General features: G+C 65.9%; 80 protein-coding genes. 39 read left to right on the forward strand and 41 right to left on the reverse strand.

The annotated features are described in order from the left end of the window. Nucleotides 1-321 precede the first annotated feature (321 nt). Both C7401_RS30515 and C7401_RS30520 read left to right on the forward strand, forming a co-directional pair. On the forward strand, nucleotides 322-996 hold the full coding sequence (locus C7401_RS30515; RefSeq protein ID WP_112175124.1) for a LuxR C-terminal-related transcriptional regulator: 675 nt from the start codon (nucleotides 322-324) through the stop codon (nucleotides 994-996). Next, nucleotides 993-2,894, forward strand: coding sequence for a sensor histidine kinase (locus C7401_RS30520; RefSeq protein WP_309252007.1), 1,902 nt, complete (start codon nucleotides 993-995; stop codon nucleotides 2,892-2,894). The genes C7401_RS30515 and C7401_RS30520 overlap by 4 nt, the downstream gene beginning before the upstream one ends. A 7-nt stretch (nucleotides 2,895-2,901) precedes the next feature. On the opposite strand, the gene C7401_RS30525 is transcribed toward C7401_RS30520, so the two are convergent. Continuing rightward, nucleotides 2,902-4,299 (reverse strand): MFS transporter, encoded by a 1,398-nt coding sequence (locus C7401_RS30525; RefSeq protein WP_258397286.1) that lies wholly within the window; start codon nucleotides 4,297-4,299, stop codon nucleotides 2,902-2,904. A 411-nt stretch (nucleotides 4,300-4,710) separates the two neighbouring features. On the opposite strand from C7401_RS30525, the gene C7401_RS30530 reads away from it, so the two are divergent. After that, nucleotides 4,711-5,859 (forward strand): helix-turn-helix transcriptional regulator, encoded by a 1,149-nt coding sequence (locus C7401_RS30530; protein ID WP_112175127.1) that lies wholly within the window; start codon nucleotides 4,711-4,713, stop codon nucleotides 5,857-5,859. 44 nt (nucleotides 5,860-5,903) lie between these two features. Here C7401_RS30530 and C7401_RS30535 read toward each other — a convergent pair whose 3' ends face one another. Beyond that, nucleotides 5,904-6,536 (reverse strand): outer membrane lipoprotein, encoded by a 633-nt coding sequence (locus C7401_RS30535; RefSeq protein WP_112175128.1) that lies wholly within the window; start codon nucleotides 6,534-6,536, stop codon nucleotides 5,904-5,906. A gap of 371 nt (nucleotides 6,537-6,907) precedes the next feature. Between C7401_RS30535 and C7401_RS30540 the strand changes: the two genes are divergently transcribed. The 4 genes from C7401_RS30540 to C7401_RS30555 all read left to right on the forward strand — a co-directional run bounded on the left by C7401_RS30540 (nucleotide 6,908) and on the right by C7401_RS30555 (nucleotide 10,932). Further along, nucleotides 6,908-8,632, forward strand: coding sequence for an MASE1 domain-containing protein (locus C7401_RS30540; protein ID WP_258397287.1), 1,725 nt, complete (start codon nucleotides 6,908-6,910; stop codon nucleotides 8,630-8,632). Nucleotides 8,633-8,660: 28 nt separating this feature from the next. After that, nucleotides 8,661-9,278 carry a response regulator transcription factor gene (locus C7401_RS30545; protein WP_258397288.1) on the forward strand — a complete coding sequence of 206 codons (618 nt, stop codon included), beginning with the start codon at nucleotides 8,661-8,663 and terminating at the stop codon, nucleotides 9,276-9,278. Nucleotides 9,279-9,612: 334 nt separating this feature from the next. Further along, nucleotides 9,613-10,305 (forward strand): CBS domain-containing protein, encoded by a 693-nt coding sequence (locus C7401_RS30550; RefSeq protein ID WP_112175131.1) that lies wholly within the window; start codon nucleotides 9,613-9,615, stop codon nucleotides 10,303-10,305. A gap of 318 nt (nucleotides 10,306-10,623) precedes the next feature. Then, nucleotides 10,624-10,932 (forward strand): DUF4148 domain-containing protein, encoded by a 309-nt coding sequence (locus tag C7401_RS30555; RefSeq protein WP_112175132.1) that lies wholly within the window; start codon nucleotides 10,624-10,626, stop codon nucleotides 10,930-10,932. A gap of 111 nt (nucleotides 10,933-11,043) precedes the next feature. Here C7401_RS30555 and C7401_RS30560 read toward each other — a convergent pair whose 3' ends face one another. Next, nucleotides 11,044-11,499 (reverse strand): lipocalin-like domain-containing protein, encoded by a 456-nt coding sequence (locus C7401_RS30560; RefSeq protein WP_112175133.1) that lies wholly within the window; start codon nucleotides 11,497-11,499, stop codon nucleotides 11,044-11,046. Nucleotides 11,500-11,524: 25 nt separating this feature from the next. After that, complete coding sequence (locus C7401_RS30565) at nucleotides 11,525-12,289, reverse strand: SDR family oxidoreductase (protein WP_112175134.1); 765 nt, start codon at nucleotides 12,287-12,289, stop codon at nucleotides 11,525-11,527. A gap of 103 nt (nucleotides 12,290-12,392) precedes the next feature. On the opposite strand from C7401_RS30565, the gene C7401_RS30570 reads away from it, so the two are divergent. Further along, complete coding sequence (locus tag C7401_RS30570; protein ID WP_112175135.1) at nucleotides 12,393-13,370, forward strand: LysR family transcriptional regulator; 978 nt, start codon at nucleotides 12,393-12,395, stop codon at nucleotides 13,368-13,370. A 57-nt stretch (nucleotides 13,371-13,427) separates the two neighbouring features. Here the strand turns inward: C7401_RS30570 and C7401_RS30575 are convergent, their stop codons facing one another. From C7401_RS30575 to C7401_RS30595, 5 genes are all read right to left on the reverse strand, one after another. Beyond that, a complete protein-coding gene (locus tag C7401_RS30575; protein WP_112175136.1) occupies nucleotides 13,428-14,210 on the reverse strand; it encodes an ABC transporter ATP-binding protein in 783 nt (260 codons plus the stop codon). Then, nucleotides 14,210-15,013: an ABC transporter permease gene (locus tag C7401_RS30580; RefSeq protein WP_112175137.1), complete on the reverse strand. Its 804-nt coding sequence runs from the start codon at nucleotides 15,011-15,013 to the stop codon at nucleotides 14,210-14,212. The genes C7401_RS30575 and C7401_RS30580 overlap by 1 nt, the downstream gene beginning before the upstream one ends. After that, nucleotides 15,010-16,032 (reverse strand): ABC transporter substrate-binding protein, encoded by a 1,023-nt coding sequence (locus tag C7401_RS30585; protein WP_112175138.1) that lies wholly within the window; start codon nucleotides 16,030-16,032, stop codon nucleotides 15,010-15,012. Before C7401_RS30585 ends, C7401_RS30580 begins: the two co-directional genes overlap by 4 nt. A gap of 50 nt (nucleotides 16,033-16,082) precedes the next feature. Next, complete coding sequence (locus tag C7401_RS30590; RefSeq protein WP_220092869.1) at nucleotides 16,083-17,573, reverse strand: amidohydrolase family protein; 1,491 nt, start codon at nucleotides 17,571-17,573, stop codon at nucleotides 16,083-16,085. A gap of 360 nt (nucleotides 17,574-17,933) precedes the next feature. After that, a complete protein-coding gene (locus tag C7401_RS30595) occupies nucleotides 17,934-19,064 on the reverse strand; it encodes a GGDEF domain-containing protein (protein WP_112175139.1) in 1,131 nt (376 codons plus the stop codon). A gap of 663 nt (nucleotides 19,065-19,727) precedes the next feature. Here C7401_RS30595 and C7401_RS30600 point away from each other — a divergent pair. Next, nucleotides 19,728-21,599, forward strand: coding sequence for a TolB-like translocation protein (locus C7401_RS30600; protein WP_112175140.1), 1,872 nt, complete (start codon nucleotides 19,728-19,730; stop codon nucleotides 21,597-21,599). A 119-nt stretch (nucleotides 21,600-21,718) separates the two neighbouring features. Here C7401_RS30600 and C7401_RS30605 read toward each other — a convergent pair whose 3' ends face one another. Further along, on the reverse strand, nucleotides 21,719-22,954 hold the full coding sequence (locus C7401_RS30605) for an acyl-CoA dehydrogenase family protein (protein WP_112175204.1): 1,236 nt from the start codon (nucleotides 22,952-22,954) through the stop codon (nucleotides 21,719-21,721). A 151-nt stretch (nucleotides 22,955-23,105) separates the two neighbouring features. On the opposite strand from C7401_RS30605, the gene C7401_RS30610 reads away from it, so the two are divergent. The 11 genes from C7401_RS30610 to C7401_RS30660 all read left to right on the forward strand — a co-directional run bounded on the left by C7401_RS30610 (nucleotide 23,106) and on the right by C7401_RS30660 (nucleotide 33,725). After that, the gene (locus C7401_RS30610) at nucleotides 23,106-23,306 is read left to right on the forward strand and encodes a hypothetical protein (RefSeq protein WP_146758019.1); all 201 of its coding nucleotides are present in this window, start codon (nucleotides 23,106-23,108) and stop codon (nucleotides 23,304-23,306) included. After that, nucleotides 23,303-24,190: a TauD/TfdA dioxygenase family protein gene (locus C7401_RS30615; RefSeq protein ID WP_112175142.1), complete on the forward strand. Its 888-nt coding sequence runs from the start codon at nucleotides 23,303-23,305 to the stop codon at nucleotides 24,188-24,190. Before C7401_RS30610 ends, C7401_RS30615 begins: the two co-directional genes overlap by 4 nt. Next, complete coding sequence (locus C7401_RS30620; protein ID WP_258397289.1) at nucleotides 24,187-25,602, forward strand: NtaA/DmoA family FMN-dependent monooxygenase; 1,416 nt, start codon at nucleotides 24,187-24,189, stop codon at nucleotides 25,600-25,602. Before C7401_RS30615 ends, C7401_RS30620 begins: the two co-directional genes overlap by 4 nt. Beyond that, on the forward strand, nucleotides 25,599-26,861 hold the full coding sequence (locus tag C7401_RS30625; RefSeq protein ID WP_181565730.1) for an SfnB family sulfur acquisition oxidoreductase: 1,263 nt from the start codon (nucleotides 25,599-25,601) through the stop codon (nucleotides 26,859-26,861). The genes C7401_RS30620 and C7401_RS30625 overlap by 4 nt, the downstream gene beginning before the upstream one ends. A 72-nt stretch (nucleotides 26,862-26,933) precedes the next feature. Continuing rightward, nucleotides 26,934-28,589 carry an ABC transporter substrate-binding protein gene (locus C7401_RS30630; protein WP_112175143.1) on the forward strand — a complete coding sequence of 552 codons (1,656 nt, stop codon included), beginning with the start codon at nucleotides 26,934-26,936 and terminating at the stop codon, nucleotides 28,587-28,589. Between the two features lie 9 nt (nucleotides 28,590-28,598). Further along, nucleotides 28,599-29,627 (forward strand): ABC transporter permease, encoded by a 1,029-nt coding sequence (locus tag C7401_RS30635; protein WP_112175144.1) that lies wholly within the window; start codon nucleotides 28,599-28,601, stop codon nucleotides 29,625-29,627. Continuing rightward, on the forward strand, nucleotides 29,627-30,493 hold the full coding sequence (locus C7401_RS30640) for an ABC transporter permease (RefSeq protein WP_112175145.1): 867 nt from the start codon (nucleotides 29,627-29,629) through the stop codon (nucleotides 30,491-30,493). Before C7401_RS30635 ends, C7401_RS30640 begins: the two co-directional genes overlap by 1 nt. Then, nucleotides 30,490-31,473, forward strand: coding sequence for an ABC transporter ATP-binding protein (locus tag C7401_RS30645; RefSeq protein WP_181565731.1), 984 nt, complete (start codon nucleotides 30,490-30,492; stop codon nucleotides 31,471-31,473). The genes C7401_RS30640 and C7401_RS30645 overlap by 4 nt, the downstream gene beginning before the upstream one ends. Beyond that, on the forward strand, nucleotides 31,470-32,285 hold the full coding sequence (locus C7401_RS30650) for an ABC transporter ATP-binding protein (RefSeq protein ID WP_112175147.1): 816 nt from the start codon (nucleotides 31,470-31,472) through the stop codon (nucleotides 32,283-32,285). Before C7401_RS30645 ends, C7401_RS30650 begins: the two co-directional genes overlap by 4 nt. A 112-nt stretch (nucleotides 32,286-32,397) precedes the next feature. Beyond that, complete coding sequence (locus tag C7401_RS30655; protein WP_112175148.1) at nucleotides 32,398-33,342, forward strand: metallophosphoesterase family protein; 945 nt, start codon at nucleotides 32,398-32,400, stop codon at nucleotides 33,340-33,342. A 35-nt stretch (nucleotides 33,343-33,377) separates the two neighbouring features. Then, a complete protein-coding gene (locus tag C7401_RS30660; RefSeq protein ID WP_112175149.1) occupies nucleotides 33,378-33,725 on the forward strand; it encodes a cupredoxin domain-containing protein in 348 nt (115 codons plus the stop codon). A gap of 29 nt (nucleotides 33,726-33,754) precedes the next feature. Here C7401_RS30660 and C7401_RS30665 read toward each other — a convergent pair whose 3' ends face one another. From C7401_RS30665 to C7401_RS30695, 7 genes are all read right to left on the reverse strand, one after another. After that, nucleotides 33,755-34,327: a succinylglutamate desuccinylase/aspartoacylase family protein gene (locus tag C7401_RS30665; protein WP_220092870.1), complete on the reverse strand. Its 573-nt coding sequence runs from the start codon at nucleotides 34,325-34,327 to the stop codon at nucleotides 33,755-33,757. A 7-nt stretch (nucleotides 34,328-34,334) separates the two neighbouring features. Next, nucleotides 34,335-35,138: a substrate-binding domain-containing protein gene (locus C7401_RS30670; protein ID WP_258397290.1), complete on the reverse strand. Its 804-nt coding sequence runs from the start codon at nucleotides 35,136-35,138 to the stop codon at nucleotides 34,335-34,337. Between the two features lie 323 nt (nucleotides 35,139-35,461). Continuing rightward, a complete protein-coding gene (locus tag C7401_RS30675) occupies nucleotides 35,462-36,484 on the reverse strand; it encodes a dihydroorotate dehydrogenase-like protein (protein WP_112175151.1) in 1,023 nt (340 codons plus the stop codon). Nucleotides 36,485-36,527: 43 nt separating this feature from the next. Beyond that, nucleotides 36,528-40,121 (reverse strand): pyruvate:ferredoxin (flavodoxin) oxidoreductase, encoded by a 3,594-nt coding sequence (gene nifJ / locus C7401_RS30680; protein WP_220092871.1) that lies wholly within the window; start codon nucleotides 40,119-40,121, stop codon nucleotides 36,528-36,530. After that, a complete protein-coding gene (locus tag C7401_RS30685; protein WP_112175152.1) occupies nucleotides 40,118-41,818 on the reverse strand; it encodes an NAD(P)-binding protein in 1,701 nt (566 codons plus the stop codon). Before C7401_RS30685 ends, nifJ begins: the two co-directional genes overlap by 4 nt. A 72-nt stretch (nucleotides 41,819-41,890) precedes the next feature. After that, a complete protein-coding gene (locus C7401_RS30690) occupies nucleotides 41,891-43,156 on the reverse strand; it encodes an MFS transporter (protein WP_208948989.1) in 1,266 nt (421 codons plus the stop codon). 130 nt (nucleotides 43,157-43,286) lie between these two features. Beyond that, entirely contained in the window at nucleotides 43,287-44,345 is a 1,059-nt protein-coding gene (locus C7401_RS30695) for an alpha/beta fold hydrolase (protein ID WP_112175209.1), read from the reverse strand. Nucleotides 44,346-44,840: 495 nt separating this feature from the next. Here C7401_RS30695 and C7401_RS30700 point away from each other — a divergent pair, with 495 nt between their 5' ends. The 5 genes from C7401_RS30700 to C7401_RS30720 all read left to right on the forward strand — a co-directional run bounded on the left by C7401_RS30700 (nucleotide 44,841) and on the right by C7401_RS30720 (nucleotide 48,745). Continuing rightward, a complete protein-coding gene (locus tag C7401_RS30700) occupies nucleotides 44,841-45,680 on the forward strand; it encodes a transporter substrate-binding domain-containing protein (RefSeq protein ID WP_112175154.1) in 840 nt (279 codons plus the stop codon). 79 nt (nucleotides 45,681-45,759) lie between these two features. Further along, complete coding sequence (locus tag C7401_RS30705) at nucleotides 45,760-46,410, forward strand: amino acid ABC transporter permease (protein ID WP_112175155.1); 651 nt, start codon at nucleotides 45,760-45,762, stop codon at nucleotides 46,408-46,410. Nucleotides 46,411-46,435: 25 nt separating this feature from the next. Beyond that, entirely contained in the window at nucleotides 46,436-47,098 is a 663-nt protein-coding gene (locus C7401_RS30710) for an amino acid ABC transporter permease (protein WP_112175156.1), read from the forward strand. A 15-nt stretch (nucleotides 47,099-47,113) separates the two neighbouring features. Beyond that, entirely contained in the window at nucleotides 47,114-47,992 is an 879-nt protein-coding gene (locus C7401_RS30715; RefSeq protein ID WP_112175157.1) for an amino acid ABC transporter ATP-binding protein, read from the forward strand. Nucleotides 47,993-48,022: 30 nt separating this feature from the next. Next, nucleotides 48,023-48,745, forward strand: a complete 723-nt coding sequence (locus tag C7401_RS30720; RefSeq protein WP_112175158.1) for a class II aldolase and adducin N-terminal domain-containing protein — start codon at nucleotides 48,023-48,025, stop codon at nucleotides 48,743-48,745. Between the two features lie 83 nt (nucleotides 48,746-48,828). Here C7401_RS30720 and argE read toward each other — a convergent pair whose 3' ends face one another. From argE to C7401_RS30740, 4 genes are read right to left on the reverse strand one after another with little or no spacing between them, the layout of a single operon-like run. Further along, nucleotides 48,829-50,001, reverse strand: a complete 1,173-nt coding sequence (gene argE, locus C7401_RS30725; protein WP_112175159.1) for an acetylornithine deacetylase — start codon at nucleotides 49,999-50,001, stop codon at nucleotides 48,829-48,831. After that, complete coding sequence (locus C7401_RS30730; protein ID WP_112175160.1) at nucleotides 49,994-50,671, reverse strand: DUF1028 domain-containing protein; 678 nt, start codon at nucleotides 50,669-50,671, stop codon at nucleotides 49,994-49,996. Before C7401_RS30730 ends, argE begins: the two co-directional genes overlap by 8 nt. A gap of 10 nt (nucleotides 50,672-50,681) precedes the next feature. Beyond that, a complete protein-coding gene (locus C7401_RS30735) occupies nucleotides 50,682-51,113 on the reverse strand; it encodes a RidA family protein (protein ID WP_112175161.1) in 432 nt (143 codons plus the stop codon). Then, nucleotides 51,113-52,459 (reverse strand): flavin-containing monooxygenase, encoded by a 1,347-nt coding sequence (locus C7401_RS30740; RefSeq protein ID WP_112175162.1) that lies wholly within the window; start codon nucleotides 52,457-52,459, stop codon nucleotides 51,113-51,115. Before C7401_RS30740 ends, C7401_RS30735 begins: the two co-directional genes overlap by 1 nt. 223 nt (nucleotides 52,460-52,682) lie before the next feature. On the opposite strand from C7401_RS30740, the gene C7401_RS30745 reads away from it, so the two are divergent. The 6 genes from C7401_RS30745 (at nucleotide 52,683) to C7401_RS30770 (ending at nucleotide 59,413) form a co-directional block, all read left to right on the forward strand. Next, the gene (locus tag C7401_RS30745) at nucleotides 52,683-53,609 is read left to right on the forward strand and encodes a LysR family transcriptional regulator (RefSeq protein WP_112175163.1); all 927 of its coding nucleotides are present in this window, start codon (nucleotides 52,683-52,685) and stop codon (nucleotides 53,607-53,609) included. 136 nt (nucleotides 53,610-53,745) lie between these two features. After that, nucleotides 53,746-54,897, forward strand: coding sequence for an aromatic ring-hydroxylating oxygenase subunit alpha (locus C7401_RS30750; RefSeq protein WP_112175164.1), 1,152 nt, complete (start codon nucleotides 53,746-53,748; stop codon nucleotides 54,895-54,897). A 44-nt stretch (nucleotides 54,898-54,941) separates the two neighbouring features. Then, nucleotides 54,942-56,177, forward strand: coding sequence for an ABC transporter ATP-binding protein (locus tag C7401_RS30755; RefSeq protein WP_112175165.1), 1,236 nt, complete (start codon nucleotides 54,942-54,944; stop codon nucleotides 56,175-56,177). A 14-nt stretch (nucleotides 56,178-56,191) separates the two neighbouring features. Then, nucleotides 56,192-57,229 (forward strand): ABC transporter substrate-binding protein, encoded by a 1,038-nt coding sequence (locus tag C7401_RS30760; RefSeq protein WP_224044754.1) that lies wholly within the window; start codon nucleotides 56,192-56,194, stop codon nucleotides 57,227-57,229. Nucleotides 57,230-57,281: 52 nt separating this feature from the next. Continuing rightward, entirely contained in the window at nucleotides 57,282-58,538 is a 1,257-nt protein-coding gene (locus C7401_RS30765) for an ABC transporter permease (RefSeq protein WP_112175167.1), read from the forward strand. 47 nt (nucleotides 58,539-58,585) lie between these two features. Further along, nucleotides 58,586-59,413: an ABC transporter permease gene (locus C7401_RS30770; RefSeq protein ID WP_112175168.1), complete on the forward strand. Its 828-nt coding sequence runs from the start codon at nucleotides 58,586-58,588 to the stop codon at nucleotides 59,411-59,413. An 18-nt stretch (nucleotides 59,414-59,431) separates the two neighbouring features. On the opposite strand, the gene C7401_RS30775 is transcribed toward C7401_RS30770, so the two are convergent. The 18 genes from C7401_RS30775 to C7401_RS30860 all read right to left on the reverse strand — a co-directional run bounded on the left by C7401_RS30775 (nucleotide 59,432) and on the right by C7401_RS30860 (nucleotide 80,048). Continuing rightward, nucleotides 59,432-61,045, reverse strand: coding sequence for a GMC family oxidoreductase (locus C7401_RS30775; protein ID WP_112175169.1), 1,614 nt, complete (start codon nucleotides 61,043-61,045; stop codon nucleotides 59,432-59,434). A 27-nt stretch (nucleotides 61,046-61,072) separates the two neighbouring features. Further along, the gene (locus C7401_RS30780; protein WP_112175170.1) at nucleotides 61,073-62,083 is read right to left on the reverse strand and encodes a zinc-binding dehydrogenase; all 1,011 of its coding nucleotides are present in this window, start codon (nucleotides 62,081-62,083) and stop codon (nucleotides 61,073-61,075) included. Between the two features lie 35 nt (nucleotides 62,084-62,118). Beyond that, nucleotides 62,119-62,637, reverse strand: a complete 519-nt coding sequence (locus C7401_RS30785; RefSeq protein ID WP_112175171.1) for a VOC family protein — start codon at nucleotides 62,635-62,637, stop codon at nucleotides 62,119-62,121. A gap of 34 nt (nucleotides 62,638-62,671) precedes the next feature. Further along, on the reverse strand, nucleotides 62,672-63,610 hold the full coding sequence (locus tag C7401_RS30790; RefSeq protein ID WP_181565732.1) for a substrate-binding domain-containing protein: 939 nt from the start codon (nucleotides 63,608-63,610) through the stop codon (nucleotides 62,672-62,674). A gap of 62 nt (nucleotides 63,611-63,672) precedes the next feature. Continuing rightward, on the reverse strand, nucleotides 63,673-64,665 hold the full coding sequence (locus tag C7401_RS30795) for an ABC transporter permease (protein ID WP_112175173.1): 993 nt from the start codon (nucleotides 64,663-64,665) through the stop codon (nucleotides 63,673-63,675). A 3-nt stretch (nucleotides 64,666-64,668) separates the two neighbouring features. Next, the gene (locus C7401_RS30800; RefSeq protein ID WP_112175174.1) at nucleotides 64,669-66,147 is read right to left on the reverse strand and encodes a sugar ABC transporter ATP-binding protein; all 1,479 of its coding nucleotides are present in this window, start codon (nucleotides 66,145-66,147) and stop codon (nucleotides 64,669-64,671) included. 59 nt (nucleotides 66,148-66,206) lie between these two features. Continuing rightward, a complete protein-coding gene (locus C7401_RS30805) occupies nucleotides 66,207-67,229 on the reverse strand; it encodes a zinc-dependent alcohol dehydrogenase (protein ID WP_112175175.1) in 1,023 nt (340 codons plus the stop codon). A gap of 125 nt (nucleotides 67,230-67,354) precedes the next feature. Next, nucleotides 67,355-68,368, reverse strand: coding sequence for an aldo/keto reductase (locus tag C7401_RS30810; RefSeq protein ID WP_112175176.1), 1,014 nt, complete (start codon nucleotides 68,366-68,368; stop codon nucleotides 67,355-67,357). A gap of 88 nt (nucleotides 68,369-68,456) precedes the next feature. Beyond that, a complete protein-coding gene (locus C7401_RS30815; protein WP_112175177.1) occupies nucleotides 68,457-69,344 on the reverse strand; it encodes a shikimate dehydrogenase family protein in 888 nt (295 codons plus the stop codon). Continuing rightward, nucleotides 69,328-70,353, reverse strand: a complete 1,026-nt coding sequence (locus tag C7401_RS30820; protein ID WP_112175178.1) for a Gfo/Idh/MocA family protein — start codon at nucleotides 70,351-70,353, stop codon at nucleotides 69,328-69,330. The genes C7401_RS30815 and C7401_RS30820 overlap by 17 nt, the downstream gene beginning before the upstream one ends. 28 nt (nucleotides 70,354-70,381) lie before the next feature. Next, the gene (locus tag C7401_RS30825; protein WP_112175179.1) at nucleotides 70,382-71,323 is read right to left on the reverse strand and encodes an electron transfer flavoprotein subunit alpha/FixB family protein; all 942 of its coding nucleotides are present in this window, start codon (nucleotides 71,321-71,323) and stop codon (nucleotides 70,382-70,384) included. A gap of 15 nt (nucleotides 71,324-71,338) precedes the next feature. Continuing rightward, nucleotides 71,339-72,088 carry an electron transfer flavoprotein subunit beta/FixA family protein gene (locus tag C7401_RS30830; protein ID WP_112175180.1) on the reverse strand — a complete coding sequence of 250 codons (750 nt, stop codon included), beginning with the start codon at nucleotides 72,086-72,088 and terminating at the stop codon, nucleotides 71,339-71,341. A 12-nt stretch (nucleotides 72,089-72,100) separates the two neighbouring features. Beyond that, a complete protein-coding gene (locus C7401_RS30835; RefSeq protein WP_112175181.1) occupies nucleotides 72,101-73,084 on the reverse strand; it encodes an ABC transporter permease in 984 nt (327 codons plus the stop codon). 9 nt (nucleotides 73,085-73,093) lie between these two features. Further along, complete coding sequence (locus C7401_RS30840; RefSeq protein ID WP_112175182.1) at nucleotides 73,094-74,593, reverse strand: sugar ABC transporter ATP-binding protein; 1,500 nt, start codon at nucleotides 74,591-74,593, stop codon at nucleotides 73,094-73,096. A 9-nt stretch (nucleotides 74,594-74,602) separates the two neighbouring features. Continuing rightward, complete coding sequence (locus tag C7401_RS30845; protein WP_112175183.1) at nucleotides 74,603-75,622, reverse strand: ABC transporter permease; 1,020 nt, start codon at nucleotides 75,620-75,622, stop codon at nucleotides 74,603-74,605. After that, nucleotides 75,619-76,695: a sugar ABC transporter substrate-binding protein gene (locus tag C7401_RS30850; protein WP_112175184.1), complete on the reverse strand. Its 1,077-nt coding sequence runs from the start codon at nucleotides 76,693-76,695 to the stop codon at nucleotides 75,619-75,621. Before C7401_RS30850 ends, C7401_RS30845 begins: the two co-directional genes overlap by 4 nt. Before the next feature lie 96 nt (nucleotides 76,696-76,791). Continuing rightward, entirely contained in the window at nucleotides 76,792-78,471 is a 1,680-nt protein-coding gene (locus C7401_RS30855) for a GMC family oxidoreductase (protein ID WP_112175185.1), read from the reverse strand. 68 nt (nucleotides 78,472-78,539) lie between these two features. Then, nucleotides 78,540-80,048, reverse strand: a complete 1,509-nt coding sequence (locus C7401_RS30860) for an aldehyde dehydrogenase family protein (protein WP_112175186.1) — start codon at nucleotides 80,046-80,048, stop codon at nucleotides 78,540-78,542. A gap of 173 nt (nucleotides 80,049-80,221) precedes the next feature. Between C7401_RS30860 and C7401_RS30865 the strand changes: the two genes are divergently transcribed. Further along, on the forward strand, nucleotides 80,222-80,902 hold the full coding sequence (locus tag C7401_RS30865) for a TetR/AcrR family transcriptional regulator (RefSeq protein WP_112175187.1): 681 nt from the start codon (nucleotides 80,222-80,224) through the stop codon (nucleotides 80,900-80,902). Between the two features lie 50 nt (nucleotides 80,903-80,952). Here C7401_RS30865 and C7401_RS30870 read toward each other — a convergent pair whose 3' ends face one another. Continuing rightward, nucleotides 80,953-82,479 (reverse strand): acyl CoA:acetate/3-ketoacid CoA transferase, encoded by a 1,527-nt coding sequence (locus C7401_RS30870; RefSeq protein WP_112175188.1) that lies wholly within the window; start codon nucleotides 82,477-82,479, stop codon nucleotides 80,953-80,955. A gap of 210 nt (nucleotides 82,480-82,689) precedes the next feature. Between C7401_RS30870 and C7401_RS30875 the strand changes: the two genes are divergently transcribed. From C7401_RS30875 to C7401_RS30905, 7 genes are all read left to right on the forward strand, one after another. Next, on the forward strand, nucleotides 82,690-83,835 hold the full coding sequence (locus C7401_RS30875; RefSeq protein ID WP_112175189.1) for an acyl-CoA dehydrogenase family protein: 1,146 nt from the start codon (nucleotides 82,690-82,692) through the stop codon (nucleotides 83,833-83,835). Then, nucleotides 83,832-84,635: a 3-ketoacyl-ACP reductase gene (locus C7401_RS30880; RefSeq protein WP_112175190.1), complete on the forward strand. Its 804-nt coding sequence runs from the start codon at nucleotides 83,832-83,834 to the stop codon at nucleotides 84,633-84,635. Before C7401_RS30875 ends, C7401_RS30880 begins: the two co-directional genes overlap by 4 nt. Before the next feature lie 8 nt (nucleotides 84,636-84,643). After that, on the forward strand, nucleotides 84,644-85,813 hold the full coding sequence (locus C7401_RS30885) for a dihydrodipicolinate synthase family protein (protein WP_112175191.1): 1,170 nt from the start codon (nucleotides 84,644-84,646) through the stop codon (nucleotides 85,811-85,813). Nucleotide 85,814: 1 nt separating this feature from the next. Further along, nucleotides 85,815-86,246, forward strand: coding sequence for a Dabb family protein (locus C7401_RS30890; RefSeq protein ID WP_112175192.1), 432 nt, complete (start codon nucleotides 85,815-85,817; stop codon nucleotides 86,244-86,246). After that, the gene (locus tag C7401_RS30895; protein ID WP_112175193.1) at nucleotides 86,161-87,015 is read left to right on the forward strand and encodes a sugar phosphate isomerase/epimerase family protein; all 855 of its coding nucleotides are present in this window, start codon (nucleotides 86,161-86,163) and stop codon (nucleotides 87,013-87,015) included. The genes C7401_RS30890 and C7401_RS30895 overlap by 86 nt, the downstream gene beginning before the upstream one ends. A 19-nt stretch (nucleotides 87,016-87,034) precedes the next feature. After that, nucleotides 87,035-88,003, forward strand: a complete 969-nt coding sequence (locus C7401_RS30900) for a Gfo/Idh/MocA family protein (protein WP_112175194.1) — start codon at nucleotides 87,035-87,037, stop codon at nucleotides 88,001-88,003. 189 nt (nucleotides 88,004-88,192) lie between these two features. After that, the gene (locus C7401_RS30905) at nucleotides 88,193-89,218 is read left to right on the forward strand and encodes an alpha/beta fold hydrolase (protein ID WP_112175195.1); all 1,026 of its coding nucleotides are present in this window, start codon (nucleotides 88,193-88,195) and stop codon (nucleotides 89,216-89,218) included. A gap of 31 nt (nucleotides 89,219-89,249) precedes the next feature. Here the strand turns inward: C7401_RS30905 and C7401_RS30910 are convergent, their stop codons facing one another. Then, nucleotides 89,250-90,047, reverse strand: a complete 798-nt coding sequence (locus C7401_RS30910) for an SET domain-containing protein-lysine N-methyltransferase (protein ID WP_181565733.1) — start codon at nucleotides 90,045-90,047, stop codon at nucleotides 89,250-89,252. Nucleotides 90,048-90,256 lie beyond the last annotated feature (209 nt).

Here is a 90,256-nt window from a genome sequence, read left to right on the forward strand (position 1 = left end):
GCTTTCCACGCCCTTCAATCGTCGACTCGGGGCGCGAGGAATACGGGAGCATGCAACGATCAAGCGCTGGCATCGCGCGTGTCTCGCGTGTCTCCCGCCGGATCGAATCGGGCTTGACACGGCTTCAGCACAGGTAGAATGCACACACCCCCGGGTTCCGAAAAGATTATGCAAAGTGTGGGCGAGCGCACATATCACTGAAACCTGGTATTTTGCGACCACCCCCTTCAAAAACCCGTTAGGGACAGCGATTATCGTGATCCGATAGATTGACTCGACTAAATCGTCATGACGACCTCTCCTGAAGACAGTGCCGAATCCATGCTGGTGCGCACGCTTGCGGCCGATCTCGTGCTTCCCGCGCCCGTGCTGCTGGTCGAGGACGATCCGCTCGTGTGCCGCCGGCTCAAATCGTTGCTCACGCAACTGGGTTACCGGGAAGATGCGCTGGCGTTTGCCGGTTCGCTCGCTCAGGCGCGCGCGTGGCTGGTCGATCAGCCGGTCGCGCTGGCGCTGGTGGACCTCGGCCTGCCCGACGGCAGCGGTGTCGACCTGATCGCCGAACTGCATGCGGCGGACCCCGGCCTGCCCGTTCTGGTCGTCTCCGCCTGGAGCACGCAGGACGCGATCCTGGCGTCCCTGCGCGCCGGGGCGGTCGGCTATGTGCTCAAGGAGCGCGACGACATGGAGATCGCACTCGCGCTGCGCAGCGTGCTGCGAGGCGGCGCGCCGATCGACCCGTTCATGGCACGGCGCATCATCGAGGAGTTGCCCGCAAAGTCGGCGGCGCAGCCGGGCGACGCCGGCTTGAGCCAGCGCGAGAGCGAAATTCTTCGCCTCGTGGCCGACGGGCTGAGCAATCGCGATATCGCCGAACGGCTGTTCCTGTCGCGCTACACCGTGGAATGCCACATCAAGCACATCTACCGAAAGCTCGCGGTTTCGTCACGTACGCAGGCCGCGAGTGCCGCGCGTCAGCGAGGCCTGCTGGATTGAGCGCGCTCGCGCGATGGTTCCGCTGGTTGCCGTGGTTGCTCTGGCCGCTGTGGCTTTGCACCGCGACCGCCTGGGCGCAGGCGCAGACCACGCCCGCGACGTGCACGGTGCAGATCCTGGCCGTTCATGCGGCCGAGGCCACCGCAGACGGCGGCAAACCGGCGCCTTCGCAATGGCAGCCTGTCACGCTGCCCGACGAGTGGAGTCGCCGCCACCCCGACTTTGGCGGTGGCAGCCTCTGGTATCGCATCGACTGGCAACGGCACTGCCCCGCTTCGGCGGCGGGCCCGGTGGCCCCAGTGGCCCTGCTGTCGCAGTCCATCGTCATGGCCGGAGAGATCTTCGTCAACGACCATTTTCTCTGGCGCGACAAGCACCTGAGCGAGCCGCTCTCGCGCAGCTGGAACAAGCCGCGCACCTGGCTCCTGCCCGACGTCTGGCTGCACGACGGAACGAACACGCTGTGGGTGCGCGTGGTCGGTGGCGGCGCGCGACAGTCCGTGGGTCTCGGGCCGCTCTTTCTCGGCGAGCCGGAACGCATCCAGCAACAATACGAAGCGCTCCAGTGGAGCCACCGCACCCTGTTCGAGATTAACCTCATCGTCTCGGGCGTCATCGGCGTGCTGTTCTTCGGCATCTGGATCCTGCGCCGCGACCAGAGCTTCTACGGCTGGTACGCCTTCTCGTCGCTGTTCTGGACGATCTTCATCGCCAACGTTCTGGCCACCAGCCCGTGGCCGTTTTCAAACAGCCTGATGGTGACCCGCGTGAACACCATGGCGGCGCTGTTGAGCGTCGCGTGCTTCTGCGTGTTCACCTGGCGCTTTGGCGGACAAACCCGGCCGCGCCTCGAACGTGCCTTGTGGGCGGCCACCGCCGCGTTGCTCGCGGCGCAGGTCGTCGTCCCCGACGCCTGGGTCGGTTATGCGCAACAAGCGGGCTTTTTCAGCGCAACGGCCGCTTTTCTCATCAACTGCCTGCAATTCCCCTTTCATGCGTGGCGCACGCGCCGGCTCGAACATACGTATCTCGCCGTTGCTCTCCTGATCCTGCCCGTCGCCAACATCCACGACTTGCTCGTGCTCAAGGCAATCATCCACACGCACCCGGTCTTTCCGTATGCCAACACGGCGTTGACCTTGTCCCTCGCGGCCATCATGGGCATTCGTCATGCGCGCAATCTGCGCCGCATCGAGCGCTTCCAGCAGGAGCTTGCCGAAGGCATCGCGCAGGCGCGCGGCGAGCTTGCCAGGACCCTGGAGCGCGATCACGCGCTGGCGCTCGCCAACACGCGCTTGCAGGACCGGTTGCAGGTCGCCCACGATCTTCACGACAGCCTGGGCGGCTCGCTCGTCCACATGATGGCATCGGTCGAACAGGGCGCCGCGGCGTTGCAACGGACGCAGGTTCTCTCCATGCTGAAGTTCATTCGCGACGACTTGCGGCAGACCATCGACAGCAACTCGTCGGCGGGCGTCGCCGTGCCGGCATCGCCGCAAAAGTGGATCGCGCCCTTGCGTCACCGGTTCACGACCTTGTTCGACGAGCTGGGCGTCGACTCCGACTGGCAATTTCCACAAGCCTGGCGCACGCCGCCGAATGCGATGCAGTATCTGGCGCTCACACGGCTGGTCGAGGAGGCGCTGACCAACGTGATCAAACACAGCCGCGCGCGGCATGTGCGGCTCTGGCTCGCGCAACCCGCTGCTGACGAACTGGTTGTCGGGATCGAGGACGACGGAGTCGGCTTCGACGTGGAGGCGGTCCGCCAGGCCGATATCAGTATCGGAATGCGTTCGATGTCGGTGCGTATCGGTCGTGCAGGCGGTGCGCTGGAGGTCGCTTCGGAACCGGGGCGAACCACGTTGACGGCGCGCATGACAGTGACACGGTCCTGAACGACGCTCAGGGGCTCGCCGTCACCGGCCCTTCCATGATGTCGTGCGGCTTCGGCACCCCGATCCTGATCGCCAATGCGGCGAGCAGCACCATGGCGACGTTGAACCACAACGCGACTGCCGCGGCGAACCGGAGTTGGTCGGGCTGACCGGCCGCCACGGCGCGCACCGGCGAGAGACCGCCCGGCGCCGTTAGCGCGGTGAAGATCGCGGCCGATATCGCGATGCCAAACGCCGTGCCGAGCGACGACGCCATCTTGTAGATGCCCGACGCCGCACCGGCCCTGGCGTCCGCGACGCTGGACAGCGCCGCGTCGGTGGAAGGCGTCGCGTAGATGCCCAGCCCGGTGCCGAGCAGGGTGAAGCCCATGACCGCGATCATGACGTAGCCGGTCGCCGTGACGTATGTAAAGGTCGTGAGCGCGATGCCGGCCGCCGTCATCGCGCAGCCCAGCAACATCGGGCGGCGTGGACCGCCGCAGCGCTGCTGCATTTTCTCGCCAACGCGAATCGCCACCAGAATGGCCAGCAGGTAGCCCGTTGTCAGCAAGCCCGACTGAAGCGAGGAAAGTCCATAGGCCTCCTGAACGAGAATCAAGACGACCAGCAAAGCCCCGGCGACGCCGTTGAGAAGAAAATTCGACAAGGTGGCGGCCAGATAGATCGAATTCTCGAAGAACCGAAAATCGACGAACGGGTGAGCGCAGCGACGTTCGGCGTAAATGAATACGCCCAATGCCCCCGCGAATGCGACCGCCAGCGCGAGCACGACAGGACTCGACCAGCCCAGTGTCGCCCCCTGCCCCACCACGACATTGAAAGCGACCATGGCAATGAGCAATGCGATCAAACCGGTCCAGTCGAACGATTGCGTCGCGACTCGCGCATCGCCGCGGCTCTCAGGCGTTCCGCGGATCAGCATCGCGCTTGCCGTTGCAACGATAATTGACATCCAGAAGATCGATCGCCATCCCATCGTCGCATCGACCAGACCGCCCAGCAGCGCGCACAGGCCCGACCCGCCCCACGAGCCGATCGACCAGAAACTCAGCGCCCGCTGCCGCGCCGCGCCGGTGTAATAGGCTTTCATCAGGGCGAGGGTTGCCGGCATGATGCAGGCCGCCGATACGCCTTGAATGATGCGTCCGGCAATCAGGAATATCGCGGTACCGCACGGAGAAGCCGCGATCAGAAGCGACCCGATCACGCTCAGCGCCAGTCCCGCGTAAGTCATCCTCACGCGGCCGAAGCGGTCGGCCAACCCGCCCGCTATGACGATACACACCCCGGAAAACAGCGCCGTAATGCTCACGGCTATATCGCCGATGCCATTGTCGATCCGCAGTTCCGTGCGCATGACCGGGAGCACGTTGAGCGTGGTCTGGGCGAACAGCCAGAACGTCACGACTGCGAGCACGATTCCCGCGATGAGCCTGTCGTCGCCCTCGTAAGCGGCGGGTTGAAACATCGTGTCGGGCATCGCCATTTTTTTCTCCGCGCGGTTTGGCATCCGTTCAACAACGCGCCTTCAAACGTCCGCTGCCCGCCCTCGCCCGAACGTCGACATGCACGACGCTCTGCGCCTGAGGAGAACATCGGGCACGCGTCGGCGTGGTAGTGGTAGTCGTGGTGGCAGAGGGCACGGCAGGCTCACGCCTTGACGGTCGATGGCGGGATGGGTGGCAAGGAAAATGGCTGTCGGCTGAGCCTCTGGTTTAATCAAACGCAGCGTGAATCTTTGCCTATACTTTCGTCTAACTTACGTGCGCTTGACACTCCCATTTGGGAGGGAAATCAGCGTCGCAAGGGAGCGGGCATGACGCGCGTCGAGACGATTCACCGGGCTATCCGGCACGTTTATGAGGCCGCGCTCGCGCCGGACGATTGGCCGCGCGCCATTGCCTCTATTGCCGAGGCGGGTGAAGCCGGCAAGGCCATGCTGCATGCGCAGGAACGCGAAGCGCCTGGCCTTGCGATCTCCATCGGCTTCGATGCGAACAGCGCATGGCTCCTGCAACGGGAAATCGAAACCCGCATGCCCGACTGGATCAAGGCCATTCCGGTAGGCAAGGCGCTGCGCCAGTCGTCGGCGATCTCGGATACGGATTTCAAACGTTCGGACATCTACAGAGAAGCGATCCGGCCCGCCGGCGGCTTTTACGGCATCGTCGCGCCGCTGGTTCGCGAGCCCGAACGGCAGGTGCTCTTTTCGATGGGGCGTGAGCTGGGGAAGGCCAACTTCAGCGACGACGACATCGGCGCGCTCACGCTGATCGTTCCGCATTTGACGACTGCGCTACAGGTACGAAAACGTCTTGACGCAGCGGACCTTCGCGCGAAGGGTGCGTATGACGTGCTGACTCACCTGGATATCGGCGTGGTGCTGTTCGATGCCGCAATGCGGCCTATTTTTGCCAATCGCTGCGCCGAGGCGCTGGCGCGTTCCGGCGACGGCTTGCTGCTTTCCGGGAGGTCGGTGTCCGCGTCGCGCCCATCCGATGCCAGAAGCCTGAGAGCGGCGATCGCGGCGGCCATCGCGCTGAACAACACGGGCCGCGACGCGAGTGAAACCGCTATTCGACCTCAAGCGCCGATGCGCTGTTATCTCTCGCGCAGTCCGCCACGTCTTCCGCTTGTTGTCCGCGTCTTGCCCGTCAGTGCGTCGGACCTGCTACAGGGCATCAGCGCGAGCACCCGTGCCGCCCTGTTCGTGATCGAGCCGGACAGGCAAGTGGCAATCGATCCGATGGTGCTGGCCGCGACTTTTGAATTGACGCGACGTGAAGCAGCGCTCGCCGCGCTGCTCGCACGAGGGATGGAGCTTGCAGAAGCCGCCTCGCAATCCGGCATCGCAATCGGAACGGCGCGCGGATATCTTAAGCAGATTCTGGCGAAGACCGCCACGCACCGGCAGGCCGAACTCGTCTCACTGTTGCTGCGTGGCGGGCTGCACATTGCGCGCTGAACGGCACGACAACGCGCATGGCCGCCGGTATCCGCAAGCCGCAATCAGTAGCGCGCGAGCTGGCTGCCGTTGACCTGCACGCGGTCGCCGGGGCGCAGGTCGCCAGGCGTCGGCACATTGAACGCGCGCACTGAACCGTCGCTCAACTGCACGTCGATCTGGAATCCCGCGGGCTGGCCCATCTGCTGGCCGATCTGGTTGCCTGCGTAGGCGCCGCCGAGCGCGCCGATGACAGTCGCGGCGTCGCGGCCGTGGCCACCGCCGACCTGATTGCCGAGCACGCCGCCAACCAGCGCGCCGACTACCGTTCCTGCAATGCCCGATGTCCCCGTGGCGTTGCTCAGGGGCCGGATGCTCGAAATCGTGCCGTACTGGGCGCCGTACTGCGAGCCATTTTGATTGCCGTATTGCGAGTTGTATTGCGAACCGTACTGACCATTGTTTTGCGTGTCATATGGCTGTTGCGGCGCGGGCGGCGGTGCATAGGCGGGTTGCTGCACGGTGCCGGGTTGCGCGTACGCGGGCTGGCTATACGCCGGCGCTGCATATTGCCCTTGATAGCCCTGCTGCGCGCCGTAAGGCGTGTAGCCCGGCGCGACGCATGCGGACAACGAAAGACTTGCAGCGGCAACAAGCGCTGCGGCGAGAACGGAACGGGTAGAGAGCATGGGCATCACGGTGTAGTTTGCATTGCCGCCGCGCCGTGCATGGCAAGCGCAATTGGAAAAGCGGTTGCGCCGGAGTATACGGAAAGCCCGTGCGCACGTGCGCCGCGCGACGGTAACAACATGTAAAGTCCGTTGCCGTGTGAATGACGGCGCTCGCCGCGATATCGCGACCGTGATGATTCCGTGCGTGCGCAGGGCGTGCCGAACGTGTGCGGGCTCGATGCATCGATGCATGCATGACCTCGATGCACGAGGCGTGCTCTGTAGTGTTTGATTAACGCGGTGGGTGCCACCACAATCAAGATGTCAGGTCGCGAACAAGACCGGCCGGGAGTGAATAGAACAAGCGACACAACAGCGACGCGAAGTTCGAACGTTCGTTGAAAGGCACATTCACGCTCCTGGTCCCCCGGCTTCTGCGTTTGAAGCGAACCATGATTACCATTCGGTACCATTCCAGGTTCGGCCTCTTCCTGCACACCGGAATTGTTGCATCGGCGTATTTCGCGGGTGCGAAGCTAGGCCTTTCCTATGCGGTAGTGGGCGGTGCGATCTCTCTGGTATGGCCTTCCAGCGGCATCGCGCTCGTTGCGCTGCTCGCCATGGGCATGGCGGTTGCCCCCGGCATTGCCATTGGCTCCTTCCTCGCCAATGTCTCGGTGGGCGTGCCGGTCGCCGTGGCCGCGACAATCGGCATCGGGTCCATGCTTGCACCGTTGACGGCAACCCTGCTGCTGACTCGCGCGACCCGATTCCAGATCAGCCTTGACCGCATCAACGACGTGCTGGCGTTCATCGGCCTCGCTGCCGTGGCGAGCACATCGATCAGCGCGGTGATCGGCACGACCGCCCTGCTGGGAGGCGGCCTCGTGCCGGCCGAGGGCTACGGGGCGGCCTTTCTGAAATGGTGGCTCGGCGACATGATGGGGGTTCTCGTCATGGCGCCGTCCCTTTTCAGCGTCCTCGCCTATTCGAACCCGGTGCGCTCCAGGCAGCGGGCCGTCGAAGCGTGCGGACTGCTCGCCGTGACCTGCTGGGTGAGCTACCTCATCTTCGGCGCGCCGCAACTGGCCGGGCACGGCTACTATCCCGCGGCGCTCGCGATCTTCCCGTTCATCATCTGGGCGGCGCTGCGCTTCGATCGCCTCGGCGCGAGCATCGTGACCCTGACGATCTCGGCCGTGGCCATCTGGGGCACCACCCACGGCACCGGGCCGTTCGCCGCCGCATCGGCTGTGGACAGCCTCGTGAGGTGGTGCGCTTTCGCCAACGTCGTGGCGGCAACGGGACTGCTGCTCGCGGCGGCGCGCGCCCAGGAGCGACGCGCCCATGACCTGCTGCGGGCAGCCCATATCGAACTGGAGCAACGCGTGCAGGCGCGAACCGAGGACCTGGAGAAAGCCAACAACGAACTCAAGGAAGAGATCGTGCGGCGCCGCCTGCTGGAAGGGGAACTGATCCGCATTGGCGACCAGCAACAGCGGCTCATCGGCCAGGAGTTGCACGACGGACTCGGGCAGCACCTGACGAGCCTCGGCCTGTACTGCGCCGCCTTGAACCAGAAGCTTCAGACGCAGGGCCACCCGGCCGCCGCCGACGCCACCATCGTAGTCGGCCTGGTGAAGCAGGCGTCCCTGCTGACCCGCAGGATCGCACACGGCCTCGACCCGGTGGCGATGGAATACGGAGGCCTTGCGGCCGCGCTGCACGGACTGGCCGAGACGGCGCGCGCGCTCAACGGCGTGGATTGCATGCTGAGCATCGCGCCGGATGTGGACTTGCTGGACCCGCTGCTGCAAATCAACCTGTACCGTGCGGCACAGGAAGCCGTCAACAACGCGCTGAAATACTGTCACGGCCAGCGCATCTGGATTGACCTGGAGCGCTCGGGCGGTCAGCAGACGCTGTCGATCAGTGACGACGGCGTCGGCATCGACCACGAAGACATGGAGCGCGCCTCGGGTCTCGGGCTGCACAACCTGCGTCACCGCGCGAGCCTGCTGGGCGGCTCCTGCACCGTGTCCCGCAACGGTCTGGGAGGCACCACCGTCGCCATCAGCTATCCGCTACCGGAGGGCTCCGGCCATGCCCAGGCAATGCGCTAGCTCTCGCCGCGCGACTCAAATCCTGATCGTGGATGATCACCCCATCATCCGGGACGGCATGACGTTGTTGCTGAATCTGCAAGAGGACCTGCACGTTTGTTGTGCGGCCGGCAACATCGAAGAAGCGCTCGCGGCGATGGAGTGCGGGCCCGATGTCGCCATCGTCGACATCAGCCTGCAAACGGACTCCGGCCTCGAACTGGTGAAGACGCTGCGTCACCGCTATCCGGAGCTGGCCATTCTCGTCCTCAGCATGCACGACGAAAGCCTGTTTGCCGAACGCGCCCTGCGCTGCGGGGCAAACGGGTATCTGATGAAACTCGAGGCCACGGATCATGTCGTGGGCGCCATTCGCGACGTGCTGGCCGGCAATATCTACATGAGCGCCGCCATGCATGAGAAGCTGGCGCGCGCGCTGGCCGTCCCTCGCAAACAACCCGAAGGTCCCATCGCCAGTCTTTCGGAACGGGAATTCGAAGTGCTGCACCTGATCGGGCTCGGCTTCAGCACCCGCGAAATTGCGGAGAAGCTGAGCCGCAGCGTGAAGACCATCGAAGCGCATCAGGCCAATATCAAGGAAAAACTCAATATCCGCAACGGCAAGGAACTCACGCGATTCGCCATTCAGTGGATCGAAAGCCAATAGCGTGAATCACGCCAATACGGTTAAAGCGCCACTCGGGCTGAGCCCGCGCGCGGAATAAGGCGATCCCCTAGGCGCTTTTAGGACGGACACCTGATTCATGCGCATGGGGTCGGCGCATATAGTCATAACTATCGGCGTGCCAGCCAGCTGGCACTGTCCATGCACCCACGTGGACCCGTTGGTGGCGTGACTACCCGCGACGTCACCACCCGTCATCCGTCGACGGTATGCAAATTACCGCTCACCGCGCACCTTTCACCAGGGAAGCGCCCTCAAACGGAATATCGCAGCCGCTCGTTGAACCCGAACGCCTCGGCACACCGAAGGAGCGATCATGCGCGCATTCGACATCATGACTACGTCGGTCGTCACCGCCAGACCGGACATGACAATCCACGACGCGGCAAAGCTGTTCGTCGACAACCATATCGGCGGCATGCCGGTCGTCGACGACCGCGGACAGGTGGTGGGCATCGTCAGCCATCGGGACCTGCTGCATCGCGTGGAGAACGGCACAGCGCACAGCAGGCGCCCGTGGTGGGTAGAAGCGCTTGCGTCGTCCCCGCGCGACCAGGCGGCGAGGTATGTGAAAGAGCACGGTCGCTTCGTCGGCGACGTCATGTGCGACGCGGTGATCTCAATCGCCGAAGACATGCCCCTCCAGCAGATCGCCGACCTCATGGAGCGCCGCCACCTCAAACGCGTGCCGGTGCTCAGGCAAGGCAAGCTCGTCGGCATCGTGTGCCGGGCAAATCTGATTCGCGCGCTCGCGAGCGTCGAATCGCGCGTGGACGCTCAAGCGCATGACGATGCGAGCCTGCGCGACGCGATCGTGCGGGAAATGCGCGGGCAGCGCTGGGGACTGCCCAAACAGGGCGTGCTCGTCAAGGACGGCGTCGCGCATCTGTGGGGCGTGATCGAGTCCGACGAGGAAAAGCGCGCGATACGCATCGCGGCCGAGGGCGTGCCCGGCATCAAGCGCGTAGAGAGCCACGTGGAGTTTCCGGGCGTGACGCCAACGCTGTAGCGCCCCTCAACCGCCCATCGTTTGCATAGGTTCAACCCCGTCTCGCTCGAAGCTGCCATGCATGTCCCGAGCGAGGCCCGTTCGATACAGGAGGAAATCAGCGAAGCGAAACGGCTTGCTTTGGCGCCGCTTGCGTTCGTCGCTTGTATTCGCTTGCATTCCCGTTACTGGGCGGCTTTCCGGCCGCCCAGGTCGGTCGGAAGTGCGGCCAGTTCTCCTGAATGTCTCCTGCTTCACGGCATCGATGGATCGTTGAAGCCGGTTGCATGCAAGAGCGCTCGCCGCACCCTACGTGGCAATCGCTGGAGGTAGCGCATCATGAAAACCCTTGTTCAAACTGTCGTTGTCCTGACTGTCCTGGCCGCTCCGGCCATCTCGCTCGCTCAATCGAACGGCCCAGTGACGACTGAGCAAGTCCGCGCCGAGCTCATCCAGCTCGAACAGGCCGGCTATCGCGTCGGCGACGGGGACAACGCAACTTATCCGGCCGAGATCCAGGCGGCCGAAGCCCGCGTGGCCGCGCAGAACGGCGGAAGCAGTTATGGCGGCGTGATCAGCGGGACGTCGGCGTCCGGAGCGCCCCCCGCGCCCGTGACCGGCCTGAAGCCCGTGTACTTCGGTCAGTAAGCCATTGCGCTCACGCACCGTTTTATCGAAAGCCCTTCTTCCAGACGGAGAAGGGCTTTTTGCCGGGCGCGCATTGCCTGCTGAGCGCAGCCAACGCGCGGTCTCGCGCACTCAGTTCGCGCCGGCGCGCCGCCAGCGCAAATAGGAGTTGACCAGTTTGCCGCCGGAGTTGATCGGCCTGGCGGTGCTCAGGCTCAGCACGTCGCCTTCAATCTTGACGACACGCGGCTGCGTCTGGCCAATCCAGTTGGGGAACAGCGATATGAACATCGAGTGGGTGAGCGACTGCGTCGCTTCGTCCACCTCGTACGGCCCGGTATAGGCGATATAGCTGCTGCCCTGCGCCTCGTATTCCTGCGCGCTCCCCTTGAACCAGTCGCCGGAAGCAAAGGGCATGCGCTCCTCGCGGCACAATTGCGCGGACATGTAGCCGTCCGGCGTGTACATGATGATGCCTTGGGGCGTTTCGCCAAAAGGATAGAGCGTGCCGGAGCCGTCGACAGGTTCCTCGACGTACGAGACCAGTTTCCAGGCGCCGATCAGTTGTTCACGCAAAGTGGCTTTCATCACATCATTTCCTGTGTTCGAAGATTTACGACGCCTGCTGCATGTCGTTGTCGATGGGGAGCAACTGGCCGGAGATCGACTTGCCCGCGTCCGAGGTGATAAAGAGCGCGAGGGCGGCAATGTCGTTGGGGTCGACGAAACGCTGCAACGATTGCAGTGACATCGCCTCGCGCCGCTCGTCCTCGACCGGACGGCCGCTGAGCTTCGCGCGCCCCGCGAGGACGTTCTCGATACGCTGCCCCGCCACGGCGCCCGGCAGAATCGCATTCACGCGAATGCCCCACTCCCCCAGTTCGCGCGACAAGGTCTTCGTGAAGCCGATGAGTCCCCACTTGCTGGTCGAGTACGCGCTGCGATTGGGATAGCCGAACCGGCCCGCCACCGACGACATGACGATGATCGACGCCGCACCCGATTGCTTGAGATGCGGGATCGCAAGGCGGGTCACGTTGAACGTGCCCCCCAGATTGATCTGCATGACCTTGTCCCATGCATCGGGATCGAAGCTTTCGACCGGGGCCGTCGGTCCCGAGATGCCCGCGTTGTTCACGAGCACGTCCAGACCGCCGAGCGCGCCGATGGCTTGCGGCACCACCTGCTCGATCTCGACTCGACTCGACACATCGCACTTGAATGTTTCGACGCCTGGCAACTCCGCGGCGAGCGTCTTGAGCGCGGCTTCGTCGATGTCGATCACCGCCACGCTCGCGCCGTTTTGTGCGAAGGCATGCGCCATGGCGCGTCCAATGCCCGATGCGCCCGCCGTAATCAAAACCCTTTGGCTTCCCATGTCGCCCTCCTCGTGTTCGCTTGACACGACTCACTATAGGCGGCGCACATCAATCCATGAAATCGTTTGTTATTATCACTCGCATAACTGTGATGGATAGGTCATGGATCTGACGCGCATTGATCTCAACCTGCTGGTCTCGCTCGACGTGCTGCTCGCCGAATGCAATGTGACAAAGGCGGCCGCGCGGCTGCACATCAGCCAGCCGGCGCTTTCCGCGCAGCTCGCCCGCCTGCGGAACCTGTTCGACGATCCGCTGCTGGTCCCGCTGCAAAAGGGCCGGGGCATGAATCCGACCGCACGCGCGCTGGCGTTGCACGGCCCCCTGCGCTCGGCGCTCAAGACGCTGGGCGCGGTGGTGCAAACCGAACTCACGTTCGATCCCGCAAAAGACGAGCGGGTGTTCCGCATCGCGCTCGGCGACAACGCCATGATCGCCGTGGGCGCGCCGCTTGCCGCGCACATGGCGTCGCAGACGAGCGGCAACGTGAGGATCGCCTTCAGCATGAGCGAGCCCGAACGCATCGGGCGATTCATGGAAGAAGGCGAATTCGACGTGCTCATCGACTCGGAGCGCGCCATTCCGGGCGGCCTGCTTTCGGCGGTGCTGCGCGAGGAGCCGTTCGTCATGGCACAGCGCAAGCACCACCCTCGTGGAAAGCGGCCGCTGAACCTGAAGACGTATTGCGCGATGCGTCACGTCGTCGTCTCGCCCGGCCGCGACAATTTCCGGGGATATATGGACGGTTATCTCGAAGCCCTTGGCCAGCGCAGGAATACGATCCTTGCCGTGCCGCAGGCAGGCATGATCCCGGACATCCTGGCCGGCTCCGATTGCGTGTGCACGCTCCCGCGCATGCTCCTCTCCCGCTGCCTGGATGTCGTTGATATATTCGATCTGCCGTTCCCCTGCGAACCGTATCGGCTATCTCTCGCGTGGCATATTCGCGACGACAACGATCCTGCGGTGAAGTGGCTGCGCGAGCAGATTTTCGCGCTGGAGAAGGTGGACAGCATATCGCGCAAGCGGTCAACGTCTTCAACGAACCGTCGCAAGCGTCGAACGGAAACCGGGTGCTGAATATAGTTAGGATACCAATTTATTTTCACACAGACCCGGTCTTGACTTGTCGCTTTGCTAGATGTTCTCCGCCATCGCACGCACCGTCTGATTGATCCGCGTCTTCATATGAAAGAACGTGTCGCTGTCTCGCAACGCCAACGTGCGCGTGGCGCCCAGGTGAGACGTGACATCGATGTCCTCCAGCACCCGTGCGGGTCGCCGTGAAAACACGATGATCCGGTCCGCAAGGAAGACGGCTTCCTCGACATCGTGAGTGACAAAGATCACGGTGCGCGCCTCCTCGCTCTGAATACGGCGCAGTTCCACCTGAAGCTGCTCGCGCCGCTGCGCGTCAAGCGCGCCAAACGGTTCGTCCATCAGAAGCACTTCGGAGCCCGCGGCCAGCGTTCGCGCGATGGCCACCCGTTGGCGCATGCCCCCCGATATCCTGTTCGGGAAGGTGTCCGCGAATTCATGAAGGCCGACAAGGCGCAGATAATAATCGGTGCGGCGACGCTTCTCTTCCTTGCCAAGGTCGGCCCGGTAGCGCATGCCGAAGGCCACGTTCTGGCCGACGGTCAGCCACGGAAACGACGAATACGATTGAAACACCATGCCGCGCCGCTGGTCGGGCTTGCCGACCGGCTCACCCTCAAGACGGATTTCGCCGGTGCTCGGCGTGTCGAGTCCGCCTGACATGCGCATCAGGGTCGTCTTGCCACAACCGGAAGGTCCGAGAAATACAACGAACTGGCCTCTCGGGATCGTCAGATCGAAGGGTTTTTCGACGACCGGCAAGCCACCGAACTGTTTCGTGACCCCGTCGAAAACCAGATACTCTGTCGTTCGAATGTTCATTAATCAGCACTCTTGAGATAGCGGAACATCCGCCGATGTAGCGCGCGAATCATCTGGTCGCTGACGAGACCGATGATGCCGATCACGAAGACGCCGGCCATGACCTGATCTGTCTGCATGTAACGGCGCGCATTCCAGATGACGAAGCCGAGGCCGCTATCGGACGCCACGATTTCAGCAATGATCAGGTAGGTCCAGCACCATCCGAGCGTAATGCGCAAATTGTCGACCAGATTGGGCAGCATCGATCGCCAGGCGATATCCGTGAGAATTTGGAACGGACGGCCGCCGAGCGTACGCGCGATCTCGATGTATTCGTGGGGAACGCGATTGGCGTCGTCGACCACGAGCAGGACCAGCTGGAAGAACGTTCCCAGCCACAGCAGGAAGATCTTGGTTTCCTCGCCGACGCCGAACCAGATAATGCTGATCGGCACCAGCGCCGGTGTCGGCAAGTACCGGATGAAGTCCACGATCGGTTCCAGCGCGGCGTTGATCGGACGATAGCTGCTCATCAACAGGCCGATGGGAATCGCCATTGCCGCCGACAACGCAAATGCCGCGAGAATGCGCCCGATCGAAATCAGCGCGTTGCCGACGATCTGCCCTTCGAGGGTCATGGTCCACAGGCTGCGAGCGATCTCGATGGGCGACGGCAGAAAAGTGGGATCGACCCAGCCTTTCCATGACGACACCTGCCACACCAGCAAGACTGCGAAGCTGGCGCCCAGGCCAACAAGAACGTTGGCCAGGCGGCTGATGCTGCCACGAAAGGCGAAGGCGTTCTGAAGCGGCTTGTTCACTTGAGGTCGGCGGCCGAAATGGATTGCAGAGCCGAACCGTCGAATGAACCGGCGGCCGACAGCGTATGGTCCGATGCGCCGTTCGCAAGATTCAGCTTCATCAGCGTATCGAAAGTCTTGTAGATGGAACCCGGCTGCCCGGCCGCGCCGAAATATTGCTTCGCGGTGTCGAGCGACGTATAGGAGAGGCTTCCATCGATGCTCGCCTTGAAGTCTTTTTCGCTCTGACTAAAGTGCGGCGCGGCACGACGGATGAAGTCGGCGGGCTTGGCGTTGTAATACGCAATCGCCTTGTACACGCCGATCAGGAAATTCTTGTAGGCGAGCGGGTCGGCCTTGAGTTTCGACTGGTTGACGATGATGGCGTCGACAATCGTACCCGGGTAGCTTGCCGATGAAACCAGAATATGAGCGCCGCGTTTCTCGCCCAGTGTGACTGCCTTGTTCATGAACGGCTGGAACGTCCCGATTGCCGCAACGTTGCGGTCCGAAAACACCGATAGCGCATCGGACCCCGCGGTCTGCTTGACCGTCATGTCCTTGTAGCTCAGCCCGGCCTTGCTCAGTTCGAGTTGCAGCAGGAGATACGCGGGAATATCCGTTTCCATCGCCACCACCTTGCCCTTCAGGTCGCTGACCTTCTGGATCGAGCCGTCCGCGACCACGCCGTCGCCGCCGTTGGACTCGTCGATCGTGCCGATCATGACGCCCGGCGTCGAGGGGCTGCGCGGGCGACGCTGATAGTCGTCGACGGTGCGCATGTCGACTTCGATATCGCCGTGTGCGATGCCTGCGAGCGCGTCGGCCTGTTCATCGTCGAACTTGACGGACACCTTCAGCCCCAGCTTCTTGAAGTAGCCAAGATCGTTCGCCACAAAAACCGGCGCGAAGCCTGACCAGTTATTGCAGATCACGCGAATCGTCTTGTCCTCGGCGTGAGCGGCCTGACTGGCGGCGACCAGGGCGAAGGCGAGCATCGCCGCACGAGCGCTGCCCCGATGATTGAGTCGTTTTGACATGAGTGGTATTCCTAACGAATTAGCAGAATGGGAACTGCGAAGGGGAAAGATCAGCTACGCGTTGGATCGGCGTCGCCGACCCAACGATTCATGCGCACATCGACAGCAAGCGACTTCTGGTACATCGCGCGGTAATGGGGAAGCCATTCAGCGGCGTCGCGCATCAAGGTGTCGCGCTGCCCGGCAGCGGCCGCCATGATGGCGCGGGCCTCCTGTCTCAGGGCCGATTCGTCGATGGTCTGTAGCTTGCCGTCGCGCATCACCACCTGCCCCGCGACCATCGTCATGACGACCGCACGGCTTGCGTCCGCATACACGAGCTGGCGCGCGATATCGTTGAGCGGCGTGAACGGCAGCGTATCCAGATCCAGCATGATCAGATCGGCCTGGAAACCCGCCGCAAGACGGCCAAGCCGGTGTGCCTGACGCATCGCGGTCGCGCCGCCCCTGAACATGCACTGAAGGATCTCGCTCGCAACGGGCCACGATTCGGGATTCGGATCGCCGATCGTATGAATCAGCGCCGCCGTCTTCATGACCGACCACAGGTTGACCGCATCGTCCGCGATGATTTCATCGGACCCGAGCGCAATCGGAACCCCCGCTTGCGAAAGCCGCCGGAACGGCATGACGCCGCTGCCGAGCCGCAGATTGCTGATCGGGTTATGAATCACCTGGGCACGAGATCGCGCCAGCAGCGCAATATCGTCGTCGTCGATCCACACGGCGTGGATCACATTCATGCGTTCGGACAGCAGCGCGAGGTCGTCGACATACTGGATCAGCGAGCGGCCGTTCAGGCACACTTCGCCAAACACGCGCTGCAAGCGAGTCTCCAGCATGTGGATGTAAAACGGCAGATCGTGTGTGCGGCTGAGTGCGTCGAGCGCTCGCAGATAATCGACGCTCACGCGCTGCGGCGCCGAACACGACACCGCGGCGCGCAGCCGTCCGTCACTGGATTGATGCCACGTCTCGATCAGATAGCGATAGTGACGCAGCAGGTCGTCCGTCTGCATGGGCGCGGGGGCTTCGAGCCGCGCCCGGAGTCCGGCGGGAACGAGGTCGCCGAGAAACGGAAGCTTGGTGATTTCAGGCAGGTTGGGCTGGTCGAGCGCCACCGTCGCCCGAATACCGATATCGCGATAGGCGCTCATCACCGCGTCGATTTCGGCATGGCTCGGGGTCGGCAGGAAGAACGCATCGTCCTGCACCGAAGTGACGCCGATCTTCAGCATTTCCGCGGCGCCGATCTGCGTGCGGACGTAGGCGCTGCGGGCGGATACCGCTGCGTCGGGATTCGCAGGCACTTCGTAGAGCATGAAGAGTTCGAGCGGCAGACTGTCCAGCGCGCCCTTCAGGAAGTTCGTCGGCGAATGGAAATGCGCGTTGATCAGGCCCGGCATGACAAGGTGCCCGCTGCCGTCTATCACGAGATGCGCATCGCCAATGCCTCGTGACGCATCCGGGGCGATTTCGCGGATCTTGCCGTGTTCGATGACGATGTCCGCGCGGCCATACTGCGGGCATGCAGGATCCATCGTCAGTACGCAGGCATTCCTGATGACGGTCAGGGGTGCCACACCGTCGCTTGTCGGGGCCGTAGAAGCATTCGCCGGCCCAACAGGGTTGTCGCTCATCGCGATCACCTTTTTGCTGGACGGGCACGCCAACCCGATATCCTCTATGTGAACAGAGGAGCGCTGCCTTTGACGGTTTCGAAATTAAGGGAAAAATTTTTTGACGTCAACGCGTCAAAAAAAAGCCGTCGGCGCTCATCATCGTCAACGACCGGCGACGAAATGCGCGCTTCATAGCCGCTTCATGGCCGCTTCATGGCCGAGGCACCGTCAAGCCATCGAACGCTCAGGCGCGCAAAGGCAAGCTGTCCGGCAAGGCCACTAGCAACGCTCCTCCCTGAGCGCCTTCTTGCGTTTGACGGCATACATGGCCAGATCGGCGCGGCGCAACACGAGATCGACATCGGGCTCGTCCGCCGCCACCTGCGTGAAGCCCACGCTCGCCCCCACGCTCACGCGCAGTCCCGGCGCGAGGTCGAAGGGCCGCTCGATCGCGTCCGCCGCCAGCGTGGCCCAGTCGTCCGGCGCGGCATCCACGCGCGGGTCCACGATGACGAATTCATCGCCCCCGATACGCGCCACCAGCGCGCCCTTGCTCGCGAGCGTCGTGAGACGCGTGGCCACCTGGGCGAGCAGCAGGTCGCCCGCCTCGTGGCCGTGTGCGTCGTTGATCGACTTGAAGCCGTCGAGATCGACGAAGAACGCGGTCATGCCCGCCTTGATGGGCGACGCCCCCGTGCGGCAGGCCGCGCTCAACAGGCCGTCCCGATTCAGGAGTCCGGTCAGCGTGTCGTGCCGCGCGCGGTGGCTGTTTTCGCGCTCCGCCTTCATCGTCGAAATGAGCAACGCGTTCAGATGGCGCGCGGCCACGCTCATCGCGAACACGTAGAAGGGAATTTGCAGCAGCGTCAGCAGAAGAACCGGTTCGCCGCCCAGCAGCGCGCCAATGCAGCACGGACCGAGCGACAGGCAGATCATCACGGCCACCAGTCGAGGCGCCGCAAAATTGCGGAAGCAGATTCCGCCCACCATCGCGGCAGCGGAAAGAAAGGCCAGTGTGGCGGATACCCAGTCTCCGCTCATCGCGGTGACCAAGGCGCCGTAGCCGACCGTCGCGCCCCACAACGGCGCGAGCAGAACATAGAGGTCGGTGGGCGTTGCCTGCCCCTGCGCCGCGCGACGCCGCGAATACACGAGCACGACCAGCCGTAGCGCGCATACCGCGATCTCCGCGATGAACCACAGCTTGAACGGCAAGGTCGGATGCCGCCGCGCCAGCACCCAGGCCACCGCCACCGTGTTGGACACGCCGCCAAAAAAGATCGGCAGCGTGCCAAACAGGGTGCCGACCAGCGCGACGCGGATCTCGTGAGGCGCGTCCTGACCGGGTGCGGTCAGCCAGCGGGCCAGTCTGCCGCGCGGCAAAGAGTAGATTTCCTTCCGGTAATTCACCTGTATCACCGCCTGTCATGCCGCGCCCCGGCCGCGTGGCCGGTCGTGTCAATCATGTGTTCAAGGGTTGAGCCGCGACCTGACCGGCCCGCCCGGCTCCCCCGGTTCAGGCCGCGTCCTTCCACCTGATCCGGGCGATGACGGAACCGCAGTCGCGTGAACGCCCAACTACGTTTACGGCCGGCAATGCAGGGAACTTTAGGATTGCGCCTTCAAATCGGCGCGGACGCCAACCGGCAGCGCGCCGGGCCTTGGCGGGCGGGGAAGTCGCGGCCCCGATTTTTGCGAAATATCAAAAAGCCAACTGGCCAGCCAGAAAAGTCCTGGCAAATGTACTTTTTTTACCGGGCCTTTTCATTTCCCTCAGCGCAAAGTGCGGCAAGACCGATGCCACATCGCGTCAACAAGAACGAACGAAGAGACATGCCGACCATTTTTTCCAGTTAATCGCCCGGCGATTGCTTCGGTGAATGCGGTTACGCCGCCATCCATCCGTCGCTGACCGCACGCCGATGCCGGTACGGCTCGCTCCGCTGCGTTGCCCGGCGCTCCGATCTGCAAACGAAATCACCTTGCGCCCACAAGCCAGGCCGGTGATATCGGCGCGCCGGTTTCACCCCGTTTCAGCATGAAATCCCATCACTTCAAAAAGAGTATGCCCTGATGAGTAAGAAAAATTTGATCATAGGTCTCACCTGTTCGATCGGCCTGTTCGCCTCGGCTGTGGCGCAGGCCAAGGACGTCATGTTGTTCAACCGCATCGGGCCGACGAAGTCCGTGCTGTACGTGGCAAATGCCGACGGCACCGGCGCGCACGCGTTGCCGGGCTCATCCGGATTCGACTACAACGCGCGCTTTTCCGATGACGGCCAGTGGATCGTTTTCACTTCGGAGCGCGAAGGACGCGGGCAATCCGATATCTATCGCATGCGCACAGACGGCAGCGCGCTCGAGCGCTTGACCGACGATCCGGCCGTGGACGATCAGGCGTCGATGTCGCCCGACAATCGCTATGTCGCCTTCATGTCGGACCGCGGCTCGCATCGCGCCGATATCTGGATTCTCGACCTCGCCACCCGCAAGCTGACCAACCTGACCGGCGCGGCGCCGATTCAAGGCGACCCGATGAAGCCGGACGGTTTCTATCGCCCTTCGTGGTCGCCCGACGGCCAGTGGATCGCCTTCTCGTCCGATCGCAACACCGAATGGAAATCGCACGACAAGGGCGCCGCCTGGGAGCATCTGCAAGCACTCTCCGTGTATATCGTGCATCCCGATGGCACCGGTTTGAAGCGGCTGTCGCCCGAGGGCGTGATGACCGGTTCGCCCAGGTGGTCGGCGGACGGCAAGCAGTTGATCGCCTACCAGGGCGATGTGGAGGTGAGCTGGCTGTCGCGCGTGGATCAACTGTCGATGAAGGCGACCTCGCAGATCGTGGCGATCGACGTGGCAACCGGCCAGTCCCGTGAATTGACCTCGGGCCCGGGCGTCAAGCTCAATCCGCAGTTCTTGCCGGACGGCCGCTTCGGCTACAGCACCAAGTCCGCGCAAACGACCGGGATCATGTACTCCGACGGCCCGAAGCCGTTCCCCCCGAACCTGCGCGAGCCGTCGTGGAGCAAGGACGGCAAGCAGGTCGTCTACGAGCGGATCGACAACCTGCCGCTCGCGCAGAACACGCCGCTCTATAGCTGGAATCCCAAGTACGAATACCGTTACACGGACGTCTTCCCGATGTTCGCCAGGGACGGCACGCTGGCCCTCTCCAACAAGGACATCGATACGTCGCTCGTGATCATGAATGCCGACGGCACCAACAAGCAGTTGGTGTTTCAGTCGACCACGAAATGCGCCGCCGGCAAGAACCCGTCGGGCCAGTGCGGCGACATGATCGGCGTTGCGCTCACCCCGTCATGGATGCCCGACAGCAAGTCGCTCGTCTTCAGCTTCGGCGGCTATTGGCGCACGCGCGACCAGAACGTCGCCAACGTCAAGCTGATCAACCGCGACGGCACCGGCGTTCAGGATCTCACCTCGCCCACCTCGAACACCGGCTTTGCGAGCGTCTCGCCCGATGGCAAGCAGATGGTGTACCGCTCCTGGGCCAAGGGCGACGAGGGGCTGCGCATCATGGACCTCGCAACCCGCAAGGTGCGCGTGCTGACGACCGACTGGGACAACGTGCCCGGCTGGTCGCCCGCCGACGACCGCATCGTGTTCACGCGCAAGCAGAAGGATGGCAACTTCGACATCTTCACGATCAAGTCGGACGGCACCGAACTGCGCCGCCTGACGAACTTCCCGGCATCGGACGCGCATGCGGTCTGGAGCTGGGACGGCAAGAAGATCCTGTGGAACAGCAGCGAATATGGCTTCAAGGACGAATCCGCGCTCTACGACAATTCGTTCCAGCCGTACGGGCAGGTGTGGTCGATGAACCCCGATGGCTCGGACAAGGAAATGCTGACCGACAGCCGCTGGGAAGACTCGATGCCGGCCTTCGTTCCGCCTGCCGCCCACATCGCGACGAAATGATCGCGCCCGCAGTGGCGTGAGACTTGCCGTCCGTCTGTGCCAGATCGGCCCGGACGGACGGGCAAGCTTCACCGCCTCCCCCGTCGCTTATGGACTTAGGCACTTACGCACTTAGGCACTTACGCACTTACGCGCGCGCCGCGCCCCTGGCTCGCATGCGCCTGACTGAAGCGTTCTTCGGGGGCCTTGCCGTTCAGGTAGTAGTCGCCGATCGCCGCCTCGCGCTGCGCCGCCGGATTGTGCGAAGCCAGCGTACGCGCATTGCGCCAATGCCGGTCGAAGCGCAGCGTTTCGCTCGTGGCCGACGCCCCACCCGTTTCGAATAGCAGCGTCGCCGCTTCGAGCGTCTGCTCGATCACGATTTGCTGCGCCTGAAAGGTCTCGACGTCGGCGGCAATGTAGTCGTCCGTCGTCGCGGTGTTTTCCGCCCGCTTGCGTTGCAGTTCGTCCAGCCTGCGCGCAAGCCGCTCGACGATGCCTTGCGTCGAGTAAGCGAGACTCGCGATCCGGCCCACGGTTCGCTGCACCAGCGGATTCTCGCGCGGACTCGATTGGCCCGGCACACCGAACGTGCGCGTGCGGCCCTGCACGAACGTGATGCTGTCGCGCAGCACCGCCTGCCCGATGCCCGCCAGCGTGGCCAGATGCACCGTTTGCAGAAACGCCGTGATCAGCGAATTGCGCCGGGGCTGCGAAGCGTCATAGCGTGTGACGATCCAGCTTTCGTCGACGGCAACGGCGTCGAATCGCGTGGTCCCGCTCGCGGTGAGGCGCTGCCCGAAGCCGTCCCAATCGTCCAGGCGCGCGACACCCGGCACTTGCGCGGGGATCACGACGTTGAGGTCCGACTGGTCGTCGTGCGCGGCGACACTGATCCAGTCCGCGTAGAGCGTTCCCGTCGAATAGTATTTCTCGCCATTCAGTTGCAGCTTGCCCGACACCGGGTCGGGCAGCAGCGTCACGGAGTTATGCGTGACGCCGCTGCGCTCGGAAGTGGCCGCGCCGATCACCTCGCCACGCGCGATGCGCTCGAACCAACGCTTGCGAGCCGTCTCGTCGTTCGACTCCAGACGTTGTTCGATGAAGCTGAAATGCGCACGCAGGATCTGCGGCAGATTCGAATCCGCCGCGGCAAGCCGGCTCAGCAGCGGAAAAAACTGCGCGAACGACAGGCCCGACCCGCCATACGCCTGCGGCACGCGTAACGCGGTGAACCCCGACGCCTTCAGCGACTGCACGGCGTCGTGCGCCAGTTCGCGGCTGCGCTCCCGCGCCACGGTGCCTGCTTCGATCCGCGCAAACACGGGATCGAAGCGCTGCGCCAACGGCTGCCCTGCTGATCGGTCGATACTCATGATCGTGAATTGACGAATGAAACCGTCCAGCGTACCCACGCCGCGATGCTTCGCGCAACGAACGATAGCTGCTAAGCATATACGGCGCCGCTTTCACAACAGGCGCCCGCAAAATTCCCAGATGCATTTTCGACGCCGCAGCGTCGCCCGCATGCGCTATCTCGCCGGATTCGCGTTCGTGCAATCCATCGCCGCAGTCATCGTTGCGTATCGGATGCTCAGTTGCGCAACCGTGGACCTTTTGCCGCATTTTGCCTGTTTAGATATCGCGATCCGTCATTTGGACGCGCGCGGCAGGCTCTTTACACTCGCCTTCCTTCTCGCCACGCTTGCACCGCTTTGCCCGACATGACAACGCATATTGCCGATCACGCAGCAAACGCCGGATTCCAGATAGCGCCTGTCGATGCGCCGCTGGGCGCCCAGGTACTGGGATTCGATGGCAGCCTCGACGCGCGCCCCGAGCAGATCCTTGCGCTCAAGCGCGCCCTGCTCGATCATCACATCCTGATCTTCAAGCATCAGCGGCTCGACGACACGGCGTTCAAACGGCTGGCGACCTCGTTCGGGTCTGTCTACGTGCCGCCGGCCGACGCCCCCGTGCTCGCTTCCAGCGACGACGGCACCGTGCCGGAAATCGTGCTCGTCTCGAACGTCGACGACGGCGTGCTCGGCAACATCGAATTGCCCGCGCACTCGGATCATCACTGGACGCCGTTGCCATCGTCGGGTTCCTTGCTGTACGCGCTCGAAGTGCCTCAGGCTGGCGGCGACACCACCTGGTACAACCTCGCGGCCGCCTATGATTCGTTATCCGAATCATTGCGCGAGCGCCTCGACCGCCTGCGCCTCATCACCTACAACCCGTTCCTGCGCCGCAAGCATCCGCTGCCCGAGGGGTTTCCGCTCTATCGGCGTCCCGGCATCGAACCGTTGCGGCCATTTATCGACCACCCGCTCGTGCGCACGCATCCCGACAGCGGACGCAAGCTGCTGTACCTCGGCGCGCGCACCGAAGTCGAACTGGTCGGCTACGATCCGGACGCGGGCGCGGACCTGATCGCGCAACTGCGCGAGCACATCCTGTCGCCGCGCTTTGCCTACCGGCATCGCTGGAGTGCCGGCGATATCGTGTTCTGGGACAACCAGATCACACTGCATGGCCGCGACGACTTCGACTCGGGCGAGCGGCGCGTGCTCAAGCGCATCAGCCTGGCCGGGAGCCGTCCGTTTTGAACGCGCCTGAACATCGTACGGCGCGCAAGCTGATACTGAACGCGTTCGAGATGAACGCCGTGGGTCATCTTTCGCATGGTCTGTGGGCGCACCCCGACGACCAGGCGCTGCGCTATACGGATATCGACTACTGGCTGGACCTCGCGCGCACGCTCGAAGACGGTCTGTTCGACGGTCTCTTTCTCGCCGACGCGCTCGGCGTGTACGACGTCTACGGCGGCGGCCCGCGCACGGCCCTCACGCACGCTGTCCAGACGCCCGTGAACGACCCGATACCGATCGTGGCGGCCATGGCCGCCGCCACCCGGCATCTGGCCTTCGGCGTGACCGCGCAAACGGGTCTTGAGCCGCCGTATCTGTTCGCGCGCCGGTTCTCCACGCTCGATCATCTGAGTAAAGGACGGATCGGCTGGAATATCGTGACCGGCTTTCTCGACAGCGCGGCCCGTGCGAGCGGCGCGCAAAGCGCGGGCCAGCACGATGCGCGCTACGACCATGCCGACGATTACGTGAGCGGCCTGTACCGCCTGTGGGAAGACAGCTGGGCCGACGACGCCGTGCTGCGCGACCGCGCCACGGGGCGCTTCGCCGACGCCTCGCGCATTCGTGCGATCCGTCATGAGGGCCCGCACTATCCGTTCGAAGCCATTCATCTGAGCGAGCCGTCGCCGCAGCGCACGCCCGTGCTGTATCAGGCAGGCGCTTCGCCGCGCGGGCTCGCTTTCGCGACGCGTCACGCGGAGTGCCTCTTTCTGCCGAATAACGGCGTCGAAGCCACGGCGTCGAAGGTGCGGCGCATCGAAACGCTGCTGGCCGAACACGGACGTTCACGCCGCGACGTGCGGCTGCTCTCCAGCGTTGTCGTGATCGTCGCGCCGACCCGCAACGAGGCGCAGGCGCGCTACGCCAGCTATCGCCGCTATGCGCAGCCGCTGGCGGCGCTGGCGCAACTGGCGAGCGCCACGGGCATCGACTTCTCGCGCTACGCACCGGACGAACCCATCGTCGCGCAGGCGGGCAACGCCATCCAGTCCGCCGTCGCCGGGCTGTCTCGCGCGGGCGAGCCCGTCACCGTCACCGGGCTGCTCGAACGGATGCCGCTCGGCGGCAAGTTCGATCCCGTCGTCGGCAGCGCGGCCGAAGTCGCGGACGCCTTGATTGCCTACGCGGACGCAACCGGCATCGACGGCTTCAACCTCGTTCGCACCGTGACGCCGCAGTGCTTTCGCGATATCGCTTCGCTGCTGGTGCCCGAATTGCAAACGCGCGGGCGCTTCAAGACCGCCTACGAGCCGGGTACGTACCGCGAGAAGCTGTTCGGCCGCGGCCGGAACCGTCTGCCGCACCACCATCCTGGCCGCACGGCCCCTCAGCACGCCGCTTTCCCGACTTCCACCCCAGACATTCCGTGACCACCACCACGCTTCCCGCCGAAGATTCGTTCTCCCAGGCTTGCGCCGATTCCGGCCGGGCGCCGGGCGTCGCGCCTCTCACCATCAAAAGCGATGTCGAGGCGCTGGAAGCCGCGCGCCGTTTCGCGGCGTCGATTGCGGGCGAAGCCGTGACGCGCGACCGCGAGCGCCGGCTACCGCACGCGGAGATCGAGTCGTTCACCGCCACCGGCTTGTGGGGCATCACCGTGCCGCCATCGCATGGCGGGGCCGGCGTCTCGCATGTCACGCTCGCGGAGGTCGTCGCGATCGTGTCGGAGGCCGATCCGTCGATCGGCCAGATCCCGCAGAACCATTATTGCCTGGTCGATGCCGTGCGCCTGATCGGCGACGCGCGTCAGCAGGCGTTCTTTTTCGCGGAAGTGCTTGCGGGCAAGCGTATCGGCAATGCCGTGTCGGAGACGGGCACGCCCACGTCGAAAGCCATGCATACGCGCATCGCACGCGACGCCGACGGTAGCTGGCGGCTGAACGGCCGCAAGGCCTACTCGACGGGCGCGCTGTTCGCGCACTGGGTGCCCGTTGCGGCAACCGACGACGCGGGCCGCCAGTGGCTCGCCTACGTGCCGCGCGACAGCGCGGGGCTGCACGTGATCGACGACTGGGACGGTTTCGGGCAACGCACCACGGCGAGCGGCACCGTGCTCGCCGACAACGTCCGTGTCGACGCCCTCCATGTGCTGCCGCGCGACCGCCTGTTCTCGCCGCCGACCATCCACGGTCCGTTCGCGCAGTTGCTGCACGCCGCCATCGATCTCGGCATCGCGCGGGCGGCGTTGCGCGACCTGCACGCGTGGCTCACGCAGAAGGCGCGCCCGTGGGCGGACAGCGGCGTGACGCGCGCAAGCGACGATCCGCTCACGCTCAGCAAGGTGGGCGCGCTCGTGGTCCGGCTGCACGCGGCGGAAGCCTTGCTCACGCGCGGCGCGCTGCTGCTCGACGCCGCACGCGAGCGCCCCGAAACGGGTGCGCAAGGCGTGACGGCCGCTTCCATCGCGGTGGCGGAAGCCAAGATCCTGACGACGGAACTCGCGCTCGACGCCGCAACGTCGCTGATCGAATTCGGCGGCAGCCAGTCGGCGCTGCGCAGCCACGCACTCGACCGCCACTGGCGCAACGCGCGCATTCACACCGTGCACGACCCGGTGCGCTGGAAGTATCACGCGGTCGGTTCGCACTGGCTCAACGGCGCGGAACCCGCGCGCCACGCCTCGCTGTAACCCGCCGCGACGGCTTCGATTTTCATCATTCACACGCCAGCTACACGGCAAACACGCGCCATCAAAACGACCATGACATCGATGCATCGACGCCGTTTCCTGCTTCAAACGGGCCACGCGGGGCTCGCGGCGGGCGCCGCTTTCAGCGGCCTCCTGCCGTCGTCCGGGCACGCCGCGCCCTCGCCCGCCCCACAGCGGCGCGAAATCGTTCGCGTGCTCGCGGAGGGCTCGGGCAACTCGCTCGACCCGCATGGCGACGGCGTCGCGAAGGAGTCGCTCGGCGTCTTCACCAACGTGTACGACCGCCTCGTCGCCTTCGAGCGCAAGCCGCTCGACTCGTCCACGGGGCGTCAGTTGCAGGCGTATCGCTACGACTACGCCCGCCTGAAAGGCGAACTGGCCGAATCGTTCGAGAGCACCAACGGCGGTCGCTCGCTCGTCTTCCATCTGCGGCGCGACGCGACGTTCCATGACGGCCGCCCCGTGACCGCCGGCGACGTGAAATGGTCGCTCGATCGGGCCGTGACGCTGCCGGCGTCGAAACGCCAGCTCGCCACGGGATCGCTGACCGATCCCGCCCAGTTCGTCGTCGTGGACGCGCAAACGCTGCGCATCGATCTGCCCCGCGCGGACCGCTACGCGCTGCCCAACCTGGCGCTCACCTTCGCTTCGGTGCTCAACGCAACGGACGTCAAGGCGCACGCCGACGCCGCCGACCCGTGGGGCACGAACTGGCTGCGCAACCATGCCGCCGGCGGCGGCGCGTACCGCGTCAGCGCGTGGCAAACGGGCCAGCAGGTGACGTACGAGCGTTTCGACGCGTGGCGCAGCGGCCCGCAGCCGTTCGTGCGGCGCGCGCTCGTGCAGGCCGTGCCGAGCGCTTCGAACCGGCTGGCGGCGCTGCAACGCGCCGATGCCGACGTCGTGCTCGGGCTCGCGCCGCGCGAATTCGCCTCGCTGCAAGGGCAGCCTGGCGTCGCCGCGCTCTCCGTGCCCGTCACCAATACGTTTCGCTTCGTCGCGTTCAACACGAAGCAGGCGCCGTTCGATTCGCCCAAAGTGCGTCAGGCCATCGCGTTCGCGCTGCCTTATCAGGCGTTGTTCGACGGCGTGAACCACGGCAAGGGCACGCCGCTTTTCGGCGCCCAATCGGGCGCGGCCCCGAGCGCCGACTATCCGCAGCGCTACCCCTATGCGACCGATGTCGAGCGCGCGCGGGCGCTGCTCAAGGAAGCGGGCCACCCCAACGGCTTTCGCACGACGCTCAGCTACAACGCGACCGACACGGCGATTGCCGAGCCCGCCGCGTTGCTGATCCAGGACGCGCTCAAGGCGATCGGCGTGGAAGTGACGCTCGACAAGGCGTCGGGCGCGCAGTGGGGCGCGCTAGAAACGGAAAAGCGCCTTGCGTTCTTCATCGATTCGTCGTCGGCGTGGTTCAACGATCCGGACTACTACTACCGGATCTTCTTCGAGGGCGACTGGCGCTGGAACTTCGGCTCGTTCGACAGCCCCGAACTCGTCAAGCTGACCGACGCCGCCCGCTGGGAAACGGACGCTGGCCGCTACGAACGACTGATGCGCGACGCCGCGCAGATCGTCACGCGGGATGTGCCGCTCGTGCCGTTGTGGCAGCCTTCGTTCGACGTCGCGACGCGCGACGACCTGCGCGGCTTCACCTACTACATCCACGGCCAGGTTGACTTTCGCACGCTCACGCGCGCCTGAGTCCGCACGATGAAGCGCAACCCGTTCCTCACGAGGCTGGCCGCGCGCGTGCTCGTCACGTTGCCCGTGCTGCTCGCCTGCGCGATCTTCACGTTCATGCTCGTGCGGCTGCTGCCGGGCGACCCCGCCGCGCAACTGGCGAGCGGCATGCAGTCGGACGCGCAAGGGCTCGCCGAGCTGCGTCATCGCCTCGGCACCGATGCGCCGCTCGCGACCCAGCTTTGGCAGTATCTCGACGGCCTCGTGCACGGTCACTGGGGGCGCTCATTCACGACCGGGCGCGACGCGCTCGACGAACTGCTCGACCGTCTGCCCGCCACGCTCGAACTGACGATCAGCGGCTTCGTGCTGGCACTCGCGAGCGGCCTCGCGCTGGGCGTCGCCGCGGCCTGCCGCCCCGGCTCCGCCATCGACCGCTTCGCGCGCGCGCTGTCGAGCGCGGGCAGTTGCCTGCCGACCTTCTTCGTCGCGCTGCTGCTCATCTATGTGTTCTATTTCCGGCTAGGCTGGGCGCCGGAACCGACCGGGCGGCTCGACCCGATGCTGAGCGCGCCGCCCGTGCGCACGGGCGTCATCGCATTCGATGCATGGCTCGCGGGCGACCCCGCCGCGACCCTCGACGCACTGCGCCGGCTCATGCTGCCCGCCGTCAGCATGGCGCTGTTCGGCTTGCCGCCGATCGTGCGGATCACCCGCTCCGCGCTGCTCGCCAGTCTCGCCGCCGACCCGATGCGCACCGCCCGCAGCCTGGCGTTGCCGCGAGCCAAAGCACTGACCGCTTACGCGCTCGCGCCTGCCGCCGCGCCCATCGTCACGGCGGCGGGCATGATGTTCTCGTACATGCTCGCGGCCAACGTGGTCGTCGAAAAGATTTTCGCGTGGCCCGGCATCGGCGCTTACGCGCTCGACGCGCTGGGCAACGCCGACTATGCGCCGCTACAGGGCTTCGTGCTGTTCGTCGCCATTGCCTTCGCACTCCTTAACCTCTGCATCGATCTGCTCGTGCAGTGGATCGACCCGCGCACGCGGATATCCTGATGCAACTCGTACGTTTTTTCTTCGCGCGCCAGTCCACGCCCTCCGCAAGCGCCGCTGTGCGCCACGCGGCGCGGGGCCGCGCGCTCGCGCTATGGCCACTCGCCGCGTTGGCGCTCGTCGCGCTCGCCGGTCCCTGGGTCGTGCAGAACCCCACGACACCGGATGTCGCGCATATGCTCGCTGCGCCCTCCCGGGCGCACTGGTTCGGCACCGACGCGCTCGGCCGCGATCTGTTCGCACGCGTGGTGGTCGCCACCCGTCTCGACCTGGCGATCGCGTTGAGCGCCGTGTTCGCCGCGGCGCTGGCGGGCAGCGTGCTGGGCGCGGCCTCCGGTTTCGCCGGCGGACGGATCGACCGCCTGGTGCAGCGCGTGGTCGATGTCTGCATGGCGTTTCCGTTGTTCGTCGTCGCGTTGTCGCTCGTCGCCGTGCTCGGCAACTCCGTGCAAAGCGTCGTCGTTGCCACCGCGCTCATCAACGTGCCGTTCTACACGCGTCTCGCCCGCGCCGAGATCGCCACCCGGCGCGACGCGAACTATGTGCGCGCCGCGCGGCTGCAAGGCGCGGGCAACACGCGCATTCTGTTCAGCCTGCTGCTGCCGAACGCGCTGCCCGCGCTGTGCGCGCAGATGACCGTCAACCTGGGTTGGGCGATGACGAACAGCGCGGGGCTGTCCTTTCTCGGCATGGGGGTGCGGCCGCCCGCAGCCGAATGGGGCGTGCTGGTCGGCGAAGGCGCGCCGTACATGATGACGGGCCAATGGTGGATCGCGACGTTTCCGAGCCTGGCGCTCGCCCTCGCCGTGTTCGCGCTCAACGGTGCAGGCGAGCGCCTGCGCGACGCCTTCGACCCGCGTACCCGATGATGCGAACCGCCCCCCCACCGATGCTGCACATCGAGCAATTGCGCGTCGAACTCGCAACAGACGCGACTCACGCGACTCACGCGGCGCTGATCGACGGCATCGATCTTCGCATCGCGGCGGGCGAAGTCGTGGCCCTGATCGGCGAAAGCGGCTCGGGCAAGTCGCTCACGGCGCTCGCGCTCATGAACCTCCTGCCGCGCGGCGTGCGGCAAACGGCCGGCCAGTTGCGCTGGGCCGATACCGATACGCACGCATCGTCGCCTCACCCGGCGGCGATGGTGTTCCAGAGTCCGCGCAGCGCGTTGAACCCCGTGCGCCGGATCGGCGCGCAGTTCGACGATGTCTTCGCCGCGCGCCGCCTGCCTCGCCGCCTGTGGCGTGCGAACGCGGTCGCGCTGCTCGAACAGGTCGCGATGACACCGCCCGAGCGCTATCTGCGCGCTTATCCGCACGAGCTTTCGGGCGGGCTGTGCCAGCGCGTCGTGATCGCGCTGGCACTCGCTCGCGAGCCGCGGCTGCTGATCGCCGACGAGCCCACCACCGGTCTCGACGCGCTCACGCAGCATCAGGTGCTCGACCTGCTGCTCGCGTTGCGGCGTACCCGCGAGATGGCCTTGCTGCTCATCACGCACGACCTCCAGGCCGCGCTGGCCTACAGCGACCGCATCGCCGTGATGCATGCGGGCCAGCTTGTCGAGGTGCTGCCTTCCGCCGAATTCCTCCACGGCGCGCGGCATCCGTATTCGCGCGCGCTGGTCGCCGCGACGCCCGCGCTCGCCGCCGATCTGCATGCGCTGCAAGGCGTGCGCGGCAACCTGCCTGATCTGCGCGGCCCATTGCCCGCTTGCCGCTTCCATGCGCGCTGCACGCTCGCGCAGGCGCGCTGTGCGACCGACGCACCGCCCGTCGTGACGTCGGGCGCCGATCGCTTCGTCTGGTGCTGGCAGCCGGTCAGCATCGAAACCGGAGCGCGACGATGACAGCCATGCTGGAAGTGGCGGGCCTGAGCAAGCGGTATCGGACTTCGGCGGGGCCCACCGATGCGCTGCGCGACGTGTCGTTCACGCTCGCGCGCGGCGAGACGCTCGGCGTCATCGGGCAGTCCGGCAGCGGCAAGTCGACGCTCGCGAGCGTGGTGGTCCGGCTCGACGATCCCGACGCGGGCACGATCCGCTTCGACGGCGTCGACATCGGCGCGCTGCCCGCGCGACGGTGCGCGCGCGCGCCGTGGCGCAGGCGCATCCAGTTCGTGTTTCAGGACGCGCGCGACAGCATCGATCCGCTCGGCCGCGCGTTCGATGCGATTGCCGGCGCGCTCGCCCATGACGTGGGCGGCGAGGCGCGCCGGGAGCGCGTCGAGGCCCTCGCGCGCGCCGTCGACCTGCCGCTGTCGCGCCTCGCCTTGCGGCCGCATCAGCTTTCGGGCGGCGAGGCCGCGCGCGTATGCATCGCGCGCGCGATTGCGAGCGGCCCCGACCTGCTCGTGCTCGACGAACCGACGGCGGCGCTCGACGTGTCCGTTCAGGCGGGCGTGCTCGCCACGCTCGACCGGCTGCGCCGCGAGCGCGGCATGGCCATGCTGTTCATTTCGCACGATCTCGACGTCGTGCGCCTCTTCTGCTCGCGCGCGCTCGTCATGAACGCAGGCGAGATCGTCGAAACGGGTCCGACCGCCGCCGTGTTCGCGCAGCCGCAGCACGCCTATACGCGCGCATTGCTCGACGCACGGCGGCGCGCGACCGGGTCCGTTTCATCGACTGCGGCGCTTTTCCCCCTTTCTTCCTCCCTCTGACGACGACCGGGAATAAAACCGCGAGGCGGGCGGTATTGCACGTGAAGCCCGCCCCGGAAGCACGCCGGATCGAACCGGCAACCGGCTTCCCGAACCCAGTCGAGAGGACATCATGTCGTCAGATCTTCCTTCCCAACCTTCGCGCCGCAGTGCCCTGAAATGCCTCGCCTTCGGGGGGGCGGGCACCGTGTTCGTCCTGGCCGGAGGCGTCCTCACGCCGGTGCAGTTAGCGCTTGCCGCCGGCAGCAAGGACAAGCCGGCGGTATCCGGCGTGCCGCTGTTCTTGCAGATCAGCGACTCCCATATCGGCTTCAACAAGGAAGCCAATCCCGATGTCGCGGGCACGCTCAAGCAGACGATTGATTTCGTCAACGCCATGCCTGTCAAACCGGCTCTCGCGATTCACACGGGCGACATCACCCACCTCTCCAAACCGGAAGAATTCGATCTCGCGGCCCAGTTGCTCTCCGGGCTCAACGTCACCGAATTGCACACCGTGCCCGGCGAGCACGACGTGACGGACGGCCCGCAAGGCGAGTACTTCAAACGCTTCGGCCAGGCGTCCGACAACCGGGGCTATTACAGCTTCGACCACAACGGCGTGCATTTCGTCGCGCTCGTCAACGTGATGCATTTCAAGCCGAACGGATTGGGCAACCTGGGCGACGACCAGCTCGCCTGGCTGAAGGACGATCTCAAGGGGCGCACGTCCAGCACGCCGATCGTCGTCTTTACGCATATGCCCATGTGGACGATCTACGAACCGTGGGGCTGGGGCACCGGCGACGCGGGCCAGGCAATGGATTATCTGAAGCGATTCGGCTCCGTGACGGTCCTCAATGGTCATATTCATCAGATCGTTTCCAAGGTCGAGGGCAATATCACGTTCCACACCGCACGCTCGACGGCCTATCCGCAACCGACAGCCGGCGATGGCCCGGGGCCCGGACCGCTCAAGGTGGCAAGCGAGCAGTTGCCGAAAATGCTGGGCGTGACCAGCATTCGCGTCTCGCGACATCCCCTCGCGGCGACGCTCTCCGACACCACGCTCGCCTGACTTTGCCTCCCGCCCATTCGACAAGGAACCGAGCCATGCTCTCCCACCCATTTCGTCGCGCGTTCGTCTTCTGCTGCGGGGCCGGCATGCTTGCGGCCGCGCTGGCCGCCGGTTTGCCTGCCGCGCAGGCGCAGGAGCCCAGTCAGATCGTCATCAAGAATTTCATGTTTTCGCCCATGGCCATCACGGTCAAGGCGGGCACGACGGTGACCTGGAAAAACATGGATGGCGAACCCCATACCGTCGTGAACGACGCGGGCATATTCCACTCGGCCGCGCTCGACCAGAACGACACGTATCAGTTCAAGTTCGACAAACCAGGGGTGTACAAAGTGTTCTGCGGGATACATCCCTATATGAAGGCAACCATTACCGTGCAGTAGGCAGGTCCATATTAATTCGGAATCCATAATTACTCGACGTAGTCTTCCGGATTCTCCCTGCCCGGACTCTGATAAAGAATCATCATGAGAGGAATACGGGGCTCCGCCGTGGCATCGGCGCGGCGCCCCGTCACCTCGCCGGCGACCCCGGTCGTATATTCCGCAACCACTTCGCCAAAGGCGTTGCGCTGAATGGCGACTTTCTGCCCCGCCTTGACCTTGTCGTTCAGCTTGACCAGCAATTCGACGAAGCCGCCATGCGTGCTCAGGATGCCATGCGCGCTGTTGCCGACGAAGATCCCGACGTCCCGCCCGGTGCGGCCCATCGGGCCGGAGACGACGCCATAGCGCTTGAGCACATTCATCGTCCCTTCGACGAACAAGGGGATCATGTCGAAATCGAAGACGCGCGCGGAGCCGATTTCCGGCGTAATCGCCGGAATGCCCACGTCGCTCAGCGCGACACGCTTGCCCGGCTTCGCACCGCAAACGACGACGGCCGACACATACCCGTGTTGGCCCGTCGGCATCTGCACGCCCTGGAAATAGAACATATGCTTCTTGCCGCGCGCCAGGTCGCTAACGTCGAGCGCGCTGATCAAACAGCGATCAGCCGATTGGCCCGCCGCTGCTCATGCGCACAATCAGCTCGGGGCGCAGGCGTTCCGACTTTGGCTTTTCGCCTCCGAGCTGCTTGACCAGCAACTCCATCGCGCGAAAACCCATGGGGTGCATGGGCGAGCGCACCGATGTGAGACCGATGGGCAATTGGGCCGCAAGCGGCGTGTCGTTGAACCCGACCAGCGCCACGTCCCGCCCTGGCTGCATGCCCGAGTCCCGCAGCGCACCCATGACACCAATGGCGAGAAAGTCGTTGACGGCAAAGATGGCCGTCGGCTTGCGCTTCCTCGCGCACAGTTGCTCGCCGGCCTCACGGCCGGCCGCCGTATCGAACGGACCATGCAGGATCGAGTCCGGCCTGATCTCGACGCCGAGCGCCTTGCATCGCTCCACGAAACCCACGCACCGGTCCCAGCCGCTGCTCGAATATTGCTCCCCGGCCAGCACGGCAACGTCGCGGTGCCCCAGCGCAACCAGGTGATCGGCCGCCATTTTCCCGCCTGCGAGGTCGTCGCAGGTGATGGAGCAATACTTCCTTCCCAGGTGGCGGCTCACGAGAATCATCGGCACACCGCGTTTGGCCAGTTCGTCGATGAACGCGGTTTCGTCGCGGCGCGCGTCCGCGAAGATGAGTCCCTCCACGTTACGGTGCAGCGCCGCCTCGCCAAGCAGCCGCTGGCGCTGCGCATCGTCGTGTGTGTTGGCCACGAAGGTCATGTAACCGGCGGCGTCCGCCGCGTCGTCGATGCCTTCGTAAATGGTTGCGAGCACGAGGTCGGAGAGCCTCGGCACGCGCCCCGGAAAGTCCGCATTGGCGCAACGCCAGGCGAATCCGCAATGGCGGCGCGTTGAAGAAAGACCACCGCGGATATCATCAGGATAACGATATATGTGTCGCCTCACCGTCGTCTAGCCGTTGACGGTACTCCGCCACAAGGGCCCGCGCCGCACTGAACTGCCACGCGGGCCTCATTCATCGACAACCTTAACCGCAACGACTGGCACAAGCCTCGCGACAGCCAGCCGCCTCCCCGCGCCTGCATGGCGCGTCATCGAAGTGCAACCGAAGCGATGCGATGAACGCATGCAGCGCGGGCCCGCGCTCCGTACCCGCGCTAGGCGTCCAGATGCCGCCCGCTCCATGTCTGAAGCCGGTCGAGATATTGCCCGCGCGTATATGCAGCCGGGTCCTTCAGCCGCGCAAACGACATCGCGCCGCGAATCGCGTCGAGCGAGTCGACTTCGCGCGCCTCCAGCCACGCCTTCAGCCCGCCCAGCAACCGCTCGAAGCACGACGGCCCCTCGCGCAGCACGGTCGACGTGACCATCACGGCGTCGGCGCCCGCATACAGGTATTTGATCACCTGTTCGGCGTTCTCCACCCCGCTGGACGCGGCCAGCGATGCGCGTATTCTCCCCGCAAGCAGCGCGATCCACTGTAGCGGCAGGCGCATGTCGATGGCCTGGCTCAGGGTCAGCTCGCTCGCAAGCTTCAGCCGGTGCAGGTCGATGTCCGGCTGCACGAAGCGGTTGAACACCACGAGCCCGGCGGCGCCGGCCTCCACGAAGCGCTGCGCCAGGTTGCCGACGTTCGTGAAGTACGGTCCCATCTTCACGCACAGCGCAATGCCGAGCTGGCCGCGCAGTTCCTGCACGATCCGCACGTAGCGCTCCTCGATCGCGGCGCCGCTTTCGAACAGGTCCGTCGGCACCGCGTACAGGTTCACTTCCAGCGCCTGCGCCCCGGCCTGCTCGATCTGCTTGCCAAAGTCCAGCCAGCCTCCGGGCGTCGTGCCGTTGAGGCTCGCGATCACGGGGATCGACAGGCTTTCGCGCGCGCGGCGCAGCAGGTCCAGGTAACGGTCCGGAACGAGCCCATACGGGCCCGAGGCAATGTGCGCGGGCGGGAAATAGTGCTGATGCATCTCGGGATTGCTGTCGATGCCCGTCGCGAGTATCGCCTCGCGCCGCTTGCCCGCAACGCCGACCTGCTCCTCGAACAGGGAGGGCAACACGACGGCGGCCGCACCCGCGTCCTCCAGCCGCCGCAGATGATCGATCTGCGCATTCGCGGGCGAGGCCGACGCCACGAGCGGGTTATTGAGCGTCAGCCCGAGATAGGGCGTCGTCAGATCCATTGCTGTCCTCCCTGATGCGCGATTGACTTAGGATTCCTGATCGTCATGCCCGGCTCCCGTCGCGCTCGGCAACCGCCGGTGCGCCGCTCCAGAAGCGACTGCCGTCGCGTGCCGCCAGATCCTCGTATTGGCGGTACTTCTCCTCGACCCATCGTTGCGCGGCGTCGAGCAGACTGGCGGCGGTCTCGCCGTCGGTTTCCGCCAGCGAGCTGTAGCGGATCTCGTTGTATGCGTAATCCTTCAACGCAATGGCGGGTCGCATCGAATCGAGCTGGAACGGGTTGGCCCCCACGCGGCGCATGGACGGGTTATAGCGGAACAGCGGCCAGTAACCGGCTTCGGTCGCGAGCGCCTGCTGGTGCATGCCCTGGCGCATGTCGATGCCGTGCGCGATGCAATGACTGTAGGCGAGGATCAGCGACGGTCCCTCGTACGCCTCGGCCTCGCGAAACGCCTGGAGCGTCTGCTGCGGATTCGCGCCCATCGCGACCTGGGCGACATAGATGTTGCCGTAGGCGATCGCCTGGAGCGCCAGGTCCTTGCGCGGCACGCGCTTGCCCGCCGCCGCGAACTTCGCGACGGCCGCGAGCGGCGTCGCCTTCGACGACTGGCCGCCGGTATTGGAATAGACCTCGGTGTCCAGCACCAGCACGTTCACGTCGCGGCCCTGCGCGAGCACGTGATCGAGCCCGCCATAGCCGATGTCGTACGCCCAGCCGTCGCCGCCGACGAGCCAGATGCTGCGGCGGATCAGATGATCGACGACCGAGAGCAGATCGGCCGCGCGCGCGTCGTCGTGCAATGCGAGCAGGCGGGTCTTGAGCAGCGCCACGCGCTCGCGCTGGGCGCGGATGGCCGATTCCTGCGCCTGCGGCGCGCCGATGATCGCCTGCACCAGATCCTCGCCGACCTGCGGCGCCAGTTCCTTGAGCCGGCGATGCGCGAGCGCGAGTTGCTGGTCGGCGGCGAGCCGGAAGCCGAGGCCGAACTCAGCGTTGTCCTCGAACAGCGAGTTCGACCAGGCCGGCCCGCGTCCTTCGTGATTCTTCGTCCAGGGCGTGACGGGCAGATTGCCGCCGTAGATCGACGAGCAGCCGGTGGCGTTGGCCACTTGCAGGCGGTCGCCGAACAACTGGCTCAGGAGGCGCAGATACGGCGTCTCGCCACAGCCCGCGCATGCGCCCGGAAACTCGAACAGCGGCTGGAGGAACTGCACGCCGCGCACGTTCGCGAAATCGACGCGCGCCCGGTCGTTGACCGGCAGCGACTCGAAGAAGCGAATGTGCTCGCGCTCCGCTTCGAGCACGGGCAGCTTGTCGGAGATGTTGAGCGCCTTCGTCTCCGGCTCCACGGCGCTGTGCGCCGGGCACGCTTCGACGCACAGCCCGCAGCCCGTGCAGTCCTCCACGTAGATCTGCAACGAGAAGCGGGCTTCCGGGTAGCCGCGCGCATTCACGGGCGCGGACGGGAACGAAGCGGGCGCGCCGGCCAGGCGATCCTCGTGGAAGTAGCGCGCGCGGATCACGCCGTGCGGGCACACGAAGCCGCACTGGCCGCACTGCACGCACAGGTCGGCGCGCCACTGCGGCACGGTGTCGGACACGTTGCGCTTCTCGTAGGCGCTCGTGCCCGAGGGAAAGGTGCCGTCCACGGGCATCAGGCTCACGGGAATCGCATCGCCCTTGCCCGCGAACATCATGGCCGTGACGTCGCGCACGAACGCGGGCGCATCGGCCGGCACGAGCGGCGGCAGTGCGCCGCCGTCCGCCTCCGCCGGCACGCTCACCGGCTGCATGCGCGCGAGCGCCCCGTCCACGGCGGCGTCGTTCATCCGCACCACGTGCTCGCCCTGACGCCCGTAAGTCTTGCGGATGGCCTTCTTGATCGCCGCGATCGCCTCGTCGCGCGGCAGCACGCCCGACAGCGCGAAAAAGCAGGTCTGGAGCAACGTGTTGACGCGAAAGCCCAGGCCCAGCTCGCGCGCGGCCGCCGAAGCGTCGATCACGTAGAGACTGAGCTTGCGCTCGATGATCGTCTGCTGGACCGGCCGCGGCAGATGCGCCCAGACCTGGTCGGCGGGATACGGCGCGTTCAGCAGGAAGATCGCGCCCGGCGCGGCGTACTGGAGCACGTCCACGCGTTCGAGAAAATCGAAGCGATGGCATGCGACGAAGCCCGCCCGGGCGATCAGGTACGGCGCGCGGATCGGCCTCGGCCCGAAACGCAGATGCGAAACGGTCTGCGCGCCGGACTTGTGCGAGTCGTACACGAAATAGCCCTGCGCGAAGTTGGCGGTGTCCTCGCCGATGATCTTCACGCTGTTCTTGTTCGCGCCGACCGTGCCGTCCGCGCCGAGTCCGTAGAACACCGCGCGCGTCACGTCGTCGGGCTCGATGTCGAACGCCGGGTCGTAGTCGAGGCTCAGGTGCGTCACGTCGTCGTCGATGCCCACGGTGAAGCTGTGGCGCGGCCGCTCGCGCCCGAGTTCGTCGAATACGGCCTTGACCATCGCGGGCGTGAAGTCCTTGTTAGAGATCCCGTAGCGGCCGCCGGTCACGAGCGGCAGCGACGCGCGCTCGCCGCGGCTGAACGCGCTGGCGAGCGTCGCGAGCACGTCCTGGTAGAGCGGCTCGCCCGACGCGCCCGGCTCCTTGGTCTGTTCGAGCACGGCAATGCGCTTGACCGACGCGGGCAACGCCGCCAGCAGATGCGCCGCGGAGAACGGCCGGTACAGCCGCACTTGCAGCACGCCGTGCTTGCGGCCCTGCGCCGCGAGCGCCTGCACGGTTTCGCGCACCGTCTGCGCGCCCGAACCCATCAGCACGACGATGTGCTCGGCGTCCGGCGCGCCGTCGTATTCGAACAGCCGGTAATGCCGGCCGGTCAACTGGCCAAAGCGCTCCATCAGTGTCTCGACGATGCCCGGCACCGCGTCGTAGTAGGGATTGGCCGCCTCGCGCGCCTGGAAGTAGGTGTCGGGGTTGTGCGCCGTGCCGCGCACGAACGGCCGCTCGGGGCTCAGCGCGCGGGCGCGATGCGCGCGGATCAGCGAATCGTCGATCATCGCGCGCAGCACGTCGTCGCCGAGCAGCTCCAGCGTGTTCAGCTCGTGCGAGGTGCGAAAGCCGTCGAAGAAGTGCAGGAAGGGCACGCGCGATTCAAGCGTCGCGGCCTGCGCGATCAGCGCGCTGTCGTGCGCCTCCTGCACCGAGGCCGCGTTGAGCAGCGCGAAGCCGGTCATGCGCGCGGCCATCACGTCCGAGTGGTCGCCGAAAATCGACAGCGCCGACGTCGCCAGCGAGCGCGCCGCCACGTGGAAGACCGTCGAGGTCAGCTCGCCCGCGATCTTGTACATGTTCGGCAGCATCAGCATGAGGCCCTGCGACGCCGTGAACGTGGTCGTGAGCGCGCCCGACTGAAGCGCGCCGTGCACCGCGCCCGCCGCGCCGCCCTCGGCCTGCATTTCCTGCACGAGCGGCAGGTTGCCCCACAGGTTCGGCAGGCCCTGGGCCGTCCATTGATCGGCCAGCTCCGCCATCGCCGACGACGGCGTGATCGGGTAGATCGCGCACACCTCATTGAGCTTGTAGGCGACGGTCGCGACCGCCGTATTGCCATCCATCGTGCTGCGGGTCATCGCACGGCCTCCGTGTTCGGGTTCGCGCTCGCGTTCGCGCTCGCGCTCGGGACCGCGTTCGGGATCGCTGCCGCGCTCGCCTCCGGCGTCATGTCGATCGCGTGGCACGGGCATTGTTCGAAGCAGACCGCGCAGCCGGTGCAGCGCCCGAGGTTGACCTCGTAGCCGCGCCCCGGGCCGAGCCGCTCGATCGCGCCGGTCGGGCATGCCGCGTAGCAGTTGTCGCATTCGTAGCAGTTGCCGCACGACAGGCAGCGGCGCGCCTCATGCCGCGCCGCCCGCTCGTCGAGGCCGCCTAGCACCTCTTCGAAGCCGCTGCGCCCGGCCACCGGCAGCACCGGCGGCGCCGACGGCAGCGCGTCGCTATAGAGCGGCAGATGCAGCGCGTCGAAGCCGACGATCGCATGGCGCGCCGGCGTGACGAACGGCTCGCCGCGCAGCCACGCGTCGATATGGCGCGCGGCGCGCTTGCCGTGGCCCGTGGCGGTCGTCACCGTGCGGTTCGCGGGGGTCATGTCGCCGCCCGCGAACACGCCCGCGCAACCGGTCTGAAAGTCGTCGCCGACGATCACCGTGCCGTCCGCTTCGAAGCCGATGCCCGGCACATCGCGCAGGAACGCCGTATCGGTCTGCTGGCCGAGCGCGAGAATCAGCGAGTCGGCCTCCAGCGTCTCGTATTCGCCGGTGGGCTGCGCGCGGCCGTGCTCGTCGAGCCGCATCTTCTCGACGCGAATCGACTGCCCGTCGATGTCCCGGATGCTCGACAGCCAGCGGATACGCACGCCCTCCTCCAGCGCCTCTTCGGCTTCGAACGGCAGCGCGCCCATGTGCGCGCGATCGCGGTAGTAGACGATCAGCGCCTCCTGCGCGCCGAGGCGGCGGGCGGTGCGCGCGGCATCCATCGCGGTGTTGCCGCCGCCGTAGACAACCACGCGCCGGCCGAGCTGCGGGCGCTCGCCCGTGCCCGTTGCCCGCAGCACGCTCACGGCGTCGAACACCCGCGCCGCGTCGCGCGCCGGGATGTCGATGTGGCGGGCCACCTGGGCGCCGATCGCGAGCAGCACGGCGTCGAAGCCGCCCGCGGCCTTTTCCGCCGCCAGGTCGCCGACCTTGTGGTTCAGCACGAAACGCACGCCGAGCGCTTCGAGCCGCCCGATTTCGTGGTTCAGCACGTCACGCGGCAGCCGGTACGCGGGAATGCCGAAGTGCAGCATGCCGCCCGCCACCGGGCCGGCCTCGCGCACTTCCACGGCATGGCCGCGCCGCGCGAGATGCCAGGCGGCCGACAGACCGCACGGCCCCGCGCCGACGATCAGCACGCGCTTGCCGGTGGCGGGCGCGGGCGTAATCGTCCAGCCGTGTTCGAGCGCGAGATCGCCGAGAAAGCGCTCGACCGCATGCACGCTCACCGCGCTGTCGAGTTCGCCGCGATTGCAGGCGCTCTCGCACGGGTGATAGCACACGCGGCCGTGAATCGCGGGAAACGGATTGTCGGCGACGAGGTGCCGCCACGCGGCTTCGTACTTGCCCGCTTGCGCGAGCGCGAGCCAGCCCTGAATGTCCTCGCCCGCCGGACACGCGTCGTTGCAGGGCGGCAGCAGGTCATGCCAGACGGGGTGCCGGGTGCGCACCGGCCCGATCGCCTGACGGCGGGTCAGGTCCACGACAGGGCTCATGTTTTCCAGTCGAACGTTCATGGGAACTCCAGCCAGACGTATGGGGTGGGGAGGTTCGCGGAGTCGCGCTCCGCTTTTATGTCGGCGCCGGGCCTAGGCGCCCGCGCCGGTGCGCGAGCCGGTTTCCTTGAGGAACAGCGCGAGCACGATCGCAACGCCAATGCCGACCAGCAGCCACGCCCCCGCCGCGCGGAACACGGCGAGGTCGATCGGGCCGCCGTGGGCGTAGTGCGCGAGCAGCCGGCCGAACACGGGCGTGAGCCAGGCGCTGAAGGTGAACACGAGAAAGTTGATCGCGCCGGTTGCGCTGCCTTTCACGTTGTCCGGATTGACTTCCTTGATCACCGAGTACGGCAGCATGGCCGCGCCGGAGCCCACGCCGAGCAGCAGGCCGAGCACGTAATGCGGCGCGACGCCGGGCGGCAGGTAGAGGATGGCCGCGGCGCAGGCGAGCATGAGCAAGGCGCCCGCGAGCAGCACCGGTTTGCGGCGGCCGATGTGATCGGACAGATAGCCCAGCAGCGGGCAGCCGATCACCCAGCCGAGCGGCACCATGCTCGCGCGGTTGACCGCTTCGGCGTAGCCGACCTCCAGCCCGTTGCGCAGGAACGGCACGCCCCAGATCATGTCGCCGATCGTCGTCGGCAGGAACAGCAGGCCCGCGCAGAAGCCGCACAGATACGATTGCGGATTGGTCAGCACCACCTTGTACGGCGCGAACATCTTCGCCCACGAACCCCGGCTTGCCGGACCCTCGTCGTGTCCGGCCGGCGTGGCGAGGAACACGAGCACCGCGATCACGAAGAGACCGGCGCCCGAGAGCCACCAGAACTGCCGCCACGTGATGAGCTCATGAATGAGCGGCCCGACCGCGAACTGGCCCGCTGAGCCGCCGAGCATGCCGAAGCATTGCGTGAAGCCCACCGCCGTCGCGAGGTAGCGCGGCGGAAAGCCGTGCGTGGCGAGATACACCGCGCCGGTGAACGCGCAGGCGGAACCGGCGCCCTGCAACAGACGGCCGATCTGCGCGGACTCCGCGCTTCCGAGCCCGAACAGCCCCGCGCCGATCGCGACCAGCACGATGCCCACCGGAATCACGCTCTTGCCGCCGAGCCGGTCGAGCGCCGCGCCCGCGAGGATCGAAAAGAGCGAATAGGTGTAGTAGTACAGCCCGACCAGCGTGCTCACGCCCACCGCGTCGCGGCCGAACGCCGCCGAAAGCTCCGGGACCATCACGCCCGGCGCCGAGCGCAGCGCATATTGCATGAAGTAGAAGACGATGCAAAAGAGCCACGCGATCACGAAGCCGATATGCATGGGCTCGCGAGCCGTCTGGGCCTGCGCGGAACGGGAAGTCACACTCGCCATATCGGGCCTCTTCGCTTGACGGACTGCATGAAATTGAAGCGCGGGCATCCGCGCATCGCCGATGCCCGCCGCTCTACCGGCTCTACCAGGCTCTACCCGGCTCCACCCGGCTCTACCCGGTCTAGGCGGCTGCCGCCACCCAGGCGGCGATTGCCGGCCAGGTCTCCTTGAGCGTGCGCGAGCCCATGAAGAGGCCGATATGGCCGCCCGGCACGAGACGCTTCTCGATGCGCTCGGGCGGCGTGCCCAGGTATTTCTCGGCGTCGAACACCTGCTCCTTCGTGGTGATGTCGTCCGACTCGCCCGCGAGCAGATAAACCGGGCATGTAATCGCTTTCAGGTTCAACGTGCGGCCGAGCGCGACGAACGTGCCTTTCGCGAGCCGGTTCTCCCTGAAAATCTGCCGGATGGTTTGCAGATACCAGCGCCCGGGCAGGTCGAGCGGGTTCTCGTACCAGCTCTGGAACGCCTCTTCCTTTTTCACGTACACCGGGTCGTCGATGTGCTCGTACAGATCGACGTGCTCCGTCACGTAGTGCTGGTCCGGGTGCATGTTCTTCCATCCCCGCAGCATGAAACGGCCGCGCATCAGGCCGCCGCCAAGCTTCACCAGTTCCTCGTAGAACGACTCGGGATACGTGTGCACCATCCGCTTGATGGGACCGTCGCCCGCGTCGGTGTCGATGGGCGAGCCCGCGAGCACGAGACTCGCGACCTTGTGCGGAAAGCGCGCGGCGTACATGGCCGACATCCAGCCGCCCTGGCACAGGCCCACCAGGTTCACGCGGCCGCCGAGTTCGTCGACGCACACGTTGATCTCGGCGAGGTACTGGTCGATCTCCAGATCCTTCATGTCCTCCGTCGCCGACTTCCAGTCGGTCAGGAAAAGCCGTGACAGTCCGTGCTCGCGCAACGTTTGCATCAGGCTCTGACCCGGCTGGAAGTCGGCGATCATCGCGCGGTGGCCCGCGTACGGCGCATCGACGATGGTCGGCAGGCCCTGCGGGTTGTCGCCGGAGTAGTCGCGCAGCACCATCGTGCGCAAGTCCAGCAGCGGCCGGCTGGCTGTGGCGAGCGCGGGATGCAGCTCGAAATGGAGCCGTTCTTCTTCCGCGAGGAAAGCGAGATTTCGGGCCGACAGCGAAGCGCCGGCTTCGATCAGCGCGGCGGTGGCCGCCATCGGCCAGAAGATCGGCAGCGCGAGCATCGACGTACTACCGGGGCTTTGAGTTTGACGAGTGGGGCTCAAGAGCATTTCTCCATGCTTGGGGCAGCGTGTGGAAATCAAACGAGTTTCGGCAAAGGGCGGGGAACAGGCGGTGGATCTGGGGAAAATGGCGTCGGCATCGCACGCACTGACAGAGAACGACACAGACGAAGATTAAGCACCTTCTGAAAAGAAGGCGCATTGATTTATATCAAATTTATTGCGCCGCACAATCGAAGCTGTGCAGGGCCGCCCGTCCGCCCGCGACACGCCCGTGGTGGCGCACTCGCAGCTTGAAACCGGCATCCCGACGTTTGCTGACATCGACCCGTTTCAGTCATAGGTAAAACCTTTCCACTTCATCGGGAAACAATATTTTCTCGGGATTGTGACCAGGTAAATTGCCTGGGTGGCCGCACCGCACCCCGCTATGTCGGGGCCCTCTCCGCCGCTTCAGGACGACGACCCATGAATCTTTTCCAACGCTGGAAACACCACGTTTGTGCCGCCATGATGCTGACCGCGAGCCTGGCCGCGAGTCTGCCCGCCCACGCCGACGACCTGCTTGGCCGCGTCAGGCAGCAAGGCGAACTCGTTGTCGGAACCGAGATGCAGTTCGCGCCGTTCGACTTCCTGGAGAACGGCCAGCAAGCCGGCTTCAACAAGGATCTGTTCGCCGCCGTCGGCAAGATCATGGGCGTGAAGGTGCGCTTCATCGACCTGCCCTGGGACAGCGTGCTGCCCGGCCTCGACGCGAAGAAGTTCGACATGGTCGCCGGCCCCCTCACGGTCACGAAGGCGCGCATGGAACGCTACGCCTTCACTTATCCGATCGCCGACGCCACCGACGCGCTTCTCAAGCGCGCCAGCGACGCGAGCATCAAGCAGCCCTCGGATATCGCGGGCAAGGTCGTCGGCGCGCAAAAGAGCAGCGCGCAGAACGAGCAGTTGAAGACTTACGCCACGACGCTCAAGCAGGCGCCCGAAGTGCGCGAATACGTCGACAACAACCAGGCCTACGCCGATCTCGCGTCGGGACGCCTCGCCGCCGTCGCGAACTCGCTCACGAATATCGCCTATGTCGCGAAGCAGCGCCCGGCCGTGTTCGCGGTCGTGCAGCCCGCGTTCGGCTCGAAGGTGTATTTCGCGTATTGCATGCGCAAGGATGCGGACAGCCAGTCGCTCGACGACGCTTTCAACGCCGCCATCAGCACGCTGAACAAGAACGGCGAGCTGGCGGCGCTGCAAAAGAAGTGGTTCGGCGTGGCCGTGAGCCTGCCGATGGCCGTGCCGACGCCCAATACCTGAGCGCGGCAAACATAGCGGGAAAAGTCGCGGCACCCATAGCGCGCCGTCCGCGCCTCACACTTCGACAAGGCGATTCGACATGTTCAGTCTGAGCGCGTTCTGCGATGCCCTGCCCCTGCTGCTTCACGCGTCGCTCATGACGCTCGCCGTTTCGTCGGCCGGGCTCGTGATCGGCTTCTTCATTGCGCTCGTGGTGTGCGCGGCGCGGCTTTCCCCGAAGCCCGCGCTGCGCATTGCCGCCACGGTGTACGTGCGCGTGCTGCGCGGCATTCCGTTGCTCGTGCAACTTCTTCTGGTTTATTACCTGCTGCCGTTCGTCGGCATCAACGTGCCGCCGCTCACGGCGGCCATCAGCGCCGTGTCGCTCTGTTCGGCAGCGTATATCGCCGAAATCCTGCGCGGCGGCTTTGCGAATCTCGCTCGCGGGCAAACCGAAGCGGCGCGCATGCTCGGGCTCTCCGCATTCGATCAGCTTCGGCGCGTGCAGATTCCTCTGGTGCTGCGCTCGACTTTGCCGTCGCTCGTCAACGAGATGGTGCTGCTGATCAAGGCGTCGTCGCTCATCTCCGTCGTCGGCATCGCGGAAGTCACGCGCACCGCGCAGAACATCGCGGCCAGCACCTATCAGCCGCTCGAAGCGTATGCCGCGGCGGGCCTGATCTATTTCATCCTGTGCGGCGCCCCGGCGTTGCTGGCGCACGGCGCGGAGCGGCGCCTGCGCGCCGCCTGACGCGAGCGCGCAGACGGAGCCGACCATGTCCCAGTTCGACTTGCATGTCATCACGAACAATCTGCCGCAAATCGGCGCGGGCTTCGCCACGACTGTCGGCATGTGGCTCGCGGGTGTCGCGCTCGGCGCGGCCATCGGCCTCGCGGTCGCGCTGGCGCAGCTAAGCGGCGGCCGCGCCTTGCGCGCGCTGCTGCGCGCCTATATCGAACTCTTTCGCGGCACGCCTTTTCTCGTGCAGCTTTTCCTGCTCTATTACGGCGGCCCCGCGCTGGGTTTGATGCTCACGCCCGCGAGCGCGGGCGTGGCGAGTCTCGCGCTCTACGCGGGCGCCTATTTCGCCGAAGTCTTTCGCGGCGGCTTCGCCTGCGTGCCGCGCGGCCATCTCGAAGCGGCCGTGTGTCTCGGCCTCACCCGCTGGCAAGCGATCTGGCGCATCGAGCTGCCGCAAATGCTGGCGCTCATCACGCCCGCGCTCGCGAATCTCACGATCGTGCTCAGCAAGGAAACGGCCGTGCTCTCGATCGTGACGGTGCCCGAACTCACCTTCGTGCTGACCGGCATCGGCTCCGCGACCTTCGCCTTCGTGGAAACGCTGCTCGTGCTGTGCGTCTGCTATCTGCTGCTTGTCGAAGCGGCGACACTCGCCGGCAACTGGGCCGAACGGCGCGTGAGCCGCTTCCTGGCATGAACCCTGGAGATCCGCATGAATAATCCGGCCGAACCCGGCGAACACGCGAGCGCTTTTCTCGGTGCTGGCGTCCCGCACGCTTCGAGCGCGCCGCTGATCCAGGTGAGGGATCTCTACAAGCGCTTTGGACACACCGACATCTTGCGCGGCGTCGATCTGAGCATCGCGAAGTCGGAGGTCGTGTGCATCATCGGGCCGTCCGGTTCCGGCAAGAGCACGCTGCTGCGCTGCATCGCGGGGCTCGAAACCTACGATCACGGCGACGTGCGCATTGAAGGCGAACTGCTCGGCTACGTCGATCGCGGCGGCCGGCGCGTGCGCGCGGCGGCGCGCGAGGTGAACCGCGTGCGCCGCAATGTCGGCATGGTGTTTCAGCAGTTCAACCTGTGGCCGCACATGACGGCGCTGGCGAACGTGAAGGAAGCGCTCTTGCGCGTGCGCGGCCTGTCGAATCAGCAGGCCGACGAACGCGCGGGCAAGATGCTGGAGATGGTCGGTCTGTCGCACAAGGCGGACGCGTACCCGTCGCGGCTTTCCGGCGGCCAGCAGCAGCGCGTCGCGATTGCGCGCGCGCTCGCCATGGCGCCGCACATCATGCTCTTCGACGAACCGACTTCGGCGCTCGATCCCGAACTCGTCGGCGAGGTGTTGCAGGTGATGAAGCAGCTTGCGCGTGACGGCATGACGATGGTCGTCGTCACGCACGAAATGGGCTTCGCCGCGCAGATGGCCGACACGGTCGTCTTCATCGATCAAGGTCGCGTTGCCGTGCGCGGCGCGCCGCAACACGTGTTTCGCGAGTCGGAGAACCCGCGTTTCAAGCAGTTCCTGCAAAACTATCTGGACCGCAACGCCTTCTGGTCCGGCGCGCCGGGCGCGCGCAATCCAGCGTGATCCCCCTCGAATCCCCCACTCCCTTTCACCATGAGCGAATCTGAACTGCGTATCGATCTGGCCGCGGCCTTCCGGTGCTTCGCACGCCTGAACATGCACGAAGCGGTCGCGAATCATTTGAGCGTGGCCGTGTCTGACGACGGCCGCCGCTTCCTGACCAACCCGAAGTGGATGCACTTCTCGCGCATCAAGGCGAGCGACCTCGTGCTGCTCGACGCCGACGACCCCGCGAGCCTCGCGGGCGGCAAGGTCGATCCGACGACATGGGCGATTCACGGTCAGTTGCATCGCCGCCTGCCGCACGTGCGCGTCGCCATGCATCTGCATCCGGTTTATGCCACGACGATCTCCACGCTCGAAGATCCCGTGGTCCTGCCGATCGAACAGAATACCGCGCGTTATTTCAACCGCATCGCGCTCGACACGGCATTCTCCGGCATGGCCGACTCCGAAGACGAAGGCGCGCGCCTCGTCGCGCTGCTCGACGGCAAGTCGCGCCTGATGATGGGCAATCACGGCGTGATGGTGTGCGCGCCGACCATCGGCGAAGCGTTCGACGACATGTACACGCTGGAGCGCGCCTGCCAGATTCTCGTGAACGCCTATGCGACGGGCAAGCCGCTGCGCGTGCTCTCCGACGCCGTCGCCGAACGCACCGCGCGCGACTGGGAAAGCATTGCGGACTTCTCGATCGCGCACTTCGAAGAAATGAAGAAAGTGCTCGACGCGGAAGATCCGTCTTATCGGGACTAAATGCGCAGACTCGATGCGGCGCATGAAAAGGGCGCGTGCGAATCAACGCACGCGCCCCTTTCGACCCGCTTCGAAAGCGCCGCTTAACCGGCCGTTTGCAGATGCTGCGCGAGACGCAACAACATCGCGTCGCAGCGATCCAGTTGATCGAGCGTGACGAACTCGTCCGGCTTGTGGCCTTGATCCATGCTGCCGGGCCCGCACACCACGGTCGGAATGCCCGCCTGCGCGAAGAGACCACCCTCGGTGCCGAACGCCACCGTGCCGAAGTCGCTCGATTCGCACAGCCGCGCGAGCAGTTGCGCAACCTCGCTCTCAGGCGGCGTGGCCAGCCCCGGATACGCGTTGAGCGCTTCGAAGCGGATGCCGGTATCGGCGTGCACCGCGCGCATTTTCGGCACGAGTTCGCTCTCGGCGTAACGCTTCAGATCGTCGGCGACCGTGAGCGCGTCGAAGCCCGGCACCGTACGCACTTCGAAGTCGAATTCGCATTCGGCGGGCACGATGTTCAGCGCGCGGCCGCCCTTCACAACGCCGGTTTGCAGCGTGGAAAACGGCGGATCGAATCGCGCGTCGCGATACTCGGGCCGCGCGAGTTCGTCGCCGATCGCCTCCAGCTTGTTGATGAGGCGCGCCGCAAACTGGATCGCGTTCACGCCGTACGGCGCATAAGCCGAATGACACGCCGCGCCTTTCACATGGCAGCGCATCGCGAGCTTGCCCTTGTGACCCAGCACGGGCTTGAGTTCCGTCGGCTCGCCGATCAGGCACACGCGCGGCGCGTGCGCGCGCTGCGCGAGTTCGGCGAGCATGGGCCGCACGCCGAGGCAGCCGATTTCCTCGTCGTACGAAAACGCGAGATGCACCGGCATGGCGAGCGGCGCGCGCTGGAAGGCGGGCACCGCCGCCAGCACGCACGCGATGAACGATTTCATGTCGGCCGTGCCGCGTCCGTAGAGGCGTCCGTGCTTCTCGGTCAGGCGGAACGGCTCGACCGTCCACGCCTGGCCGTCCACGGGCACGACGTCGGTGTGGCCCGAAAGCACGATGCCGCCGCGATCGCGCGGACCGATTGTCGCGAACAGATTGGCCTTGGTGCGCTGCGCGTTGTAGAACAGTTCGCACGCCACGCCGAGACCCGCGAGATACGACTCGATGAACGCGATGAGTTCGAGGTTCGAATCGCGGCTCACGGTCGCGAAGCCGATCAGGCGCTCCAGCATCGCGCGGCTCGTCGTCTCGCGCGGCTCACTCATCGCCTGGCACTCCGTAGCTTGGCGCGGCCGTGGGGTTCAGCGCGCGCGTGATGTAGTCCTGCATCTGCGGGCGGTACGCCTCCCACAGGCCGCCCAGCGCGGCAATGGGCGCTTCGTCGGCCCAATCGACCCGCAGATCGACGATGGGCCAGACCTGCGCATCGACGATCTTGAGCGCCGCGGAATGCACCGGCCCCGCTTCGCCGCCCGCTTCGAGCGCCGCGTGCATGGCCGCCAACAAGCGGTCCGCGAGCACGCCCGGCGTGCTCGCGAACGCCTGCGCCATCGCGTCGATCACCTGTTCGTGAGCGAGCATGTTGCCCGCCGCCACGCATTGATCGCCCGCGCGCGCATGGTTGCGCCCGAGCGTGCGCTCGCCCGTGAACAGCGCCGTGCGCCCCGCGCTGTCCACGACCGTGACCTGCCGGTAAGCGCTATACGGGTCCAGGGCGAGCGCGCGTTGCAACGCAGCCTCCGGCGCGAGCTTGTCGCGCTCCAGCAAGTCGAGCACCTGCGCGCCGAGCGCGGGCAGCGTGACATTCTGCGTCGACACCACGCCCACGCCCGCACGCGCCCACGCGCAGCGCGCGCCCACAGCGATGCTCGACGAGCTGACGGCAATGCCCAGTTGCCCGCTCTGCGGGCAACGTCCCACGATCGAGAAGGTCATGGCCCGCTCCTCAGTCCTGTACCGGCTTCCAGTTGTCGGGAATCACGGCGATCACGTCGATTTCCATGAGCCACTGCGGCTGCCCGAGTGCGCTCACGACGAGCCCCGTCGAAATCGGGAACACGCCCTTCAGCCACTTGCCGACTTCCTGATAAACGGGCTCGCGATAACGCGGATCGATCAGATACGTCGTCGTCTTGACGATGTGCGTGAGGTCGCTGCCCGCTTCTTCGAGCAGTTGCTTGATGTTCTTCATCGCCTGCCCGGCCTGCGCGCGCGGATCGCCGAGACCGACCAGATTGCCGTCGAAGTCGGTGCCCACCTGGCCGCGCACGTAAACCGTGTTGCCCGCGCGGACGGCCTGGCACAGGTCGTTGTCGAGCGACTGGTTCGGGTACGTGTCCTTCGTGTTGAACATGCGGATACGGGTATGCGTAGGCATCAATTCACTCCCAGTTCGTTGAGATTCGGCTCGCCGGGCGCCTGCGCGGCGTCGTGCCCGGCGGATGCCGCGCGGCGCTGCGCGGCGTCGCGATAGTCGAGATATTTGCGTTGCGTGGCGATCTGGTCGGCCAGATGCTTCGCGTCGTGCCACACGCCCCAGATGAACGACGAGCCGCGCCGCGACAGCCACGGCAGGCCGAGGAAATACACGCCGGGCTCCTTCGAGACGCCGCGTTGATGGCGCGGCTTGCCCTTTTCGTCGAAGGCGTCGACCTCAAGCCACGCATAGTCCTGCGCATAGCCGGTCGCCCAGATGATCGTGCTCACGCCCGCTTCGGCGAGATCGAGCGTGAGGATCGGATGCGTCACGCACTCGGGATCGGCGGGAATATCGCGCGCGTGCGGATCTTGCGGCAACGCCACGCCGTTGCGTTCGACATAGGCGTCGGCGGCGTCGAGCAGCGTGAAAAGACTCTGATCGCCGCGCGTGAGATTGGCCGCGAGATCGTCGGCGAAGGTGACGACGTGGCCTTCGAACGATTGCGTCACGCCCACGAGCGTCATGCCCTGGTGCGCCAGTGCGCGGAATTCGACGGTCTGCCCGCCGCGCGCGCCGCTCACGGCAATCGTCACGTGCTCCCGGCCCGGCCCCGCGACTTCCTTGTCCCACTCGCCGAGCACGCCCAGCCACCAGCAAAAATCGCGATTGCGGTACGCGCGCGGCGGCCGGTCGTGCGCGCCCACCGAAAGATAGACCTTGCGGCCCGCGCGCATGAGTTCGTCGGCGATCTGCACGCCCGAGGAGCCCGCGCCCACGACCAGCACCGCGCCGGGCGGCAACTGCTCGGGATTGCGGTAATCGACGGAGTGCATTTGCGTGAGCGTCGCGTCCCCAAGTGCGGCCGGTGCGATCGGCGGAATCACGGGGCGCTGGAACGGCCCGGTCGCGACCACCACGCGTTGCGCGTCGATCACGCCATCGGACGTCTCCACGCGAAAACCGGGGCGGCCCGCGTGACGGGTCACGCGCGTGACCTCCACGCCGGTGCGGATCGGCGCGTGATACTTGCGGGCGTAGGCCTCGAAATAATCGGCGACCTGATCCTTCGAGGCGAAGGCGTCCGGGTCGAGCCCCTCGAACTCCATGCCGGGAAAACGATCGTGCCACGCCGGACCGTTCGCGACGAGCGAATCCCAGCGCGCGGTGCGCCAGCGCTCGGCGACGCGATCGCGTTCGAGCACGAGATGCGGCACGCCGATGCGGCTGAGATGCTCGCTCATCGCAATGCCGGCCTGCCCGGCCCCGACGATGAGCGTGTCGATTGACGTCGTGTCAGCCGTCATGGCTGCCTCCTTCTGAAAAGCGATGCGGGACGGGCCGCACAGGGCCCGCGGATAGCGGAGACCGGAGAGGGTCCGAGAGATCCGGCCGTGTCAGGGGAGAAAATTTACGCCCGGCGCTTGCGCCCACAAACTACTTAAAAAAAATGCGTTGCATTGTTTTTCGCTATGCAAGCATCCCCCGCGTGATCGACAATGTTTTGGTCGGCAATCCTCAGGAGGGGCGATGGATCACAATCCGTTGCGCTATTCGCTGCGCCAGTTGCGCTATTTCGTCGTGGCCGCGGAAGCGCTGTCCTTCACCGCCGCGGCGCGGCGCCTGCATATTTCGCAGCCGTCGATCTCGACGGCGCTCGCGGACCTGGAGGCGTCGTTCGGCGTGCAGCTGTTCATCCGGCATCACGCCAGCGGGCTTTCGCTCACGCATTCGGGACGCGATCTGCTCGGCCATGCGCGCAATCTGCTCAAGAACGCCGAGGAATTGCAGCTTGCGGCGAGCGAAATGGACGGCGGCATGAGCGGCTCGATTTCGCTGGGTTGCCTCGTGTCGCTCGCGCCGCCGCTCATGCCGGGCATCATCAGCCGCTTCGTGAAGGAGCACGCGGGCATCGGGTTTCGCACCACGGAGGCGCATCAGGACGTGCTGTTCGGGGGCCTGAGCGACGGCTCGCTCGACATCGTGCTCACCTATAGCCTCGATATCGCGGACGGCATCGCCTTCACGCCGCTGCTTTCGCTGCCGCCCTATGTGCTGCTGCCGAGGACGCACCGGCTCGCGCGCGCGCACAAGGTCTCGCTCGCCGAACTGCTCGAAGAACCCTATGTGATGCTCGATCTGCCGCACAGCCGCGAGTATTTTTCCGCGCTGTTCGATTCGGTCGGCACGCGCCCGGTGCCCACTTTCCGCTCGTCGCAACCCGAAGTCGTGCGCGGCATGGTGGCGAACGGCCTGGGCTACAGCATCCTCAATTTCCCGCTCAAATCCACACGCACCGTGGACGGCGAGCACTTCGTCATCAAGCACTTCAAGGACAACGTGAGCGCTACGACGCTCGGCATCGCGCAGTCGAGCGGCATGCGCTCGCGCCGCATCGTGCAGCACTTCGCGGCGTTCTGCGAAGCCTATGTGCGCGAGCTCGACGTGCAGGAGTAGCGGCGCCTTCAAGCCAGCCCCGGGAGCCATGCCTATAAGTTTTCCCTATCCTTTACATGGGAAAACAATATTTTGACTGGTAATTTGGATTGTTAGATTGGAGTCCATGCACAGCCCATCAGGTCATGGAGGCCGCATGGCATCACTCCTCTCGTCCCCCGCCGACGGACACGAATTGCTCGGCGCGCTGCGCGCCAATTGCGAGCGCCCGTTCGAAGACGCCCGCTCCATGCCGCCGGGCGTCTATACGTCGGAAGAATTTCTCGCACTAGAACAGCGCGACGTTTTTCGCAACGAATGGCTCTGCGTCGGCCGCGTGAGCGAACTGGCGAAACCCGGCGACTATCTGACGACCCAGATCGACGACCAGCCCGTGGCCGTGCTGCGCGACACGAACGGCGAACTGCGCGCGTTCTCGAACGTCTGCCTGCATCGCATGTCGGTGCTGCTCGAAGGCAGCGGCAACGTCCGGCGCATCGTCTGCCCGTATCACGCCTGGAATTACACGCTCGACGGCGCGCTCGCCGGCGCGCCGCTGATGGACCGCCAGCCGGGCTTCTGCAAGGAGCACTACAAGCTGCCCTCGGTGCGCTGCGAAACGTGGCAAGGCTGGATCTACGTGACGCTGAACGACGCCGCGCCGCCCGTCGCCGAACAGCTCGCCGGGCTCACCGCCCTGATCGAGCCGTACGGCATGACCGACTACGTGCAGACCTTCCACGAAGAGCACGTGTGGGACACGAACTGGAAGCTCCTCGCCGAGAACTTCATGGAGAGCTATCACCTGCCGATGCTGCATCGCGCGACGGTGGGCCCGCATTCGAAGCTCGAGGAAATGGAATGTCCGCCGGGCCTGCCCGCGTTCAACTATCACTGGATCACGAAGGAAGCGACGCTGCCGATCGGCAACGCGCATCCGGCCAACCAGCGTTTGCAGGGCCACTGGCGGCGCACCACGGCGCTGCTCGCGATCTATCCCACGCACCTCGTGACGCTCACGCCCGGTTACTTCTGGTACCTGATCCTGCAACCGAAGGGCGTGGGCCAGGTGCATATCCGCTTTGGCGGGGGCCTCGCGCCCGAGTTCATCGACGACCCGAAAGCGGCCGACTACATGGCCACGCTGAAAACACTGCTCGACGAAGTCAACGCCGAAGACCGCCACGGCGTGGAGTCCGTGTTCCGCGGCGTGCACGCGCCGCTCGCGCGCGCCGGGCACCTGAGCCACCTGGAGCGGCCCAATTACGATTTCGCGCGCTATCTCGCGTGCCGCATTGGCGCGTCGTGAGCCGCGCGCCTCGTTCCTCGCCGACCGACATTTGATGCCGTCCCATGCAAAGCGAACCGTTTATTTCATTTCAAGGCGTCAGCAAGTCGTATGACGGCGTGCACAGCGTGGTCGACGGGCTCGACCTCGACGTCGTGCGCGGCGAATTCGTCTCGCTGCTCGGGCCTTCGGGCTCCGGAAAAACCACCACGCTGATGATGCTCGCGGGCTTCGAATCGCCCACGCGCGGCGAGATTCGCCTCGCCGGCAAGCGTCTCGACGACAAGCCGCCGCACCGTCGCGACATCGGCATGGTGTTCCAGAACTACGCGCTCTTTCCGCATATGACGATCGCGGAAAACGTGGCGTTTCCCCTCTCGGTGCGCAAGGTGAGCCGCAGCGAGCAGCAGGCGCGCGTCGCGCGCGCGCTCGACATGGTCGAACTCGGGCATCTCGCGAAACGCCGTCCCGCGCAGTTGTCGGGCGGCCAGCAACAGCGCGTCGCGCTGGCGCGCGCGCTCGTGTTCGAGCCGAGCGTCGTGCTGATGGACGAGCCGCTCGGCGCGCTCGACAAGCGCCTGCGCGAAACCATGCAGTACGAAATCATGCGCCTGCATCGCGACCTCGCGCTGACCGTCGTCTACGTGACGCACGATCAGCATGAAGCGCTGACGATGTCCGATCGCGTGGCCGTGTTTTCCGATGGCCGCATCCAGCAGGCCGCCGCGCCGACCGAGCTCTACGAGAACGCGGCCAACGCGTTCGTCGCGAGTTTCGTCGGCGAGAACAACGGCTTGAAGGGGCGCGTCACCTCGACGGACGGCGAATGGGCCGCGCTGCAACTCGCCGAGGGCGGCACCGTGCATGGCCGCGCGGGCACGGAGCTCAAGCCGGGCGACACGGCGATGCTCGCGCTGCGTCCCGAGCGCGCGCACATCGCCGCGACCGAGGCGAGCGTGCTCGACGCGCAACGGCAGAACCTCAACGTCGTGCACGCGTTCGTCCACGAACTCGTCTACTGCGGCGATCACCACCGCGTGCATCTGAAACTCGCGAACGGCGAAGCCCTCGTCGTCAAGGTGCCGAACACCCAGCATCACGAGTTGCCCGCGCTCGGCCATCGGACCGTGGTGACCTGGCGGCGCGACGACTGCAAGGTGCTGCCCGTCACCGTCACTTCCAGCGCGCACGCGCCGGCCGGGGAATCCGGCGCGCGCGCCGCGTCGTCACCGCCGTCCCCGCAATCCCCTCAGTCCATTCCATCCGCCTCGCCATCCATCGCAGGAGTCAAGCAAGCATGAAAACGAATCGCTCTATGATCCGCACCGCCCTCGCCGCCTGCGGCCTCGGCGTGGTCGCCATGACCGGCGCGCACGCGGCCGACACGATCTCGGTCGTGACCTTCGGCGGCGCTTATGAAGCGGCCGCGAAAAAGGCGTGGTTCGAGCCCTTCACCGCGAAGACCGGCGACCAGTTCAGCACCGAATCGTACGACGGCGGCCTCGCCAAGCTCCAGGCGATGGAGCAGGCCAAGAATCCGACGTGGGACCTGATCGACCTCGAAACCAACGACGCCATCAATGCCTGCGACGAAGGCCTGCTGGAGAAGTTCGACAAGAAATCGCTCGGCAACACCGCCGACTTCCTGCCAGGGTCGATCAGCGATTGCGCGGTCGGCGCGATGGTCTGGTCGACGGTCTACGCCTACGACACGAGCAAGCTGAAAGCCGCGCCGACCACCATCGGCGACTTCTTCGACCTGAAGAAATTCCCGGGCAAGCGCGGCATGCGCAAGTCGCCCAAGGTGGCGATGGAATGGGCGCTGATCGCCGACGGCGTCGCCCCGCAGGATGTGTACAAGACGCTCGCCACGCCCGCCGGCGTCGATCGCGCGTTCAAGAAGCTCGACACGATCAAGTCGAACATCGTCTGGTGGGATGCGGGCGCCCAGGCGCCGCAGTTGCTCGCCGACGGCGCGGTGGTCATGACCCAGGCCTACAACGGCCGCATCGACGACGCCGTCCACAAGGACAAGAAGCCGTTCAAGGTCGTGTGGGACGCGCAGGTGTACGACTACGAATGGTGGGGCGTGCCGGCCGGTGCGAAGCATGGCGACGCGGCGCGCAAGTTCATCGTCGCGTCGTCCACGCCGCAGGCCTACGCCGATCTGTCGAAGTACATCGCCTACGCGCCGCCGCGCAAGAACGCGATTCCGCTGATCGACAAGGCGCGCCTGAACGACCTGCCGACCGCGCCCGCGAACTTCAAGCGGCCGTTGCAGATCGACGCGACCTTCTGGGCCGATAACGCCGACGCGATCAACAAGCGCTTCCAGAACTGGCTCACGCAGTAACGCGAGCCCGCACGAGACCTATCCGCATCGACAGCCCAGGCGCCACGCGACGATGAACACACCGCTGCCCACCACCGCTTACCCCGGCCCTGGCGCGACGGCCGCCGGCCGCGCGTCGTTTCTCGCCGCGCGCCGCAAGGCGGCCCTTCGTGCGCTGGCGCTTGCGCTGCCGCTGCTGGTCTTTTTGCTCGTGACCTTTGTCGCGCCGATCGCGAGCCTGCTCGCGCGCAGCGTGCAGAACCCCGAAGTGCGCCACGGCATGCCGCATCTGAGCGCGGCGCTCGCGGGCTGGAGCGGCGTTGGCGTGCCCGGCGAAAGCGCGTTCTCGGCGCTTGCCGCCGATCTGAAGCACGCCAGCGAAAACAGCCAGCTCGGCGATATCGCGCGGCGCATGAACTTCTATCAGCCCGAGTACCGGAGCCTGTTGTTCAAGACCGCGCGGGCCGTGCGCGCGCAAACGCCCGCGCAGTGGAAACCCGCGCTCATCGATCTGGACGCGCGCTGGGGCGCCACCGAAACGTGGCGGCTGCTCAAGCGCGCCTCGCAGTCGCCCACGCCCGATTACCTGCTCAACGCCGTCGACGCGCAGGTCGCGCCCGACGGCGCCGTCGCTCACGTGGCCGCCGGCAGCGCCGTCTATCGCGCCGCCTTCGCGCGCACGGTGGCGATCAGCGCGAGCGTGACGCTGCTGTGCCTGCTGCTCGGCTATCCGGTTGCCTACCTGCTCGCGACGCTGCCCGAGAAGCAAAGCTCGCGCCTCATGATGTTCGTGATCGTGCCGTTCTGGACCTCGCTGCTCGTGCGCTCGACGGCGTGGTACGTGCTGCTGCAACCGGGTGGCGTGATCAACAGCGCGCTGCTGCGCCTCGGCGTGATCCATGAGCCGATTGCGCTCATCTTCAACCGCACGGGCGTGCTGATCGGCATGACGCACATCCTGCTGCCGTACATGATTCTCGCGATCTATTCGGTGATGAAGAACGTGTCGCCGTCGTACATGCGTGCGGCCAAGTCGCTCGGCGCGCATCCGGCCGTTGCGTTCGTGCGCGTGTACGTGCCGCAGACCTTCCCCGGCGTGGGCGCGGGCTGCTTCCTCGTGTTCGTGCTGGCGCTCGGCTACTACATCACGCCCGCGCTGCTCGGCGGCGCAGGCGACGAAATGATCAGCCAGCTCATCGCCGAGCAGACCAACGATCAACTGAACTGGGGCCTCGCCGGTGCGCTGTCCTGCTATCTCGTGATCTTCACCGGCGTGTTCTATTTCGTCTTCAACCGGCTCGTCGGCATCGACCGGCTGCGCTTCGGTTGACCGCGACCGCTCACGACCCACGCACTCACTGAACCATCGAGCCCGACATGAACGACGCCCGCCCCAGGCTCCTCTCGGAACGCATCGCAGGCGCCGGATTGCGACTGCATAGCGCGCTGATCCTCTTCTTCCTCGTCGCGCCGATTCTCGCGATCGTGCCGCTCTCGTTCAATTCGGGCTCGTTCTTCTCGTACCCGATGCAGGGCTGGTCGCTGCGCTGGTACGAGCAGGCGTTGAGCTCGCCGGACTGGCAGCGCGCGTTTGCGAACAGCCTCGGCATCGGCGCGGCGTCCACCTTGATCGCCACCGTGCTCGGCACGCTCGCGGCGCTCGGCCTGAGCCGCCCCGGCTTTCCGCTGCGCGCCATCGTCATGCCGCTCATCATTTCGCCGATGATCGTGCCCATCGTCGTGGTCGCGGCCGGCTTCTATCTCGTGTTCGCGCCGCTCGGCCTCGTGAATTCGTATCTGGGCGTGGTGCTTTCGCACGCGGCGCTCGGCACGCCGTTCGTCGTCATCACCGTGACGGCGTCGCTGCTGTCGTTCGATCAAAGCCTCCTGCGCGCGGCGTCCGGGCTCGGCGCGCGGCCGTGGGTGGCGTTTCGCCGCGTGACGCTGCCGCTGATCCTGCCCGCCGTGGCGACGGGCAGCATCTTCGCGTTCGCGACCTCGTTCGACGAGGTGATCGTGATTCTCTTTATCGGCGGCCCCGATCAGCGCACCGTGCCGCGCCAGATGTGGAGCGGCATACGCGATCAGATCGATCCGTCGATTCTCGCCGTCGCGACGCTGCTGATGATCTTCGCCGTCGCGCTGCTCGCCAGCATGAACTGGCTGCGCAAGCGCGCGCAGATGGCAAGCGGCGCGATGAGTTGACCGGGCGGGCGTGTGAGGTCAGGTCACGCCAAGGATATGGTCCGCCGCTTTCTCCGCGATCATGATGGTCGGGGCGTTGGTGTTACCCGAGGGAATGAACGGCATGACCGAAGCATCGACGACACGCAGGCCGTCGAGACCGATCACGCGCAGATCGGGCGTCACGACGCTCTCGCGATCGTCAGCCGGCCCCATCCGGCAGGTGCCCACGGGGTGGTGGTCGGTCTTGGCGCTCGCGCAGGCGTACTGGAACAGATCGTCGTCCGTTTGCCGTTGCGGCCCGGGCAAGACCTCCCTGGACACATATTTCGCCAAGGCCGGTTGCGCCATGATCTCTCGTGCAAGGCGTAGCCCCTTGAGCGCCTTCTCGCGGTCCTGCGGTTCGGCCCAGTAATTCGGGTCGATCAGCGGCGCGGCAAGCGGGTCGGCGCTGCCCAGCCTCACCGTGCCGCGCGATTGCGGCCGCATATAGGCGGTGTTCAACGTGATGCCCGCGCCGCTCAGCGCCGCAACGCCCGCCTCGATTCCCGAACCGAGCCCCAGGTGGAACTGGATGTCCGGCGAACGCGCCGACTCACTGCCGTCCGCGTACCAGAAGCCGCCCGTTTCGAACAGGCTCGAAGCCGCGGGGCCACGCTTGAACAGCAAATATTCGAGCCCCGCCAGCGCCGCGTAATGCGCGCGGTTGTACTTGTCGTAGGTATGGTCCCCCGTGCATTGGCCGATCACGAACAGGTCGAGATGGTCCTGGAGATTAGCCCCCACGACCGGCAGATCGTGCGCGACTCGCACGCCCACTGAAGCCAGATGATCGGCGGGCCCGATCCCGGACTGCATCAATAGCTTCGGAGTGCCAATGGCCCCCGAACTGACGATCACTTCGCGCGCGGCACGCAACGCAACCGGTGTTTGCGAATCGCCGCCGGTCATCGTGACGCCGGTCACGCGCGAGCCTTGCAGATCGAGCCGCAGCACGGTCGCGCGAAGGCGCACCGAGAGATTCGGCCGGCTCAGTGCCGGTCTCAGGAAGCCGACGGATGCGGAAGCGCGTTGCGCGTCGCGCTGGGTGAGCTGGTAGTAGCCCAGCCCCGCCTGGCTCGCGCCGTTGAAATCCGCGTTGAAGGGAATACCCAACTCCTGCCCCGCCTGAAAGAAGGCTTCGCACACGGGCAACGGGCTAACCGGATTCGATACGCCGAGCGGGCCGCCATAGCCGTGGTATTCGTTGGCGAACCGCTGGTTATGCTCCGAGCGCCTGAAATAGGGAAGCACGTCGCGGTAGCTCCATCCCCGCGCGCCGCCCAGCGTTTCCCACTCGTCATAGTCCGCGGCGGCGCCGCGCGCGTACACCTGCGCGTTGATCGACGAGCCGCCGCCGATCACCTTCGCCTGCGTGAAGCGCAACACGCGCTGGCCGAGATGCCTCTGCGGCACCGTGTGCCACCCCCACGAGCCGATGCCCTTCGTCATCTTGGCGAACCCGGCGGGCATGCGATAAAACGGATGACGATCGCCACCGCCGGCTTCGAGCAGCAGGACCGTCACCGAAGGATCTTCACTCAGCCGGTTCGCGAGAACACATCCCGCAGAACCGCCGCCGACGATAATGTAGTCGTAGGTTGCGTTTGTCATGTTACGAGCGAGAGCATCACAGAGTCGTCAGTGGGCGGCGGCGTCAAGCCAGTCGAACACCACGAACGGTGGGTCGACTTCGCCCGTACGCAGCGCGCCGTAAATGTCGCCGGCGTGCTCCGGGTTCGCGTGGCGAAACAGCCCCTCGACGGGAAAACGTCCCTCGCCCAGCCAACGCACCGCGTGCGTGAGGCCCGAGAGGATGCTGTGGGCGCTGTTGTTGTAGCCTCCGGTGAGTGCCTCCCAGCGAAACGGCTGGCGCAGAAGGGGCAACTCCCATTCCCAGCCGCTGCGCAGATGGACGAAGCCGCCGAAGACCGCGTCGAGCAGTTCGTGCGCGCTCGCGTCGCTGCGGCGTCGCCAGGGCACGCCGACCAGCACGACCTCGCCGCCCTGGCGCACCATGCGGCATGCGTCCAGCACGGCTTGCTCGTGGCCCGAGCAGTCCACCATCAGCGCTACGTTCCCGAGCAGCTTCGCGTGATCGAGGGGCATCGCCGCGAACGCCGCTTCAATGCCCGACGCAAGCACGCGCTCACGGCGCACGGCATCGGGCTCGACAACGAAGACCCGGTAGCCGCCAAGACGGAACAGATGCGCCGCGAGATAGCCGACCGGGCCCGCGCCGCCTATGCCGACCCAGTCGCCGGGGCGCGCGCGCGTCGTCATCAGCGTCGTCATGGAAACGCCGATCAGCCGGGCGAGCAGTGCCTCGCGCACCGCCATGTGCGGTTCGATCGGCACCGTGTAGCGGACATCCACTTGCTGAAAGCTGCGGTGCGGCCCCATGCAAAGCCGCCGTTCGCCCTTCGCCACGCCGGACACCGCGCTACCCGCCGCTTCGACTTCGAACACCGCGGCGTAGCCGGGCCGCACGGGAAACGGCCCGTTGTCGGACCAGGCCAGCTCGGTTCCCGGGCTCACCAGCGTCGCGATCGTCCTGCCGCGCACTTCATGCGCGCCCAGGTTTTCCGGCTGCGCACACGGCTCAAAGACGATCTCGCCGCGAGCCGGAAAGACAATCTCCCGCTCCTGCATCGGCTCACCCCTCCTTTTCGCGCTCGTGGCCCCGGTCATTGCGCGGGCCCCACCGGGGACCAGAGCTTCGGAGCGCCTTCGCGCTCGTACGCGAGCGCATGGCGGTGGCTGACCAGTTCGAGAAATTGCCCCCACGGCGCGCGCAAATACACCCATGTCAGCCCGGCCATCGGACCGGTCTCGACGTCGGTCGGGCCTTCGAGCACGTCCACGCCCGCTTCGCGCAGGCGCGTTGCCGCGCCGTGCGCGTCGTCCACCTGAAACGCCAGATGGAAGCCGCCCGCTTCGCTGTTGCGCTTGAGCGGGGCGTCGTTCGAATCGCCTGAGTAGCGAAACAGTTCGAGATTCGTCCCGTTGCCGCAACGCAGGACCTTGATGTCCTCGATTCGGCAGTGCTCCGGCACGCCGAGCCGCCGTTTCATGAAGGCGTCGTCGGCCTCGATCCGGCCCGTCTCCATCACGGTCACCGCGCCGAATACCTTCGCGAAGAACGCCACCGCCTCGTCGAGATCCGGGACGGTGAAACCGATGTGCTCCAGTCCATGCACTTTCATGCCTTGCCTCCTGATGGTCCTATGGCGCGCGTCGTCAAAAGGCCGGCTTGACCGAATCCACATTCGCCTTCGTGACCCGCACCGTGGGCAGCGTGATCTTCGGCGGCACTTTCTCGCCCTTCAGAATGCGCAGGGCGACCTGCATGCCCTCCGTGCCTGCGGGCGGATAGAGCCAGGTCGCCAGTTCGTCGCCTGCGCGAATCGCGTCGAACTCTTCCTTCTGGCCATCCAGGCCCACCACCTTGATTTCCTTCGAGCGTCCCGCTTCCTTGATCGCCTGAATCGCACCCAGCGCCATCTCGCCATTGGCGGCAAACACGATATCGACCGTCCCGGCCGGGTGAGCCTGAAGAATGTTCTGCATGACTGAATAAGCCTTTGGACGGCGATAATCGCCCGGCTGTTGTGCGACCACCTTGATGTCGGGATACGTCTTCGTCACCGCCTCCATGCCGCCGACGCGATTGAGCGACGTCTCGTCGCCGGGAATGCCCTCCAGCACGACGAGATTGCCCTTGGGCTTGCCGTTTTTCTGCGTGAGCGTTTCGACGATGAAATGACCCGCATCGGTGCCGAGCGCCCGGTTGTCGCCGGAAACCATGGTGACCGCGCCCGCGTTCTCGATGGGCTTGCCAACGAACATGTAGGGCACGCCGCGCTCCTTGAGCGATTCGAGTTCCTGGCGCAGCCCTTCGGCCTTCGCCGCCTGCACGAGGAGCAGTTTGATGCCTTTGGACTCCATGTCCTCGATTCCGGCGATCTGCGTGGCCACGCTGCCCTGGCCGTCGGTCGCGATCAGGTTCACGCCGGCCGCGCGCGCCACCGCCTCGATCTGGCGGCGCTCGGTGGCCAGCCACGGATGGTCGAGGCTCTCCTGCGAAAGACCCACGGTATCGGCAGCTTGCGCGCCCGCGGCGGTTCCTGCGGCGAGCGAAAGCGCCACCGCGCAGCGTACGAATCTGGATTGCAGCATCATCGTCTCCTTGCTTGATCGTATGGATGGTTCAATGAATTCAACGGCCGCTTTTCGGGCACTTATCGCCCTTTCGTGCGGCCGATCCGGGCGTGGATCAGGACAGCCCCCACGATAATCGCGCCCTTCACAATCAACTGCGTATAGGCGGGGATGTTCAACAGGTTCAGCAAATTATTCAGTACACCGATCATCATCACGCCGATCACCGTTCCGCCTATGCTGCCGGAACCGCCCATCAGGCTCGTGCCGCCCACCACCACGGCGGCAATGGCATCGAGCTCCAGCCCCTTGCCCAGGTTCGCCTCGCCGATGTTCAACTGCGTGGCCATCACCACGCCGCCAATTCCCGCGAACGCGCCCGAGATGCAATAGGCGATCACGCGCACGCGGTCCACCGGCACGCCCGAGAGGCGCGCCGCCTCGGCATTGCCGCCCACGGCGTAGATGTGCCGACCAAAGCGCGTTTTGCGCAGCACGAGCGCGCTCAACGCGGTCATGACGACGAACACGATCGCCTGAACGGGCACGCCCGCGAGCTTGCCGCGCCCGATCCACGCCAGCCCCGGCGACACGCCGATCAGCGGCTGACCGTCCGACCATGCGAGCCCCACGCCCACGAGCGCGGTCATCATGCCGAGCGTGACGATGAAGGGCTGAATGCGCCCGCGCGTCGTGATGACCCCGTTGACCCAGCCGCAAACCAGCGCGACGAACACGCCGCCGAACAAGGCCGCAACGCCGCCGTACGGCTTGAGGCTCGCCACCGCCAGGGTGGCGAGACCCAGAATCGAACCCACCGAGAGATCGATGCCGGCAGTGAGAATGACGAACGTCATGCCGAGCGAAACGAGCCCGACAACCGAGACCTGCCGCACGACGTTGAGCAGGTTGTCGACGCTCAGAAACACCGGCGAAGACAACGCGGCGGCGGCGCATAAAAGCAGAAATATCGCCACGATCCCGTAGCGCTGGATAAGCTGGATGCGGCGGTAGCTCCGATCCGAAAAGCGTGCGGTCGCCAAACCCTGGGGGACCGGTTCTGCAATTGCCATGGTTCACCTCGCCATCAGTTGAAGAACGGACACTTCCGTCGCGTCGCGGCCCGGCAGTTCGCCGGAAACCCGGCCATCGCGCAGCACGACGATTCGATCGGCCAGCCCGAGAAGTTCGGGAAGCTCGGAGGAAATCAGCAAGACCGCTTTGCCGCTGCGCGCGATCTCGTCGATCAGCCGGTAGAACTCGGCCTTCGCGCCCACGTCCACGCCGCGCGTGGGTTCGTCGAGTATCAGCAAGGTGGTGTCATGCGCCATCCACTTGCCGAACACGACTTTCTGCTGGTTGCCGCCGGAAAGCGTGCCCACAGGCACCTCGGAGCCCGCAGCCGACACCGCGAGGCGCCGGCACACGGCATCGACCTGTGAGCGCTCGCGGCGCTTGTCGACGAAGCCGAACCGGCTCACGCGCGCCAGCGTGGGCAGCATGGCGTTTTCGCGGATGCTCAGGCCGAGCACGAGGCCCTGGGCCTTGCGATCCTCCGGCACGAGCGCCACGCCGGCTTCGATGGCCTCGGCCGCCGACTTTGGCCGATGCGCGCGCCCCGCCAGCGTCACGCTTCCCGCCGTCACACCGCCTAGCCCGAACAGCGCCCGCGCGACTTCGGTGCGCCCGGCGCCGACGAGCCCGGCGAGTCCGACCACCTCGCCCGCACGCACGGTGAACGACACGTCGTGCACGCCGCTCTCAAGCGTCAGGCCGCGCACGTCGAGCACGATTGGCGCACCATGCGCCTCACGCCGCGGCGGAAAGCGCGTATCGACTTCGCGACCGACCATCAGGCCGATGAGCGACGCGTGATCCAGATCGGCCACCGCGCGCGTGCAAACCGCACGGCCGTCCTTGAGCACCGTGCAGGTGTCGCAAAGGTCGAAGATCTCGTCCATGCGGTGAGAGACGTACAGGATCGTGACGCCCTCTCGCGACAAGCTGCGGACGATCTCGTAGAGCAGCGTGAGTTCGTGCTCGGAGAGCGTTGCGGACGGCTCGTCCATGATCAGCACGCGTGCCGATACCGCAAGCGCGCGTGCAATTTCCACAAGCTGCTGCTGCGCGACGGAGAGCGTCGCCACGCGGCGGCGCACGTCAATCGGCGCGCCTATGCGTTCGAGCAATGCCGCGGCGTCGCGTTGCATCGTCGCGCTGTCCAGCCAGCCTCTTACCGTGCGCTCGCGCCCGAGAAATATGTTCTCGGCCACGCTCAGCTCCGGAATGAGATTGAACTCCTGATAAATCGTCGACACGCCTGCGCTGACCGCGTCGCGGGGCGTGGACGGATTGAACGGCTCGCCGTCGAGCACCAGCGAACCTTCGTCCTGTGCCGCCGCGCCGCTCAGGATGCGGATCAGCGTGGACTTCCCGGCGCCGTTCTCGCCAACGAGCGCATGGACGGAGCCGCGCCGGCACGAAAACGACACGCCATCCAGGGCGCGCACCCCAGGATACGATTTGCCGATGCCCTTGACTTCGAGTGCGACCATTACGTACTCCTGCCTTTCATTCTGTCTCTCCCGCGCCTGCCCTAGGGAACGCGCCCGCCTCAGGCGACCTGCACCTGGATCTTCAGCACGCTGCGGTCCTCCGAAAGCCGGTCGAACGCCGCTTGCACGTCGTCGAGCCGGTAGACCGTGGTGAGGAACGGCGCAGTTTCGATACGCCGGTAGCCAAGAAGCGTGGCGGCCTCGTGCATGTCGTCGCCCATTCCGGCGACGCTCGCCTGAACGCCCTGCTCGCGCAGCACAAAGTCGAGCGCACTGATACGAAACGTATGTCCCGGCTTGGCGAGACCGAACGCGATCACGCGCCCGCCCGGCCGGATCAGCGTGAACGCGCGCTCATACAGGTCGGTCGAGCCGACACTTTCGACCACGACATCGGCACCGCGACCGTCCGTTGCCGCGCGCATGGCCGTTTGCGCTTCGTCCAGATCGGCGACGACGATATCGGCTCCCAGCGTTCGCGCCAGTTCCGCCCGTTCGGCGTTGGGCTCCACCAGCATCACAGGCGCGGCGCCCACGCGCAGCGCGAGTTGCAGATGCATTTGCCCGATCGGACCGCCGCCGATCACGAGCACGCTCTCGCCCACGCGCACGTGGCTCTTGCGAAGCGCACGCACGATGCACGAGAGCGGCTCCACGAGCGCCCCCGTCTCCACAGGCATGGCCGCCGGCAGCGGCACGATGGCGTACGCCGGCACGCGAATATACTCGGCCATCCCGCCATCGATATGGATACCTAATTGAGTCACGCGTGCGCAATTCAACACTTCGTTCTTGCGACAATAGAAGCATTCGCGGCAACCGATGTTGATATCGGCGGTCACGGCCTGGCCAATGCGCAAACCAGTCACGGCTTCGCCCAGCGTGGCGATCGTGCCGGCGAACTCATGGCCCGGAATGAGCGGCAACCGGTCACGCGAATAGTTGCCGTGATAGATATGCAGATCGGTCCCGCAAATGCCGCAGCGTTCGACCTTGATGAGGACATCGTGCGGACCGCACGCTGGAACCGGTACCTCTCGCACTTCCAGTTGGCCAGGCGCAACCAGGACTGCTGCTTTCATGGCGTGACTCTCTCGCGGTGAATACGACGGGAAGAAAACGGACGACCGCGCCCCTGCCACGCGCGGGAGCGCGCGCGGCATGCCGATCGACCTTGAGCCGGGACGTTGCCCGGCACGCTCGTGGACTAAGGCGTCGGTGCGTCTTCGCGAATCAGTTCGCGGCGCTTGAGTTCGGCCCAGAAGGCCGATGGAATCTCCGTGCGGAACGTTTCGATGTTCTCGTCGAGTTGAGCGACGGAGCGCGCGCCCGGGATATTGGTGGGAATCGCCGGGTGGCCGAGCACGAACTGGAGCGCGGCGGCCTTCAGCGGCACGGAGAATTCGCGGCAAACGTGCTCGATCTGGCGTACTCGTTCGAGCACGGGCTCCGGCGCCGGTGCGTAGTTGTACTTGGCACCGGGCACCGCACCTGTCGCGAGAATGCCGCTGTTGTAGCCGCCGCCCAGCACGACCGATGCGTTGCGCGCCACGCAAAGGGGCAGGAAGCTTTCGAGCGCGTCCTGCTCCAGCAGCGTGTAGCGGCCCGCGAGCAGCACGCAATCGAAGTCGTTGCGCACCAGCGCCTCCTGCGCCACCTGCCACTCGTTCACGCCCACGCCAATCGCCTTCACCACGCCTTCGTCGCGCAGCTTGAGCAGCGCCTTGGCCGCGCCGGTCATCGCCTGCTCGAACATGGCGGGCTGCTGCGGCCCGTGCGTGTAGTTGTCGATGTCGTGAATGAACGCGATGTCGATATGCTCCAGCGCCATGCGTTGCAGGCTGTCCTCGATCGAGCGCATCGCGCCGTCGTAGCTGTAGTCGAAGCGCATCTCGAACGGCAGGCCGTCAACCCAAGGCGTGAAGTCGATCTCCGCGCGAGGACGCGAGCGCAGCAAACGGCCGACCTTGGTCGACAGCACGAACTCGTTGCGCGGATACCAGCGCAGCCCCTGGCCGCAGCGCGCTTCGCTCAGTCCGTGCCCGTACATGGGCGCGGTGTCGAAGTAGCGCACGCCCGCGTCCCACGCGGCCTTGATGAGCCCGGCCGAATCCTCCTCGCTGATCGGCCTGAAGATGTTGCCGATCGGCGCCGCGCCGAAGCCCATGACCGTGGTTTCCAGCCCCGATCGGGGCCACCTGCGTTTCGCTGCTGGGTTCATTCGTCTCTCCTGAGCCAGGCATCGATCCTGGCCAACGATGGTAAAAGCCTGCGAACTCGACGTAGAAAGTAACTCTACGGATGGTTACTTATTGGCGATGGTAGTGGGCTTGCCCGCTCGTCACAATCGGGTTTTCCCCGTTTTTCCCCCGCTTTTCCCCGCCTCCTGAGCATGCCGGGGTCAAGCGAAAAAAGTCCGCGATGGAGCCCACGGAGTGCTCGAGCAAATGCCGCCCCTCGTGTGTCGCGAGGCCGCGCGTTTTCGCTTCGGCAAGCAGGCGCGTCGTAGCGGGCTTCATGATCAGATCGGCAACCAGCGCGCCCTGGCGTGCGTCGCCAATGTCTACGGGCATCGGGTCGCCCTCTCGCATGCCACAGGGCGTAGCGTTGATGATCAGATCGTGCGTGCTCGAGGCGCGGGCTTCCCCTTCCTGAACGGCCGTATTCGAAGCATACGCCCGCAGCGCATGGAGCAGATTTTGCCGCGAATCCGCGCGTACGTCGCACACGTCCAGACTCGCCGCCTCCCGTTCGACCAATGCGTGCGCCACCGCGGCTCCCGCGCCGCCCGCGCCCACGAGCAAGATGCGCCGGCCTCGCACGGTATGGCCGCGCGCAGCCAGGCCATCGACAAAGCCGATACCGTCGAACATCGCGCCTGTCCATGCGCCATCGGGCTCGCGCCGCAGGCAGTTGACCGCACCGACCGCCCGCGCCACGGGCGTGAGAGCGGCGGCGTACTTCGCGGCGGAGACCTTGTGCGGCACGGTCACGACCACGCCCGCCACGTTGGCAATCGCGCGCAGTCCGTCGAGCACCACGCCTAGCTTGTCCGCGCTCACATGAAAAGGAATCAGGACCGCGTTCAGCGACCGTTGCGCGAATCGCCGATTGAACAACTGTGGCGATTTCACCTGGGCGACCGGGTCGCCCAGAATGGCCACGATGCGGGTATCTCCGTCAATTTCCGGCGTCATGTTCCGCCCCTCCCTTCGCCGTCATTGCGGCTATGAGCCGTTGCACCTTGAGCGCGTCGTCTCCCGTCACGGGCGCCGGCCGGCCTTCGCGGATGGCGGCGATAAAGCCGGCCAGGAGCGCGCGATGCGGACCATGATCGAACGCCATCGGCTGTGCACCGAAACCGGACGACGCGGCCTCTTTCTCCTCGAACGATTCCCGCCGCCCATCGCGCCAGTAGATGTCGAGCCGCCCGCCTTCGAGCACCGCCGTGCCATTTGCTGCGACAAATTCCAGTCGCTCCGGAAAGCCGGGATACGCCGCCGTCGTGGCGAAAACGCGGCCCACCGCGCCGCATTGAAATTTCAATGCCGCGCAAGCGTAGTCTTCCGATTCCATCCGGTGAACCGTTGTCGTCGAACACGCAGCGCTAACGACCGATGCATCGCCCGCGAGCCAAAGCAGCAAATCCAGCGCATGGATGGCCTGCGTGAGCAGCACGCCGCCGCCGTCTCGCGCGTAGGTGCCCCGGCCCGGTTCGTCGTAATACGCTTGATCGCGCCACCATCGCACCTCCACGCCCGCGCTCGCGAGCCGCCCGAGCGCACCGCTTTGCAGGAGCGTGGCCAGTTGCTGGACCGCCGGACGAAAGCGGTTCTGGAACACGACGCCAAGGCGCACGCCCACTCGCCGGCAGCATGCGGTCAACCGCTGGGCGCGCGTGAGCGAGACGTCGAGCGGCTTTTCGAGCAGCACATGCTTGCCCGCTCCGGCAGCCGCTTCGACGAGTTCGAGATGCGTATGCGGCGGCGTCAGGATGAGCACCGCATCGATCGAGGCATCGGCCACCACGCTGTCGAACGAGGGCGCGAGGGCGAAGCCGTGCTCGCGCGCGAACGTTGCAGCACGCACGGCGCTGCGCCCGGTCACGCCGGCCACCTCCACCTCCCGCGCCAGATCCTTCAGGGCGAGTGCGTGAGGCGCGGCCGCCAGTCCGACGCCGATCATGGCAACGCGCAGTGTGCTCATCCGGGCAGGCTCCTGGTCGCGTTCGGGTCTAGCGTTGCGGGAGCGCGGCAACCAGCGCGGGTGTCGCCTCGAACAGATCGCCCACGAGGCCGTAATCGGCCACGCTGAAGATCGGCGCTTCCTCGTCCTTGTTGATGGCGACGATGACCTTCGAGTCCTTCATGCCCGCGAGGTGCTGAATCGCGCCGGAGATGCCGATCGCCACATAGAGTTGCGGCGCGACGATCTTGCCGGTTTGACCGACCTGATAGTCGTTGGGCACGTAGCCCGCGTCAACTGCGGCGCGTGATGCGCCCAGGGCTGCGTTGAGTTTGTCGGCGAGCGGTTCCAGAACCTTGGTGTAGTTTTCGCCGCTGCCAAGACCGCGGCCACCTGAGACAATGATCTTCGCGCTCGTGAGTTCGGGCCGGTCGAGCTTCGTGACTTCGCGGCTCACGAACTGCGAAAGGCCGCTGTCCGCTGCGGCTTCGAGCTTTTCGATTGTGGCGTTGCCGCCTTCGGCCGCGACGGCGTCGAACGCGGTCGTGCGGACCGTGACGACCTTGACCGGATCGTTGGACTGGACCGTTGCAATTGCATTGCCAGCGTAGACCGGACGCTCGAACGTGTCGGGCGCGGCCACAGCGGTGATGTCGCTGATCTGCGCGACGTCGAGCTTCGCGGCAATGCGCGGTGTGACGTTCTTGCCCGATGCTGTTGCGGGCGCAAGGATATGCGAATAATTCTTCGCAATGCTGATGACCGTCGCTTCGACGTTTTCAGCGAGACCTTGTGCGAGTTGCGGCGCGTCGGCCAGCAGCACCTTCGCAACGCCTGCAATTTTCGCTGCCGCATCGGCTGCGGCCTGCGCGTTGTGGCCCGCGACCAGCACGTGCACATCACCGCCCATCTTTTGTGCAGCAGCCACGGTGTTCAGCGTCGCGGCCTTGACGCTCGCGTTGTCGTGTTCGGCAATAACCAGAATCGTCATTTCTCAATCGCTCCCTTACAGCGCCTTGGCTTCGGTTTTCAGCTTGTCGATCAGCGCCGCAACGTCGGGTACCTTCACGCCTGCGCTGCGCCTGGGCGGCTCCGCGACCTTCAGCGTTTTCAAACGCGGCGTAACGTCTACGCCCAGGTCCTCAGGCTTGAGCGTTTCCAGCGGCTTCTTCTTCGCCTTCATGATGTTAGGCAGCGTGACATAGCGCGGTTCGTTCAGGCGCAGGTCGGTCGTGACGACAGCGGGCAACGTGAGCGCGAGCGTTTGCGCGCCGCCATCCACTTCACGCGACACGGTGACGTTGCCATCGGCAACGACAACCTTTGAAGCAAACGTCGCTTGCGGCAGATTAGCCAGGGCGGCGAGCATCTGCCCGGTCTGGTTCGAATCGTCGTCAATCGCCTGCTTGCCGAGGATGATGAGCGATGGCTGTTCCTTATCGACCAGCGCCTTCAAAAGCTTCGCCACGGCCAGCGGTTGCAGATCCTCGTTCGACTCGACCAGCACGGCGCGATCCGCACCGATAGCCAGCGCCGTGCGCAGCGTTTCCTGCGCCTGCGAAGGACCGCAAGAAACCGCGATCACTTCCGTAACAACACCCGCTTCCTTCAACCGCATCGCTTCTTCAACGGCAATCTCATCGAACGGATTCATCGAGAACTTCACGTTGGCGATATCCACGCCCGTGCCGTCCGACTTCACCCGCACCTTCACGTTGTAGTCCACCACGCGTTTGACACACACCAGCACCTTCATACGTCGCACCCTTTACTTGATGACCAGAACCTTCGAACGGTCGAACGCCACCGTGACGGCAACGACCAGAATGACGCCGAACACGATCTGCTGCGCGAACACGCTCACGCCCACGAACGTCATGCCCACGCGCGTGACCGAAACGAGCAGCGCGCCGATCAGCGTGCGGCCAATGCCGCCCGCGCCGCCCGTGAGCGCGGTGCCGCCGACGATGACGGCCGCGATGGCAGGCAGCAGAAACTGGTCCGCGAGCGTCGGCGAGCCGCTACCGAGCCGCCCCGCCATGATCACGCCCGCCAGCCCCGCGAAAAGCGACGACGTCCCGAACACGAGCCATTTGTTGCCCGCCACGCGCACACCCGAAGCAATGGCCGCCGGTTCGCCCGCGCCGATGGCGTCCACGTGCCGGCCGAACACGGTGCGCCGATGCAGAAACAGGCAGATGGCGAACACCACGATAGAGAGGAGGATTTCATGCGGAATGCCGAACGTGCTCCCCGTCGTCCAGCCGAGCGTGGACTTTCTCACGTCGTCGTCAATGCCGATCGAGCGCGTGCCCGAAAGCACGAGGGCCGCCGCCGAAGCGATGCCGCCCACCGCAAGCGTCGCGACAAACGACGGAATGCGCAGCACGGTCTGGATCATGCCGCTCACGATGCCGATGCCGAACGACACCGCCAGCGCGATCACAGCGGCGTAGGGCCCGAAACGCGGCACGAGCAGCGCGACAATGACGCTCGCGAGCGACGCCACCGCCTGCAACGACAAGTCGATACTGCCGATCAGGATAACGAACGTTGTCCCGGCCGCCATCACGAACAAGGTACAACTGTCCGCGAGCAGGCCGAGCTGCGTCGACGGCATCAGGAAGTGGGGTTGCACGATCTCGATCAGCAGATAGAGCGCGACGAGCGCTATGATCGGTGCGTAGTCTGTTAGTTTCGCGCGCAACGAAACCTGCGGCGCGTGACCCTGTGCGGTTTGGGAAGTCGACATGGCGTTTCCTTACATCATGTACTCGACAATCTCGACCTGCGCCGGCTTGCGGCCGACCTCGCAGTCAAGCGTCTTTTGGGCCCGGCCGTCGCGCATCACCATCACACGATGGCTCAGGCCGAGAATCTCTTCGAGGGTGTCGCCGGTGAGCACCACGGCCACGCCTTCCGCGCTCAGTTCGCGAATCAGCTGGTACACCTCTTCCTTGGCGCCGACGTCCAGCCCGCGCGTGGGATGATCGAGCACGAGCACGCGGCTTCCGGCGTAGCGCCATTTCGCGAGCACCACTTTCTGCTGATTGCCGCCGGAGAGGTTGCGGCACGACGCATCGGGGCCCGGCGTCTTGATGTGCAGGCGCTCGATCCACGTCTGCGCGATCTCACGCTCATTCGCACGGCGCATCACGCCCGCGCGGCTCACGCCGCCGAGGTGGGAGAGCGTGAGATTCTGCGCCACGCTCATCGGCGTGACGATGCCCTCGACCTTGCGCTCGCGCGGCACATAACCGACACCCAGGCTCACCGCATGGCGGGCGTTGGGCTTGAGCCGCACGCTGCCCACCTGCACCGAGCCCGCATCGGGCTTTTCGAGTCCCGCGATCACGCGGCACAACTCTTCGCGCCCGGAGCCGACCACGCCCGCAATGCCGAACACCTCGCCGCAGCGGACTTCGAACGACACGTCGTTCAGCGCATGACCCATGGACAGATTGCGCACGGCGAGCGCGACCTCGCTGCGCGGCGGCTTTTGCAGGTTTTCGCGGTAGTACTCGCCGTGCAGCGAGCGCCCCACCATCAACTCGTGAAGTCTCGCCACCGAAGCATCGGCGCTGTTCATCTGCGCAACCGTGCGCCCGTCCTTCATGACGTACACGCGATCGCTCAACGACAGCAGCTCATCCAGACGATGCGAAACGAACACGAAGGAAGCGCGCGATTTCAGCTCGCGTACGAGGCGAAAGAGTATCTCGATCTCGGCCGACTCCAGCACGGAAGTCGGCTCATCGAGCAGGATCACGGGCATGCCCCCGGCGTGGCTCGCGAGCGACAACGCGCGGGCAAGCTCGACCATCTGGCGCTGCCCGAACGAGAGGTCCTCGCACAGCGTCAACGGATCGACGTCGAGGTGCACCATCTCGAGTTCTTTCTGCGCTGCCCGGCGCAGCTTCGCCCAGTCGAGGCGGCCAAAGCGCACGAACGCCTGCTCGCGGCCAAGAAAGAGATTCTCGGCAACCGTGAGGTTCGGCAGGATCGACTGCTCCTGGTACACCATGGCGATGCCCTTCGAGGTGGCCTCGCGCGGGTTGCGAATGACGAGCGGCTCGCCGCCGAGCAGAATTTCGCCGGAGTCCTGACGATAGGCCCCTGTCAACAGCTTCATCAGCGTGGATTTTCCCGCGCCGTTCTCGCCGATCAGGCCGACGATCTCGTTCGGACGCACCTCGATCGAGACGTCGTCGAGCGCGAGCACGCCAGGAAAGCGCTTGGTAATGTGATTCAAGGAGAGCATGTCTTTCCCCTACTTGACGATGTGCTTGCGGGAGCGGTTCAACGCGAGCGTCACCGCCAGGATAATCAGCGCACCCTGAATGCCTTGCTGCACGTACGGCGGAACACCGAGCAGCACCATGCCGTTGGCGAGCACGACGACGATCAGCGTGCCGACCAGCGTATTGAGCGGCCCGCCGTTGCCGCCCGCCAGCGACGTGCCGCCCACCACGATGGCGGTGATCGCGACGAACAATTGCCCGTTCGCGATGAGCGCGTGCCCCTGCCCGTATTGCGCGACGGCGAGCACACCGGCCACGCCATAGAAGGCGCCCGCGAGCGCGAACACGGCGATGCGGACTTGTCGCACGCGCACGCCGTTCAGGCGCGCGAGTTCCTCGCCGCCGCCAATGGCGAGCACGTGGCGGCCGAGCAGCGTGTGACGCGACACGGCCCATGCGACGACCAGGCAGGCAATGGCGATCCACACCGTGAGCGGCAGCCCCAGATAGCGCGTGATGGCGAGGCCCCGCAATCCCGAGTCGGTCACGCGGATGGTGTTGCCCGAAAGCCAGGCGGTGCCGATGCCGGTCGCGATGAAACCCACGGCGAGCGTCGTGATGAACGACGGGATGCGCAGCAGCACGTGCAGCACGCCATTCGCGAGCCCGAGCGCCAGGCCCGCCGCCACCGCCACGCCGACCGTCCACAGGCCGAAGTGGTTATCGTTGATGGAGTTCTCAACGAGCATCGACACCGCGATGGCCGCCACGGCGACGATGCCTTCGGCCGACAGGTCGATGCTGCCAAGCTGGATCACATAGGTGCCGCCAAGCGCGATCGTGAGCGGGATGGCCGCCGCCACGGCGATGCGCGCGAAGTTCATCGGGTCGAAGAAGTCGCGGTTCACCGCGCCGATCGCGAGCCCCAGCACGATCAGCACGATGAGCGGCGCGAGCCGCCTCACTGTTTGCGGGGCGGCGAGCGCATGAACGCCGGGTGTCGAGCCATGAACGCCCCCTCGGCCGGGCGCTGCTGTGAGCCTGTTCATCGATACACCACCGGCCCGGCCACGCGGGCATAGAGATTGTTCCAGTCGGCCGTGGGCGCGGCCTGCAACGCCATGACCTGCTGCACGTTGGCCTTCGTCACGAGCGTGGGCTTGCAGAACATTTCGCGCTTGTCCTTCGAAAGCGAGGCGACCTGAAGCTTTTGCTGCTTCGCCTCAAGGCCCATGGAAAGGCCGATGCCGCCGAGCCAGTACGGGTCGAAGTAGACCGTTGAATTCATCTCTCCGGCCTTGAGCGCGGCGAGTCCCTGCTGGTCGCCGTCCATGCCGGAAACGGGCAACTGGCCGGCCAGACCCTCGCCGCGCAGCGCTTCGATCGCGCCGAGCGCCATGTCGTCGTTGGCCGCCCATACGCCCTTGATCTTCGAGTTGAAGCGCGTGAGCCACGCCTGCATGATGGGGAACGCCTTCTGCGAGTCCCAGTCGGCCACCTGGAAGTCGAGCAGTTCGATGCCGGGGAACTTCTTGAGCGCCGCCATGAGGCCTGCCTTGCGCTCGATCGCAGGCACGTTGCTGAAGATGCCGCCCAGCGCCACCACGCCGCCCTTGCCGCCCATGGACTTGAAGAGTTCGGTGGCCGTGGCTTCGCCGTTGGCGACGCCATCGAACGAAAGATGCGCCACGTAGTTCGGGTTGTAGTCCCACGGATGCAGATCCTTGGGCTTGTTCCAGATCGTCGTCACGAACGCACCGGCTTTCGCACAGGCTTCGACGATCACGCGCGCGTCGGCCGAATCGTTCGGGTCGACGTTGAGCACGAGATTGCCGCCGGTTTTCTGCAACAGCGCACGCACGTCGGCAATGCCCTTTTCGGAGCTGCCTTCCGTCGTGAGCGGCACGTAGGACAGGCCGGCGTTCTTCGCGAAGTTCTGCGCGCCCTTGTTGAACGCCACGTAGTACGGGCTCGTCAGCGAGCGGAACGAACACGCCAGCGTGACGGGCTGCGCGCCGAACGCGAGCGACGAGAGTCCGCCGCTTGCCGCGGCGACCGCGGCGCCGGCCCCCAGCTTCATGAACTGACGCCGGCTCAAGGTCGAACGATCAAAACTGGACATGATGTCTCCTCCATGGATTCGGCACCTGTTAAGCGCCAACGTAAATAACTGGTTAGTTACTGACTGTGTGGTACCCGGCTGGCCGGGTACGGTTGTTTATGCTGTTGCGGCTGTTGCTGCGGGAACCGGTTCGCGCGAAGCCGTGCGCGCGAGGCTCGTGGGCGCGGCCACGCTCGCCGGCGCGCAGCGTCCGCGAATGAGGTCGGCCGCCTTTTCGGCGATCATCAGCGTGGGCGCATTCGTGTTCGAACTCACGATGCGCGGCATGATCGACGAGTCCGCCACGCGCAGTCCCTCGATGCCGTGCACGCGCAGTTCGGGATCGACGACCGACAACGCGTCGACGCCCATCTTGCAGGTGCCCACCGGGTGATAGCCCGTGCGGCCGTACTGCTGCGCATACGCCTCATAGTCGGCCTGGGTGCGCACGGAAGGCCCCGGAAAGTGCTCGCGCTTGAGGTACTTGCTGATCGCGGACTGGCTCATGATCTCCCGGCTCTGGCGAATGCCCTCGACGGCGACCTGAAGGTCATAGGGGTCGCGAATATACGCGGGGTCAATGAGCGGCGCGGCGGCCGGGTCGGCGCTCGACAGCGCCACGCTGCCGCGGCTGCGCGGGCGCAGGAAATAGGAATTCAGCGTGCAGCCGGACCCCGAGGGCACCGGCGGCACCCCGGCTTCGACACCGGCGCCCGGCAGGAAATGGAACTGGAGGTCGGGCGTGGCGACGCCCGGGTCCGAATACCAGAACGCGCCGCCTTCGGCGATATTCGACGTCACGGGCCCGGAGTTGAAGAGCTTGTACTGGAGCCCCGCCATCAACATGAGATGCTTCTTCGCATACTTGTCGAGACTGTACGGGCCGTTCAGCTCGTAGACGATATCGATGTCGAAGTGATCCTGGAGATTCTGGCCGACGCCTTCCAGCGCAAGACGCGGCTTCACGCCCGCGCGTTCGAGATCCGCCGCCGGGCCGATGCCCGAGAGCATCAGCAGCTTGGGCGAGCCGATCGCACCCGCGGTCACGATCACCTCGCGCTCGGCGCGCACGACGCTGGTGTTCGCGCGGTTGTCCTTGTCGGCCAGTTCGACGCCCACCGCGCGGCCGTTTTCGATCACGACGCGCAACACGAAGCAGTCCGTGCGGATCGTCAGGTTCGGCCGCCCGCGCGCCGGGTTGAGATAGCCGACGGCCGCGCTGCATCGACGCCCGCCGCGCTGCGTCACCTGATAGACGCCCACGCCCGCCTGCTGCTCGCCGTTGAAATCGCTGTTGTGCGGCATGCCCGCCTGCTGGCCCGCGCGCACGAACGCCTTCGTCATCTCGTTGACCGTGATGAGGTCGGAAACGCCGAGCGGGCCGCCCACGCCGTGGTACTCGTTGCACAGGCGTTCGTTGTCCTCCATGCGGCGCAGGTAGGGCAGCACGCCCTCGCGAAATCCCCAGCCGGCACAGCCCTCGCGCTCCCAGCCGTCGTAGTCGGCGGGCTGGCCGCGCGTATAGACCATGGCGTTGATGGAGCCGCCGCCGCCGAGCACCCGCCCTTGCGCAAACGGGATCTGCCGCTGCTGCGTCGGCTTGCCCGCGACCGTCTTGTAGCCCCACGTCAACGGCCCGCCGGTCATCTTGAAGAAGCCCACGGGCATATGGATGTACGGGTCGGTATCCGCGGGGCCGGCTTCCAGAAGCAGCACCCGCACGGCCTGATCTTCGCTCAGCCGCGCTGCCAGCGCGCAGCCGGCCGGCCCTCCACCCACGATCACGTAGTCAAACATCACTGTCTCCATTGCTTTTTTCAACCGGCCGCGCCCGTTGCGAGACGCGGCCGTCCTGCCGCCGCGGTTCAGGCCATCCAGCGCGCGCGTGCGCCAAGTTGCACGTGCACCGACTTCAGCTCGGTATATTCCTCAAGGCCGTAGCGGCCTGTTTCGCGGCCGATTCCCGATTGCTTGAAGCCGCCGATCGGCAATTCCGGGCCGCCGGTGATCGTGCAGTTGACCCAGATGCGGCCCGCCTGCACGGCGCGCAAACTTTGCATCGCGCCTTCGAGGTCGCGCGTCCAGATGCTCGCGGCGAGACCGAACGGCACGCCGTTGGCGAGCGCGACGGCTTCGTCGAAGGTGTCGAACGGCGTGACCGCGAGCACCGGGCCAAAAATTTCTTCCTGCGCGAGCGCGCCGCGCGGATCGACATGGCGAAACACCGTCGGGCTCACGAAATAGCGTTCGCCTTCGCTGCTCGACTCGCCGCCGCACACGAGTTGGGCCTGCGATTCGCGGCCCGCTTCGATATAGCCGCGAATCTTGGCGAACTGGCGCGCCTCGACGATGGCGCCGACATGGTTCGCCGCGTCGAGCGGGTCGCCCACGCGCACCCTGGCCAGCACCGCGCGCACGCGCTCGACCAGTTCGGCCTCGACCGAACGATGCACGACCAGCCGGCTCCCGGAAACACAGCACTGACCGGCGTTAAAGGAGATGCCGAACGCGATGGCGTCGGCCGCGTCGTCGAGATCCGCGTCGGCAAAGACGATCTGCGGATTCTTGCCGCCCAGTTCGAGCCCCACCTTCTTCATGTTGCCGGCCGCCGCGCGCATGACCGACTGCCCCACCGACGTGGAGCCGGTGAAGGAGATCATGTCGACGTCCGGATGGTCGGCGAGCGCCTGCCCCACGACCGAACCGAGCCCCGTCACGACATTGACCACGCCCTCGGGCAAGCCCGCTTCAGCGAGCAGCGCAGCCAGCCTCAGCGTGGTCGTGGGCGTGAGTTCGGCCGGCTTCACGACCACCGTGCAACCAGCGGCCAGCGCAAACGGCAACCGCTCGGAGAGAATGAAGAAGGGAAAATTCCACGGCGTGATGATGCCGACCACGCCCACGGGCTGACGCAGCACGAGGCCGAACATGCGCTCGCCCAGCGAGTCGTGCGTGTCGCCGTGCACGATGCGCGCGAGGCCCGCCGCATATTCCCAGATGCCGGCCGCGCCGAGAATTTCACCGCGCGACTGCGCAAGCGGCTTGCCGCTTTCGAGCGTTTCGAACCACGCCAGGGTGTCCGCCTGCTCGCGGATCAGTTGCGCCGTTTTGAGCAGCACCGTGGCGCGCTGCTCGCCCGGGAGGCGCGACCAGCGGCCGTCGTCGAACGCCTGGCGCGCGGCCGACACGGCGGCGTCCAGGTCGGCCACGCTCGCGCGCTGCGTGCTGGTCACGGCCACGCCGTGCGCGGGGCTCTTGCGCACCACGCGCTCGTCCTGCGAGCCGCGCCAGGGTTTTCCCCCGATGAACATCGGGGTGTGGATCGGTTCGCCCGGCAGCCGCGAGGCGGCGACGAGTTCACTCAGGTTGCTCATGTAACGTCTCCGTGTTGATGCCCGGAAGGCCAGGTCGATCGTTTCCGGCACTCCGATTTTTTGCACATTCTGCACCATCCGGTTACTTCCTGACAACGCCTTTTTGGTCTATATTCGCTGACAAGAAGCACCCGTTGCCGGTGCCCAAATTCACCCCTATACGACCACTACCCATGAGCCTTGAAACCCCGACCCGAGGTCGAGCCGCGAAATCGGCCCCCGTCACCAAGGCGCCGCCGCGCCAGCGCGACCCCGAAGTCACGCGCGCCCGCATTCTCGAAGCGGCCACCAAGGAATTCGCGAAACTCGGCCTTGCGGGCGCGCGCGTCGAAGCCATCGCCACGCGGGCGAAGTCGAACAAGCGGATGATCTATCACTACTTCGGCAGCAAGGAGGAACTGTTCGTCGCCGTGCTCGAAGAGGCTTACGCCGACATCCGCTCCGCCGAACTCAAACTCGACCTCGACCACCTCACGCCCGAAGAGGCGCTCGTCGCGCTCGTCACGCATACGTGGAACTACTACCTGAAGAACCCGGAGTTCATGACGCTCGTGAACAGCGAGAATCTTCACAAGGCGCGACACGTCAAGAAGTCCGAACGATTCCGCGAACTGCACCACGGCTTCATTTCGATGCTGCAACGCATTCTCGATCGCGGCGTCGAGGCCGGCGCATTCCGCAGCGGCGTGGACGCCCGCCAGCTTCACATCACGATGGCGGCCATCGGCTATTACTACCTCACCAACCGCTACACGAGCGGCGTCATCTTCGACATCGACTTCATGAGCAAGGATGCGTTGAAGAATCGTCTCGCGTTCAACATCGACACGATCCTTCGCCTCGTGCACCCGTAGGCCATGCGCGCCGCGAGGCGCGCATCGAACCGGCGGGCGCGCGTGGGCGTTCATGCCGCCCGCTCCTGCGAAAGCGCACCGCGCCGCGCGAGCAGCGCCGCATCGACCAGCGGACGAAAGCCCATGCGGGCGATCACGTCCCGTTCGATATCGATGCCCGGCGTCACCTCGATGAGGCGCACGCCATCACGCTCCAGCCGGAACACGGCGCGCTCGGTCACGTACAACACTTCCTGGCCGGCAATGCGTGCCTGCGCGCCGCTGAAGGTGATCTGCTGCACGCGTTGCACGAGTTTCGGCACGCTGCCCGGGCGCGTGATGGTCACGCGCTCGCCGTGCTGCTCGACCTCCAGCCCCTTCGCCTCGAACGCCCCGCAGAACACGATCTTGCGCGCGCCCTGCGTGATGTCGATGAAGCCGCCAGGCCCCACCACGGTCGGGCCGAGCTTCGACACGTTGATGTTGCCCTCGCCGTCCATCTCGCCCATGCCGAGAAACGTGACGTCGATGCCGCCGCCGCTGTAGAAGTCGAACTGATCGACGCCTGAGAGAATGGCGTGCGCGTTGCGCGCCGTGCCGAACATGGGACCGTCGAGCATTTCGCCGTTGTGGATGCCTTGCTCCACGGACCCCCAGAACGTGCCGAGCCGCCCCTGTTGCGCGAGGATGCCCGGAATGCCGCCCGGAATGCCGAAGCCGAAGTTGGCCGAGCACCCCTCGCCCAGTTCCCGCGCCGCGCGTGCCGCGATCAGATAGCGAATGCCGGTCGGCACTTCGGGCTCCACCGCGCATTGCGTGTCGCGCGTCTCGCCGCTTAGCACCGGGTCGTAGTCGGCGACCGTGCATTGCACCTGCGACGGCGCCTCGACAACCGCATCCACCAGCACGCCGGGTATTCTCACGAGCCGCGCCGGCACAGACTCGCCTTCGGGCATGCACGCCTTGACCTGGGCGATGACGCGGCCGCCGCTGTTGTGCGCGGCCAGCGCCACTGCATAGGTGTCCAGATCAACCGGCTCGCGGCGCAGCGTGACGTTGCCGTGCGCGTCGGCGCTCGAACCGCGAACAATCGCGAAGTCCACCTTGAACGGCTTGTAGCGCAGGTACTCGCGCCCATCCAGTTCGACCAGTTCCACGAGGTCTTCGGTGGCGCGCGCATTGAGCTTTCCCCCCTCGACGCGCGGATCGACAAACGTGCGCAGGCCGACATGCGTGATCAGGCCCGGGCGGCCCGCGCCAATCTCGCGCAGCAAGGTGGAAATCGCCCCGGCGGGCAGGCTGTACGCCTCGAAGGCCTCCTCCTTCGCCAGTTGCTGCATCGCGGGCGACCAGCTCCAGTGACCGCCGATCACGCGCCGCACCATGCCCTGGTGCGCGAATCGTCCGAGGCCGCTGCCTTTGCCGTCGCCAATGCCGAGCGCGTGCACGATCGTGAGATCGCGCGGATGCCCCGTCGCCAGAAAGCGCTGCTCCAGGGCAGCCAGCACCGCGTCCGCTTCGAGCAGACCGCCGCCCGAACCTGTCAGTGCAATCGTCGCGCCGTCGAAGATCTGCTCGACCGCCTTCGCGACATCCATACATTTTTTCAACTCGCCCCTCCGTCCAGATCGGCTGCAACCCTCGTTGACAGCAGCGCTTCGTTGGTCTTAAATAACGCACCGGTTAGTTACTTGCTGCGAATGTTGGCACAGGAAACTGCTTAATTCAAGGGGTGTTTTTGGCGCAGCCGGGTTTACCTGAGCGGACAACTTTGCTCACACCCCATTTTTATCGGACATGGAGACAGCATGAAACTCTCGGATATTCATCAGCAGATTCGCGAAACGACGCGTCGTTTCGCCGATGAAGTGATTCGCCCGGTGGCGGAGGCGCTCGATCGCGAGGAGCGCTTTCCCGCCGAGATCTACCAGCAGATGGGCGAACTGGGTCTCTTCGGGATTACCGTGCCGGAGGCTTACGGCGGCGTGGGCCTCGACGCAACGGCCTATGCGATCGTGATGGAGGAACTCTCGCGCGGTTACGCCTCGGTCGCCGACCAGTGCGGGCTGCTCGAACTCGTGGGCACGCTGCTGAGCGTGCACGGCACCGAGGCGCAGCGCGCGCGCTACATGCAGCCGCTCTTGAGCGCCGCGCTGAAGCCGGCGTACTGCATTACCGAAGCCGACGGCGGCAGCGACGTTTCCGGCATCCGCACCACGGCGACGCGCACGGCCGACGGTTGGGAGTTGAGCGGCGCCAAGCTGTGGATTCACAACGCGCCCGTGGCGGACCTCGCCTTCGTGCTCGCGCGCACGAACCCGCAAGCGGGCAAGCGCGGCATGAGCATCTTCATCGTCGACTGTTCGCTCGCGGGCGTCTCGAAGGGGCCGAAGGAACACAAGATGGGCCAGCGCGCCTCGCAGGTCGGCGAACTGCATTTCGAGCGCGTGAAGCTGGCCGAAGACGCGCTGCTCGGCCAGGAAGGACGTGGCTTCCACATCATGATGAGCGTGCTCGACAAGGGCCGCGTGGGCATCGCCTCGCTCGCGGTGGGCATCGCCCAGGCGGGTCTCGAAGCCGCGCTCGACTACGCAAAAACGCGCCGCCAGTTCGGCAGCCACCTGGCGGAGTTTCAAGGCATTCAGTGGATGCTGGCCGACATGGCGCGCGACATCCAGGCGGCGCGCCTGCTCGTGCGCGACGCCGCCGAACGGCTCGATGCGGGCGAGCGCGCCAGCATCGCGTGCTCGATGGCGAAATGCTTCGCGGGCGACACGGCCGTCAAGCACAGCGCCAACGCCGTGCAGATCTTCGGCGGCAGCGGCTACATTCGCGGCTTCGAAGTCGAGCGGCTCTATCGCGACGCCAAGATCACGCAAATCTACGAAGGCACGAACCAGATCCAGCGCACCATCATCGCACGCGATCTGATCGCGAACGGAGCCACGCTGTGAACGCGTCGAATGCCCCAACTTCCGCAGCGCGGCCGGTTGCGCTCGTCACGGGCGCGCGCCGCGGCATCGGCCGCGCCATCGCCGTCGAACTCGGCCGCGCGGGCTTCGATGTCGCGCTGACCGATGCCGTCGCGTCGGCCGAACTGGACGCCGCCGCCGACGCGGTCGCGCAAACGGGCGCGCGCGCGGCAGCCCTGGTTTCCGACCTCGCCGATCTCGCCACGCACGCGGCGCTCCTCGCGCAGGTGGAGGCGAAGCTGGACGGCCCGGTCGATTGCCTCGTGAACAACGCGGGCGTGTCGGTGCTTTCGCGCGGCGACCTGCTCGACGTCACGCCGGAGAGCTTCGACCGGTGCATGTCGGTGAACCTGCGCGGCACGTTCTTTTTGACGCAAACCTTCGCGCGCTATCTGGCCGAAGGCGGGCGCCGCGCGCGCGCCGCGCATCGCAGCGTCATCACGATCACCTCGTCGAACGCGATCGCGGCTTCACCGCTACGCGGCGAATACTGCGTGTCGAAAGCCGGTCTCTCGATGGCAACCACGCTGTTCTCGCTGCGCCTCGCCGAACTCGGCGTGGGCGTCTACGAGGTGCAGCCCGGACTCATCGAGACCGAAATGACCGAGCCCTCGCGCGCGCGTTACGACGCGCAGATCGCGCAAGGACTCACCGCCATCCCCCACTGGGGCAAACCGCAAGACGTCGCCACCGCCGTGCGCACGCTCGCCACCGGGGGCCTTGCCTATAGCGTGGGCCAGGCCATCCGCGTGGATGGCGGCCTGCTCGTCAACAAGTACTGAGCCCAATCATGACCCTTACGATCACGCTTCCCACCGCAAGCGGACACCTCGAGCCCTGGCGCGTCGAAGGCAAGCCGCTCGCCGTTTGCGCGCCCGCGCGTCCCTTCAACCGGATCGCCTATTCGGCGGCGCATATCGTCGCCGATCCGTTGCGCGCGGGCGAGCTCGACGCGGCTCCCGCCATCGACTGGCCGCGCACGCTCGAATACCGCCGCTACCTGCTGCAACAAGGTCTCGGCATTGCCGAAGCGATGGATACCGCGCAACGCGGCATGGGCGTGCCGTGGCCCACGGCGCTCGAACTCATCACGCGCACGCTCGCCGAAACGCGCGATATCGCGGGCGCGCGCATTGCGTCCGGCTGCGGGACCGATCACGTCGATCTGCGCGATGTTGCGGACTGCGACGACGTGATCCGTGCGTACGCGCATCAGATCGAAGCCGTGCAGCGCGTGGGCGGCAACATCATTCTGATGGCCAGCCGCGCGCTCGTGAAAGTCGCGCGCTCGCCCGACGACTACCGGCGCGTCTATCGCGAAGTGCTGGCCATGTGCGACCGGCCGGTCATCCTGCACTGGCTCGGCGAGATGTTCGATCCCGCGCTGGCAGGCTACTGGGGCGGCGGCGATTTCGCGCAAGCCGCCGCCGTATGCCTCGACATCATCGAAGAGAACGCAACGCGCGTGGACGGCATCAAGATTTCCCTGCTCGACGAACACAAGGAGATCACGTTCCGCCGCCGCCTGCCGGAAGGCGTCAAGCTCTACACGGGCGACGACTTCAACTATCCGTCGCTGATCGCGGGCGACGGCACGCATCACTCGCACGCGCTGCTCGGCATTTTCGACGCCATCGCTCCGGCCGCCTCGCAGGCGCTCGCCGCCCTCGCCGCGGGAAACCGCGCCACCTACGACGCCCTGCTCGCACCGACCGTGCCGCTCGCGCGCCATATCTTCCGTACACCTACGCAATTCTACAAGACCGGCGTCGTGCTGCTTGCGTACCTGAACGGATTCCAGCCGCACTTCTTCATGCCGGGCGGCCACCACGGCATGCGCCCGCCCGCCTATCTCGCCGAGGTGTTCCGCCTGGCCGACCGCGCGGGCCTGTTGCGCGAGCCCGAAGCGGCGGTGCACCGGATGCGCGCGCTGCTGCTCCCACTGGGCTGCGGAGACTGACGTGCCGACGACCCCAGGCCCCCGCCACACCACCGTGCGCCACATGGAGCTGTGCCGCTTCCGCGACGAGGTGACGCCCGAATGCCGACGCGCCTTTTTCGAGCAGATCCGGCGGCTCGCGGAATTGCCCGGCATCGCGTTCTCGAACTTCCACAGCGGGCTGAACGCCTCCCCGGAGGGGCTGGCCGCCGCATTCGACGATGGCTTCATGATGGATTTCGCGAGCTGGGACGCCTGCTTCGCCTACCTCGCGCACCCGACCCGCCAGGCCATCTCCGCGCGGCTGATCGAAGCGCTGCAAGGCGGACGCGCGGGCCTGCTCGTCTTTGACATGAATCTGGAACCCCATGAGAAACCTGCAAGGAACACTCGAGCTTTGCTCAATCAACACCGCGACGCTCGGTCATCGGGAGCCGCTGACTCGCGTAATTGACCGCGTGGCGCGGGCGGGCTTTGGCGGCATCGCGCCGTGGCGTCATGAAATCGAGGACGGCAAGGCGGATATCGACGCGCTCGCCCGCCAGATCCGCGCCCTGGGGCTCACGGTGACCGGCTACTGCCGGTCGGCCTATCTGCCTGGGGCAACCCGGGAACAGTTCGCCGCCAACGTCGAAACGAATCGTGCGGCGATACGCGACGCGGCCACGCTCGGCGCGCAATGCTTCGTGATGGTGGTGGGCGGCCTGCCCGAGGGCAGCCGCGACCTGCCGGCCGCGCGGGCGCAAGTGATCGACGGCATCGGCATGCTGGCCGACACCGCGCGCGCGTTCGGCGTGCCGCTGGCCATCGAGCCGCTTCATCCCGTCTACGCGGCCGATCGCGCAGTCGTCAATACGCTCGCGCAAGCCTTGCAGATTTGCGAAACGCTCGATGCGGGCGGCGACACGCTGGGCGTGGCGCTCGACGTCTACCACTGCTGGTGGGACCCGGCGCTCGACGCGTCCATTGCCGACGCCGGACCCGCGCGCCGTCTGCTCGCGTACCACGTCTGCGACTGGCTGCGGCAGACGCGCGACCCGTTGCTGGACCGCGGCATGATGGGCGACGGCGTGGCGGACCTGCGCGCGATACGCGCCGCCGTCGAGCGAGCCGGGTACGCCGGCATGGTCGAAGTCGAGATTTTCTCGGCGCAGAACTGGTGGCGTCGCGACCCCGACGAAGTATTGGCGATATGCGCCGAGCGACTGCAAACGGTCTGCTAAAGCAAAAGGAAACCACCGAATGAAAGACGTCATCCGATGGGGCGTGCTGGGCGCGGCCCGCATCGCCGATCAATTCGTCGTGCCCGCATTGCAGCGCTCGCGCAACAACCGGGTCGCGGCCATCGCGGCGCGCGATCCCGCGCGGGCCGCCGCCTTCGCGGGCCGTCACGGCATCGAACGGGTACTCGCGCACTACGAGGACGTGCTCGCCGCCGCCGATATCGACGCGATCTATATCGCGCTTCCGACCGCCCTGCACTTCGAGTGGTGCAAACGGGCGCTGCTGGCCGGCAAGCACGTGCTCTGCGAAAAGCCCATCGCGATGCATGCGAGCGAAGTGGAGGCGCTTGTCGCCTTGCGCGAGCGTACCGGTAAGCTGTGCGCCGAGGCCTTCATGGTGGCGCATCATCCGCAATGGCACTATGTGCGCGACTGTCTCGCACAAGGTCTGATCGGCGACCTGAAACTGGTGGAAGGCGCGTTCAGCTACTTCAACGAAGACCCGCATGCGCTCAAGAACGACCGGGCGCTCGGCGGCGGCGGCGTGCGCGACATCGGCGTGTACCCGGTCGTGACGACGCGTCTTGCCACGGGCCTCGAACCCATTCGCGTGGAAGCGGACGTCGAGATCGACCCACGCTTTGGCACGGACCGGTTTGCGTCGGCGCGCGTCGCCTTTGACGGATTCGATCTGCGCTTCTATTGCGCCACGCAACTGGCGCGCCGCCAGCAGATGACTTTCCACGGCACGCGTGGCTGGCTCTCGCTCGAAGCGCCGTTCAACCCTGGCGTCTACGGACCGGCGGTCGTGCACCTGCGCACCGACGCGACCGCGTCGATTCGCACCGAGGCTTTCGACGGCTTCGACCAGTATCAGCTCATGGTCGAAGACTTCGCCGATGCGCTGCTCGGCACGCGGCCGGGTCCGCGCTTCCCGCTTGAGAACTCGCTGGGGAATCAGCGCGTGATCGACCGGATTCTTGGCTGACCGGAGTGACTTCGACGGGGAGACGGTCGCGGCGGGTTGATCGCGCAATCGGGATGTTCGCGGCGGCGGTTTTGCGCGATCATCTCGTGCGGGCGCCGAGGTTTTTGACGCTCTCACGGGCAAGCAGCGTACGATTCTTGCCTGATCACTGATCGGTCTCGTCACGCGCTCGCAGGAAGCCGCACATTCATGAGTAAACGCATTCCCGGCTGGCCATCCTCCGCTGAACCGTTGCACAGGCTACGCTTGCGCCGCGACGGACAAGCGATCGCGGTCACGATCGCAGGCCCGAGCGCCGCGCCCGCCGTTGTCGTGCTGCACGGCGGCCCTGGCAGCGCAAGCCAGCCCGGCATGCTGGCCCTGTTCGATCTGACCAGAACGCGCGTGATTTTTGTCGATCAACGCGGAGCGGGCGCGTCGTCGCCTCGCGGCACGCTGCGCGGCAACCGCACGGACCGCCTCATTGACGACCTCGAAGCGATCCGCCGCGCACTTGGCATCGCGCGCTGGGGTGTGGTTGGCGGCTCGTGGGGAGCGGCGCTCGCGCTCGCGTATGCGAGCCGGCATCCCGGAAGCGTGCGGGGCGTCGTGCTGCGCGGACTCTTTCTGACCTCGCGGCACGAGGTGCGCAGTCTCTTCGTCACCTCGCGCAGTCGAGCGCCGCGCGCCTGGCGGCGTCTGCGCTCCGCCGCCGGATGCACGCGCGCGAGCGCCCTGCTGGCAGCTTGTACCCGACGATTGCAGCCCGGCGCGGCCTACGCGAAGCAACGCGAAATCGCGCTCGCGTGGCGTGCGTATGAAGATGCGGTGCTCGCTTCGTCCCGGCCTGGCCGCGCCATGAAAGCCCGGACGCGTCGCGCGAACGAGCCGAAGGCCGTGCATGCGCTCATCGCCAAGTATCGTATTCAGTCGCATTACCTGATGCACGACTGCTGGCTGGGCGAGCGCCGCTTACTCGCCTGCGCGCGCTCGGCAGAACGTGCAGGAGTCCCGATCTTTGCCGTTCACGGGACGCGAGACCCCGTGTGCCCCGTGCACAACGCAGAACGTCTCGCCAGGGCCGCGCCGCGTGCGCACATCGCCCGCGTGCCCGGCGGGCATCTCGCCAGCGACGCCGCACTGAAGCACGCCCTCGCGCACGCGGTGCAGGCCTTGCTTGCCCGTGCCGATGACGAGAACGGCGGCACGCCCGGCCAGGCTTCAGGGAAAGCGTAGCAAGCTGCACGGGCTCGCCGCACGCCAACCGCTACGCGAGCATTTCGAGGTCGAGCGAATCGACCGCCTCAACCAGAATGCGTGCGTCGCCATTCACGGGCTGGGGCGTGCCCGATGGCGCGAACACCGGGGTTCCGGCGTCGAACGCCCGCTGGGACAACGCACACCGTCCCGGCGCGGTTGCCAGCCCGGCCAGCCACACCTGCTCGCCATACAACGCGCGGCCAGGCTGACGCCAGCATATGGCGAGCCGATTTCCGGCAAGACGTTCGAGCACGCGGACCTGCGCGGGCGCGCACGGCTGCGCCTCGCAGGCAACGGGCGCCGCGTCGTGATTCGCGCTGGCCGCCGCCCGACGTTCGGGTTCTTCGCGCCATATCGCGAGCATCGTTCCCCGGCAAGTTTTCGCGCCACAGCGGCACGCAAACCTCCCGGTCATCGCAGGTCCTCGCGGCGGCTCGACGGCAAGCGCGTAATCGATCGTGATTTCCTTCGCCGCGGCGATCGGGCCGATGGCGCGAACGAACGCGCGGCCATTGCGCACTTGCACCCGGCAATTCGGCTCGCACGAGTGGTTGATCCAGCGCGCGGGGTTGCGTTCGCGCGCGCCGACCATGACATAGCCGTCGCTCACGCCAAGGAAAACGGCGTTTCCGGGCGGCAGCTCTCCCGCTACAAGCCGCGAGAGCGCGGCATCCCAGGCCGCCCACTCGCCCTTGTACTCGATCACGCACTCGCCGGCGTACAACGCATGTCGCGCGAATACGCCACGGCCGCGACGCGATTGCCGCACGATGATATGGGGAAGCCTCCCTTCGCTCACGCTCATCGGTCCACTCCACAAAGGCCGCCCAGCGCGGGCGGCATCCATGCCATTCGTGCGGGCGGCAGGGCGACCGCTTCAATGCGAGTTCAGCGCGGGTTCAGTGTGGGCTCAGCGAGCCTCGCCGAGCTGATCGAGAATCGCGGGGTTTTCCAGCGTGGACACGTCCTGCGTGATCGCCTCGCCCTTCGCGAGCGAGCGCAGCAAACGGCGCA

Origin of the sequence: Paraburkholderia unamae (assembly GCF_003268775.1) — a bacterium.
GTDB classification, from domain to species: Bacteria; Pseudomonadota; Gammaproteobacteria; order Burkholderiales; family Burkholderiaceae; genus Paraburkholderia; species Paraburkholderia unamae.

What these genes read in the sequence shown, in the direction of transcription:
- C7401_RS30515 (WP_112175124.1), top strand. Translation starts at nt 322, where the DNA reads ATGCTGGTGCGCACGCTTGCGGCCGATCTCGTGCTTCCCGCGCCCGTG.
- C7401_RS30530 (WP_112175127.1), top strand. Translation starts at nt 4,711, where the DNA reads ATGACGCGCGTCGAGACGATTCACCGGGCTATCCGGCACGTTTATGAG.
- C7401_RS30550 (WP_112175131.1), top strand. Translation starts at nt 9,613, where the DNA reads ATGCGCGCATTCGACATCATGACTACGTCGGTCGTCACCGCCAGACCG.
- C7401_RS30555 (WP_112175132.1), top strand. Translation starts at nt 10,624, where the DNA reads ATGAAAACCCTTGTTCAAACTGTCGTTGTCCTGACTGTCCTGGCCGCT.
- C7401_RS30560 (WP_112175133.1), bottom strand. Translation starts at nt 11,499, where the DNA reads ATGAAAGCCACTTTGCGTGAACAACTGATCGGCGCCTGGAAACTGGTC.
- C7401_RS30565 (WP_112175134.1), bottom strand. Translation starts at nt 12,289, where the DNA reads ATGGGAAGCCAAAGGGTTTTGATTACGGCGGGCGCATCGGGCATTGGA.
- C7401_RS30570 (WP_112175135.1), top strand. Translation starts at nt 12,393, where the DNA reads ATGGATCTGACGCGCATTGATCTCAACCTGCTGGTCTCGCTCGACGTG.
- C7401_RS30575 (WP_112175136.1), bottom strand. Translation starts at nt 14,210, where the DNA reads ATGAACATTCGAACGACAGAGTATCTGGTTTTCGACGGGGTCACGAAA.
- C7401_RS30585 (WP_112175138.1), bottom strand. Translation starts at nt 16,032, where the DNA reads ATGTCAAAACGACTCAATCATCGGGGCAGCGCTCGTGCGGCGATGCTC.
- C7401_RS30590 (WP_220092869.1), bottom strand. Translation starts at nt 17,573, where the DNA reads ATGGATCCTGCATGCCCGCAGTATGGCCGCGCGGACATCGTCATCGAA.
- C7401_RS30600 (WP_112175140.1), top strand. Translation starts at nt 19,728, where the DNA reads ATGAGTAAGAAAAATTTGATCATAGGTCTCACCTGTTCGATCGGCCTG.
- C7401_RS30605 (WP_112175204.1), bottom strand. Translation starts at nt 22,954, where the DNA reads ATGAGTATCGACCGATCAGCAGGGCAGCCGTTGGCGCAGCGCTTCGAT.
- C7401_RS30610 (WP_146758019.1), top strand. Translation starts at nt 23,106, where the DNA reads ATGCGCTATCTCGCCGGATTCGCGTTCGTGCAATCCATCGCCGCAGTC.
- C7401_RS30615 (WP_112175142.1), top strand. Translation starts at nt 23,303, where the DNA reads ATGACAACGCATATTGCCGATCACGCAGCAAACGCCGGATTCCAGATA.
- C7401_RS30630 (WP_112175143.1), top strand. Translation starts at nt 26,934, where the DNA reads ATGACATCGATGCATCGACGCCGTTTCCTGCTTCAAACGGGCCACGCG.
- C7401_RS30635 (WP_112175144.1), top strand. Translation starts at nt 28,599, where the DNA reads ATGAAGCGCAACCCGTTCCTCACGAGGCTGGCCGCGCGCGTGCTCGTC.
- C7401_RS30640 (WP_112175145.1), top strand. Translation starts at nt 29,627, where the DNA reads ATGCAACTCGTACGTTTTTTCTTCGCGCGCCAGTCCACGCCCTCCGCA.
- C7401_RS30645 (WP_181565731.1), top strand. Translation starts at nt 30,490, where the DNA reads ATGATGCGAACCGCCCCCCCACCGATGCTGCACATCGAGCAATTGCGC.
- C7401_RS30650 (WP_112175147.1), top strand. Translation starts at nt 31,470, where the DNA reads ATGACAGCCATGCTGGAAGTGGCGGGCCTGAGCAAGCGGTATCGGACT.
- C7401_RS30655 (WP_112175148.1), top strand. Translation starts at nt 32,398, where the DNA reads ATGTCGTCAGATCTTCCTTCCCAACCTTCGCGCCGCAGTGCCCTGAAA.
- C7401_RS30660 (WP_112175149.1), top strand. Translation starts at nt 33,378, where the DNA reads ATGCTCTCCCACCCATTTCGTCGCGCGTTCGTCTTCTGCTGCGGGGCC.
- C7401_RS30675 (WP_112175151.1), bottom strand. Translation starts at nt 36,484, where the DNA reads ATGGATCTGACGACGCCCTATCTCGGGCTGACGCTCAATAACCCGCTC.
- nifJ (WP_220092871.1), bottom strand. Translation starts at nt 40,121, where the DNA reads ATGACCCGCAGCACGATGGATGGCAATACGGCGGTCGCGACCGTCGCC.
- C7401_RS30685 (WP_112175152.1), bottom strand. Translation starts at nt 41,818, where the DNA reads ATGAACGTTCGACTGGAAAACATGAGCCCTGTCGTGGACCTGACCCGC.
- C7401_RS30695 (WP_112175209.1), bottom strand. Translation starts at nt 44,345, where the DNA reads ATGGCGGCCACCGCCGCGCTGATCGAAGCCGGCGCTTCGCTGTCGGCC.
- C7401_RS30700 (WP_112175154.1), top strand. Translation starts at nt 44,841, where the DNA reads ATGAATCTTTTCCAACGCTGGAAACACCACGTTTGTGCCGCCATGATG.
- C7401_RS30705 (WP_112175155.1), top strand. Translation starts at nt 45,760, where the DNA reads ATGTTCAGTCTGAGCGCGTTCTGCGATGCCCTGCCCCTGCTGCTTCAC.
- C7401_RS30710 (WP_112175156.1), top strand. Translation starts at nt 46,436, where the DNA reads ATGTCCCAGTTCGACTTGCATGTCATCACGAACAATCTGCCGCAAATC.
- C7401_RS30715 (WP_112175157.1), top strand. Translation starts at nt 47,114, where the DNA reads ATGAATAATCCGGCCGAACCCGGCGAACACGCGAGCGCTTTTCTCGGT.
- C7401_RS30720 (WP_112175158.1), top strand. Translation starts at nt 48,023, where the DNA reads ATGAGCGAATCTGAACTGCGTATCGATCTGGCCGCGGCCTTCCGGTGC.
- argE (WP_112175159.1), bottom strand. Translation starts at nt 50,001, where the DNA reads ATGAGTGAGCCGCGCGAGACGACGAGCCGCGCGATGCTGGAGCGCCTG.
- C7401_RS30730 (WP_112175160.1), bottom strand. Translation starts at nt 50,671, where the DNA reads ATGACCTTCTCGATCGTGGGACGTTGCCCGCAGAGCGGGCAACTGGGC.
- C7401_RS30735 (WP_112175161.1), bottom strand. Translation starts at nt 51,113, where the DNA reads ATGCCTACGCATACCCGTATCCGCATGTTCAACACGAAGGACACGTAC.
- C7401_RS30740 (WP_112175162.1), bottom strand. Translation starts at nt 52,459, where the DNA reads ATGACGGCTGACACGACGTCAATCGACACGCTCATCGTCGGGGCCGGG.
- C7401_RS30745 (WP_112175163.1), top strand. Translation starts at nt 52,683, where the DNA reads ATGGATCACAATCCGTTGCGCTATTCGCTGCGCCAGTTGCGCTATTTC.
- C7401_RS30750 (WP_112175164.1), top strand. Translation starts at nt 53,746, where the DNA reads ATGGCATCACTCCTCTCGTCCCCCGCCGACGGACACGAATTGCTCGGC.
- C7401_RS30755 (WP_112175165.1), top strand. Translation starts at nt 54,942, where the DNA reads ATGCAAAGCGAACCGTTTATTTCATTTCAAGGCGTCAGCAAGTCGTAT.
- C7401_RS30760 (WP_224044754.1), top strand. Translation starts at nt 56,192, where the DNA reads ATGATCCGCACCGCCCTCGCCGCCTGCGGCCTCGGCGTGGTCGCCATG.
- C7401_RS30765 (WP_112175167.1), top strand. Translation starts at nt 57,282, where the DNA reads ATGAACACACCGCTGCCCACCACCGCTTACCCCGGCCCTGGCGCGACG.
- C7401_RS30770 (WP_112175168.1), top strand. Translation starts at nt 58,586, where the DNA reads ATGAACGACGCCCGCCCCAGGCTCCTCTCGGAACGCATCGCAGGCGCC.
- C7401_RS30775 (WP_112175169.1), bottom strand. Translation starts at nt 61,045, where the DNA reads ATGACAAACGCAACCTACGACTACATTATCGTCGGCGGCGGTTCTGCG.
- C7401_RS30780 (WP_112175170.1), bottom strand. Translation starts at nt 62,083, where the DNA reads ATGCAGGAGCGGGAGATTGTCTTTCCGGCTCGCGGCGAGATCGTCTTT.
- C7401_RS30785 (WP_112175171.1), bottom strand. Translation starts at nt 62,637, where the DNA reads ATGAAAGTGCATGGACTGGAGCACATCGGTTTCACCGTCCCGGATCTC.
- C7401_RS30790 (WP_181565732.1), bottom strand. Translation starts at nt 63,610, where the DNA reads ATGCTGCAATCCAGATTCGTACGCTGCGCGGTGGCGCTTTCGCTCGCC.
- C7401_RS30795 (WP_112175173.1), bottom strand. Translation starts at nt 64,665, where the DNA reads ATGGCAATTGCAGAACCGGTCCCCCAGGGTTTGGCGACCGCACGCTTT.
- C7401_RS30800 (WP_112175174.1), bottom strand. Translation starts at nt 66,147, where the DNA reads ATGGTCGCACTCGAAGTCAAGGGCATCGGCAAATCGTATCCTGGGGTG.
- C7401_RS30805 (WP_112175175.1), bottom strand. Translation starts at nt 67,229, where the DNA reads ATGAAAGCAGCAGTCCTGGTTGCGCCTGGCCAACTGGAAGTGCGAGAG.
- C7401_RS30810 (WP_112175176.1), bottom strand. Translation starts at nt 68,368, where the DNA reads ATGAACCCAGCAGCGAAACGCAGGTGGCCCCGATCGGGGCTGGAAACC.
- C7401_RS30815 (WP_112175177.1), bottom strand. Translation starts at nt 69,344, where the DNA reads ATGACGCCGGAAATTGACGGAGATACCCGCATCGTGGCCATTCTGGGC.
- C7401_RS30820 (WP_112175178.1), bottom strand. Translation starts at nt 70,353, where the DNA reads ATGAGCACACTGCGCGTTGCCATGATCGGCGTCGGACTGGCGGCCGCG.
- C7401_RS30825 (WP_112175179.1), bottom strand. Translation starts at nt 71,323, where the DNA reads ATGACGATTCTGGTTATTGCCGAACACGACAACGCGAGCGTCAAGGCC.
- C7401_RS30830 (WP_112175180.1), bottom strand. Translation starts at nt 72,088, where the DNA reads ATGAAGGTGCTGGTGTGTGTCAAACGCGTGGTGGACTACAACGTGAAG.
- C7401_RS30835 (WP_112175181.1), bottom strand. Translation starts at nt 73,084, where the DNA reads ATGTCGACTTCCCAAACCGCACAGGGTCACGCGCCGCAGGTTTCGTTG.
- C7401_RS30840 (WP_112175182.1), bottom strand. Translation starts at nt 74,593, where the DNA reads ATGCTCTCCTTGAATCACATTACCAAGCGCTTTCCTGGCGTGCTCGCG.
- C7401_RS30845 (WP_112175183.1), bottom strand. Translation starts at nt 75,622, where the DNA reads ATGAACAGGCTCACAGCAGCGCCCGGCCGAGGGGGCGTTCATGGCTCG.
- C7401_RS30850 (WP_112175184.1), bottom strand. Translation starts at nt 76,695, where the DNA reads ATGTCCAGTTTTGATCGTTCGACCTTGAGCCGGCGTCAGTTCATGAAG.
- C7401_RS30855 (WP_112175185.1), bottom strand. Translation starts at nt 78,471, where the DNA reads ATGTTTGACTACGTGATCGTGGGTGGAGGGCCGGCCGGCTGCGCGCTG.
- C7401_RS30860 (WP_112175186.1), bottom strand. Translation starts at nt 80,048, where the DNA reads ATGAGCAACCTGAGTGAACTCGTCGCCGCCTCGCGGCTGCCGGGCGAA.
- C7401_RS30865 (WP_112175187.1), top strand. Translation starts at nt 80,222, where the DNA reads ATGAGCCTTGAAACCCCGACCCGAGGTCGAGCCGCGAAATCGGCCCCC.
- C7401_RS30870 (WP_112175188.1), bottom strand. Translation starts at nt 82,479, where the DNA reads ATGGATGTCGCGAAGGCGGTCGAGCAGATCTTCGACGGCGCGACGATT.
- C7401_RS30875 (WP_112175189.1), top strand. Translation starts at nt 82,690, where the DNA reads ATGAAACTCTCGGATATTCATCAGCAGATTCGCGAAACGACGCGTCGT.
- C7401_RS30885 (WP_112175191.1), top strand. Translation starts at nt 84,644, where the DNA reads ATGACCCTTACGATCACGCTTCCCACCGCAAGCGGACACCTCGAGCCC.
- C7401_RS30895 (WP_112175193.1), top strand. Translation starts at nt 86,161, where the DNA reads ATGAGAAACCTGCAAGGAACACTCGAGCTTTGCTCAATCAACACCGCG.
- C7401_RS30900 (WP_112175194.1), top strand. Translation starts at nt 87,035, where the DNA reads ATGAAAGACGTCATCCGATGGGGCGTGCTGGGCGCGGCCCGCATCGCC.
- C7401_RS30905 (WP_112175195.1), top strand. Translation starts at nt 88,193, where the DNA reads ATGAGTAAACGCATTCCCGGCTGGCCATCCTCCGCTGAACCGTTGCAC.
- C7401_RS30910 (WP_181565733.1), bottom strand. Translation starts at nt 90,047, where the DNA reads ATGAGCGTGAGCGAAGGGAGGCTTCCCCATATCATCGTGCGGCAATCG.